Below are 115,343 nucleotides of genomic sequence, written 5' to 3'. Positions count from 1 at the left end.
ACAATACACGGAATTTAGACGTAAACAGGGGGAGAAAATTGTTGTTAAGACCGAAGAACTTAGTAAGTTGAATCAGGGGCTAAGCGCGCAACGAAAGGAAAAGGACCGTTTAGTGGCCCAAAACCTCAAAGCCAAAAGGGCAATGACCCAAGAAAAAGAGGATCATCAGGCACTACTGGGAACGATACGTAAGAGCGAAACCAAATTTGCCGCACAAATTAGGGACAAGCAAAATCAGGCCAAAGAAATTGACCGTCAGATCGAGCGTCTCATTCGTGAGGCCATAGCGGCATCCAATAAGGACGCCAACAAAAAAAGTAACGACCCAAGCAAGTTCCTATTAACTCCGGAAGCGGCTATCGTAGCCAATAGCTTTACGGCAAATAAGGGCAGATTGATTTGGCCTGTTGAAAAAGGGTTCAAAAGCCAAGGTTTTGGGGTGTATGCAGATGCTATTTATCCTGGAATTAAACATCAGAGTAACGGTGTGGTCATTACCACGGACCAAGGGGCAAAGGCACGGGCTATTTTTAGAGGAGAGGTCATTGCCATACTTTCCATTCCGGGTGGTAATAAGGCTGTGCAATTAAAACATGGTAATTTTATCAGTACGTATTATAATCTCTCGGTCCTTTACGTAAAAAAGGGTGATAGAGTGGAAGCAAAGACGGAGCTCGGAGAAATTTATACCAATCGGTCTAACGGTCAAACAAAATTGAAATTTTATTTACATCAAAACACTTCCAAGTTAAATCCTGAGGAGTGGGTGTACCAATTATAAACTTAAGAATGCTATGAAGAAGATAACAGACTTACAGGGAACATTTACGTTAAACAATAAAGTAGAAATGCCATACCTTGGTTTGGGCACGTACCAAGCGGATAATGAGCAAGAGGTAATAGATGCTGTTAAGAATGCATTGAATGGTGGTTACAGACATATAGATACGGCTTCGGCCTATAAAAATGAAGAAGGAGTAGGTAAGGGTGTTCAGGAGAGCAATGTGGCCCGTGAAGAGGTGTTTTTGGTCTCTAAACTATGGAATGCGGACCAAGGTTATGAAAGCACCTTAAAAGCCTTTGAGGAGAGCCTAGAGCGTTTGGGTGTAGATTATTTGGATCTATATTTGATTCACTGGCCGGTTGCCGGAAAATATAAGGATACTTGGCGTGCCATGGAAAAGCTATATCGCGAAAAACGGATTAGGGCCATTGGAGTCAGTAATTTTTTGCAGCACCATTTAGAAGATTTATTGGAAACTGCAGAAATTGTTCCAACGGTAAACCAAATGGAGTTCCATCCCTACTTGGTTCAACAGGATTTAATAGATTTCTGTAACGATAAGGGAATTCAGTACGAATCTTGGTCACCTTTTATGCAGGGAAAAGTTTTTGAAGGGCATTCCAATAATTTTGATCCACTTACTGCTAAATACAACAAATCTATTGCACAGATTATATTGCGCTACAATTTGCAGAAGGGCATTGTTGCCATTCCAAAATCTGTACATGAAAACAGAATCAAGTCCAATGCTGATATTTTCGACTTTGAACTGTCAGAAGCCGATGTAGTTTATCTAGATGGGCTGGATAAAGGTGAACGCAGCGGACCTGATCCCGATAACTTTGATTTCTAACAGAGGATTACTGTGTAAACAAAGCCTTTAGTTCTGTAGCTTCATTAGGCTTCATTTTGCCTGCTAGAACAAGGCTTAGCTGTTTTCTGCGCAGAGCGCCTTCAAAGCGTTCTTGTTCCAGTTTTGTCTCAGGTTCTAACGGAGGAACAACAGTAGGTCTTCCGGTATCATCTACTGCTACAAAGGTATAGATGGCTTCATTGGCCTTGGATTTTTCGCCGGTAAAACGGTCTTCCATCCAAACATCAATATACACTTCCATAGAAGTTTTAAAAGCACGTGAAACGGCCGCTTCTACTGTAAGTACACTTCCAACGGGTACAGATTGATTAAATGCCACATGGTTTACAGATGCGGTAACGGTAATGCGGCGGCTGTGGCGGCGTGCAGAAATACTAGCGGCACGGTCCATTCGAGCCAAAAGCTCACCTCCAAATAGGTTGTTTAAGGGGTTGGTCTCACTAGGGAGTACCATATCGGTCATTACGGTTCTAGAATCACGGGGATTTTTAGCCTGCATAAATCAATTTTTTGGCAAAGATACCTTTTTTAACGGGCACCAAAGAAGAACCTTTTCTAAGTTGTAAAAGGTAAATTTAAAAGCTTGAAAAATAAGCTTTTTCAAAAAGGATTGATGATACAAAGTTGGTTTTAGTGACCGGATTTTAACCAAGCGTCTTTTTGAGTGCGCTTAATCTCACGTAGTGCTTCCAAGGCTTTGTTAGAGTCCGTAAAACTATCGTAGGCAACCAAATATAGACCAAAAGGATTTGTACCTATATAAGAGGGATTAAAGCCCTTAAGTTTTAATTGCTCTATTTTCTTGTCGGCATTGGTACGGTATCTAAAAGCTCCAGCAATAATATGGTGCATACGCTTTTCCGCCAGCTCCGAAACCGCTTTTTTAGAAGTTTTTAGTGTAATTGTAGGCAATTCCAATGGCTGCGCATCAAAGAAGGTTGCTTCTTGAATACGTTTGGATACCTGTTGTTCCGCTTCTTGACGGGCCAGTTGTTGGTTGTTTTCGTTGGATTTGTAAAATTGGAATCCGGTAACACCTAGCGTTAAAGCAACTAGCGCAACGGCCGCATATTTTAAATAAGGACGGAGCGTAAGCGTTTCACGTTTTTCAGGTGTGAAAGCAAACGGAATTTTTTCTTCAAGCTGAAGAACTTCTTCTTTTAACGCTTCTCGGGTAACCGGAGCGGAAACAAAAGAAGACATACCAAAGGAAGATGTCAGGTAGTTTACATTGCCTGAAGGTTGAAACTGAATCTTATCTTCTGAGCTGTACCATAGCGTTCCAATATCGGCCAATCTTAATTGATTGCCTTTCTTAAGGTCTGCTTTCCATTCACCTACAATTTCGCCTACTTCTTCAAGCATCTGCTCAAAAGAAACATTTTCTGCTTCGGCGGCATAGGAAACTAAAAGTCCGTCATTGGACAATAATTGCTGGTTGAATGAAACCGTTTTTACCGGAGGATAAAAAGTGTTGGTACTTTCATGTATAACAGCAGATTTTTGTTCGGTTAAAAATGCTCCGAAACCTGGCACAACTACACAGTTGTAGCGATACATTAACTCAGATATATAGCGTTCTAATCCCATATAGCGCAAATATGGAAAAAATTAAAAGGGCAGACCAGCCCCTACATAACTTTTTATTAACATTATAAAATGTGTATTTTGTGGATAACTTTGACGCATATATAAATGACTACAGATGAATTGCTTGCAGTATTACGATTGCAAGGTGCCCCTAAAATTGGTGATGTAACTTTAAAAAAACTTATTGCACATTGTGGCAGCGCAACAGCTGTTTTTGAAGAAAAGCGCCAAAATCTTTTAAAAATAGATGGTGTTGGTACGCATGCTTTAAAAGGACTTTACGATGTAGAATACCAAGAGGCCGCAGAGGAGGAGTATGGGTATATTGAGAAAAACAGCATTGGGTTCTCTTATTTTTTGGACGAGGATTACCCCAGTTACCTAAAACACTGTATAGATAGTCCGGTGCTGATCTATAAAAGGGGAAATATCAACTTAGAGAACCGGAAACTCATTAGTATTGTTGGTACGCGTAAAATAACAAGTTACGGCACCGCATTTTGCGAAAAGTTCATTGAAGACTTGGCTCCGTTGAACCCCATAATCGTTAGTGGATTTGCCTATGGCGTGGATATTACTGCTCAAAAGGCTGCCATAAAACATGGTTTGCAAACCATAGGCTGTTTGGCACATGGCCTCAACCAAATGTATCCAAAAACTCATGAGAAATATATTCGTGATGTGGAGAAAAATGGTGGGTTCTACACGGAGTTCAGAAGTACAAGTAATCCTGACCGGGAGAATTTTTTAAAGCGAAACCGGGTTATTGCCGGTATGAGCGAAGCTACTGTAGTTATTGAATCTGCCGAAAAAGGAGGTAGCTTGGTTACCGCAGATATTGCCAACAGCTACAATCGGGATGTGTTTGCCGTACCGGGAAGGGCTCAGGATAAGTACAGCTCTGGGTGCAATAATTTAATAAAACAGCAAAAGGCACATATGCTGACTTCGGCCGCTGATCTGATTTATCTTTTGGGTTGGAATATTGCCGAGAAGGAGCCTCAAACTATTCAAAAGCAACTTTTTGTTGAACTTGAACCAACTGAACAGTCCATTTATGATTATTTGCACAAAAATGGAAAGCAATTGTTAGACAGCATAGCTTTGGAATGCCGGTTGCCTATTTTTAAAGTGTCATCTACCTTATTGAATATGGAAATGAAAGGAGTTATCCGCCCATTGCCCGGAAAACTGTTCGAGGCCATTTAACAAAAATTAAAAAATGATAGAGAAGACTACCGACCGGCTAGTCTGTAAATAGGTTTGATACGAGCTTAAAGTAGGTTTTTAAGGGCTTAATCGATGAAAAACCTCTTGAAAACGAGACAATTTTAGATTTCCTAAATGCGCTATAAAAACAAAACCGACTCTAAAGTCGGTTTTGTTAAAACTTAATACCCCAGTTTTTCCCGTACTCTTTCCAGTACGCCATCGGCAACTTTGCGGGCTTTTTCAGCACCTATGGCCAATGCTTCGTCTACTTCTTTAGTATTGTTCATGTAGTAATCATACTTCTCCCGTGCATCACCAAATTTGTTTACGATTACTTCGTAAAGGGCTTGTTTAGCATGGCCATACCCGTAGTTTCCTGCAAGGTAGTTGGCACTCATTTCTTCAATCTGTTCTTGAGAGGCCAATATTTTATATAAGGCAAAAACGTTGTCGTTAGTCGGGTCCTTTGGTTCTTCCATAGGCGTACTGTCCGTCTGTATGCCCATGATCTGTTTCCTTAGTTTTTTATCGGTCTGAAAAAGATTGATCAGGTTGCCCCTACTCTTACTCATTTTCTCTCCATCGGTACCGGGAATGTACATGGTACTTTCCTGAACCTTACCTTCGGGCAGAACAAAGGTTTCCCCTAGTTGCGCATGAAAACGAGAAGCTACATCACGGGTAATCTCAAGATGCTGCATCTGGTCTTTCCCAACGGGTACAATATTGGCATCGTATAAAAGAATATCCGCAGCCATTAACATAGGGTAGGTAAACAATCCGGCGTTAACATCCTCCAAGCGGTCTGCCTTATCCTTAAACGAATGTGCCAAAGTCAATCTTTGAAACGGAAAAAAGCAACTTAGGTACCAAGAAAGCTCAGTAGTTTGTGGTACATCGCTTTGTCTATAAAAAACAGTTTGGTCTATATCCAAACCAAAAGCCAGCCATGTTGAAGCTATGGCATAGGTGTTTCTACGTAATTCTTCCGCATTTTTAATCTGGGTGAGCGAATGCATATCCGCAATGAACAAAAACGATTCGTTCTTTGGGTCTTGCGCCATTTCTATTGCGGGCATGATTGCGCCTAAGATATTTCCTAGGTGTGGAGTGCCCGTGCTTTGTATTCCTGTTAAGATTCTTGCCATTTGCTTATTTTCAAAGAAGCCCAAAGATAAAAGAAATGCATTATACCTCGTAAAATTGTTACTTTTGATTTTATGCTCGGAATACTCAAAAAAATTGGCTACACCCTGTACCGCATTTGGTTTTACATTTTAGTAGCTCTGCCCATCCTCATATTTTTTCCTTTTTTGTTGCTGACCACGCTTAGCGAGAAGTGGTATCCACAGTTTTTTTGGTTGGCACGGAACCTATGGGCCACCCCAATTTTGTACGGTATGGGTTGTCCACCAAAGGTGATTTTTGAACAGAAGATAGAAAAGCGAAAGAGCTATATGTTGGTGGCGAATCATACCAGTATGTTAGATATTATGTTGATGCTCTACATTAGCAAAAACCCTTTTGTTTTTGTGGGCAAGAAAGAACTGGCGAAGATTCCGCTTTTCGGTTTTTTCTACAAAAGGGTCTGCATTATGGTAGACCGTTCGGATGCCAAGAGTAGAACGGCGGTATATAGACGTGCTCAAAAGAGGTTGGGCCAAGGATTGAGTATCTGTATTTTTCCAGAAGGAGGTGTACCGGATGACGAGCGTATTCTTTTGGACGATTTTAAGGACGGTGCCTTTAGAATGGCCATAGCCCATAAAATACCGGTGGTTCCTATGACCTTTCATGACAATAAAAAGCGATTCTCTTTTTCGTTCTTCAGTGGTGGCCCAGGCCGCACTCGTGCCAAAGTGCACCAATTTTTCGAGACCGATAATCTCTCGGAATCCGATAAATCAAGCTTAAGAGAGAACGTAAGAAAAGTAATTCTAAAAGAACTTCAGTCCCAATAATAGCCTCCCGGATTTAGTACAATATATATGCTAGGGACAAAGCGGAAATGAATATCCAAAGAAGCAATGCCAAAAGCATGGGGCGTACCCCCGTTTTCTTTAAATCCCCAATAGAAATTGTTGAACCTACAAGAAATAAGGTCAATACCAAAAGATGTTTGGAAGTGGCAACTAAAAACCCCGTAGCAGGTGCGGGAATGAGATGATAACTATTGACTATAATGGCCCCTATAAAAAATAGAATGAAGTAGGGCATTTTTACTTTTTCACCTTTAGTTTTAAAAACGAACATAGAAAGAAGGGACAATGGTATAATCCAAAGCATTCTAGAAAGTTTTACCGTTGTGGCTATTCTCAAGGCTTCATCACCATAACCAATGGCCGCACCTACTACAGAGCTGGTGTCATGTATGGCTACAGCACACCAGAGCCCAAATTGATGTTGAGTTAGGTGTAGGGAATGACCAATTGCCGGAAAAACGAACAATGCCACGGAATTCAATAGAAACACAACGGCCAGCGCAATGCTAATAACCCTGCTTTTAGCGTTTATTACAGGAGATATGGCGGCTATGGCACTACCACCGCAAACTGATGTTCCAGAAGTAATGAGATGGCCTAATTTGGTGTCCAGTTTTAAAACCTTTGTGAGTAAAAAACCAAGGCAAACAGTCAGGAGAATTGATAAAAAAGTTAGGGTGAAGCCTTCTTTGCTTGTTGCTAAGGTTTCTTTTAAAAACATACCAAAACCTAGACCCACAACAGATATCTTTAGAAAGGTGTGTATAGCCTTGTGGCAATATGCTTTAAAAGGGTTGTTAAAAAATAGGGTGAATCCAAAACCGAGTAGCAGGGCAGTTGGGCTATTGACCCATCCGCTGAAAACGATAAGTGCTATACCTAAAAATACTGCTTTTGCCATTCTATCTTTCATACCATCATATTTTCTGATGTTACAAAAGTAAGCCCGTTAAATTACTTTTAAGCAATTTAAAATGCTATTTGAAATAACTAAAAGTTATAGTTTTTCCGTGCGAATTTTTGAAAGTAGTCCATTACATTAGATTGGTAACCTGTTCTTGATACAAAATAAAACCAGCGTTCAATGGTAACATTTTTAATGTCGATGATTTTGAGTTTATTGGAAACGAGGTCTTCATTTAACGCATGAACGGAGAGCAATGCAAAAGTGTCAGAATGGTAGAGGTAGTTTTTTATGGCTTCGGTACTGTTAAGGGTTACAATACTGTTTAGCTTTTTAATATGGTGTTCCTTAAGAAAACCGTAGATAATTTCTCGGGTTCCGGAGCCCATTTCACGCTCTATCATGGGGAGTTTTTGCAGTACGTCCGTACTTATGGTGTTTTGTTTAAAAGCACTGTTCTTAACGCTGGTAACCAATACTATTTCATCTTTTATAAACTTTTCATAATGAAGTTTTCTATTGGTGTTGCTGCCTTCGGTTATACCAAAATCTAATTGTTGGTTGAGTATAAACTCCTCAATCTCTTCAGAATTACCGCTTTTAATATCAAAATTGGTGTGTGGGTGCTGTGTTCTGAATTTGGCAATGATTTTTGGCACAATATGGTTTACCAAAGTAGTACTAGCGCCAAAATGAATGGCGTCTGGAATATGTTCCTTTTGATGTAAAAACTGATTTTCAATTTCTGCATGAATCTCCAATATTCTATTGGCGTAAACCAAAAAGGCTTTTCCATCTTCAGTAAGTTCAATGGAGTTTCGCTTTCGCAGAAAAAAGGTGGTTTTGTATTCGTCCTCTATACTGCGGATGGCCTTGGAAACTGCAGGTTGGGATATAAAGAGTTGCTCCGCCGCTTTAGTAAAACTAGAGTGAATGGCTACCGCTTTAAAAATCTGTAGTTTCTGTTTCATCAGTTTAAATAAAAGAATAGTTCCGTTTTAGAAACTGTTTGTACAGCAAGCCTTTAAAATTTAAAATTGAGACCACTGTATACCCCAATCGAAAAAGGCCTAAAATCTCCGGATACATCTGAAAAGGTATTCAGTTGATATTTAAAAACCGGCTCTACATTAAAACGTATTTTTGGTGTGAACTTGTAATTGACACCAAACCCAACATTGGTGCTAAAGTTTACAGAATTTATGTTGTTGGCTTCACCTATTTCTGTAGTTAGTTCGCCAGAAGTTAAGGTCACGGAATTATCTATTAAGAACAGCGAACTAACCCCGCCCAGAATATTTAATCCAAACTTACGGTCAATTAGCGCGTAATCCAACTCCAAAGGTACCTCTAGATATCCAAATTGCTGTGCCATAGTCCCGCTTCGTTGATTGGTGTTGGCGTTGGTCACTTCAAAGGCAAACATGGCATCCGAGTTGGACAAGCTGTTAAAATTACTGTTTTGGCTCGTTACTACTATGTTTTTTGCAGTACTGGCATAATCAATATTCTTTAGTTTGTCAGTTGAAGCTTCTTGCAAGGTAGATGAAAAGCCAACATCGTTGGTGTCGTACCCATAGTCTACTTTATTTATTCCTGAGCGAATACTCAATTTATCGTTTAGGGCATAGGCCACGGTAAGACCGTAACTAAAATTGGTATTACCGGATTTTGAGTTCTCATTAAAAATGGAGTTGACGGGTGAACCTTCGCCAATAGCATTATAGTACACTGGGGCAACATTGGGCCCTGCGGACCAACGGCCTGTTTTTTCTACAGTTGCAATTTCCTCTTTGGCTTCAATCTCATCAAAAATGGATTTCTTTTCCTGGGAAGATTTTTTGGGTAAGTCTGTGTTGCTTTCGGCTATTTCAGTATGTAAAACCGAGTTTTGCGCGTCGCTCTTATTTGTTTCAAGGTTTACAGAACCTTGTTGTTCGGCCTTTGCCAAATCTGTAGATTCCATTTTATCTCTAATGGTAGAACCTGTTTTTTGATTTGTCGGGGAGTTAGCTGTGTCAGGCGAATCAACACCTGTCTCATTACTTACAAGTCTGGAATCAGTAGGGCTTTCATCCTGTTGGTTGGTCTCGTTTTTCGTTTTTAAAGCATCCTTAGTTTTGTTGCTCTGAGCTAACTCTGTGCTTTTAGACGGTGTAACATTCTGATTTTTAAGCGTGCGCTTTTCTACGGTCTGTTCATCTTTTTCTAAGCTTGAACTTTGGGGGTCACCATTTTCTTGAGTGTTGGCATAGGATTCAACATTCTGCTTTTTTTCTGGGTCAATTTTAGCATCGGAAGAAACTACAGTACTTTCCTTTTCGGACGAATCTAAAATAAACTCATTGGTATTTTTTTTGCTATTGTCCGGTAGCTCTTCATTTTCATCAGTATTGGTTATACCGTTGGAATCTATGGTTTGTGGAGAGGTTGGATAGAACGCCAAAAGCGCAATGACCAAAGCTGCAGCTGCACCACCCAGGGTCCACCAGATAGGAATGACCCTTTTCTTTTTCTTCTTGTCCAAAGAAGCCTCAATGGCGTTCCAGACTCTATCGCCCGGAACTTCCTCAAAGTCGCGAAACTTCTCTTGGAACAGATTATCTATATTTTTTTTACTCATTATGCAATGCTTAGGTACTTGGTATTTTGTTTTTTTGATGTACTATTTTTCAAGGGTCATACACAAAATCCTATCAAAAGGAAGATGAGCAGGCCAATGATGGCTTTATTCTTTGTAATCTCTATTTTTTCTTTTAACAGGTTTCTGGCTCTGGCCAGATTACTTTTTGAGGTGCCTTGGGAGGTGCCTAAAAGTTCACTTATTTCCTTATGGGTATATCCATCAAGAACATATAGGTTAAACGTAAGACGGTATTTGTCCGGAAGCTCCTGTATATGTTTTAACAAGGTGTCCAGGCTTAGGTTCTCATAATCCCCATCTACTTCTGGTTCTATTTCCTCGGTATTTTCAGTTACTAAGCTTAAATGTTCCTCCTTACGGTATTTTTGAAGAACGGTGTTTACGGTTATACGTTTTAACCAACCTTCAAAAGAGCCTTTGTGTTTAAACTGTCCAATTTTTTCATAGATAACCATAAAACTGTCGTGTAGGTTGTCTTCCGCTTCCGTTCGGTTGCGGGAATACTTAAGGCAGATACCGAACAACGTACGGGAATAGTCCCGGTACAATTGTCCCTGTGCCTGTCTGTTTCCTTTCTTACAGTTAATTATGAGCTCTTCTAGACCCAATTGGCATTGTATTATTAAAGCATGTAAACTACGTGCTTGTTTTTTAGAAATAGTGAATGACTAAGGTTAAAGATAATTATTCTTTTACAGGTACTTCTATTTCTAAAAATTCAGGTTCCCCTGTGGAATCGTCACCAGTATAGAATCTGAAAATATATGGTTTGGTATAAAGTACTTCAAATTGAAAAGCGTCCTGCAGACTGTCGTTCATCTCAATACATTCCTCTTTGTCCAGTGTAATACCAATTGCGGATATGGTTCTAATTTGGGTAGAGTCCGTAAACGAACGTTTTACATCAAACTGGTCCATTAGCGTACAATCATTTGGCCTTAGGATGTTTACATCTACATTGTATACGCGTCCTAGTTCAAATGTATCCGGTAAACTTGCTCCGGTAATATTGAGTGATGTATATTGAAAATTTACGCCGTCATCATTAAGGCTGCAAGAAGCAAGGGCAAGTGCACAGGCTAAACCAAAAAGTTTAAGGTATGATTTCATGGTAATGCATTTTATTTACTAGATGAAAAATATTGGTAAGGGTTGCGTGGAGTGGTTCTATACTAGCAATAAAGAGTTACGCCGCTAAAAACAACGGTTGATCGTTGCTATTAGCGGCGTAACAATAAGGTAGACCCTTTTAGTTTATTCTTTCAGCGCTTTAATGGCTGCCCTGATTTTTGCATCTAGTTCTTCAAAAAGTTCTGGGTTGTCCAATAATAGGGACTTTACGGCATCACGGCCTTGCCCTAGTTTGGTGTCGCCATAGCTAAACCATGAACCGCTTTTCTTGATGATTTCATATTCAACACCAAGATCAATGATTTCACCAACCTTAGAGATTCCTTCACCATACATAATATCAAACTCCGTTGTTCTGAATGGTGGAGCTACTTTGTTTTTCACCACTTTCACTCGGGTCTTGTTCCCTTGAACACCTCCGTCCGTATCTTTGATCTGTGTAGATCTACGAATATCTAGTCTAACCGAAGCATAGAATTTTAAGGCGTTTCCACCCGTGGTAGTTTCTGGATTACCGAACATTACCCCAATTTTTTCACGTAGTTGGTTAATGAAAATAACCGTACAATTGGTTTTGCTTATAGATCCGGTAAGTTTACGTAATGCCTGAGACATTAACCTTGCATGAAGACCCATTTTGGAATCTCCCATCTCACCTTCTATCTCACTTTTAGGAGTCAATGCGGCAACGGAGTCAATAATAACAATATCAATCGCGCCAGAACGGATCAGGTTATCGGCTATTTCTAAAGCTTGTTCCCCGTTATCCGGTTGAGAAATGATAAGGTTGTCTATATCTACACCAAGTTTTTGCGCATAAAAACGGTCAAAAGCGTGCTCAGCATCAATAAATGCTGCAATGCCCCCATTTTTTTGGGCTTCGGCAATGGCGTGTAAGGTCAAAGTGGTCTTACCAGATGATTCAGGACCGTAAATTTCAATTACCCTACCTCTTGGATAACCGCCAACGCCCAAGGCTATATCAAGACCTAATGAACCGGATGGGATTACTTCAACATCTTCTACTACGCTGTCGCCCATCTTCATTACGGCACCTTTTCCGTAAGTCTTGTCCAACTTATCCAAGGTTAACTTTAGGGCTTTTAGTTTTGCATCTTTTTCCGAGCTCATATTTTCTTTTTTTTAAGGGATGCTAAATTAGCATTTCTTTTATCATAATGCCAGTTCTTAAGTTCATTTTCTGAAAATGGGGCTTATGTTTTTAGAGGATATGCAATACAGTGTTTTTTTTAAAATAATTGATAAATGCTGTAAGGCTAAAGCTTGGTATACGTCTAAGGGATAAGTGTTTGTTAAAATAGTTGTTTCCTTAACGCAACTTTTAGGTTGGTTTGGTATCTTATTAAAAATACTGTTCCGATTGTAATCGGAAACTAACTCAAACAAGCTTCCCTTTTTAGTGTTAGGGAGCAATGGTGGCCACTTCCTTTTTTATGTATTTTAAAGATGCTATGAAAAAGAAAAAAATGGAATGGTCAATAAAGAGTCTTGATTTTATCAAGGCTCTTTTTTTATGGCTTAGGAGGTTTGGCGGCCCAAATTCTGCCCGCGGAAAAGAATTATCTATAATTGTTATCTTTGCGGACTTAGAAAATTCTTTATAAACTTAAAACATTGGTATAGCATGCAACTGTACAATAACTTAAGTGCAAAAGAAAGGGCAGCTCTTATTGAAGAAGCCGGTCAAGAACGTTTGACTATCTCTTTCTACAAATATGCACAGATCGGTAACCCGAAAATATTCCGAAATCACCTTTTTATAAATTGGAACGAACTAGACGTTCTTGGCCGTATTTACGTTGCCAACGAAGGTATAAATGCGCAATTATCCGTTCCGGCCGAAAATTTTGAACGTTTTAAGGCCCATTTGGATAGCATTACCTTTTTGGAGAATGTACGCCTAAACATAGCTATTGAACAGGATAACCTTTCATTCTTGAAGTTGAAAGTTAAGGTTAGGAACAAAATTGTTGCAGATGGTTTAAATGATACCACTTTTGATGTTACCAATAAGGGTATTCATGTAGGAGCGGAAAAATTTAATGAACTCATTGAAGACCCGGATACCATTTTGGTAGACATGCGTAACCATTATGAGAGTGAAATAGGTCATTTTAAAAATGCCATTACCCCAGATGTAGATACGTTTAGAGATTCTTTGGATATTATCGAGAAAGACCTGGCAGACCATAAAGAAGATAAGAAATTGGTTATGTACTGTACCGGTGGCATACGGTGCGAAAAAGCAAGTGCCTACTACAAGCACAAAGGCTTCAAACAGGTGTACCAATTAGAGGGAGGAATTATTGACTATACCCGTCAGGTAGAGAATAAAAAACTTGAGAATAAATTTTTAGGAAAGAATTTTGTTTTTGATCATAGACGTAGCGAACGTATTACGGACGATGTTATCGCCAATTGCCACCAATGCGGCAAGCCCTGCGACAATCATGTAAACTGCGCTAATGAAGCATGTCACCTATTGTTCATTCAATGTGATGAATGTGCGAAAAATATGGACAATTGCTGTTCGGATAGTTGCCAAGAAATAAATGCTTTACCCTATGAAGAACAGAAAAAGTTACGCAAGGGAAAAGGGGCTAGCAACAAAATTTTTAAAAAGGGGCGATCGGAAGTGCTCAAATTTAAAAAGTAGACTTTAAATTTTCTTGTCCCCATATATCAAATGGGCCAATAACGTAACTATTGAAAGTGTAAGGCCCAGGACAGATACGCCTGTCCATTGGTAATGCAACCATGCAAAGGCGGCTAAAATTGTGCCAAGGGCACCTCCCAGAAAGAAAATGACCATGTACACGGTATTTATTCTGTTTCTGGCATGTTCGTTCCTGGAGAAAATAATGTTTTGGTTGGCAATATGGAGCGATTGTTGCCCAAGGTCTACCAAAATAACACCTAGTACAATGCCAATGATAGAATGATGAGAAAATAGAAATACTACCCAAGAAAGAATCAAAATTAGGGTAGATACAATTATGATCCGGTTTTTGCTCATTCGGTCACTTAGTTTTCCCACTACTGTGGCCGCTAGGGCACCAACAATACCAATCAGTCCAAAAGTTCCGGTAATGCCGCTTCCGTAGCCAAAATTATCTTCCATCAGAAACACTAAAGTGGTCCAAAAGGCACTTAATCCGGCAAATGAAAGTCCGCCTCTAAATGCGGCAAGACGCAAAGGAGGTTCGGTCTTAAAGAAATGCACAAGGGACTTCATTAGATCTAAATAACGACCTTCGTACACCGGTTCTACTTTCGGTAATTTGAATTTTAGCACCACAAATAACACAAACATCATTGCAGTGGCCGCAAAGTACATGGTACGCCAGCCAAACTGCTCCCCAATAACCCCGCTAATTACACGGCTTCCAAGAATGCCGATCAGCAACCCGCTCATCACTATGCCTATGGCACGCCCTCTATTTTCCGCATTGGACAACTGTGCGGCCATGGGAACGAACAATTGCGGTAGGGCAGAAGTACATCCTATAAAAAAACTGGAAACGACCAGTAGCCATAAAGAGGTGGAAAATGCAGCGGCCAATAAGGACAGCAGCATCAGTATAAAATCTATTTTCAATATTTTTTGACTGGAAACCATATCGCCCAGCGGAACAACGAACAGCAACCCGAACGCATAGCCCAATTGAGTGGACAGGGCCACATTGCTCACGGCAGATTCGCTAACTCCAAAGCTTACGGAAATCATATGGAGCAAAGGCTGGTTGTAATAGAGGTTCGCAGCTACCAAACCTGCGGAGAGGCTCATGAGATAAAGAACGGTATTACTTAGCGTTTTTTGCTTTTCCATGAAAAGGGATCTTAGATTTTTTTAAAGGAAGACAAATTTGGCGCAAAGGAACGAAGAACCTTCGTAAGTTGAGATAACTTTCTATCACATTAAAAATTTAGTACCTTTACATATAAAATTAGTACGAACCCTATTTGGCCAAAAACCCCCGTTTAGGCCAAACCAAGATATAATATATGGGCTGTAGCAGTTGTTCGACCGGTAAGGACGGACAACCTCGTGGTTGCAAGAATAATGGAACTTGTGGTACCGATGGTTGTAATAAATTAACCGTCTTTGATTGGCTTTCCAACATGTCGCTTCCTAATGGTGAAAAGCCGTTTGATTGCGTTGAAGTTAGATTTAAGAACAGTAGAAAAGAATTCTTTAGAAATACCGAAAACCTATCCATTTCAATAGGTGATATTGTGGCAACACAGGCACAATCCGGTCATGACATTGGCATGGTTACCCTTGTTGGTGAATTGGTTAAAGTGCAGATGAAGCGTAAAAAGGTTGATCACAAAGATGAAACCCTTCCAAGGATTCATCGTAAGGCATCTCAAAACGATATTGATAAATGGCAAAAATGCCGTGACCGCGAAGAGGAAATTAAAAAGCGCGCACGGGAAATTGCCATTATTTTGAAACTTCAGATGAAAATTTCGGATGTTGAGTTTCAAGGAGATGGTTCAAAGGCCACATTTTACTACACGGCCGAAGATCGCGTAGACTTTAGGCAGTTGATCAAGGATATGGCCAAAGCATTTGGTATTAGAATTGAGATGCGGCAGATAGGGTATCGCCAAGAAGCCCAACGTTTGGGCGGTATAGGTTCTTGTGGACGTGAATTATGCTGCTCTACATGGCTCACGGATTTTAGGTCCGTAAGTACTTCTGCGGCGCGTTATCAACAGTTATCGTTAAATCCACAAAAATTGGCAGGACAATGCGGAAAGCTCAAATGTTGTCTAAACTATGAGCTAGATATGTATTTAGATGCCTTAAAGGATTTTCCGTCTCAGGACACTAAATTGTTTACGGAAAAAGGCCTCGCGTTTTGTCAAAAAACAGATATTTTTAAAGGGATGCTATGGTTCTCTTACAAAGAAGATCCATCAAATTGGCACACTTTAACCAAGGAGCAAGTGCAGGAAATTCTGGAAAAAAACAAAAAGAGAGAAAAAGTTGCCAGCCTAGAGGAATATACGATAGATAATTTCGTTAAGGAAGAGAAGGTGTTCGAGAATGTTGTGGGGCAAGATAGCCTAACGCGTTTTGATAGACCTAAAAGATCATCTAGAAATAGAAACCGTAAGAGAAGCAAGGCTAAAAGTAACAGTGGCAATACCAATAAAAATAAAGGGGCTAAAACGGGTAACACAAACCCTCCTAAAAATAAAAGAAGGAGAAACAATAATCCTAAAAGACAGCAAAATAATGGCTAGGCTCTTACTGGTTCTTGCTGTGGCAACACTGTGTTTTTCGTGCAATGACAATTTGGTCAGGTCAGAATTTCAGGCAACCAAAGGTGGGGTCTGGAACAAGACGGATAATATTGTGTTTTCTTTTACCGAGATAGATACCACCCAAAGACATAACATGTTCATTACCGTTCGTAATGATGCTACTTTTCCCTACAACAACCTGTTCTTGATAGCGGAACTGGAATATCCTTCCGGAGAAACGGTAAAGGATACATTGGAGTATGAAATGGCGTTACCGGATGGTACATGGTTGGGAAAGGGCTACGGTAGTATCAAGGAAAATAAATTATGGTATAAGGAAAACATCGTTTTTCCATCTTCTGGCGTATATAATTTACGGGTCTGGCACGCCATGAGAAAAAATGGTAGTGTTAACGGTGTTGAAAATTTAAAAGGCGTAACAGACGTCGGTTTTGAAATAGAAAAAAGTAACGAGTAAGGTATGGCCAAGGTTGTTAAAGAGAAAAAGACCAAAGGGTATTTTAAATACATCAAATGGTTTTGGATCCTGTTTATTTCAGGTATTCTGTTAGTTGTATTGATATTTTTGTCTGCGTCTTGGGGACTTTTGGGAGAGATGCCCGAATACGAATACCTAGAAAATCCGCAGACCAATTTGGCTACCGAAATTATTTCTTCGGATGCAAAGACATTGGGTAAATTCTACTTGGATGATAACCGCACACCTGTGCCCTATGACAGCCTTCCCCAAAATTTGGTAAATGCGCTTGTGGCCACGGAAGATGCCCGTTTTTATGATCATTCAGGAATAGATGCCCGTGGTACGCTTAGAGCTTTTGCTTATTTAGGAAAAAAAGGAGGTGCTAGTACCATATCACAACAGCTGGCGCGTCAACTCTTTGTAGGGGTACGGTCTAAGAACAAATTTGAGACCATCAAACAAAAGGTAATGGAGTGGGTTCTGGCCACGCGTTTGGAAAGACAATATACCAAGGAGGAAATCATTGCCATGTACCTTAATCAATATGATTTTCTTAATAATGCAGATGGAATACGCTCTGCCGCAAAAATCTATTTTGGTAAGGAGCCACAAGAGTTGAAAACGGAGGAGTCTGCCGTATTGGTAGGTATGCTTAAGAACTCATCTTATTTTAATCCGATCAGAAGGGAAGAATTGGTTAAAAACCGAAGAAACACCGTTCTGGGTCAGATGGCTAAATACGATTACATCACGGAACAGGAAAAAGATTCGTTACAAGCCTTGAAGATGGATATTAATTTTAATCCAGAATCACATAAAGAAGGTTTAGCTACTTACTTTAGAATGTACCTACAGGGTTTCATGAACGACTGGATATCCAAAAACCCTAAGCCAGCTTTAGAAGGTGGTAGGGACAAATGGAATCTTTATTTGGACGGACTTAAAATTTACACGACTATAGATTCACGTATGCAGGCTAATGCCGAAGACGCTGTACGTAAACATATGGCTAATCTTCAAAAAGAATTTTTTCACCAAAATACGCCTGATAGAAACCCTACGGCCCCATTCTTGGACTTGGAGAAGTCTGAAATTAATAAGATTATGGAGCGAGCAATGAAAAATTCCTCCAGATGGCGTAAAATGAAGGCGGAAGGAAAATCTGACAAGGATATTCGCGCATCATTTACCAAGAAAACGGAAATGACGGTTTTTGATTGGAATAGTGATGGTCGTGAACGCGATACCATTATGACTCCAATGGATTCGATCAGGTATTATAAAACCTTTTTAAGGGCGGCTATGATGTCTATGGAACCCCAAACAGGACATGTAAAAGCTTGGGTTGGTGGAATTGACTATAGGCATTTTCAATACGATAATGTTATTCAAGGTTCACGACAGGCAGGTTCAACTTTTAAACCTTTCGTATATGCTGCGGCCATTGACCAATTAAGACTTTCTCCATGCGATTCTTTACCGGATACTCAATACTGTATTGAAGCAGGAAAACACGGTAATATGGAAGCTTGGTGTCCTAAAAATGCAGTTGGGCAGTATTCTGGTAAAATGTATACCTTAAAAGATGCATTGGCAAACTCAGTAAATACGGTTACCGCACAATTGATTGATCGGGTCGGACCTAGATCAGTAGTATCAATAGTTAAAAATCTTGGAATTAAAGGAGACGTATTAGAAGTGCCATCTATTGCATTGGGTACGCCTGATTCCAATGTATATGAAATGGTCGGGGCTTATGGTACGTTCGCCAACCAAGGTGTATATGTAAAACCTGTTATGGTTACGCGTATTGAAGATAAGAATGGAACCGTTCTTTATGAATACGTGCCTGAGACCAAAGATGTGCTAAGTAAAGATGTAGCTTATGCTATGGTTAATCTTATGGAAGGTGTTACTCATGGAGGTTCTGGTACACGTTTGCGTCATAGTTACCAAAAGAATGCAACTGAATATAAAGAAATCATTACGGGCTATCCATACGGGTTTACAAACCCGATTGCAGGTAAAACAGGTACGACACAAAACCAGAGTGATGGGTGGTTTATGGGAATGGTACCAAACTTAGTTACTGGCGTTTGGGTTGGTGGTGAAGAAAGGTCTACACACTTTGCGTCTATAAAATACGGCCAAGGAGCATCTATGGCATTGCCTATCTGGGGGCTGTACATGAAGAAAAACTATGAAAATAAAAATCTAGGAATTTCTGATGGCGAGTTTGAAAAACCTAAAAATTTATCCATTAACGTAGACTGTACCAAAGTGGTTGGTGATAGCGATGATGATGGTGGGTTAGATGATGATTTGGATGATTTGGATTTCTAATCCATAAAAGTAATTTAAGCTTTTTAATTGCCCGTGACTTTCACTGAAAGTCACGGGCAATTTCGTTTAAAAATTGTAACTTGACTCCAACAGAAATCTTTTATTCCTTAAGTATGATCTCTAAGAAAGTAGCAGATGTAAAAGAAGCCTTGCAAGGCATTCAAGACGGGATGACCTTTATGCTAGGCGGTTTTGGGCTTTGCGGAATTCCAGAAAATGCCATTACCGCACTTGTTGAATCCAACATTAAGAATATTACTTGTATTTCCAACAACGCCGGGGTAGATGATTTTGGGCTAGGGTTATTGCTTCATAAACATCAGATAAAAAAAATGATATCTTCTTACGTAGGTGAGAACGAAGAATTTGAACGGCAAATGCTGAGTGGCGAATTGGAAGTGGAGCTAACTCCACAGGGTACGTTAGCCGAAAAATGCCGCGCGGCACAAGCCGGATTTCCTGCATTCTATACGCCTGCCGGTTATGGTACGGAAGTAGCAGAAGGTAAGGAAACCAGAGAATTTAACGGAAAAATGTATGTGCTTGAGGAAGCCTTTAAAGCAGATTTTGCATTCGTAAAAGCATGGAAGGGAGATGAAGCCGGGAACCTGATTTTTAAGGGTACGGCCAGAAACTTTAACCCTTGTATGTGTGGAGCTGCCAAGATTACCGTTGCCGAAGTTGAAGAACTTGTGCCGGCAGGTGAATTGGATCCCAATCAAATTCATATTCCCGGAATATTCGTGCAACGTATTTTTCATGGAAAAGACTATGAAAAGCGTATTGAACAACGAACGGTTAGGGCGAAGCATTAAAGCGATTTGGAATTTTTAATTCTCAAATCAACACATTTTCAAATTACCATTATGTTAGATAAAAACGGAATCGCAAAGCGAATAGCAAAAGAAGTTAAAGACGGTTACTACGTAAATCTAGGAATCGGGATACCTACGTTGGTGGCCAACTTTGTGAGAGATGATATAAATGTAGAGTTTCAAAGTGAAAACGGAGTTCTAGGCATGGGGCCTTTTCCGTTTGAAGGAGAAGAGGATGCAGATATTATAAATGCCGGAAAGCAAACTATTACCACCCTTAACGGAGCATCTTTCTTTGATTCGGCTACCAGTTTTGGAATGATTCGCGGTCAACATGTAGACCTTACTATTTTAGGTGCGATGGAAGTTTCGGAAGATGGCGATATTGCCAATTGGAAGATTCCCGGAAAAATGGTGAAAGGTATGGGGGGTGCTATGGATTTGGTAGCTTCCGCCGAAAACATAATCGTAGCCATGATGCACACGAACAGAGCTGGTGAATCCAAGCTTCTAAAAAAGTGTAGTTTGCCGCTAACGGGCGTGGGCTGTGTTACTAAGATCGTTACAAATTTGGCGGTGATCGAGGTTACCAAAAAAGGATTTAAACTGTTGGAACGTGCACCTGGTGTAACTGTTGATGAAATTAAAAAAGCAACTGAGGGAACGTTAATTGTTGAAGGAGAGGTTCCTGAAATGATTTTGTAAGTAAAATCTCTTTCTTTTTTTGCTGTATTTTCTAGGCAAAAACATCTTGTTTGGTCCTTTACAACAGAATATTGCTACTTCACAACAAGTTTTTTTTTAGCACGGGCTTAGGTGCTATTTTTATGGTGTTATTAATCGAAAGTCGCATCCCAAATCCGATTTTACCAAAACTTACAACCTATGGAAGCCCAAATTAACCGAACTACAGAAGAAATTCAAGTGTACAAGAATGATTTTTTCAGCGGAATCGTAATGCTGACAAGAAAGTTATTTATGCTTTAAAAGCTTTTGAAAAAGAAATTAGAAAAAAGTGGCTCACCCAAAGGCCGCTTTTTTTATGCCTTGTTTTTTGAACTGTAAAATTTAGGTTATAGTAACCTAAGGATTTCCAGGGCCCGTTCCAGCGTTTCGTTTTTCTTGGCGAAACAGAACCGTAAAACACCATCTTGCCTGTTCTGCATATTAAAGGATGAGATAGGGATACTGGCCAATTTGTAATCAATAATCAAGCGCTTAGCCAGATCCTCATCATTCTCATTTGTAATTTTGGTATAATCTAAAAGTTGAAAGTAGGTGCCTTGGGAAGGTTTAAATCTAAATTTGGAATCCTTTAGTCCATCCAAAAATAAGTTTCGTTTTTTCTGATAAAATGAAGGTAGGCTCAAATAGTGTTCCTCATTTTTTAAATATGCGGCCATAGCACGTTGTACAGGATGGTCAACACAGAACACTGCAAACTGATGTGTTTTTCTAAATTCATGCATTAATTCCTCAGGTGCGGCACAATAGCCTATTTTCCATCCGGTAACATGGAAGGTTTTGCCAAAGGAGGCGCAGACAAAACTACGTTGTGCTAAATCTTCAAAACGGGATGCACTTTGGTGTTCGTTTCCATCAAAAACAATGTGTTCATATACTTCATCACTTAAAACAATACAATTGGTCGGTCTTAAAATGTCTTGTAGCTGTAACATATCCTCCTTAGAAAAAATGCGTCCGCTGGGGTTGTGGGGTGTGTTTATGATGACCATCCGGGTTTTGTCGGAAAGCTTGTTTTTAAACTCTTGCCAATTCACTCGGTAACCATCGGCATCTAATTGCACATAAACTGGTACTCCCCCATTAAGTGTAATGGCCGGTTCGTAGCAATCGTATGCCGGTTTCAGAACAATTACTTCATCGCCGTGATTAACAAAAGCAGTGATTGCCGTAAATATAGCCTGTGTAGCTCCTACCGTAACGGTAATTTCGGTTTCAGGATGGTATGATCTGTTATGGAGCGTTTCAATTTTTTGTGAGATAATTTCTCGCAATCCGTAATACCCCTGCATGGCGGCATATTGGTTGTGCCCACTTTCCATGGCATCCGTAACCAGACTTTTTAACTTCTCATCTACTTCAAAATTTGGGAAGCCTTGGGAGAGGTCTACCGCATCATGTTTGCGGGCCAAATTACCTACCGTAGTGAAAATTGTGGTTTTTGCATTTGGAAGTTTAGACGAAAATCGCAATTTAGAAGGCGTCATTGGGAGCAATTAAGTTAAGGTTTCAATTTACAACTTTATGGGGTACTTACTTTTTCTTTTTTTCCAAAACTTAAACACGATCGCTTATATTTATACACCAAAAATATATGACATGCGTAATTTTCGAACTTTAGTTGTACTGCTTTCTATGGTATTTGCATCAAATGCCACTTTTTCTCAAACATCTTCATCAAAGAAAATAAAAACGCTTATTGTAGACGGCCAGAATAACCACGTAGAGTGGCCTAAAATTACGTACATGTTAAAGACCGAAATGGAAAACACAGGATTGTTTACTGTTGAGGTTGCCCGTTCGGCATATACCTGGAAAGGAGATAAATTTATAGAAGAATTTCCTATTGCAAATCTTCCAAAAACCGAAGCTAAGGAGAAACCACAGACAGATCCTAATTATAGTCCTGATTTTTCAAAGTACGATTTGGTCATTTGTAATTTTGGGTGGAACGCAGCCCCATGGCCGGAAGCTACCCAGAAGAAATTTGAGAAATACATAAAAAAAGGAGGTGGATTGGTAGTTTTTCATGCTGCTGATAATTCTTTTCCTAAATGGGAGGCCTACAACCAAATGATCGGATTGGGCGGTTGGGGAGACCGTACCGAAAAAGATGGCCCTTACGTATATTATAATGATTCTGGCGAACTCATACGAGATAACTCGCCCGGAAATGCCGGTGCCCACGGTCCTCAAAGTGAGTATCAAGTTCAAATACGTGAGGAACACCCAATCACCAAGGGCATGCCAAAAGTATGGTTGCACACCAAAGATGAGCTCTATAATAGTCTTCGCGGTCCTGCAGAAAATATGACCATTTTGGCTACGGCTTATTCGGAGTCAGAAAATAAAGGAACAGGTAGACATGAGCCTGCGCTTATGACTTTGGAATATGGTAAAGGCCGTATATTCCATAATATTATGGGACACGTAGATTATTCCGTGGAATGTGTAGGCTTTATGACCAGCATGCTTAGAGGAGCTGAGTGGGCAGCTACAGGTAAGGTAACGCAATCCATTCCTGAAGATTTTCCCACAGCCGATAAAACAAGCTCTAGAAAGTTCGTAAAATAACCATGGAACTTACCTTAAGTATACCTGCATTACTTTTTCCTGCCATATCATTGACTATGCTGGCATATAATGCTAGGTACTTGGCTATTGCGGCATTAATCCGGCAACTTCATCGGAAGTATGAAGAAACGGCGTCACCTACTATTGCTTTGCAAGTAAAAAAGCTACGTAAACGCCTATCTATCATAAAGAATATGCAGGCCACCGCAATATTCAGTTTTTTATTGGCAGTAATTACCATGAGCTTAATTTATGTTGAATTGCGATTCTGGGCCAATCTGGTTTTTGGCATTAGTCTTTTGGCGCTTATGGTTTCTTTGGTGCTCTCTTTTATTGAGGTTCAACTCTCTACAAAAGCCCTCGAAATTCAACTAGAGGATATGGAAAAATAGAAATTCACGGCCGGATTTTAAAACGTTAAGAAACCGACTAACTAGTTTGTAAAAGGTATAAAAGGAAATGTTCTTGCTAAAGTTAAGTCCCGTTTTTTGTTGTTCAATCTTAGATGAATGTCATATATTATAGGCTTTTTCCGATTAGAGGGATAGCTTACAAACTGCTTAGTTGGTTTTTTTTGTAGGCGTTTCTTAAATTCTGAGAGATAACTTTTTTGATGTTTCGGTGAAGCATAGTTTAAATGGGATAAACACCACTTTATCTATCGGCTTGTATAACGCCTTTGTTGGTAGGCATGCCAATATGAAAAAGAGCATCACCTCTATTGACCACCGCCTGGTGATTAATGCAAAATACCAAACCATCAAAAGGGGCTTTTACTATTTTGCTCCGTTTGGCATAGGGTCCGGATACGATACCCAATACCTGCCCTTTTTTGATTTTACTGCCGTTTTCTATTTTTGGAACGAACATTCCTGCGGTAGGAGCCCGTAACCACTTTCTGCTGCCCAAATGAACCGTATTGTTCCGTTCAATATATTTGGGTTCAATAGTTGCTATCATATCAAAGTGCTTCATTACGTTCAGGACGCCTTGCATTCCTTCAATAATAGCGTGATTGTCAAACCGCATACTTTCTCCTGCTTCAAAGACCACTGTAGGTATTTTCATTTGAAAGGCCGCATTCCTGAACGAGCCCTTTATCAGCTTGGATGAAAAGGAAATGGGAGCATTAAATACCTTGGCCAGTTCTTCGCTTTGCTCATCTTTTTCGGTATACCTTATTTGCGGAAAATTGTGCCGTTGTCCTCCTCCTGTATGCAAGTCTATGCCATAATCTACTTGAGATAGAATTGCTGAGGTATAGTGATATGCAATTCGGCCGGCCATGGAGCCAATTTTAGAACCGGGAAAACTTCGGTTTACGTCTTTTCCATCAGGAACATCCCTGGAATAATGGATAAATCCAAAAATGTTTAGGATAGGTACTGCAATTACGGCACCACTGGTAATATTGAATCGTTTTTCGGTCAGCATTCGCCGTACAATTTCAATACCGTTTATCTCATCGCCATGAAGGCCGGCTTGTACCAAGAGTGTAGGGCCCGGTTTTTTTGAGTTAAATACATACACCGGTATGTCAATTAAAGTCCCGGTAGGTAACCTATCAATACTAATGTTTAATAATTTGGATTCTCCAGGTTTAACGCTTTCGCCTTCTATAGTTATGGTTTTGTTGTTTTCCATTTGGTTTTGTGATGTTCTTTTTTTTCTTGAAGTTTAAGAGGTTATCGTCTTCTCTTAAGGCAATTTTGTTCTACAAACTGTACAATTTCTTTGGCAACGTTTACTCCGGTTGCTGCTTCAATACCCTGCAATCCGGGTGAAGCATTTACCTCTAAAAGTAACGGACCTTTTTTTGAACGTATCAAATCTACGCCCGATACGCCTAAACCAATATATTTAGTGGCATTTATTGCCATTGCTTCTTCTTTGGGGGAGAGTTTTACGGCTTGGCTGCTGCCACCACGGTGTAAATTGGAGCGAAACTCGTCTTTTCCGCTGGTACGTTTCATACTGGCCACAACCTTGTTGCCAACTACAAAAACCCGAATATCCTCGCCTTTACTTTCCTCAATGAACTCCTGCATAAAAATGCCGGTTCCCATTTTGTAAAAAGTGTCTATAATGGACTTTGCCGATTTTTTGGTTTCCGCTAAAATAACCCCAAGGCCATGTGTACCTTCTTCTAGTTTAATGATAAGGGGTGCGCCACCAAGAAGTTCAATTTGCTGTTCAATATTATCCGGGTCTATGGAAAGGAGGGTTTCGGGTACGGGAATTCCTTTGTTGGACAGTAAAAGTAACGCTTTGGCCTTGTTTCTTGCTTTATAAATACCTGTAGAGTGCGCGGTACTGAACACTTTGTTCATTTCAAATTGCTTAACAACGGCTACGCCATGGTTGGTGACTTTAGAGCCTATACGGGGTATAATAGCGTCAAAAGCGTCTATTATGTTTTCTTGACGAAAAAGTACTTGAGGTTGGGCGGCACTAATTTTTACGGAACATTGGGTATGGTCTACCCATTCTATGTAGTGCCCTAATTTTTTGGCTTCGTCTGCTATTCTACGAGTTGAGTAGACATTCATACTAACTGAAAGGAGGCCAATATCCATATTAAAATATAAGTCTGTGGTAATTTAAGACCTTAATATCGTTCAAAAAATGGATATGCGGAAACTGGAAGTTAAAAATTGAAGAATAAAGTATTTTATTTTAAAATCTAACTGGAAGTTCAAAAATCTGGAGAAAGGCGTGAAGGCCTTGCTTAAAACGTTTCTAAATACTTTACTAAAGAGACTCAAAGTTTGTTAAAGCCAAGCTTATGCCCTAATTTTGTCTACAGTCTTTAAACTAACTCCAACTTATTATAAAATGAGCGGATTGATAAAATCTTCGATAGCCCGAAAAGTGGTCATGGCCCTATCGGGTCTTTTTTTGGTCTTTTTTCTTTTGCAACACTTTGTCATTAACATTACTTCGGTAATTGCGCCCGATACTTTTAACGAGTGGTCGCATTTTATGGGTTACAACGGTTTGGTGCAGTACATCTTGCAGCCCGTACTTATAGCCGGTGTAGTAGTTCACTTTGTTATGGGTATTGCACTTGAACTAAAGAATAACAAGGCAAGAGCCGTAAAGTACAAGAAGTACAACGGTGGAGCCAATTCTTCCTGGATGTCCAGAAACATGATTGTAACCGGTTTGGTTATCCTTGCTTTTCTTGGATTACACTTGTACGATTTTTGGGTACACGAAATGGCATACAAGTACATTGAGGTAAATCCTGAAGACCCAACACGTTACTATGCGGAAACCGTAGAAAAGTTTGAGCCGTTCTTGAGAACTATTCTTTACGTGATTTCTTTTGTGCTTTTATCATTGCACTTATGGCACGGTTTTGCTTCGTCTTTTCAGTCGGTAGGGGTGAACAACAAGTACTCTGCAGGCATTCAGACTTTCACTAAAATATACTCTATAGCAATTCCATTAGGATTTATTTTTATCGCTCTTTACCATCATTTTAACCCAATAACACATTAATTATGGGCATATTGGATTCAAAAGTTCCAAAAGGGCCATTGGCCGCTAAATGGACCCAACATAAAAACGATATTAACCTGGTAAACCCTGCCAACAAACGTAATATTGATATTATAGTTGTGGGAACTGGGCTTGCAGGTGGTTCTGCCGCTGCTACTTTAGCAGAGTTAGGCTATAACGTAAAAACATTTTGCTACCAAGATTCACCTCGTAGGGCGCACTCTATTGCCGCTCAGGGTGGTATTAACGCAGCAAAAAACTATCAAGGTGATGGCGATAGTGCCTACCGTCTTTTTTACGATACTATAAAAGGGGGCGATTACCGTTCTCGTGAGGCCAACGTTTATCGTTTGGCAGAAGAATCGGCCAATATTATTGACCAATGTGTTGCGCAAGGGGTTCCTTTTGCAAGAGAATATGGTGGATTGTTGGACAACCGTTCTTTTGGTGGTGTACTGGTGTCGCGTACGTTTTATGCAAAAGGACAAACAGGGCAGCAGCTTTTATTAGGTGCCTATGCGGCCATGAACAGACAAATTAATAGAGGTAAAATACAATCGTTCAACCGTCATGAAATGATGGATTTGGTACTTGTTAATGGAAAAGCAAGAGGAATCATTGCACGTGACTTGGTTACGGGTAAAATTGAACGTCACTCTGCTCACGCAGTTGTTTTGGCTACTGGAGGTTACGGAAACGTATTCTTCCTATCTACCAACGCTATGGGAAGTAACGTAATGGCCGCTTGGAGAGCACACCGTAAAGGAGCCTTCTTTGCAAACCCATGTTTTACCCAGATTCACCCTACTTGTATTCCGGTTTCAGGTGACCATCAATCTAAATTAACTTTAATGTCCGAGTCGCTCCGTAATGACGGTCGTATTTGGGTGCCAAAACGTATTGATGATGCGGTTGCGATCAGGGAAGGGAAATTAAAACCTATTCAGCTTAAAGAAGAAGATCGCGATTATTACCTAGAGCGAAGATATCCTGCTTTTGGAAACTTGGTGCCTCGTGACGTGGCTTCACGTGCGGCCAAAGAACGTTGTGATGCCGGTTTTGGAGTGAACAAGACGGGAGAGGCCGTTTATTTGGATTTTGCTTCGGCAATTCAACGTTACGGTAAAGAGGAAGCGCTTACACAGGGTATTAAAAATGCCGATGACAAGGAAATAACACGCTTAGGTAAAAAAGTAATAGAGGCGAAATACGGAAACCTTTTTCAGATGTACGAGAAAATCGTAGATGAGAATCCGTATGAAACCCCAATGATGATTTACCCAGCGGTTCACTATACCATGGGCGGTCTTTGGGTAGATTATAACTTACAGACCACTATAGAAGGATGTTATTGTGCAGGTGAAGCTAATTTTAGTGATCACGGAGCCAACCGTTTAGGGGCTTCTGCATTAATGCAAGGTCTTGCAGATGGCTATTTTGTATTGCCTTATACAATTGGAGATTACCTATCCAAAGATATTAGAACGGGAGCCATCCCAACGGATTCTGCGGAGTTTGACGCTGCAGAAACTGCGGTTAAAGAAAGGTTGAACAAATTAATGTCCGGTAGCGGACAGCACTCTGTAGATTATTACCATAAGAAATTAGGTAAGATCATGTGGGATAAGTGTGGTATGGCCAGAAACGCCAAAGATTTACAAATAGCCATTGATGAAATTTCTGCACTACGTGCCGATTTCTGGGCAAATGTAAAAATACCAGGAAAAGCAGACGGCATGAACCAAGAGCTTGAAAAAGCGGGTCGTGTTGCAGATTTCTTGGAACTAGGCGAATTGTTCGCTAAAGATGCCCTAACCAGAAACGAATCTTGTGGAGGTCACTTTAGGGAGGAATACCAAACTGCAGAAGGTGAAGCGCTACGTGACGATGAGAACTTTAAATTTGTTTCCGCTTGGGAATACAAAGGAGAACCTAAAGATGCCGTGTTGCATAAAGAGGAGTTGGTTTACGAGAATATTGAATTGAAGACAAGAAGTTATAAATAAATAGCTATGAAGCTTAACTTAAAAATATGGCGTCAAAAAGATGCTAAGTCCAAAGGTGAACTTGTAGACTATCCTATTAAAGGTATAGAAGGCGATATGTCTTTTCTTGAAATGTTGGATGTTCTTAACGAAGAACTGATTAACAAAGGAGACGAGCCAGTACAATTTGACCATGACTGTCGTGAAGGAATTTGTGGTGCTTGTTCATTGCAAATAAATGGTGAGCCTCATGGTCCAGACCGTTTGGTAACTACATGTCAGTTGCATATGCGTAAGTTTAAAGATGGCGATACTATTGTTATTGAGCCATTTCGTGCAACGGCCTTTCCGGTTATCAATGATTTGGTAGTAGATAGAAGTTCTTTTGATAGAATTCAACAGGCTGGTGGGTATATTTCCGTAAATACTTCAGGTAATACGGTAGATGCCAATGCTATTCCTATTAACAAGCATGCGGCAGATGAAGCAATGGATGCAGCAACCTGTATTGGTTGTGGTGCCTGTGTAGCAGCTTGTAAAAATGCCAGCGCCATGTTATTTACATCGGCAAAAGTATCGCAATTTGCTTTGTTGCCCCAGGGGCAAGTAGAAGCCGTTGATCGTGTTCAAAATATGGTACGCCAAATGGATTTGGAAGGTTTTGGTAACTGTACCAACACCGGAGCGTGTGAAGTGGAATGTCCTAAAGGAATTTCATTAGAGAACATTGCCCGTATGAACCGTGAATATTTAAGCGCTACTACAAAAGGTTAACCTATATACGAGTGCTAAACGCACTTTATAATATTTAAAATCCCAAACACCTATTTTAGGAGTTTGGGATTTTTTGTTATTTTCAACTATGCCCAAAGACTATCCTAAAGAGCGAATTAAAGTTCCCCGTTTTAACGAGGAATCGGGTTTCTATACTACGCCCAAGCGTTCTAAGATTATGAGTAAAATCAGGGGCAAGAACACAAAACCGGAACTGGCATTTAGAAAGGCGCTTTATGCGGCCGGGTACCGCTATCGCATAGACTACAAAAAGTTGATCGGTAAACCGGATATCGTCCTAAAAAAATATAAAACCGTTATTTTTATAGATGGTGAATATTGGCATGGCCACAACTGGGAGGAAAGAAAACCAAAGGTAAAGACCAATAGAGAATTTTGGATTGCTAAAATAGAACGGAACATTCAGCGGGATGAGGAAGTCAATGAAGAGTTAGAGCGCTTAGGTTACAAGGTGTTTCGATTTTGGGAAACCGAAATTAAAAAGGAACTTGATCGATGTTTAACTGAAGTAATCCATCATTTGCAATCTTATCAATAGAGCAAGTATCCATTTGTTTTCCGTCAATGCAAACTGCTATTAACCGGTATCTTGCAGTATAATAAATTAATAATCATTAAAAAATTATACATATGAAGAGGATAGCAATTTTAGCTACAAATGGATTTGAAGAAAGCGAATTAAGATCACCAAAAGAAGCCATGGAAAAAGAAGGCTTTAAGGTAGATATCGTGAGTCTGGAATCAGGGGAAATCAAAGGATGGGCCAATGGCAATTGGTCTAACTCATATAAAGTGGATAAAACCATAGACCAAGTAACTGCGGAAGACTATAACGCACTAATGTTGCCTGGCGGTGTTATTAATCCTGATAAGCTGAGAAGAGAAGAGAGAGTATTAACTTTCGTAAGAGACTTCTTTAAGCAAGAGAAGCCCGTAGCAGCAATATGTCATGCAGCTTGGACACTAATTAGTGCAGACGTGGTAGAAGGCCGTAAAATGACTAGTTTTAATTCTATTAAGGACGATTTAGTAAACGCTGGAGCGAACTGGGTAGATGAGGAAGTAGTAGTAGACCAAGGGTTTGTAACCAGTAGAAATCCTGATGATTTACCAGCCTTTAATTCAAAACTGGTAGAAGAAATTAAAGAAGGTAAACACGAAGAACAGCACGCATAGGAATAAAGCGTAGCTAACCGTGATTAAAATATGGCCTCTGCAAACTGCAGGGGCTTTTTTTATTTCGGACTTTAGGAAATTTAATTAGCGCTTGATAGCATTTCATCGGTGAAATGAGCTGCTTGTATTTTTCACAACAGGCTGGGATGAGTTCACAACAATAATTTAGGCGAATGAGAAATCGTCCGTAAGTTTACAGTGTAATTAAGTGATAGTAATGACCCCAAATCTACTCTTGAACTTAACCGAAACAAGTAACGAATTCCAAGTCCGCTACTTAACCTACAGAAGCTTATAGAAAATACCGGTCCCCACCGGAAAGTTTAAAAACCCACTTAAAAAGAAAAGCCCCGATAAGGGGCTTTCTTTTTTTTCGCTGTATTATGGGTCAATCAATAGTAAACGTTACTTCTGAAGATTTTCCGCTACCTTTTAATTGAACCGTATATTTCCCTTTGGGCAAATAGGTTTTTCCGTCCTTTGCAGTCTCTAGATTTGTTTTGCTCTTTTTTTCAAAAGCTGCTTTTCCGGCATCTGTAAAGGCTAGATCATACGAAAGTATATTAAGGCCCTTATCCGCTTTTAGTTCCGCCTTACTCACAATTACACCTTGGTCAGAGGTAATAACAGCTTCATATGAATTGGCTTCAGCACTATAAAAAGTAATATCAAGACCCGGTGTGCTAGCTTTTGCCCAAGTGCTTGGCGGGTTGCCCCAATTTTTAGAGTGTTTAATATTTTCCAAAACAAAAACCACCAACTCTTTTTTAAGTAGTTCAGGAGTCATTTTTTGAAGAACAGAAATAGCTGCTTTATAAATACTTCGCCCGTGCGTACCAACTAAAAGATGCTTGGCTTCCGGTTGAATTACCAAATCATGAACGGCCACATTGGGCATTCCGTTTTGAAAAAGCTCCCAAGAACCCCCTTGATCAAAAGATACGTACAGACCATTATCGGTTCCAACAAAAAGAAGGTTTTCGTTTTCAGGGTCTTCAACAATTACGTTCACTGCAGCTGTAGGAATACCAGTTGCAATGGTTTCCCAAGTTTTTCCATAGTCGTCGCTTTTAAAAATATAAGGTGTAAAATCATCCCACCTGTAACCGTTTAAACAGAGATATACACGCTCTTTTTTATGTTTGGAAGCTACAATACGGCTCACCCAAAGCTTGGCATCCATTTGAACTTCAGCTATGTTTTTTGAAATGTTCTCCCAGTTGCTTCCTCCATCCTTTGAAACATGAACGAGTCCGTCATCACTTCCCGTGTACAAAAGGCCAAAGGAGAAAGGCGATTCCGATAAGGTAGTGAGTGTTCCGTAGGCCACATTGCCCCGTTTTCCACCGTGGGTAAGGTCTGGTGATATCGTTTCCCAATCATCTCCTTGATTCATGGAACGATGAAGTTTGTTGCTGCCCAAGTAAAGAATATCCTGGTTATGTGGTGAAAGCAAGATTGGGGTTTGCCAATTAAACCGGTACGGAGCCTCGCCCAATTCATGCTTTGGTTGAATATAGTATCGTTTTCCGCTGTTCTTATCAATCCTGTAATAATTACCAAATTGATATCCGGTGTAGACGGTATTATGGTTGCGGTTATCTATTTCTATTTGCATACCGTCGCCTCCCATTAGGGATTTCCACGGGTAATCTCCCGTTTGGTGCCATTTTTTGTTTTCCTCTGCATTCTGGGCACCTTCCCATACCCCATTGTCCTGTAGACCGCCATATACATGATAGGGCTCTTGATTATCTACATTTATCGCATAGAATTGGCCTACTGTGGGCGAGTTGTTCTTGATCCAGTTTCCCCCATCATCATAAGAAATATTAACACCACCGTCATTGCCATTTATTAGATGGCCCGGCATATATGGATTGACCCATAGTGCATGGTGATCGGCATGTACGTTATCACCGTTTATAGAAGTGTAGGTTTTGCCTCCATCTGCGGATTTTATTATGGGTACCCCTCCCAAATATATTTTGTTTACATCGTTGGGGTCTACCCGTATTTCACCAAAATAATATCCGTAACTGTACAATAGACCATCAATATAATCTTCGTTCTGTTTTTGCCATGATTTTCCTCCATCATTACTCTGGTATACCTCCGCACCGATTACGGGAGTGTCAAAAAGGGCGGAATTCGCATTTTCCAGGTATTTAGTGATGTCTGCCGGTTTAGCTACACCACTGCGAATCATTTGTTTCACATTTTCGGCACGGTATTTTTCCTGAAAATTATTTGTTTTTAGAAAGGCGTTCAGTTTCTTGTCATCAAGTTTTAGAAAATCGATTTCAGACATCGACTTAAAATCTTCTTTTGACAGTTCATTGGATTTTTTTTCGTGCTTTTCAGTTTTCTCCCGATGTTCCTGATTGTCTAGAAAAGCGTACACCGTGTTTTCATCAAATACGGCCAACCCAATACGGCCAACCCCATAACCGGTAGGAAAACCGCTTCCGTCATTTGAGATTTTTGTCCATGAACTTCCGCTATCGTTACTTTTGTAAATGCCCGAATCGTTTCCACTGCCAAGAAAATCCCATGCTTTTCTATCTTTTTCCCATGCGGAGGCGTAAAGGATATTAAAATTGCCCGGTACCTGAGCAATATCTATTATCCCGGCCGTGTCACTTATGAACAATGTTTTTTTCCATGTCTTGCCACCGTCTGTAGTTTTGTAGACGCCTCTTTCGGTATTTGGTGAATATAAGTGGCCTGTAACACCTATAACTACCTCATTTGGGTTGTTCTCATTTATAAGAATACGTCCAATGTGGTGGGAGTCTTTTAACCCAACATTCTGCCATGTTTTTCCTTGATCGATTGATTTTAAAATTCCCACTCCCGAGTAAGAGGATCTAGAGGCGTTGTTTTCGCCTGTTCCCACCCAAATTGTGCCTGTTTTCCAGTGAACGGCAATATCGCCAATATTCTGGGTTTCCGAGGAATCCATTATAGGAGAAAAAGAAGTTCCGTTATTGTTGGTGTACCATAACCCGCCACTGGCATACGCTACATAAAATTCTATGGGATTTTCAGGATTAACATCTAGATCAACAACCCTGCCGCTCATAACAGACGGACCAATATTTTTTAAAGGGATGTTCTTTACTAAAGAAGTGGTACCCATTTGCTTCTTAAGCTGAAGCCCTTGCTGAACAGCTTCGTATGAACTAGGCATATTTTGTGCGTTGCCGGTAAGCCAAAAAAGCAAGAGTAAGGATAGGCCAAAAAGTCTCATGATAATCAGTTTTCTACGTATCGGAAAGTTACTAAAACTGAGTTATAATATGCGCTTAACCCTAAGAAATACAGATAAAACTTACAAGTAAACCGTCATATACTAACAGTTAACGAGGAAACAGTTAAAATTTACAATTTCTGTTGTGTCCTAACTTAAATTTTTGTTAATTTATTCAAGAGGATGAAGCTAAAAACTAGTTTAAACGTCCTTTTTCAGTAAAATATTTGACCTGTTCACCACAGGTTTTAGAACAAGTAACATAACCAACTTTAATTAAGGACCCCAAAGGTTTTAACAAACCTTTGGGGTCTTACCATTTGTGGGTTCTTGTAAATCATTAATTTTGATAAAATTCAAAATTGATATGAAGTACGATCAAATAAAGAGTAGTCTTTTTATTAAAAACAGAAAGAAGTTTATGGCCGCAATGCAACCTAAAAGTATTGCTGTTTTTAACTCTAATGATATTTACCCGATAGGTGCGGATAGTACCTTGCCTTTTGAGCAGCATAGGGACCTATTTTATTTAAGTGGCGCGGATCAGGAAGAAACGATATTGGTTCTTTTCCCGGACGCACTTTCCAAGAAACATCGTGAAATACTTTTCGTAAGGGAAACCAATGCCCATATTGCCGTTTGGGAAGGTGAAAAACTAACGAAAGAGAAAGCTACGGAAGTCTCGGGAATTGAAACCATTTATTGGTTACAGGATTTTGACAAGGTATTTTTTGATTTGATGACCGAGGCAGATACCATCTACTTTAATACCAATGAGCACTACAGACAAGCGGTTGAAACACAAACCCGTGAGGACCGCTTTATAATTGATTGTAAACAAAAGTTCCCTGCACATAAGGTAGCTAAGAGCAATCCAATTTTACAAAAGATAAGAGGTGTAAAAGAACCCGAAGAAATAGAACTGATGCAGACGGCGTGTAACATTACGGATAAGGGGTTCCGTCGTGTGTTGAGTTTTACAAAGCCCGGTGTTTGGGAGTATGAGATAGAGGCGGAATTATTGCATGAATTTATTCGCAACCGTTCTAAGGGTTTTGCATATTCACCAATAATTGCGTCGGGTAATAATGCCAATGTTCTACATTATGTTGAAAACAACCAACAGTGTAAAAGTGGCGATTTAATTTTGATGGATACCGCAGCGGAATATGCCAATTATTCTTCAGACCTAACTAGAACAATTCCCGTTAACGGAAAATTTACTCCTCGTCAAAAAGAAGTGTACGAAGCTGTTCTGCGCGTAAAGAACGAGGCTACTAAAATGCTTGTGCCGGGTACAATTTGGGCGGACTATCATGTAGAATGTGGAAAACTGATGACTTCCGAACTTCTAGGTCTTGGTTTATTGGATAAAGCCGATGTTCAGAATGAAAATAAAGACTGGCCCGCCTATAAAAAATACTTCATGCACGGCACCAGTCACCATATTGGATTGAATACACATGATTATGGAGAACTGAAAAAGCCTATGGAAGCCAATATGGTCTTTACCGTGGAGCCCGGCATCTATATCCCAGAGGAAAAAATGGGTATTCGTATAGAGGATGATGTGGTCATCCAAGAAAAGGGAGAACCGTTTAACCTAATGGCCAATATTCCTATTGAAGTGGAGGAAATTGAAGAGTTGATGAATAAGTAAAATATGTATTAGTTGGCTGGGGTGGTTTTAGGGTTGTTCTTATGGAGCAAATTCACAATTACAAAAGCCACCCCTGCCGGCAATACCCATCCCAGGCTATATCCACTTAAAGGAATATACCCTTGAACCTCGGATAAGGCTTCGGTAAAACCAATACTTCCCAAAAAATCCGGAATACTGAAAATTACGGTAAGTAAAACCACTGCTCTGAATACTTTTTCAGATGCAAACTTTTCCGGCACTATATTTAAAAGAATAAGCACAATGGTAATAGGGTATATGAACATTAGTGCGGGCAGTGCAACGGCAATAATGTACCCCACATTAAACTGGCCCATGACCACACCTAAAATACAACCCAGTATGGCGGTAGTTAAATATACCGCGTGTGAATCGTGAAACCTATATTTTATAAAATCTGCCGTACCGGTTACAATTCCCACTGCGGTGGTAAAACAGGCTAGGCTTACCAGAATGCTCAAAAATAGATTGGCGGTATTACCCAAGGTTTTGGTGCTAATGCCACTAAGTAAGGCCGTACGTGAAATATCTGCACTGAATTCGCCGTGCATCAAAGCACCTGTAATGATGAGTCCGGTATAAATAAGTAGCAGACTTAGTCCGGCTAACCAGCCCGAACGTCTGATCAGGACTTTCTTTTCTTCGTAAGTAGCATCTTTTTTCTTCAGATTGATTGAAATAATAATTACGCCACCCACCACAACCGCGCCTATGGCATCAAAAGTTTGGTAACCTTCAAGAATGCCATCTGAAAACGGATTCTGAAATACAGTATCGCTAAAAGTGAAATCATAGGAAAATATAGCCGTACCTATTATAAGGAACAAAATCAAGATGATAGCTGGGGTCAAAAGCTTTCCTAAAATATTCAGTATTTGAGAACGGTTAATGACAAATACAAAAACAAGCGCAAAATATATAATACTGGTTAACAGCGGAGGTGAATCAAAAAAGGGCTGAATGGCCATCTCATGCGTAACCGCTGCCGTACGTGGTGAGGGCAAACTTATAGAAATCGTGTAGATAAGTAAAGAGTAGATGAGACTAAAAGCGGGTGAAACTTTTTTCCCAAAGTCAAAAATTGTACCCTGTAATTTGGCATGTGCCATAATGCCCATAATGGGAATGAGTACCGCGGAAGCACAAAACCCCAAAGCCACCAACCACCATAGATCTCCGGCTTTGTTGCCTAGAAGGGGAGGTAGTATGAGGTTACCGGCCCCAAAGAATAATGAGAACAATGCAAAAGCGGTAACCAGTACCTCTCTAGTTTCCTTTGTTAGCATAAAACGTAATTAGAAATACAAAGATGAACCATTTCTATTTGTCTATTGGATTGTTGTACTTCATCGAAAATTTAGATGGTCATTCATCGAGATCGACGAACGGCAAGCTAAAAAACAAGATGTACTAGTCCTAACATAAAATCGCGGAAAGATACCGTAAATTCACCTGATAACAAATGTACGGGAAGCCGATATTAAGGTGTTGTTCATCGAATAAAATGTATTTCATCGAAAAAACGGCACAATCGTAAGACCTTGCCCAATAAAAAAAGATATGGTAGCGTTCAAGTAGAAAGAGTGCCTAAAAATCACTAAAAAGTATAGACCCAAATTTGCAGTAAGCGGCTTCCCAAAAGCCGATGATGCGTTTTAAACCTACAACCATGAAGAAGTTTTTTTGCAGTTTATTCGGGCATCACTACACGGTGTCAAAAAAAGTGACCCTCCACATTAAAGAGTACAAATGTATCCATTGTGGAAAACAAGTTACAACAGACGTAAGTGGAAACCTTTCAACGCTTACTCCGGAACTGCAGGATATTAATAAAACCTTAGAAAATATATTTCAGAAAAGACATAGGGCAGCAGAGCATGCCGCTTAACTATGCTTTGGCACCGAAATCCTGAACCGTTATTGGCATCGGGATTTTAAACTTATTTCCGGAAATTTAGGAAACAGCCTCGTTCTCCACTGTCGTTCGCCCCACAACAGTATAAGTTAGGTATGTCCTTTATTTTCGGGAATTTTTTGTTTTTATGCCTTTCCAAATAATTCGTAATAGTCTATTTTACAGAATCTTATAAGTTATTTTCTTCTATTGTTTTCAAAATTTTGGCGCTGATGAGGTCAATTTTTGCATCGGGTAAATCATGTCCCATATTATCTACCCATAAACTATCTGCTTTTGGAATTACTTTTGCCATTTTTCTTCCATGTTCAATAGGTATAACAGGGTCTTGTTTACCGTGAACGACAAGCACGGGCAATTTTAATTTTGATAGGCCATCATATCTTGGTTCAGCGGTCTCAATCGCTTTTTGATGTTGTCTTCCTGCAATAAAATGAAAGCCATCCCGCCTTTCAATATTGTAAAGAGCAGCTTCCGCTAGGGGTTTGCTGGCTATAGGGCCCGTAGCCTCTCCCATTAAAATTCTTTTCTGTACAAACTGAAGTTTCATTTGAGCTTTTTTTCCGCCAAAAACACCATATTTTAATACGGCGCTTATCATTTTTGGAAGAACTTCCGGAGATGGTGTTGGCAGAGTAGAATCGAACAAATCTGCGGAAGACATAATAGAAGTTAGACTTTTAAATCGGTTTTCTTGTTGAATTACGGCAATTTGAGATATCATACCACCCATGGATACGCCAAGAATATGGGCCTTTTCAATATGTAAGCTATCAAGAATTGCAATGGGGTCATTGGCCATACTGGCAAGAGTATACTCCTTGTCCGTTTTTTTTAGACGCTGGGTGAGACCTGTTCCTCTATGGTCATAGCGTATAACATCATAACCGGCTTTATTAAATTTTGAAATAAAACTCGGAGGCCACGTTAGAGCGTCGTTGGCAGCACCCATTACCAATAAAATAGTCCCTTTTTTAGGATTTGTAGCTGGGATATGCTCGCACCAAATTTTCCAACCGTCAGAAATGGCAAATCCTATTTTACCCTTAACCATTTCGGGCAAAGGTTCGTGAATAACCGTTTTTATCAGTGATTCCGTCTCATTGGATAATTTGGGAACGGACGCACAGGCATAAAATAGGAAGGTAATTAGGGCCAAAACGAAAAACCTAGTTACCCAATACCTACACCTATTACGCTTTTTCATAGAAGTGATTTAGTCCTTTGATTTGAATGAATTCCACCCTTGGGCGGTCAATTCAATTTTGGTATTGCCTCTTGTGACTAAATGGGCACCTTCACTCTCATGGGTCATATGACCAATTACCGTTAAATTGGGATTTCCTTTTATTTTTTCAAAATCATTCTGTGAAATAGTAAAAAGAAGTTCATAGTCTTCCCCTCCACTTAGAGCTACCATGGTGCTATCTACATTAAATTCCTCACAAGCGGAAATCACGGTAGGATCTAACGGAATTTTTTCTTCAAACAGATTACAACCTATTTTACTGTTTTTGCAGAGATGAAGAATTTCGGATGAAAGTCCGTCACTTATATCGATCATTGCGGTAGGCCTTACCTCTAACTTTTTTAAAAGTTCAACAATGTCTTTTCTAGCTTCGGGTTTTAATTGTCTTTCAACAATGTATGAATAGGGCGATAAATCAGGTTGATTATTAGGATTCACCTTAAAAACCTCTTTTTCACGATCTAATACCTGAAGACCCATATAGGCAGCACCTAAATCTCCGCTAACAACTAAAAGGTCATTTTCTTTTGCCCCATCACGATATGTGAGTTCCTCTTCTTTTGCCTCGCCTAACGCGGTAATACTAATAAGCATTCCTGAGGTAGAAGATGTGGTATCTCCTCCTATAAGGTCTACATTAAAAATCTTTGCAGCAAGGGCAATACCGGCATATAGTTCTTCTAGTGCCTCTAACGGGAAACGGTTAGAAACGGCCAATGAAACGGTTATTTGGGTAGCCGTTGCATTCATGGCATACACATCGGATAAGTTTACCATCACCGCTTTGTAACCCAAATGTTTTAAAGGCATATAGCTGAGGTCAAAATGTACCCCTTCTATCAGTAAATCGGTTGTTAAGACGGTTTTATCCTTATGGTCAATTACAGCGGCATCATCTCCAACACCTTTAATGGTGGAATTGTGGGTGATTTCAAAATTTTTGGTCAAATGGTCTATAAGTCCAAATTCACCAAGTTTTTCCAGGGACGTGCGTTCTTGATTTTTATCTTCTAACATTTTGCAAAAGTAAGAATGATAATTTTGATAGCCTTAATTTTTAATGAATGGAGGAAAACAAAATTGTATACAGGTTAAATCCGGGTTTATACAGCCACATAAAACACTCTTTTTTTACGGAAATATCAGTGAAATTCTCCTTTGACTCAATTTTTGATAAAGATTTTTCCAAATACATACCTCTGCTTTTTATTAATTGAATAAGATTGGGACATCAATAGAAAAAGCTTATTGCAATATGCGTTATAATAATGTTAGTTCTTATGGTAAAACCCTACTAATACCGTATATTTGTAAACTATTTAGATTAAATCCAAATGCTTATGATTCAAGTATCTGAGACTGCGAAAAAGAAAGTCATAGACTTAATGACCGAGGGAGGTTTTGATGCCTCAACGGACTTTGTTCGCGTAGGTGTTAAGAGTGGTGGGTGTAGCGGCTTATCGTATGAACTCGATTTTGACAAGAAGAAAGAAGAAACCGACAAGGTTTTTGAAGATAACGATGTGCGCATTATTGTAGATAAAAAAAGTTTTCTTTACCTAGTGGGTACAACGCTAGACTATTCCGGCGGATTGAACGGAAAGGGGTTTGTTTTCAACAACCCTAACGCACAACGCACCTGTGGTTGCGGAGAAAGTTTTTCGTTATAGACGAAAAATAGTAAAAGAACTAATTATTCAATTACCTAGTGTAGTTGGTATAAAAGGAAAAAATGGCATATACAGAAGAAGAACTAAAAAAGGAACTCGAAACCAAGGAGTACGAGTACGGTTTCTATACGGATATTAAGTCCGATACTTTCCCGAATGGATTGAACGAGGAAATCGTTATCGCCATTTCCAAAAAGAAAGAGGAACCAGAGTGGATGACCCTGTGGCGTTTAGAGGCTTTCAAGATTTGGAAGGAGATGGAGGAGCCGGAATGGGCCAATGTGCATTACACTAAACCGGATTTTCAAGCAATAAGTTATTATTCCGCGCCTGTAAAAGCGGACCCTAATAAAACATTGGATGATGTAGATCCGGAGTTGTTGGAAATGTACAAGAAATTGGGTATTTCTGTAGACGAGCAAAAGAAACTACAAAACGTTGCTGTAGATATTGTAATGGATTCGGTTTCCGTTGCTACTACTTTCCAAAAGACACTGGCGGAAAAAGGAATCATTTTTTGTTCTATTTCCGAAGCTATAAAAGAGCATCCGGAGCTGGTTAAAAAATATTTGGGATCGGTAGTTCCGCAGAAAGATAATTTTTATGCGGCTCTAAACTCAGCTGTTTTTTCAGACGGTAGTTTCTGCTACATTCCAAAAGGTGTTCGTTGCCCAATGGAACTATCCACCTACTTCAGAATCAACCAAGCGGGTACAGGTCAGTTCGAAAGAACGCTTGTAATTGCAGATGAAGATAGTTACGTAAGCTATTTGGAGGGTTGTACTGCGCCATCAAGAGATGAAAATCAGTTACATGCCGCTGTTGTTGAGCTTATTGCTTTAGACGACGCCGAGATAAAATACTCAACGGTACAAAACTGGTTCCCGGGGAACAAAGAAGGAAAAGGTGGGGTTTATAACTTCGTTACCAAAAGAGGTTTGTGCGAGAAAAATGCAAAGATTTCTTGGACACAGGTAGAAACAGGTTCGGCCGTTACTTGGAAATATCCTTCTTGTATATTAAAAGGGGACAATTCAATAGGTGAGTTTTACTCCATTGCTGTAACCAATAATTATCAGCAGGCAGATACTGGTACAAAAATGGTGCATTTAGGTAAAAATACCCGTAGTACCATTATATCCAAAGGTATATCCGCAGGAAAATCGCAGAACAGTTATAGGGGTCTAGTTCAGGTGAACAGCCGTGCAGAAAATGCACGTAACTTTTCTCAGTGCGATTCCCTCTTAATGGGTAACGAATGTGGGGCTCATACATTCCCATATATAGAAGCCAAGAACAAAAGTGCACAGATAGAGCATGAGGCAACTACGAGTAAGATCGGGGAAGACCAAATTTTCTACTGTAACCAAAGAGGTATAGATACTGAAAAGGCTATTGCCTTGATCGTAAACGGGTTCAGTAAGGAAGTTCTGAACAAATTGCCTATGGAATTTGCCGTTGAGGCGCAAAAATTATTGGAAATTAGTTTAGAAGGCTCGGTAGGTTAATCTTGCCAAATGCAGTTTATAGTTTTGATTAATAAATAAGATTCGCAAAATGCTTAAAATCGAAAATTTACACGCTAGTGTAGAGGACAAAGAAATATTAAGAGGTATTAACCTAGAGGTAAAAGCTGGTGAGGTTCATGCCATAATGGGCCCCAACGGTTCAGGTAAAAGTACCTTGGCATCTGTAATTGCAGGTAAGGAAGAATTTGAGGTTACTGAAGGTAGTGTTTCCTTAGAGGGTGAAGATTTAGAAGATGCTTCTCCGGAAGAACGAGCTCACAAAGGGGTGTTCCTGTCTTTTCAGTATCCAGTTGAAATACCGGGTGTTTCCGTAACCAATTTTATGAAGACGGCCATTAATGAATCTAGAAAGGCCAAAGGTCTTGAAGATATGCCGGCCAAGGATATGTTGAAGTTGATTCGTGAGAAATCGGAATTATTGGAAATAGACCGTAAATTCTTATCTCGTTCATTAAATGAAGGTTTTTCCGGTGGGGAAAAGAAGAGAAATGAAATTTTTCAAATGGCAATGTTAGAGCCTAAGTTGGCCATTTTGGATGAAACGGATTCCGGATTGGATATTGATGCCTTGCGTATTGTTGCTAATGGCGTTAACAAGCTTAAGAGCAAGGACAATGCGGTAATCGTGATTACCCACTACCAGCGATTGTTGGATTATATTGTTCCTGATTTTGTTCACGTATTGCACAATGGTAAAATTGTAAAGTCCGGCGGAAAAGAATTGGCTTTAGAGCTAGAAGAAAAAGGATACGATTGGTTAAAGCAGGAGACTGCCGTTTAAAATAGTACGAAGTACAGAGTTATTGGTTCAAAGCATTAAAAGCTTTGTAATCAATACTTAATACTAAAATATATGGATTTAAAAGACAAATTGATATCATCTTTTATGGCGTTCGAGAACAACGTAGATGTGGAACATTCCGTGCACGATGTTAGAACAGAGGCCATGAAGAACTTTGAGCTTAAAGGTTTTCCCAGTAAAAAGGAGGAAGCTTGGAAGTACACTTCTCTTAATAGCCTTCAAAAGATAGATTTCAGCATTTTCCCACGAGAAGAAAACACCCTTGAGTATAAAGACGTTAAAAAATACTTTTTGCACGAAATAGATTCGTATAAAATCATTTTTGTAGACGGTATTTACAGCTCTTATCTTTCGGAAACAACGCATGATGGTGTTGATATTTGCTTAATGAGCGCAGCGCTTACAAAGCCTATGTACAAGCCGGTTATAGATGTGTATTTTAATAAAGTAGCGTCTAAAGACGAGTCGCTAACTACATTGAACACTGCATTTAGTAGAGAAGGGGCGTATATTTATATCCCTAAGAATAAAATGCCCAAGAAACCTATAGAAATTATTCATTTCGCTACAGGTAACGAGGCATCTATTTTGTTGCAGCCAAGGAATTTGATTATTGCGGAAGAGAATGCCGAGGTTCAGATTATTGAACGTCACCAAAGTTTGACATCCAACGAAGTTCTGACCAACTGCGTGACGGAGATTTTCGCAGCAAAAAATGCAATTGTTGATTATTATAAGATTCAGAATGATGCGGCTTCTGCCTCATTGATTGATAATACCTACATAGACCAAAAAGACAAGAGTGTGGTTAAGGTTCATACCTTCTCTTTTGGTGGAAAATTAACACGTAACAATCTTAACTTCTACCAGAATGGAGAATATATTGACTCCACTATGAAAGGGGTTACTATTTTGGGCGATAAGCAACATGTAGATCATCATACGTTAGTGCACCACATTGAGCCTAACTGTGAAAGTCACCAGGATTATAAAGGTATTTATGGCGATAGTTCTACAGGAGTCTTTAATGGTAAGATTATTGTAGATAAGATTGCGCAGAAAACCAATGCGTTTCAGCAGAACAATAATATTTTGGTTAGTGACAAGGCTACAATCAATACTAAGCCGCAGTTAGAGATTTTTGCGGATGATGTAAAATGTTCACACGGTTGTACTATTGGGCAGTTAGATGAAGATGCTTTATTCTACTTACAATCTCGGGGTATTCCTGAAAAGGAAGCGAGAGCATTGTTAATGTATGCTTTTGCTAATAATGTACTAGAAAGTGTACGTATACCAGAACTAAAGACACGTATTAATAAGCTGATTGCTAAAAAGTTAGGGGTTAATCTTGGGTTTGACTTATAAAGAGAATTGTTTGATTTCTTAACAAGAAATTATCTTAAAACATAGATTTTTTTTAACGGCACTTTGGGAGTGCCGTTATTTTTTTGAAGGAATTTACGTATAAATTTACGACCGAATTATAAACCATTAATGAATCGTTCGTATGAAAAAAATCTACTTTTTATCAGTTTTAATTTTCTTTTTAAGTGCAAGCTTGTTCGCTCAGGATCACAAATGGAGTGTGGAAGCAAATTATCCTTTTTCTTCTGGTGATGATTTAGGAAATGATGCTAAAGGTATTATTGACCTAGGTGTAAAATATCGATTTTTGGATTTTAACATTGTCAAAATCGGTGCGGGTATCAACACAGGAATTTACAAGGCAGACACAAAAGACTTTAATGACCCTTCATCATATGATTACACTGAGACTCACTGGCTAATTAAACCTGAGGTCTTTGCAGAGTTTTCTATTCCGGGAGCGAAAAAACTTCACCCTTCTATAGGACTAGGGTATACTTTTGTTGAATCTAAATATGATGGTGTATTTGATTATGGGCCAAATGAACCTCCATTTCCTGGAGCTCACAAGATTACAGAGTCAGAAGGGGGAATAAATGTGAATTTGGGACTCTCTTATGATATAACTAAGCGGTTCTTTTTACAAACTCAAGTTGACTTTATCCGAAATGTTGCTGATAAAACAAAGGGAGAAGGAGAAACTTTAAGAAACATAGAACATATAAGTCTCATAAAGGTCGGAGTTGGTTTTAGGTTTTAATCCTCAGATACAAATTCAAGTACTCTAATACCCGATTTGTTTTTACAATCGGGTATCTTTGTATTTAAGAAGATTGACTATGTTAGATATAAATAAAATAAGAGAGGATTTCCCTATTCTCAAAAGAGAAGTGAACGGAAAGCCTTTGGTATACTTAGACAATGCTGCTACATCACAAACGCCTCAACAGGTTATAGATGTTATAGTAGATTACTACCAGAATTACAACGCCAATATACATCGTGGTGTGCATGCGCTGTCTCAAGAAGCAACTGATAAATATGAAGTAGCTCGGCAAAAGATTCAGAAGCACTTCAATGCAAAGAGTTCATACGAGATTATATTTACTTCAGGTACAACGCACAGTATTAACATCGTTGCCAACGGGTTTACCACCTTATTGAAAAAAGGTGATGAGATACTGGTGTCGGCTATGGAGCACCATTCTAATATCGTGCCTTGGCAAATGTTGGCCGAAAGAACAGGTGCCGTTTTAAAGGTAATTCCGATGAATCTTGATGGTGAGTTGCGAATGGATGTTTTTGAAGAATTACTCTCCAGCAAGACCAAATTGGTTTTCTGTAATCATATTTCCAACGCACTAGGAACCATTAATCCCATTGAAGAAATAATAGAAAAAGCACATGCTGTTGGTGCTGCTGTTTTAATTGATGGCGCGCAAGCGGCTCCCCATGTTAAAGCGGACATGCAAAAATTGGATGTCGATTTTTATACGGTCTCTGCTCATAAAATGTGTGGGCCTACCGGTGTAGGGGCTTTGTATGGCAAAGAAGAATGGCTAAATAAATTGCCTCCCTACCAAGGAGGGGGAGAGATGATTGCTGAGGTAACTTTTGAGAAAACTACCTATGCAGATTTACCACATAAGTTTGAAGCGGGAACACCAAATATTTGTGGTGGTATCGCCTTTGGTGCCGCTCTGGATTATATGAACGCTATAGGTTTTGAAGCTATTGCTCAATACGAGCATGAACTGTTGGGTTATGCCACGCAAGAACTGCTTAAAATAGAAGGACTGAAGATTTACGGAACGGCAAAAAACAAGACTTCGGTTATTTCTTTTAATATAGAAGGGCTGCATCCTTATGACATAGGCTCTATTCTGGACAAATTGGGCGTTGCCGTAAGAACTGGTCACCATTGTGCACAACCCATTATGGATTTTTACGGAATTCCGGGAACGGTAAGGGCCAGTTTTAGTTTTTATAATACTATGGATGAGGTAGATGCCTTGACCAAGGCGGTAATCCGGGCAAAGGGCATGCTGGAATAAGGATGTCGTTATCATTCTCTTAAAGTGTTGAAATCCATAGATAGTTGTTGTATTTTTACCGAAAATAGCGATAATGCAGATAAAGGAAATACAGGACGAAATAGTAGACGAATTTTCAATGTTCGATGATTGGATGCAACGCTACGAATATATGATCGAGCTGGGCAAAAGCTTACCGCTTATCAACGAAAAATTTAAGACTGATGATAATATTATCAAAGGTTGTCAAAGCAAAGTGTGGGTTCATGCGGAGCTTGAGGAGGATAAATTGGTTTTTACTGCGGATAGCGATGCAATTATAACAAAAGGTATAATTGCCATTTTAATAAGGGCCTTTAGTAATCAAAGACCTCAAGATATTATAGATGCCAATACCGATTTTATTGATGAAATTGGTCTTAAAGAACATCTTTCACCTACGCGGGCCAATGGTTTGGTAAGTATGATCAAACAATTGAAGCTATATGCCATAGCTTACCAAACACAATTAAATTAGAGTGATGCCTTGTAGGGGCGACCTCAATCTTTAACGAATTAATCTCAAGAACATGAGTGAAGAAATAGCAGTAGATAGCCAAGAATTGGGCGAGAAAATAGTAGTTATACTTAAGACCATATACGATCCTGAAATTCCAGTAGATATATATGAGCTGGGTTTAATTTATGACGTATTCGTAAATGAGGATAACGAAGTGAAGATATTAATGACCTTAACATCTCCCAATTGTCCGGTTGCGGAATCGCTTCCTGCAGAGGTAGAGGAAAAAGTAAAGTCTTTGGACATCGTTAAAGATGCAGAGGTAGAAATTACTTTTGATCCACCATGGACTCAAGATCTTATGAGCGAAGAGGCTAAACTGGAATTGGGCTTATTATAAAAGCGGATATGGCAGAAGAAATTATCAATAGGGTAGCTGAAAGCAAATTGGTTACGTTTAACTTGGAGGATCATTATCTCCCGGGAAAGCGCGTGCTTTTTGATATTTCCGAATGGCTATTGGAAGGTTTTATTTTAAAGGAAAAAGAATTCCGCGCACGTGCCGCCGAGCACGACTGGGCAAAGTACAAAGATTCTTACGTTGCCCTACATTGCTCAACAGATGCAATAGTTCCGGGCTGGGCTTATATGTTGTTGGCCACTTATTTAAACCCTTATGCCAATCGGTATATTCAGGGTTCTTTAGAGGATTTGGAAACCTTACTTTATACAGAAACGTTAAAAGATTTAGATGTTTCGGAATTAAAGGACAAATTTGTTATTGTTAAAGGTTGTAGTAATAAACCGGTGCCACCCAATGCTTACGTATTGATAATAGGAAAGTTACAGCCCATAGTAAAATCTCTCATGTATGGAGAGGCATGTTCTTCCGTGCCTTTGTACAAAAGAAAGTAGACATTTATTATTAAAATAAGTGACAATTAGTACTTTTGCGTGTCTAAATTAATAAACACAAATACCATGAGAAAATTACTGCTTACATCTTTGGCATTACTTACCTTTTCGGTGGGTTTTGCACAGACAATTGATGAATTAAAAGCTGAACAGGCTGCAAAAAAAGACTCTATCAGTGCCATTCAAGGTAGGGTAGATGCGCTTCAAGGACAAATTGATGCTTTTCCAGGGTGGAAAATAAGAGCGTTCGGTACAATAGGTGCCAACCTTTCAAAATTTAATAACTGGTACTCGCAAGGTACACCGGATAACTCTTCAGGAAACATTGGGGTTACGGTTAATGCAATCGCTAACTTGGATAGGGAGAAGTTCTTCTGGAGAAACTCCGCCAATGCAAATTTCCAATGGGTTAAGTTAGATGATAAAAACGACCCTACGGATGCGGAGGGATTTGATAACACAACAGATGTTTTTAATATCACTTCGTTGTACGGTTACAAATTGAATAAGAACTTTGCTATTTCGGCCTTGGCAGAATATCGTACATCTATCATTAACAACTTTAATGACCCTGGTTATTTAGATTTTGGTGTTGGTGCAACTTGGACTCCTATTCCTGATATGGTAGTTGTTATTCACCCATTAAACTACAACTTTGTTTTTGCGGATAATGATGCGGCTTACGATTCTTCTGCTGGTGCTAAGATTGTTGTTGATTATGCAAAACAATTGGGGTCAATTAACTTTAAGACCAACTTCTCTACTTTTCAAAGTTACAAGAGCGGTGATCTTTCTAACTGGACATGGATCAACTCTTTTGGATACACGCTTTGGAAAGGAATTGGTGTAGGTTTTGAGTTTGGTCTTCGTGACAACAAACAAGAAGGTTTGGCTAATGCATTAGTTTCGGATGCCAATGCGTCTTTTGACAATTTGGATAATGTTCTACAGAGCTATTACCTTTTTGGTCTTAACTACTCTTTCTAAAAAAAGTTTAATTCATACATAATGAAAACGCCCCGATGATAATCGGGGCGTTTTTTTTGTTAAGTAGGATTAGTTAAGTTTGGTTGTACAGTCAATAAATCAAACCTTGGTTAAGTAATTTATTTGGGACGTACACTAAGTTTCAAATACAAGACGAATGTAATAGGCAACACTATCATTGCTAAACTTTTGTTGTGAACCTGTTTCAATTTGTGGTGTAGCTCGTTAAAATGAACATAGCTTCGACGAAATACATCTAGAATCCATTTTTTAATCAGGTTATAGAAAACAAAAAAGCCCGTTTTAACGGGCTTTTTTGTTAAGTAGGTTTACTTGTACTTTTTAATTGCAATTTGGGGTCGCAATTTTTTAAGCTTTTCGTAGGTCAAGTCCGGATTTGGGATTCGTACTTGTTGCGGTTAAGTTCAAGATTCGATTTGGGGTCATTGCTATCACTTAATTACACTGTAAACTTACGTTGGTTTCTTCGGTCTTCTAAATTATTGTTGTGAACCTAAGCAAGGCTGTTGTGAAAAATATCAACGGCCCACAATGTTGGATGAACGGCATAGTTTAAGTTTGATTTAAAAAACAACCAAAATAGGAGGTATAAAAAAACCCTCTTGTACAGAGGGTTTTTTTATCAAGTAGGTTTGGTCAATTTGGTATTATTTTTTTCTGATCAAATAACAGGTTTGGGGTTCGTTACTTGTTTCGGTCAAGTTCAAGATTCGATTTGGGGTCAATGCTATCACTTAATTACACTGTAAACTTACGGTGGTTTCTTCGGTCTTCTAAATTATTGTTGTGAACCTAAGCAAGGCTGTTGTGAAAAATACAAGTTGTTGTGTATGTCCGATGAACGGTAAAAGATTTCTTGAAAACAGTTTAATACTCGTCCAAATGTTCCGGATAGAGGAAGTTGTTGTACGGGAAGCGTGTTACATGAATATCCCTTACCTCGTCATAAACCCTTTTTCTAAATTCGTCCAGATTTTCTTTGTTCAAGGCAGATATGAATAGGGCGCGGTCCCCAACACGTTGCATCCATGTCTTCTTCCATTCTTCAATACTAAAATGCCTTTCCGTCCTTTCGGTGATGAGGTCATCCTCATCTATTTCGGCATGTTTGTATTGATCAATTTTGTTAAACACCATAATGGTATTCTTGTCCGCACTATCTATTTCGTCCAAGATTTTATTAACGGACTCTATATGTTCCTCAAACTGCGGGTGTGATATATCAACAACATGAAGTAACAGATCGGCTTCGCGAACTTCGTCTAAAGTACTTTTGAAGCTTTCTACGAGCTGCGTAGGTAGCTTTCGGATAAAACCAACCGTATCACTTAATAAGAAAGGCAAATTACCTATAACCACTTTACGTACGGTGGTGTCCAACGTTGCAAAAAGCTTGTTCTCTGCAAATACCTCGCTTTTACTTATGACGTTCATTAAAGTAGACTTACCTACGTTGGTATACCCAACCAGAGCTACACGAACCAGGGCCCCACGGTTTCCCCGTTGGGTTTCCATTTGGCGGTCTATCTTAAGGAGCTTTTTCTTTAACAGGGAGATACGATCACGAACAATACGTCTATCCGTTTCAATTTCGGTTTCACCCGGTCCACGCATTCCAATACCTCCACGTTGGCGCTCAAGGTGAGTCCAAAGTCCCGTTAATCGCGGTAACAGATATTCGTATTGCGCCAGTTCTACCTGGGTACGTGCATAACTGGTCTGCGCACGTTGCGCAAAAATATCTAGAATAAGGCTTGTACGATCCACAATTTTGCAACGTAACAACTTTTCTATATTACGTTGTTGGGCAGGAGTAAGTTCATCATCAAAGATAACGGAGCCTACATCGTTCGCTTTTACGAATGCTTCTACTTCTTCCATCTTACCGGAACCTATAAGGGTCTTGGGGTTGGGAACATCCATGCGTTGTACAAAACGTTCTATAACCTCGCCACCGGCAGTGTAGGTCAAGAATTCAAGTTCATCAAGATATTCGGTAACTTTTTCTTCGCTCTGTTCGCGATTAATAATACCGATTAAAACGGCTTTTTCGTGATCTATGGTCTTCTTTTCTAACATATCTAAACTAAAGTGCAAATTTAAGCAATACTGACCGAGCTATTTTCGTAATTTTAAGATCCCAATCGAAAATTTTATGATTTTTTCATTTTTCAGGAAAAAAAAGGGAAGCCATTTAAATACAATTAGCTTCTACAACCTAGAAAATCTATTTGATACGGTAGACGACCCGGAGACCCTTGACGATGATTTTACGCCAAAAGGCCGCAAAAAGTGGTCTTTAAGAAGGTACAAAAAAAAGTTGTATAAATTGGCTAAGACCATTTCTGAAATTGGCAATTCCGAAACCCAGAGCCCGCCAGTCCTAGTGGGAGTAGCAGAGGTAGAAAACCAACAGGTTATGGAGGACCTTCTGGCGGCAGAACCTTTGGCTAATATAAAATATAGCTACGTACATTATGATTCTCCGGACGAGAGGGGTATAGACTGTGGGTTGATCTATCATAAGGACCATTTTGAGGTGTTACATTCGGAGCCCATTACTTTATTTATTTATGAAGAGGATGGAAGACGAGATACCACACGGGATATTCTGTACGTAAAGGGCAAATTGAACAATGAAGTGGTTCATATATTTGTAAACCATTGGCCTTCTAGAAGGAGCGGTAATTCAAAAACCGGATATAAGCGAGTTATTGCGGCCGAAACTATAATTAAGTTCATGGCCGGAATTGAGGAGAAAGAGGCCAATCCCAATTATATAATCATGGGTGATTTTAATGATGGTCCAAAGTCCGAAAGCGTACAGTCGCTCATGGAAACTAAAACCTTGTACAACCCTATGGAAAAGTTGCTCACACCAGAACGCGGTAGTGCCAACTATAAAAGGTCATGGATGCTTTTTGATCAGATAATGGTTTCGCACAGTTTTCTAAATTTTGAAAAGGGAACCCACAGTTTTGCCCATGCCAATATCTTTGATGAACACTTTTTAACGGAGTTTGAAGGAAAATACATGGGGTCTCCCTTCCGCACTTACGTAGGCAACAAATATATTGGTGGGTACAGCGATCATTTTCCGGTTTATATTCAATTGAAATATAACGCTTAGTTTTTCTAGATACTTTTAATATTGCTATCGTCCAGGAGTTCATCTCCTCGTAAGCGTAGAAAAACTTGGGCCGTAGTAACTACGTCAAGTTCACAATAGGTAACAATCCGGTCTAGGTCTTTTTCTTCGTAATAAACTTCACGAACCATACTGCCGTCAATATCTTGTTTGGGAGAAGGAATACCTAAAATATTGGCCAGTAGTTTTAGAGAGGTAAAATTCTTATAATCCCCAAATTTCCATAACTCCATGGTATCTAGATGCGGAATTTCCCATGGTTTTTTGCCAAATAGGTTCAGTTTGTACGGTAATTCAATACCGTGAATGATCATTCTGCGTGCAATGTATGGAAAATCGAATTCCTTGGCATTGTGTCCACAGAGCAAATGCTTGGTTGAGCTAAAATGTCCGTTCAATAAATTTTTGAACTCTTTTAATAATTTATCTTCTTCTCCATAAAAAGAAGTAGTTCTAAAGGTTTTGGTTTCTCCGTTCACACGAAAATACCCTACTGAAATGCACACGATCTTTCCGAACTCTGCCCAAATTCCGGCACGGTCATAAAACTCTTCAGCTGTATAATCTTCTTTACGTTGGTATCGGGACTTTTGCTCCCAAAGCTCCTTTTTTTCCTCATCCAAGGCATCAAAGTTGGGCTGTTCGGGAACGGTCTCAATGTCTAAGAATAAAATATGCTCTAAGTTTATCCTACCTAGCATGATTGGATTTTTTTGAATAAATATAAGAAAATAGCCATCTTATTTTAGCTGAGATTCGTTTATTTCATTGGAATAACTCATGTTTTTCAGATTAAGAAGGTGGGCGTTGTTACAAGTAAACCATTTCTAAGAAGTATCATTTCTGTTTTAGAAAAAGAAAAATTCTGGCGCTGCTTAGATGTAATGAATCTCCCATTTTTCGGAAATTAAGCTCATCAAAAATTATTTTCACCGAAATATTTTCATGTTCTACTTCCATTATCATTTGTTCAGGGTCAATGTTATATAGATTAGTTCCTCTCTTGCTCAAGTCTCTAAGTTTTGGGAGAAGTTGAATCTCATGTAGCGTTAGACTATCCTTAGGTGCAAGTAGGCTCAGAAAATTATTCTTATGGTCATAATCTATGGTGTAATCTCCTATTGAGGCGTTTGTGGAAATATTTTCGTTAATGGTAAATACCGCTAGATCATGATACCCTTTAAGCGTATAGTTTTGTGCTTGCTGTCGGTCTGCATAGTAATTATAATATTTTGTGTTTCGGGCTTCGGACCCGAGTTCATTTGGGGCCAAGGCTATGTCAAGGGAGTCTAAAACTTTTTGGGAATCGAACCAATTATAAACCTCCGGCTCATCGCTAAAAGTATCTTTAAAAATATCCTTAATCTCGATACCGGTAATGCTGTTTAGTTGGTTCACCGATTTTCTATCGTCCAAGTATTTTAGAATGGACGTTAATTGATTGTATTGGTCAGAAGTGGCCAATCTGTTGTTTTGAAGTACATTTTCGTATACGATTTGGAACTGATGTGTCTGACTTTTTAATGACACGCTAGACGCACTCCAAAAACCAAATGATGATAGTATTGCTAGAATAAAGAGGGAAAACGGTAAAACTAGGAGACTCTTTTTTCGACTGAATAAAAGAAACAGACTGATTCCTAAGATCCAAAAGGCCAACAGTATTACGAAGTAACGATTCTCAGTGATGCCATAATCGGAAACACGTCTAAAAATAGCAATGAAAAGAAGCACCAATAAGGGTAATATTAAAATATAAAACCAAGGATAAAAGCGTTTAATAGTCCAAGACTTCACTGTTTCATGAATTGGATTTATAATGACCTGTACGGTAAAACCTAAAAAGGCCAATGCGGTGACCAAATAGGAAACCCATCCTTTTGGAAGTTCCCATTCAACCAAGATTTTTATACTATAGGAATAAAGAATCAGCAGGTATAGAATGACTAGCGGAATCAGAATGTATTTGACAAAGACCTCTAATGCCTTATTGAAATGGATTTCTTTTTGTTGATGTATATTTTTTGGGAAGTCCGATAGATATATCCATGTATTGACCACTCCTAAGCAAAAAAGAAACAACTGAAAATATATATCGCCATCTATTCGCATATTGAACAGCGCGTCAATAGCCAAAAGGGCCAGTACTAGTCCAAGATAAAGTACACCTGAGAAAAAACCGCTTCTCACGATGGCAAAACCAGCAGCTTTGAGGTAATTCCAATAAGCATTCTTATTCCATTTGAATAAAAAGGGAGCGAATAGAACGAATAAATGTCCTGCAATCAAAAACAGGAAAAAACGGACTAGATAAATAGGGTCATCATCAAAAGTACCAACTTCGGGTAAATGCCAGTAGAAGAGAAACAATAACAAGAGCAGAACAGGTTTCAACCAAATGACCTTTTTAGAGTTTTTAAGTTGTTCAAGAAAAAACTGGGAGCCAATAAGCCAACTTACTCCCAAAATAAATGTAAGTATGATATTGGTTTGGTTGTCTGTATTTGCTTCTTTGGGTGCATCTACCACCCATATGGCGTAGAGGGTACCGCATAATGCCCAGAGGATTGTTATTGGAAACCTTTTAAAAGCACTTTGCGCTTTACTGGTTAAATCATTAAGGGAGAGAAAAGCCATAGTTTAGTTTTTACAATAGTTAACCACAAAATTACAGCGGATTGTCTTAGAATAACTCCCTGAATTTGGGGATATTGTGACATGTAATTTTGTAGGGGTGATAAAAGTTGGAACAGACCACCCGGTTGGTTGGTACATTTCTCGAACAGGCTCAAAGTTGTGAGCACTTCAATAAAAAGAATTATTTATCGATGAAATACACGATTAGTAACTATAATAGGGGATTTTGAATTTTTAAACCGACTAATCAGTTTGTCGGAGATGCTTAAATCATTGGTGAAACGGTGGCAAATTGTGTAGTTGATGCTAGAGGATTTGTGCTAATCGAAAAGGCTTTGTTGTTTAAAGGGAGATTCATGTTCCAACAACCACTTCTTACGGTGCAGACCTCCTGCGTAGCCTGTTAAGGAACCATCGCTACCAATAACCCGGTGACATGGAACCACAATCCAAAGCGGATTTTTGCCATTCGCAGCCGCAACGGCTCTAATAGCTTTTACGTCTCCCAAAGTTTTGGAAAGGTCCAAGTAAGAAACTGTTTTTCCGAAAGGTATTTCTAGTAGAGCCTCCCAAACCCGTTTTTGAAAATCCGTGCCTTCTGGGTTTAATTTAATATCAAAATCACTTCGTGTACCCGCAAAATATTGTTCTAGTTGTTCTGCAGCTTCTACTAGGTGCACAGGAACATCAACGGATAGGCTTTTATCCTCATCCAAAACGGTAATTGCCGCTAAGCCGTTGCCATCGCCTTCAAGTTTTGCCGTACCAAGCGGAGTGCCGATATAAGCGGTTTCCATACTAGAGTATTTTGGGGTGCGTTGCTTTTTGATTAAAACTTACTTGTCAAGTATTCCTGAGCGTTTTGCACGCGTATTCCAATTTTTTCGAGCTAGTTCCTGCAAGTCGGCCACATTGTCGCTCTCGTCCATTATTTCAAGCCCTAGAAGGGTTTCAATCACATCTTCCATAGTCACTAATCCGCTTACTGAACCGTATTCGTCCACAACTAGGGCAATATGTTCCCGTTTGGCGATAAAGGTATCAAAGAGGCGAGGTATAGGGGTATTCCTTTCGGTTATTAAAATTTCCCGTTTTATTTCGGATAATGGTGTGTTTCCGTTTTCGTTAACCATTTCCTCTAAAATAGTATCCTTTAGTACAAAACCATCTATATGATCCATTTTTTCGCCATATACAGGAATTCGTGAAAAGCGCATTTTGGGATTATCTTCAAAAAACTCTGCAATTGTTTTATTTTCCGAAGCAATTTTCATCACTGCACGTGGGGTCATTACATCCTTGACCAGAACTTGGTCAAAACGTAGCAGATTCTTTATGATAGTAGATTCGGATTTTTCAAAAACACCTTCTTCGCGGGCCATATCGGTCATGGCGGTAAAATCTTCTCTACTTAAAACGCTTCCATGGTGTCCTTTGCCGCCCACAAGTTTAGTGAAAAGCTGTAGGAGCCATAAAAGTCCGGTATATTTTAAGGCAACCACCATAATGTTGAGCGCTTTTGCGGTAAAATTGGCCAACTGCCTCCAGTAGGTGGCGCCAATGGTTTTGGGAATAATTTCCGATGCCACTAAGATAAGAATGGTCATTATAGTAGATACCGCCCCAACCATTAAATCCTCGGTAAAGGTTACCCCAAATATGCTTCGCGTAGATGAACCGTACATCTCTGCATAGGCAACTTTGGCTTGAACACCCACCAAAATAGCACCCACGGTATGGGCAATGGTGTTTAGCGTTAAAATGGCAATAAGGGGTTTGTCTACGTCCTGCTTTAGTTCCTCTAAGGTAACTGCATAGGTTTTGCCTTCCTTCTTCTTAACATTTACAAAGGTTGGGCTAATGCTCAAGAGCACCGCTTCAAGTATGGAGCAGAGAAACGAAATAAAAATTGAAATTAAAGCGTAAAAAATTAATAAGCCCATGAATGAGTTTTAGTGTAACGAATATACCAATTAAAGTACAATCTTATGATCTTATTTGCTTGGTAATGTGGCTTTATAAAATACCTGTTGCACTGCAGGTCTAATATTTAGGTTATAAAGATTTCTGTTATCTCTAGTAGGGTTTACCCGATTGGAAAGAAAAATATATACCAGTTGATTTTCTGGGTCTGCCCAAACGAATGTTCCTGTAAAACCGCTGTGACCAAAACTACTGGCACCTACTTCTGGAGCCGGATAAGCTTTGGACAGGGGCAGTTCCGAGTTGTTCAATGAAGGCTTGTCAAAACCAAGGCCTCTACGATTGTTATTTTCGGGAAATTGAACTCTTGTAAATTCCTTTACGGTGGCTTCGGATATGTAGCGCTTGCCGTCATAAACGCCATATTGCATGTACATTTGCATCAATTTGGCCAAATCTGTTGCCGTAGCAAAAAGCCCGGCATTACCGGATATTCCGCCTAAAAGTGCGGCATTTTCATCATGGACCCAACCTTGGGTCAGCGTATGCCTAAAAAGGGTATCTACCTCTGTAGGAACGATAAAATTGGTAAAGTCTTTGGTTTTAGGTTTGAACCCCATAGTGGGGACATTCAGCGGTAAATAAAAATTCTTCCCCAAATAATAGTCATAGGACTCTCCGGTAAGTTGCTCTATTAGCTGTGGGAATATGAGAAATGCAAGTCCCGAATATTTGTATTTCTTTTCAGCAGATACTTTTGAACGGTCAATAAGACGATACATTTTCTTGTTGAACTTGTTTTTAACGAACAAGCCATCATATGCCTGATTTTGAAATCTGCGGTTGGGGGAACTATGAACAAAACGCCGTTTAAGCTTTTTATTCTTTTTAAAAACCTCATTTAGAAAAACAATGTAAGGTTGTAGTCCGGCTTGATGGGCCAGAATTTCCCGAAGCGTAATATCTCTTTTATCCTTTTCTTTTTTCCAACGCTTCCAATAGGTGCTAAACGGAGCGTCCAAATCAAGTTTTCCTTCATCCACCAATTTCATGAGGGCAGGAAGGGCAGCAGTAATTTTAGTTACCGAGGCCAAATCATACATATCATCTAAAGCCACGGGTTGTATGCTGTCATAAGTGTGATATCCGTAAGCTTTATGAAAGATGATTTTTCCGTTTTTGGCAACTAGTACTTGCGCACCGGGAAAAGCGTTGTTTTTTATACCGTTAGTTATTATTTTTTGTACGTTCGTGTTGATGTAGCTGGAATCCAGCCCTACATCGTAGGGAGTGCCATAAGTTAAGGCATCCTTTATTCCTAAATTTAAAGGCGCTCCAATGTCTTCCTGCGCTTGTGCCAGCTGGAGAAATATAAAAAGGAATACAAACGATACAATTCTCAAATCTGCTCTTTTAATAAAAACTAGTCCAATAGCCTAACCGCGTCCTTGGCAAAATAACTAGCGATAATGTTGGCGCCGGCACGTTTTATGGCCGTCAGCTGTTCCATAACCACGGCATCATGGTCCAACCAACCTTTTTCGGCGGCAGCTTTGACCATGGCATACTCCCCTGAAACCTGGTAGACCGCAACGGGAACATCAACTTCATTGCGAATTTCACGTACAATATCCAGATAACAAAGACCTGGCTTTACCATAACAATATCAGCACCTTCATCAATATCCATCTCGGTTTCCTTTAAGGCTTCAAACCGGTTGGCATAATCCATTTGATAGGTATTTTTATCTTTTGGTACATTTTTGACATCGACTGGTGCAGAATCCAAAGCATCTCTAAAAGGACCATAAAAGGCACTGGCATATTTGGCACTATAGCTCATGATTCCCGTATTTACCAGGCCTTCGTCTTCTAACGCTTCACGAATGGAAAGAATACGACCGTCCATCATATCACTTGGTGCAACAAAATCAGCCCCGGCCAAAGCATGGGAAACGCTCATTTCGGCAAGAAACTCCGCAGTTTCGTCATTCAGAATCTGACCGTTTTCTACAATACCGTCATGGCCAAAGGAAGAATAAGGGTCCATGGCTACATCGGTCATTACCAACATTCCCGGGCAGGCATCTTTAACGGTCTTGATGGCCTTTTGCATCAGTCCGTTTTCATTCAAGGCTTCGGTGCCTTTGTTGTCCTTTAAATTATCGGGCACTTTTACAAATAGAAGAACGGCGTGCAGGCCCATACTCCAAAGCTCCTTAACTTCGGCAGAAAGTAGGTCAAGACTCAATCTATAATAATCCGGCATAGAGTCGATCTCTTCTTTTATGCCCTTACCTTCGATTACAAAAAGAGGTACCAAAAAATCCTTTGGCGATAAAATGGTTTCACGTACTAAATGTCTAATGGAGTCGTTTGTTCTTAACCTGCGGTTTCTTCTAAGTGGATACATGCTTTTACCTATTTTTGAATAGCCAAAGTTACTTATTATCCTCCTAAAAAACCCGAAAACAAACCAACTCTTGACCGAACTGATCCATAGTCTGAAATTTAAATTTGAATGGCGAAGCTATCAGCAAAATTTTCTGGACCATTTTGAGGAGCATATTAAAGACCATCATTTACACGTGGTAGCACCTCCGGGGTCAGGAAAGACCATTTTGGGGCTGGAAGTACTGCGAAGAGTCAACAAGCGGACCTTGGTTTTGGCACCTACTTTAACCATTAGGAACCAGTGGAAAGACCGATTGGTATCGTTCTTTTTGAAGGATTCGGAGTTCGCGGACTTTTCTATGAACATCAAGGAACCCAAACTTCTCACCTTTTCTACCTACCAGTCGTTACATGCACTAAACAAGCGCTTGGCCGACGAAGAAAATTATTCTCTTCTGAAATTCATTAGGGAAAACGGTATAGAAACCTTAGTACTAGATGAGGCACACCATTTAAAAAACGAATGGTATAAATGTTTGATGGCCCTAAAGGAAATTGAGGGTTTAACGGTAATAGCATTGACCGCAACCCCTCCGTACGATAGTTCTAGTGCGGAACTAAATAAATACTTTGATCTCTGCGGGCCAATAGATGATGAAATTGCCGTGCCAGACCTTGTCAAGAACGGGGACCTTTGTCCGCATCAGGATTTTGTTTATTTCTCCAAACCATCCGAAGCACAAATACGATACATTGTAGAATACCGAGAGAATATTATTCAGTTTCTTAGTGATTTGAAAGCCGATATTGGTTTTCAAAATCTGCTTTTAGAACATCCGTTTTATAAAAATACAGAAGACACGCTTGAGGAAATTTACGGGAAACCATCGTTTCTATCCGCAATGTTAATATTCTTGAATTCTGCCGGAGTTCAGATAGATAAAGATAAACTACTGTTTCTTGGTTTTGAAGACAAAGCGGTAGACTTTCCGGAGTTAACATATGAGTGGATTGAAATCCTTCTTCAGGAATTGTTGGTGGCTCAAAGAGAAGCTTTAGGAGCTTACGAGGAACCATTGAAAGCTATTGAAAAACAGCTAGGAAGAATTGGAGTGTACGAGAAGAAGAGGGTAAATTTTGTTGGCGACGAGCAACTCTACCGCTCATTGGCCAGCAGCCCTAGTAAATTGAATAGTATACATGCTATTCTTGAGAAGGAGTATGAAAATTTGGGAGAGCGATTAAAAGCTGTGGTGTTAACCGATTTTATAAGAAAGGAATTTCTTGATTACACAGGTGAAGCCACGGGAGTTCTTAATAAACTTGGAGTAGTCTCTATTTTTCAATTCTTACGGATCAAATCCAAACACAAGGAGCACTTGGCTATACTAACAGGGTCTTTGGTGGTGCTGCACAAAACTGTTGTTGAAGATTTTGAAAAGGTCCTGGGAGAAGGGGCTTTTGGCAAGCAACCCATGGCTGCGGATGCAGATTTTGTAACGATATCCGCTTTTGGGAACGCTAAAAACAACATAGTTGCCGCGGTAACGGAGCTTTTTCAAAAAGGAAAAATAAAAATACTAATTGGTACTAAATCTCTTCTCGGCGAAGGTTGGGATGCCCCGGCTATCAACAGTTTGGTTTTGGCTTCGTACGTTGGCTCTTTTGTTTCTTCTAATCAGATGCGGGGCAGGGCAATCAGAACAGATGTTAACGAGCCTACCAAAACCGGAAATATATGGCACTTGGCCTGTTTAGATCCAACGGTAAGTGATGGCGGAAAGGATTTGGAAAAACTAAAACGCAGGTTCACCGCTTTTTCCGGTGTATCCATTCAGGGAGAGCCCTATATTGAAAACGGATTGGACAGGTTACAACTTCCGGACCATTTTGATGAACATTGCACTTTGGAGGATTTGAACGGATCCATGGTACAAAATGCTTCCGATAGGCAGAATCTTGGAGGGCGATGGCAGCAAGCTATTCAAACGGGCAGTGTGCTGGTGCGTGAAATTAAGGTTCCCTATACACATAAAACTCCCTTTAGAAAAGTAAAGAGGATGCGTTCTGTAGATGCCGCACAGTATTTAATTATTGAAGTGGTAGCGGGTTTGGGCCTGTTTCTTCCCGAGTTTCTTATGAAGAACATAGGAACATTATTAAATAAAGGTATTTTTCAGTTTGTATATTTTTTGCTAGCAGGCGTACTTATTGGTTTTGCCCCAAAAACTTACAAAGCACTAAAGCTATATTTCTTGTTTGGAAATTCTTTTAAAAAGACCAAAAAAATAGGCGCCGCTTTGTTGGACTACCTCTGTAAAACCAACCAGATTCATTCGGGTCCTTCTGGTATTTCTGTAGTGGCTGAACAGAATGCTAATGGTGCATTTGTTTGCTATCTGAAGGGCGCTAGTAATTATGAAAGTACGCTTTTTGTAAACCTAATGTATGAGATATTGGCCCCTGTTGAAAATCCAAGATATTTAATGGTCAATAGCAATTGGTTAAAGCGAAAATGGGGTATTCGTAATTATTATGTGGTACCTCAGGATTTGGGTAGACGAAAAGCGGATGCCCAAAAGTTCCATAGCTTTTGGAAGAAACATGTAGACGGCTCCAAACTATTGTATACTAGAACGCAAACGGGTAGAAAAGAATTGCTTAAAGCTCGCCTTGCCCATGTAGTATATCAATTTAAAGAAGTTTCGGAAAAGGCGATTACTTGGAAATAATACGTTCGGTATTTTCTCTGCACCGTATCATTTGTTTTAGTTGTTGCCGGTATCCGTAGGCAGACCATAAAGTGGAGTCCTCTTTAATTTTTATCGGGTTTTCATCGGCATCTATAAATCGCTTTGTAGCTCCAACAAGCGGATGATCTAATCCTTTTATGTTTAGAATGGAGTTGTTTCCCGGAATTACAAGTTCGCCCTCATAATCATAACAGAAAACAAGAACTTTGTCGCCAACCGTAACATCGGTATGATTAAAGCAATCGGTTGTAAAATATTTTTGATTTGCATAACTGTTAGTACCCATCTCCTTTATCTTGTATACTTCGTCTAAGGCTATGGTTCCTTTTTGAGAAATGTAGAGTGGTGCGGCATCATGGTTGGCCTTTTTTAAATCTACTACCGTACCCGAAAATACAAGGGCATATTCTTTACCGCAATACCCAATAAAAGGGCCGGATTCTTCCCACCAGTATGTATACCCTACATTTAAGGTATCAGGAGTAAAGCTTATTTCTATATCGCTTTTTGCTTTTTGCTGGGGATTACAAGAAGTAAATAAGGCAATAAGTAACGCTACCAATACTACCTTTAGTAAAAGATTGCCTAGACTAATTAAATAGGAAGTGAGATTAAAGGTCTTCACGAAGATGGAGTGTTTTTATTTTGGCCCTGCTTAATAATCTCCTTCAAACGCTGTTTGCGCGTTTCCTTTTCTAATTTAAGCTTGGCTTTTTTTCGATTTAAAAGCTTGGTGTGCTTGGCTTTGTTTACAGTATTTTTTGCTTTTCCTTTTTTAGACATAGTTTGGCCATTAGAGGTCTAGACCCAATTCTTTGGTTCTTTTAATATTTCTACCAATCGGTATTCTTCTGTCCCGTTTTCAGGTTGATGGTCATAACGCCACTGTACATGTGGTGGTAAGCTCATTAAAATACTTTCAATCCTTCCGTTGGTTTTCAACCCGAACAATGTGCCTTTATCATGAACAAGATTAAACTCAACATAACGACCTCTTCTTACCTCTTGCCAATCGCGTTGCTCTTTGGAATATGCCTGTTCCTTTCGTTTTAAAACAATCGGTACATAACTTTCTAAAAAGCTGTTTCCTACTTCAGTTACAAAATCGTACCAGTTATCCATACGTATCTCATCGGTAGCTTTGCAATAGTCAAAGAAGAGCCCGCCTATACCCCTAGCCTCATTTCTGTGGGCATTCCAAAAATAATCATCGCACTTCTTTTTATAGGTGGAATAGAATTCTGGATTATGGGCATCACAGGCTGTTTTACAGACCGTGTGAAAATGAATGGCATCTTCATCAAATAAGTAGTAGGGAGTTAAATCTTGACCACCACCGAACCACTGGTCAACTATACTCCCTTCTTTGTCATACATCTCAAAATAGCGCCAGTTTGCGTGTACGGTCGGGACCATAGGGTTTGTGGGATGCAGCACCAAGCTTAATCCGCAGGCATAAAAATCTGCATCTTCAACCCCAAAATAGGCCTGCATACTGCTGGGCAAAGCGCCATGTACACCGGATATGTTTACACCTCCCTTTTCAAAAACGGCACCGTTTTCTATAACTCGGGTACGTCCTCCACCGCCTTCCGGTCTTTTCCATATATCTTCTTGAAACTTGGCCTTCCCGTCTATTTCCTCTAATTTGGAGGTAATCGTATCTTGAAGGTTTTGGATGTAACTAAAGAATTTGTCTTTCATGAAGAGAAATGGTTTTGTGCGAATTGACTGTAAATTTACGATTTACGGAGGAAGCTATAAAGTAATACGGACTACAAAAAGTTTTTTAGAAGGATTATTGTGAATTTTGAAACGGTTCTTAAGCTCCCAGCTCGTACAGCTCCATGTCTAATGGGTCTTCATTGGGTGGCGTATGTTCCTTTAGAAGTGTTTTTTGCCAAATATAACCGCATTTTTCTGCTACTCTAATACTTCCTAAGTTGGTTTTATGTACAATTATTTGAAGGTTTTGAAGACCTAGAGCCTGTATGGCGTATTGGGATAAAATTTTTGTTGCTCTGGAAGTAATTCCTTTGCCTTCGTAGTCGTAACCGATACAATAGGCCAGTTCCGCTTGTTTTTTGTCCCAATCTAATTCTTTGATGTACACCAAACCCGTTACTTTACGGCTTTCAGTATCCTTGAGAACAAATAAGAATTCTTCCTTTTTTTGGTACTCACGGACTTTCTGCTCTACAAAAATTTGAGAAAGGGTAGGTGTTAGGTTCTGGGCCAAGGTTTTTGGAAAATAGCGCTGTAAGCGTTTGCTGTTTACGGTTACGAAATCGCAAATGCGCCATGCGTACTTTTCATGTATAGGTTCTATGGAAAGCTGTTCGAAAATGGCAATGGGGCTGTTCTCATTTTCCATAGAGCTCAAACTTTATTTAGCTTACAGGTTTCCACTCTTTTACCGCATCTATAAACGCTTTTGCGTTTTCTACGGGAACGTTAGGTAAAATGCCATGACCCAAGTTTACCACATAACTGTCTTTCCCGAACTCGTTGATCATTTGTGTAACCATCTTTTTTATTTCCGATGGTGGCGATAACAATCTAGCTGGGTCAAAATTACCTTGAAGCGTAATCTTTCCTCCGGTCAGGTAACGCGCATTTCTTGCAGAACATGTCCAATCTACACCCAATGCCGAAGCACCGGATTTGGCCATATCGCCCAAGGCGAACCAACACCCTTTACCAAAGACAATAACAGGGGTCTCATCCTTTAAAGCATCAATAATCTGCTGAATGTACTGCCACGAAAATTCGTTATAATCCGTAGGTGAAAGCATGCCTCCCCAAGAGTCAAAAACTTGAACCGCATTAACACCGGCTTTAACCTTTGCTTTTAAATAGGCAATGGTAGTATCCGTTATTTTCTGTAGCAGCTCATGGGCCACAACAGGTTGTGTAAAGCACAATTCTTTGGCCTTATCAAAGGTTTTACTGCCTTGACCTTGTACGCAATAACATAAAATGGTCCATGGTGAACCGGCAAAACCGATAAGTGGTACCTCGTCGTTCAGTTTTTCTTTGGTAGCTTTTATAGCTTCCATGACGTATCCTAAAGTATCGTTTACATCGGGAACAACAACGCGGTCCAAATCTTTTTGCGAACGGATTGGGTTGGGTAGGTACGGGCCAAAATTGGGTTTCATCTGTACCTCAATATTCATGGCCTGTGGAATTACCAATATATCACTAAAAAGAATAGCGGCATCCATTCCATATCTGCGGATGGGCTGTACCGTAATCTCAGAGGCTAGTTCCGGGGTCTGACAACGCGTAAAGAAATCATACTTTTTTCTGATTTCCATAAACTCTGGAAGGTATCTTCCTGCTTGACGCATCATCCACACGGGTGGACGGTCTACTGTTTCGCCCTTTAGGGCCTTAAGAAATAGGTCGTTCTTTAGTGACATAGATATAAGTTAACCCCATGAAACGGAACGTCCGTTCGTGGTTCTATTCGTAAAAATAATTAATGCTTCCCGTAGGTTTGGTTCACCAGTTCAATAACACTTTCTACAGTGGGTATTTTGGCCACGTGAACCGTTCCAAAGTGTTTCTTTGCTTCGGTAGCCGTAGTTTCTCCAATACAATACGCTGTTTTGTTAGGTGCGTTTTTTTGCAAATAACTCGTAACCGTAGACGGACTAAAGAACATTACACCTTCAACAGTTTCCTCAACGTCTGCCGGTGCATGCTTGGTGGTGTATGCCTCTATCTCATTAACTTTAATGTTGTTTTCAGCAAGTATAGTGGGCAGATCATCAAGTCTTAGGTTACTGCAGAAATAAGTAACCTCGGTACCTTCCATATACGCTACTAAGTACTCGGCCAATTTTTTAGCATCTTTTTCCTGATGCGTAACAGGACCAATGTACTTCTTTATCATGCGTTTGGTCTTTCCTCCAACACAATAGATATTTTTAAATTTCAGCTCATCAGGAGATATACTCTTAATAAGTGCCTCTACGGCATTTTGACTGGTAAGCACTACATTTTGAATTTCTTTTTTCAATACAAGTGTAGAAATTCGGTTAGGGCTTATTTTTATGAAATCTTCCGATTTTACTTTAATATCCGCATCAAAAAGTTCTTCTTGAGCAGTCGTAAGGTTTTTGGTGGAAAATATTTTGGTGTTTTCCAAAGTACCTTCTTTGTAGGTCATAAGAAGTTTGCCACCACGGCTAAGGATACTATTTGCACAGTCTTTTGCCAGATAGGTGTGTTTGCCTAGCGGAGCGGTAAATTCTGCTTCTAGTTTTTTCTTCCCGTCTACGGTTAAAAGTACACCTTTAAGTGTTACTTCGTTCTCTTTGTTTATGGTAGCAATCGCACCTATGGGCGCCGAACAGCCTCCTTCTAAAATACGAAGAAACTCACGTTCTAGTTGCGTACATATTTCCGTGGGCCTATGATTTAGTTCTGCACAGGCTTCACGAACAAATTCATCTTCTTCTTTGGCCACCACCATAATAGCTCCTTGCGCAGGGGCAGGTACCATCCATGTAAGTCCAATTGTATTTTCCGGTTCCAGACCAATACGCTCCAGACCTGCAGCGGCGAATATGGCGCCGTTCCAATCGTTGTCCTCAAGTTTTTGGTAACGACTGTTAACGTTTCCGCGAAGGTCTACCACTGTATGGGTAGGATATCTATTAAGCCATTGGGCTTTTCTTCTTAGACTTCCGGTAGCAATGATAGCATCCCTTTCCCCAAGAAATTCTTCGTTCTTTTTAAAGGCAAGGATATCCAGAAAGTTGGCACGTTCCAAAACCGCTGCCTGAACAATACCTTGTGGCAGGGCGGTAGGCACATCTTTCATGCTGTGAACGGCAATATCAATATCATCGTTCAGCATAGCAACGTCTAGGGTCTTGGTAAAAATACCGGTAATGCCCATTTCGTACAACGGCTTGTCAAGAACAAGGTCGCCTGTAGATTTTACGGAAATTACTTTTACTTTATGGCCTAAAGCTTTGAGTTTGTTTTTGACGGTATTTGCTTGCCATAGCGCTAATTCGCTATCGCGTGTACCAATTCGTATGACCTTGCTCATGGAGTGTCGAGTTCGAGTTGAAAGACTTTTTGAATAAGTTCTAGACTAGTGTCTGAATCGACATTATCGTCCTTAAGATGATTTGCGAACTGCTTCGTTATTTTTTGAATGATTCTGTTTGATATTACATCTGCCTGTTGCTCGTTAAAGTCCGATAGTTTTTTGGATTGATAGTCCATTTCTTCGTCCTTCATGGTTTTAAGCTTCTGCTTCAGGGCTTTTATGACAGGGGCAAATTTTCGGGTTTCAAGCCATTGGATGAAATCTCCTTTTACCTCATCTATGATAACTTCCGCTTCTGGAATGAACTGTTTTCTTCTTTCGAGCGTATCGTCCGTAATTTGGGAAAGCTGATCTAAATGTACCAAAGTAACGTTATCATGTTCTTCTACCGTTTCCGAAACATTTTTGGGAATGGAAAGGTCTAAGATCAAAAGAGGTTTCTTGGTGTGGATAAGATCTTTTGAAATTGTTGGGGATTGTGCTCCCGTAGCAACAATCAATACATCGGTAGACCTAATTTCAGTTTGAAGGTCCCCATAGTCCTTAACTACCAATTGAAATTTACCGGCAATTTTTTCCGCTTTGTCCTTGGTACGGTTAATAAGGGTAATATGTGTATTTTTGGTATGCTTGATAAGGTTTTCACAAGTATTCCTACCAATCTTTCCAGTACCAAAAAGTAAAATATTCTTTTCTGAAATGTTTTCAACATTTTCCATAATGTACCGTACCGATGCAAAAGACACCGATGTAGCACCCGAGGAAATTTCCGTTTCGTTCTTGATACGTTTACTGGCCTGAATGACCGAATTGCAAAGTCGCTCTATAAACGGGTTGGCAATACCGTGCTTTTTGGAACGGTTAAAACTTGCCCTTAATTGGCTTATAATTTCAAAATCACCTAAAATCTGACTATCCAATCCTGTGCCTACTCTAAAAAGATGGCTAATGGCGTCATTGTTTTTGTACACGTAGGCTACCTCTTGAAATTCTTCAACAGAGCCGGCGGTATTATCACAAAGTAATTTTATAAGTTGAAAAGGGTGCTGTGCAAAACCGTTCAGTTCGGTTCGGTTACAGGTAGAGGTCACTAGAAGCCCGTCAATACCCAATTCACCAGCTTTGGATAGAATACGTTCCATAGCGGCATCGTCCAAACTAAATTTGCCACGAACCTCGGCATCAGCTTTTAGATAGCTTAAACCAATGGTGTAGAACGAGTTGTTTTTTGAAATGTGGTAATCTTTCATGAAAGCTCTTTCAAAGCGGAAACAAAAATAAGAGGCTTAGCGCTATAAAAATAACGCTAGAGGAACAATAAGTGTCGTTGAGGGTTTTTTTAGTTATATATGAATGTAAATCCGTTGAAAACCAGTATTTTTGTAGGAAATACTGTGCTTAACGGCGCATCTATTTAGAACGTTTCTAAATAAAAACAAACCAATTCATGTTTCATATGGAAGCTAAAAATACCGCTCAAGGTTCATTTCAAGAAGTGCTTATAGAGGATGGGTTTTACGTACTCAAAATTCAAAACGATACCGCAGAAACCCAAAATGTGGTACGTGATATAGATAGTAGTTTTATTCAATTTCATTTTTGTTTAAAGGGAAATGCCAAGTTCATTTTTAATGAAGGAAGGTACAACCTTGAAGTGTCCGAAGAAAACTCTTTGTTGCTCTATAACACGCAGATAGACCTTCCTATGAACCTGCAGCTGGCCCCAAATTCTTGGTTGGTTTCGGTAGTGATGACCATTCGTAAATTCCATTCGCTCTTTTCCAAGGAGGCAGATTATATTCCCTTTTTAAGTGCGGACAACAAGGATAAAAAATACTATGCCCAAGAAGGTGTAAGTCCGGCAATTGCGGTTATTCTTAGTCAGATGATGAATTACAACCTTCATCCCTCTATAAAAGAGTTGTACATAAAAGGAAAAGTGTACGAGCTTATTTCTTTATACTTTAACAAAAGCGATGATGCAGATATAGAACAGTGCCCATTTTTGGTAGATGAGGATAATGTGCGCCGTATACGTAAAGCCAAGGAAATTGTTATCTCCCGTATGGCGGAACCTCCTACGCTAACAGAGCTTTCCGAAGAAATTGGCTTGTCCTTGAAAAAATTAAAGGAAGGTTTTAAGCAGATTTATGGCGATTCCGTGTTCAGCTTTTTATTCGATTATAAAATGGAATATGCCCGTAAAATGTTGGAAACAGGGCAGCATAATGTTAATGAAGTAGGACTTAAGGTGGGCTACAGTACAGCGAGCCATTTTATTTCTGCCTTTAAAAAGAAGTACGGAACCACGCCCAAAAAATACTTAATGGCCTCTGCAAATAATTAATACGGCAGAGCTAAAGTATCACTTTTGCCACTTTATTATAATTGAAGGTGTCTGCGTTTTATTTTGTTAATAACCTTCGGTAAAAGGTTCATTTTTATCGATGAAATTTCTGAATTTTGCTAGTGAGAAACTATAGTTAGGAATTCAACTTAAACATGTCCCCTAGAAAATGAAAGAAAGACCCATTGTAGGCCTACTTTCCGTAATATTCGTATGTTTTTTATTCTTTGGAATTGCCTGTGAAAAGGACAAAAGTGACGACCCCGTTGCTATTGCCCCAGATGTGATACCGCCATTGCCTCCCAAAAAACTGGAAACGGTACAGGTTACGGACTCGTCCATTACTGTGTCTTGGGAATCTGCTAAGGACAACGTTAAGGTGTTGCATTATATGGTCTACCAAGATAGTGTAGAAGTGGCGCGGGATACACTAACTACTTATCATGCTGAAAACCTAAAACCAAATACGGAATATGTTTTTGCCGTAAAAGCTACAGATGCTGCCGGGAACAACTCTGAATTCAGTGAAAATATAAAGGTACTTACAGATGCTCTTGTAGCAGAAGATACTCTAGTTGAGAATGATAGCACAGCAGTTTTCAGTTCAATTTTAAGAGCACCACTATTGTCCGTTGGCAAGGTGTTGAAGAATTCTGTAGAGTTAAAATGGGAATTGGAAATCAATCCTTCTGCAGTTAAGGAATATCGCATATTTCAAGATACGGTCCAGATTGGTAATGTAAGCAATAAGTCTTACAGCGTAACAGGCCTGGAGGCAGGAGTAGGGTACAATTTTAGTGTGACGGCCATTGATTTACTGGGCAAGACCTCAAAACATAGTAATAGGGTTGAAGTAGAAACTCCACTCGAAAATATACCTGAAAAAGATACTATTGCACCTACGGTCCCAACTGATTTAAAAGCTTTGGATATTCTTGAAAATAGTATGAGACTGGTATGGAATAGCGCCAAGGATAGTGTTGGCGTTGCAATCTATACAGTTTATAACGATAGTACTCTTTTGGCAGAGGTTACGGATACTTTGTACGTGGTTGAGGGGTTGGAGGCCAACACCAGATATAGCTTTCAAGTGAGCGCTTCCGATGAATCAAAAAACGAATCGCTGCGCAGTGAACCTATTTTGGTTAGTACTATTAAAGAGGTTAAAGAGGACAGTGTTGTTCTTGGTGCGCCAAAAAATTTACAAGTAGTTGATTTAGGCGCTACCATGGCCAGTTTTTCTTGGTCACCTGAAAATGATAGTACAACAAATGCGGAGTATTCTGTTTATTTGAATGAAACTTTAGTGGCAAAAACCGAAAAGCCAGAATATGTGGTTGAAGGATTAACCTCTGGAACGGAATACACTTTGTCAGTGGGGGCGATAGATGAATCTGGAAATCAATCGGAAAAAAGTAGCACATTAAGTTTTACGACCTTAAACGAAAGGGTGGTATTCACAGACTCCATTGCACCTACGATTCCACAAAGTCTAAAAATTGAAGACCTTACCAAATCGTCTTTAAGATTAACATGGAATGCTTCTACGGATAGCATAGGTGTAGCCAATTATAGGGTTTTTCAAAATGAAGATTTTCTGGCTACCACAACGGAAACGAGCTTTTTGGTTGAGAAACTTTCACCAGAGACCCAATATACTTTTTCTGTTTCAGCTTTAGATGAAGCCCAAAACGAATCGGAGCAAAGTGAGCTGGTTTCTATTACTACGGAAAAAGAGGTAGAAGAGCAAAAAACCAGTGATACTACGGCTCCTACCGTTCCGGAAGGTTTGGTCGCTAGTAAAATGACACAGTCTACGGTAGATTTGTCATGGAAAGCGTCACAGGATAGTGTTGGTGTGTCTGGGTATAGCGTGTTCCAGAATGGAAAATTTTTGGCTTTGGCCACAAAAACGGTATATCGTGTAGAAAGCTTGTCACCCAATACCCAATATACATTTTCTGTAGCGGCTTATGATGCAGCTGAAAATCAATCTCAGCAAAGTGCCGCTTTGCAGTTAACTACCGAACCGGAAGTATATGTAGATGATGTTCCACCTTCTGCACCAACTGGTTTAAGGACGGAAGAAATTACGGATACCCAAATAGATTTACGTTGGAATCCGGCAACGGATAATCTTGGCGTGACCCAATATATCATTTACCAGAATGGAGAAAGGGTTAAGACCGCTACTGGCACAGGCTCTACTATGACCGGGTTAACCTCTAATACATCATACAGTTTTAATGTTTCGGCAGTAGATGCAGCTCAAAATGAATCGGAACAAAGCGAGACACTTTCTGCTTCTACTATTGAAGAAGTGCAAACAGTAGATAAAATCTTGGTTTTTACAAAAACGGCCGCTTTCCGGCATGAATCTATTGAAAAGGGAGTGGCTACGTTAAGGGCTTTGGGCCAAGCCAACAATTTTGAAGTGGAGCAGACGGAGAACGCAAGCAATTTCACTTTTACTAATTTGAGCCGATATAAAACGGTGGTTTTCTTAAACACAACGGGAGACGTTTTGGATGCTGGTCAGCAAAGGGCTTTTGAGAGTTACATTCAATCTGGGGGTAGTTATATGGGTGTGCATGCCGCAACGGACACGGAATATGATTGGCCTTGGTATGGAAAATTAGTAGGTGCTTATTTTAATGGTCACCCGAGCATACAAGAAGCTACACTCAATGTAGTAGATCTTAACCATAGTGCAACTTCTCACTTATCCAGTAATTGGGTGCGAACGGAAGAGTGGTATAATTTTAAAGAAATCTATAGCGGCATAAATCCGTTAATACTTTTAGATGAGTCTACGTACAACGGAGGTACGAACGGAGCCAATCATCCATTTTCTTGGTATCATAGTTATGATGGTGGAAGAGCTTTCTATACTGCGGGAGGACATTCCAATGCATCGTATGATGAAGCGGATTTTAGGGCTCATTTATTAGGCGGATTGCTCTATTGTTTGGGGCGATAACTTGATGAAAGGCGTTTATAGGAAAACCAACTCATTGGTCGGTTGTATGGGTTTAAGCCAGCAGCTCCCATGTTCAGGAGGTAGATTTACGATGCGAAACTTTCGGTGAAAGGGTAAAAGTGCTTATTTCGTTAGGTACATTTTTTTAAAACAAACTAAGGAGTCGGTTCTGAAGGAAGTATTTTGAACTTAATTAACGGGTCTAGCAACCATAATTCCCGTATTTTTCTTGATGCCTTTAAGATATTCTGCAAGTGGCTTTTTTGATACTTCAACTTTCATAGAACCTGTTGAAGCATGTAGCAAATGAATACGCCCATCCTTCTCTCTTGTGGCAATTCCGGTATGTGTAATGTCCAGTCCGTTTATAGATGTTGTTAAAGCAATGATATCTCCGGTTTGTATGAGGTGTTCATTGGCTGCGATTTCATCCTGTGCCAAAATACAAATAGGTTGGTTGTTGAGGTAATTTTCTGAAGCCTTTACTTTTTCAAAATTTTCATCATCGCTTAGAAATGGATAAAGGTCACGATGTGTACTCATAAAGTTAATAGGCTTGGTTATTTCTTTTCCTCCAATTTCAGAAGTAATGTCTTTGATTAATCCTTTCTTTTCGTTGTTGGCAATCCATTCTGAAAAGTAATGTAGACGAGAAGCGTAACCGTCTAATTGGCCATCTTTATAACGAATGTTTTCTAGAGTCTTTGTGAACTCATCAAAACTAGATGTTCCGTTTTTTAACGTTAGGGCAAAAGCCAATACGTTTTCAACATAAGTAGTACAGTCTAAACCTTGAAGATTAACAACCAGAGTTTCCGTTTTTCCAATTTCCAAGGTTTTGGCCACGTAAGGTGTACCCATAAACGTTTTTCCAATGGTTACAATGGTTTTTCCAAAGTCTTTCTCCAAAAGCCCGTCAATGGCAATAAGCTTGTTCTCTACGGCTTGTTTGTCTATAGGTGAGCAAGTAATTTGCTGAGAAAAGGATAGGGTAGTTATTAGAAAAAGCAACAAAAAAGCGGCAAATTTGGACATAGTGGGAGTTTAATGTAAAAATACAAATTTATAGCCCATGATGGCCAAACATGCCATACCCATGAGGTCTGTAAATATCTGCGCGCCTTCTGTCCTTAAGTTCAAAGGCTTCGGAGAGGTATTCTATTACATCTTTGTCCCTATCCGTATCTTCAATACGCATGGCATCACTTTCGTAGAAAGGCTTGGTTTGGAGTCCGTTTTCGTTTTCAAACATCAGTAGGTACATAGAGAAATTCTTGTCGTAATCCTCATTGTCGCGCTTTTTGAAAAAATACCCGGTATATTGTTTTTCTTGGAACGAGAAGGATTTTTGGGCGACAAAAGCAACAGAGTCTTTAATGCGGTTATAGGTTGAACCCTCAAAGAGAAGTGCTTCTGCCAAATGTTGTTGTGATTTATAAGTAGATGGAAAATGGCCTAACATATTTACCTCTTTTAGTTTGTTGAATAGGGGCAACCTTCCGTTAAGGTCAGCGGCTAAATCCGTTAACTGTTTTTGCGATACTTGTACTCCGTTTTGTAATAATTGTGCAAAGTAAGTAGCCTGAACACCAGGGTCTTCAACCTGCGAAATTTGGGTAAAAAAGTGCGATACCTGTTTGTCCGAACGAAAGGGGTAGAGCAATGTAACGTAGTTTTCTAACAACGTTGTGTTGGTCTTGCTGGTTCTTGGGTTGTAAAAGTCATTATGTGAGTTGGCCAAATCTTTGCCAAGTTGTCTTTTAATGAGGGTCTTGGCATCATTTAAAATTTGGGTTCTGTACTTTTTGTACAGTTTGGATTTTATGGTGTTGCTCGTTAGTAATTTAGATAGTAACGAAAATATAGGTTCTTTATATTCTGGTATGGAACTATAATTTAATAGTTCTGGGTATAGCTTTTTGGCCAATTGCAAATTTTCCCGATACGGTTTAAAAATAAGGCTAATGTTGAACGTGTTTGATAACAGGGGTAAATCAGTTTCCATTAATTCCAATAACAACTTGGTGGAACTTTCGTTGGATTTTTTTGCAATTTCTTGGAGCAAAACTGCTTGTGCCGTAGAATTGTTATAGGATTTGGTGTAAAAACTTCTATAGAATTCGGTGAGGTCTACGTCTTTTAAATCTGCTAATTTCCGAATTAGATGCAGTTGGATCTGTCTTTCTCCATTGACTAGGTCAAATTCCGAAATGTGCTTTTTTAGTGCGTTGGCGTGCTTGGTTTCAAACTTTATAAATCGGTATCCGTCAAGCGCAATACTGTCGTTGGCGCTCAATGCCTTAAAAAACTCAAGTGCTTTGTCCTCAAAGAGGTCACGACCTATTGTAGTATCATTGGGCACAAAATTATTGAAGAATTCATTTATGAATACGCTGGGCTTTTCAATTGTGTCCACTACGGCCTTTAGTTCGTACAGAAGTCCATCTTTCAAAATATTTTTTACTAGAATACCTCTTGTACTGGCCGTATCGGCAAGTATCATCTGTAGTTCATGGTATCCCTTGGGAGAGGCTTTTTTTTCCTCTTTTATTATATTGTATTTTTTATGTGCGTATAGTTTTTTACGTAGGCCCCAAGCCGAATCTAAATTTCTGAACATTAAAAAATCATGTGATTTGTTCAGTTCTACGGATACCGCTTCGCCATTTTCATTCCTATAGATGGTTTTCTTGTGAAAGGCGTCGTAGGATTTTGTTTTGGGAGCGCCATGATAATAGTTGGTGCTGCTTTCTACGAATTTGGGAGGTTTAACAGTACTCTTTGTGGTAAAGAACAGGGCGGTGTCTACCACGGTTTCGTAGGGTTTCTGAGCTTCACTATTTTTTAGTTTGAAGGAATCAAAGAATTTTGCAGCCTCTTTTTCATTTTTCCCTACCATACCCAAAAGGTAATATTCCCCTTTTCGCAAAGTGGTCATTAGGTATAGTCGCTTTTGGGTCTTGGCATTCATTGGTGCCGATGAGGTAAGTCTTCTTCCCTCAAAAGAACCGTATTCAGGTTTTAGTTTTAAATCCTGATAAAAACGTTTTTGTATCTGCTTGAGTTCAAAAGTATCGACCTCAATAAAATTAAAATCATTTAAAACCGATTTACGGAGAAAGTAATAATTATCGGTAATAGAGTCATAACCTTCTATCCAACGATTGCCATTTCTACTGCGGTTGGTAAAGCTGTATAGGGATGGCATTTGGACCTCAAAATCCTTGTATACTGAGGAAACCGTTGTTGGTCTACGCAGAGAATCGTTCCTGAACTTTAGGCTATTAAAAATAGAATCTGAAAATGAGGTAACGTAATCTCCTTCTCCACCCATTTTTATGATAACCAATTCTAAAGGGGTTTCAAAAATTTGGTACCGTTGGTGGTCACCGTTCTTAAGCTTATTTCTAATGTCCAACCCTGAAAATTGGCCATTGGTAATGGGCTTTTTATCTACTATTTTTCCCGGGATGTTCTCAAAAAGCAATTTGTCTATTTCTTCTAAGGTAAATACGTTGTCTTTCTTAAGATGCGAATAAGTAGGTATGCGATTAATGACCACAAAACTGCCGTTGGCAAGGTCCGGGGAAACATATGTGGTTTTCCCTATATCAGAAACTGGATATAATTTGTTGGGAAGGTCAATAGTGAAAAAATTGTCTTCCGGGCCATAGCTATGATATTCGTTTTCGCGTTTCTTTTGCTCGAACTTCAATTTTAGTTTTCTTCCCTTTGATGTGGCTTTGGAAAGTAATGGTCTTACGGTATATCCCTTTTTTCTTAAGAGCGAAATAACACCTTGCTCCCCTGGTAAATGCGCTGCGCCAATACCCGAAAAGACCTTTCCCTTTCGCATGATGGAATCCATCCGATCTACCATATTGGCATTGCGTATGTACAGCATATTTTTCATGTAATAGGGCGTGTACATAGCTCGGTCAATAGAGTCCAATAAGGCTATGTTCCTTTCTCTATAGGCATCTTGAAGCAAGAACATTGGGTCTGACTGCTGCATTTTTTTTTGCAGCCACTCGTCCGGTTTTTGTTTAATGGCGTTTAGACTGGCCCTCCCCACAAGAGCAGCGGACTCCTCCATATCTTCTAAGGCAATGATGGGTTTGTTGAATTTTTTTCCTGCCTGATATATGAACATATCAAGATAGGTTTCCTCCTCAAAATTTTGGGAGTATTCATTGGTGCGGTACAGAATGTTGTTTACAATGCGATCCTCATAGGCTAGATATGCCCCCAGAACTTCTTTACGCGGATTATCTACCTTAAAAGACCTAGCGTAAAAACCTTTAGTAACAAAACCGGCTTCTTCACCATAGGGACTAGAGCCCATGAGATTTTCTTTTTCCAGCCAAAGTCCGGGATCGGATTCTAGGGCAACCATGTCACTTTGATCTAACGCATCAAAAAAAACATCGTCTAACCTAAAAGCAATTTTTTTGCTCACGTGCATAGTGCCATACAGGTAAGATGATTTCTCTAAGCCGTTTCCCGAAATTTCCCAGAGAAGACTATTTTTTTCTTGGGCCGTTACCGAAAGAGAAATAAGCAAAAGAAAAACTGATACAAGTCGCATAAATGCTTTTTTGGTATAGGGGTTCATGTGCCCGGAAACGAGCGCTTTTCACAAAATTAGAAAAGAGCTTGCTGCAGTATATCCCTATAAACCGTTAAAATAAACAATTGGTTTTATGGTATAACGGCTATTCCCTAGTTGTATTTTCTGGAGCTTCTATATTTTCTAAACGTAGTCGGGTGCGGGGTAGACTTTCAGGATAATTCTCCTGTAAAAATGTAATTAATTTTTCACGTACATGCACACGTAAGTCCCATGCGGTAGACGAATCTACGGCGCTCATCAGTGCCCGGATTTCTATGTGGTTGGCTTTTGAATCCGTTACTTGAATATTATTTACTTCTCCGTCCCACAGGTCCGTGTTTTTTAGAATACGGGTGAGTTCTTTTCGTAAGGCCTCAAACGGTACGGAATAATCCGTATACAAAAAGACGGTGCCTAAAATATCAGCAGAGGATTTTGTCCAGTTTTGAAATGGTTTTTCAATAAAGTAGGTGGTGGGCAATATCAACCGTCTTTTATCCCAAATCTTCACCACCACGTAGGTAAGCATAATTTCTTCAATGCGCCCCCACTCACCTTCAACTACCACAACATCGTCTAATTTTATAGGTTGCGCCAAGGCAATTTGTATTCCCGCCAAAATGGTTCCTATCATTTTCTGGGCAGAAAACCCAATGATAATTCCCGCGACTCCTGCAGAGGCAAAAATACTGACCCCTATTTCCCTTATGCCGTCAAAACTCATAAGGGCAATACCCACGGCCAGGATGATTATGATAAAAATTACAATGCGTTCCAGAATATTGAATTGCGTAGCTACCTTACGGGCCCTAAGATTATCGGAAGTGTTCATGTCATAGGTGTGCATGACATGCTGTTTAACAATTTTAATTGCTTTTATAGTCAACCAGGTAAATGCAAAAATGAAAAGCAGGGTACTCGTTTTTCTAAAGTAGAATTCTAGATGTGATAGTCCTAGTATCTGCCTTAAGGAGGCCATTCGTAACAAAATGGAAACCAGTATAAGAAAAATAGGTGTGCTAACCGTTTTTACGGTAGAAGACGGAATAAGATACTTAGGATTTTTGCCTAATTTTCTAAGGACTTGTAGCACCATAAAATAGGCAATCAGCAAAACTATAAATGTTCCTAAGAGCCATAAAAGAGATTGATAGTTGGTGTTGAAAAAGTTATTCAGCATAGCAAATCATTAAAGAGGGTAATTATACTCTGTTTTTTCCCATCAACATATCTTAATCGGTCATATAATTGATGTAATCTATAGTAGCATCAAAAAGTATTTTAATAACATTCGCTCTAGATACGTTTCAAGGTGTATTTTTGTCAAAATTATTGGTTTGACCTGTTCAAAACGGGCACTTGAAGATAGTTATATTACCTTAAAGAGTCACTGTGATTTAAGATGAATAAACATTTTTAAACCAAGAAAAATATTGCTACGCTATGAAAGGAGTTTTATTGGTCAATTTGGGTTCTCCGGACAGTCCAACACCAAAGGATGTGAAACCGTACCTAGATGAGTTTTTAATGGATGAACGAGTGATAGACGTGCCCAACTGGCTACGGAACATCATAGTTCGCGGTATTATTCTTCAGACCCGACCTAAAAAATCTGCTGAAGCATATTCTAAAATTTGGTGGGAAGAAGGTTCTCCACTGATTGTAATTTCGGAAAGGTTTACGAAAAAGTTAAAAGAGCAGTCGGACATGCCCATAGCATTGGGTATGCGGTATGGTAGTATGACCATAAAGAACGCTTTGCAAGAATTGAACGGTAAAGGTGTGGATGAGGTACTTTTGGTGCCCATGTACCCCCATTATGCTATGTCTTCTTATGAAACCGTTGTGGTAAAAGTAATGGAAGAGCAAGAGCGGTTGTTTCCTAAAATGAAAATTACCACCCTTCCTCCTTTTTATAAAAATCCAGAGTATATACGTGTTCTTTCGGAGCGAATTTCGGAAAGTTTGGAAGGCTTTGATTATGACCATATTTTGTTTTCGTACCATGGCATTCCCGAAAGGCACATACGGAAATCCGACCCGACCAATTTTCACTGTAAAATAGATGGTACATGTTGTCAGACCAATTCTGTGGCCCATCATACTTGCTATCGCCACCAGTGTTTTGACACTACAGAATCTGTAAAGGCGTATTTAAACCTGCCGGCGGAGAAGGTCAGTAACTCGTTTCAATCACGGCTACCTAACGATCCTTGGTTAAAGCCTTACACCGATTTTGAATTTGAACGTTTTCCTAAAGAGGGAATAAAAAATCTTGCTGTTATTACACCGGCCTTTGTTGCCGATTGTTTGGAGACCTTAGAAGAGATAGCCATGGAAGGGCAACACCAATTTCAGGAAGCAGGTGGTAAGGGGTATAAGCACATACCCTGTTTAAATGAAAGTGATTCTTGGGTAAGTGTAGTAGCAAAATGGGTAAAGGATTGGCAAGAAACGGGTGCATTACCGGCATAGATTTCTACCAGCCTCTTGTATGAAGTAGATAACTGATATAAAATGGCTAAAGTATCATCGGAACAGTTAGGGTCGGAACCAATTGGTAAGCTTTTGGTAAAACAGGCCTTGCCTGCCTCTATTGGTATTTTGGTGATGTCACTTAACGTACTGGTAGATTCCATTTTTGTTGGTAATTGGATAGGCTCTATTGCCATAGCCGCAATCAATGTAGTACTTCCGGTATCCTTTTTTATTGGAGCTTTAGGAATGGCTATAGGTATTGGAGGGTCCAGTATTATTTCAAGGGCTCTTGGGGCGGATAATTACGAAAAGGCTATAAAGACTTTTGGTAATCAAATTACCTTAACCCTTTTGATTACCACCGTAATGGTTGCTTTGGGGCTTTATTACATAGATGTACTTATACCTGCTTTTGGTGGCAAGGGAACCATTTTTGAACCTGCAAAGATTTACTACACCATTGTACTGTACGGAGTGCCGTTTTTGGCCCTTTGTATGATGGGTAATACCGTAATTAGGGCTGAGGGAAAGCCTAAATTTGCGATGATAGCCATGATTATACCCTCCGTAGGGAACCTTCTTATGGACTATATATTCATTTATGTTTTTGATTGGGGCATGGAAGGTGCAGCCTGGGCAACTACTGTTGGATACGTGCTATGTGCGGCATATGTTTTTTACTTTTTTCTGTCTAAAAAATCGGAACTAAAACTTAGTCCGGCATGTTTTAGGCTTGATTTACCCATTATTAAAGAAATTGGTTCCTTGGGTTTTGTAACCTTGTCAAGACAAGCTACTACAAGTGTAGTCTACTTACTAATGAACAACATTCTTTTTGGTCTTGGTGGAGAGGCTATGGTAGCGGTTTATGCCATTATCGGTCGTATGTTAATGTTTGCGCTGTTTCCTGTATTTGGGGTAACCCAAGGTTTCTTGCCTATTGCGGGATTTAATTATGGTGCAAAAAAATACCAAAGGGTACGAGAGTCCATTAATACCGCCATAAAATATGCGTCCTTATTAGCAGCAGTTGTTTTTATTGGGCTTATGAGTGTTCCGCAAGAAATAGCCTCTTTGTTTTTAAGTGATAGGGCAGGGCAATCTGCTCATGATTTGGCCGCTAATGCGTATGTTCTAGATCATATATCCCTAGCTATGCGGTTGGTGTTTGCTGCAACCCCTATTATTGCTTTACAACTAATAGGTGCCGCTTATTTTCAAGCTATTGGTAAGGCGGTGCCAGCATTACTTTTAACCTTGTCCAGACAAGGCTTCTTTTTTATTCCGCTTATATTGATCTTGCCCAATTACTTAGGCGAACTGGGTGTGTGGCTTTCCTTTCCCATAGCAGATGTGCTGGCCACTATTGTAACGGGTTTCTACTTGAGAAAAGAAATCAAGAACACTTTAGTCGCAAAAGAAGCGTAAACTTTATCTCTTCTTTGACCTTAAATTTCAATTTTATTACTGCTTCATATTCGTTAATGCCGCTTTTGAGTGCAATAGTTCCATACCTGTTGAAGATCTAGGTTTAAAACCGTGCCAATCCTGTTCGTTGGATTCTTTAGGGATGTTCAAGTATACGTCATAATCGGCACCTTTTAAGTGGGTTCCCAAAAATGCGGTTAGAAAATGTTGGTTGATGTTGTTGATCTTTCTTTGGTCCCATGAAGGTTCGGCATATCTGTAATATTCGTCAATATGTAAACCGGGTTGAAGCGCTTCTGCTGGTGGAGGGTTCGGAGCTACGTTATGTCTCGCATTTTTATAGGTAAGTAAGTATCGGTCTGCATTAACAGCGCCCTCATAAATGGCTTTAATACCTTTTTCGTAACCAGAAATATCATCTTGGTCGCCTGCAATAAAGAGTGTTGGTTTTTTCAACCCTGCCAACCCGTTGGCATCCCAAACACCACGTTCCATTCCCCATGGGGCAAAGGCAACTACTGCTTTAATTCTGGGGTCAATCTGTTTTTGATATTCAGCGTTACTGGCCGCTAAAGCTGAGATTGCCGTGCTACCTCCTGTCATTTGTCCAAAGAAAGCTGTAAGACCATCGCTATAACCGGCACCTCCAACATTTAAAACACCATAGCCACCCATAGAATAGCCAACGATACCAATGTTCTCTGAATCTACCATTCCAGCGAGAGGGTCTTTTGATGAGGAGTTTCCTTTTTCGGCAATCGTATTGACAACAAATTGGATGTCTTTAGCCCTGTTCAACAAGGTGCTCTGAAAAGCATTGGCATCTTTAAAAGTAGAATCCGTATGGTCTATTGAAACCACTACATACCCTTTAGAAGCAAGGTTTTCAGTTAAATAGGTCATTAAATATCTAGAACCTACATACCCGTGCGATACTATGATTAATGGGTATCCGCCAGTAGTTGTTTTGGTTGCGGCATCGCGATAAGCCCTGCCTTTAAAGGTAAAAGGAACCAAGGGACGTAAAGAATCGCCACGGGTGCCCATTACTTCTTCATAAACTACGGTAGTATTTTTTTCCATAGGAGCTTCGGACGGGTACCAAACCTCTATGGTAAGCGGCCTGTCATATGTAGGGTCCGTGCCCCCTTTTGAATTTAAAATATCTACTTGGTTCTTATGGGTTAGCTGAAGCGTGCGCACGCCAACGGTATAATCGCCTCTGGCGGCAAGTTGAGGTGCATCGGGCAATTCATCTCCATAAAGAAATTCCTGTGCTTGAAGTGCAGGTGAAGTGCATAGAAAGAGTAGCAGTGCTGCTACTAAAGAGCGTTTTTTTGAGGGGGATTTTAACCTTGTTTTCATAATGTTTGAGTTGAGTTATTGCTAAATGTAATGAAATTAAGCAAGATGATGATTTTACCCTACGCTTTTGTAATGGAAAGTTGCTCGTATTCCTGCTTTATAAGGGCTGCACCATATTTTCGTTCTAATCGTCTAATACTAAAATGGGCATGCGCCATATTCTGAAAGTGGTCTATAAACGCCAGATTGATTGTAGCCCCTCCCGCGGCACCAACAATTGGGATGGCCTGCGCAACGAATTTCTCGGAGACTTGAACACTAAATTTTGAAGCTACTTGGGCAATTAATTGTAAAATGGGGTTTCCGGTGGTGTTCAATATGGTGGTGAGGGTCTTTCCCGAAATACCGCTTGCCCCTTTCACTGCTGAGCCTATAGCAAGTCTGGTAGCGTAGTATCCGGTGTCCAGATTATCATCATGCTTACTTTTTCCACCAAGGGCGAAAACCTGCAAACACGCCAATTGCGAATCAAGGGTGTCTAAATTTTCACCTTCGCTTCGCGCAATATCCATAATGGAACGCATCATTAGTTTAGTTGCCAAAGTAAGGTCTACCGCAAATGCCGTAGCTCCCAGAGCACCTCCAATGGCACCGGATGAGGTTACTAGGGCCTTATAACGATTGTTGGACGGTATAGCGGTTTTTTTTCGCATTGAGATTAAATTACTTTTCACCACAGTGTGCAATACTTTGTAGGTTACTTGCTGTAGCCAATTGCGTTGTTTCTGGGGTAAAAGTTGAATGCGACTTTCTATAATATTACCCATTTTGTTAAGACCTTGCATGGCCCAACCTATCTGCTCCATCTTTTGTTTGGCGCTGCTAAGTGTCTGGAAATCTTCCGGTGTCATTTCGTTTTTTAAAATTTTCAAAAGATGATCGTTTAAAATATGGGTTGCCCTAAATTAAACATTCTTCTAAATATATAAGGGCTTAATGGCGTAAAGGATTGTATCATAAAATTCATTTTGGGTTATGTAAAAGGAGTTTGTGGTTTTTCCTAACTTTGAGCAGCAATTCTAAAGCCTGTTCCATTGTACGAATACATAAAAGCGTTACACCTTATTTTTGTGATTACATGGTTTGCAGGGCTGTTCTATATACCGCGCCTATTTATTTATCATATTGAGGCTTCTGAAAAAGCATCACCTGAAAGGGAGATACTTACCAAACAGTTGCAGTTAATGGCAAAGCGCCTCTGGTATATCATTACTTGGCCGTCTGCGGTTCTCGCCATTGGTTTTGCCATTTGGTTATTGGTTTTAGTTCCTGCATGGCTACAACAACCGTGGATGCACGTAAAACTTGTTTTTGTTTTGTTGTTGGTGCTATATCATTTAAAAACGCATCAAATTTTTAAGCAATTACAGCGGGATGAAGTTAATTACAGTTCCAAATTTATGCGCATTTTTAATGAGGGTGCCACGCTTATTTTGTTCGCTGTAGTTTTTTTGGTGATTCTTAAAAGTGCCTTTAATTGGGTGTTTGGTGTGGTTGGAATTATCGTTCTTGGAATTCTATTAATGCTCGGCATTAAATTGTACAAGCGTATAAGGTCCGAAAACCCCGAGGCATAAACTATTTTAATGCGCTGTAGGCCGTATTAAAAATGGCGTGATATTTGCTACCTTTGGTGTAAACTCCAGTCTTTTGTTTACAAAACTTTCCTTAAGGTCGCGCATCTTCCTATCTATGATTCTGCTGGTAGTCATAGCTTCTATTCTAATTGCAGGAGTTACCGTGTATCAGTATAAAGAGCAATCCGAAGATTACCACTCCGAACGTTTAGAGCGAAAAGAAGAGCAGGTAAAGCAAAGCGTAGAGTATGTTTTAAAAAAGACAACCTACCCTGTTACGACAGAGAATTTGGGACTTATTTTTAATGAGGAAATTTACCAGATTGCCAATGTGCAAAATCAGAGGCTTAATATCTATGACCTAGAAGGGCAGCTTATAAAAAGTTCAAGGGCCAAATTTGAGGTAGATTCTATCGCAAATTGTTTGAGTCCGTCTATTCTGCGATTGTTGGAAACAAGCCCCACTAAGCGCTTTGTGGACCAAAAAGCATTGGCTGGTGATAATTATAAGGCGTCTTATACGTACATCAACGATAAGCGATTTAAACCAATTGGTATTTTAAATTTACCCTATTACGAAGATGATTCGTTCAATAATATGGAGCTTAAGGAGTTTCTTATGCGCTTGGGCGGGGTTTATTTTCTAATGTTGTTGATAGCTATTGGTTTGGCTTATTTTATTTCTACTTATATCACCCGGTCGCTTCAGACCATTTCCGACATGTTGGGCAAGACAGATTTAAGGAAAAGCAATCAAAAAATATTGATAGACAACCCAAGTGAGGAAATTGAAAAGCTGGTGACCTCGTACAATGCCATGATCGACGAACTTGAAGACAGTGCCGTAAAATTGGCGCGTAGTGAAAGGGAACAGGCTTGGCGGGAGATGGCAAAGCAGGTGGCGCATGAAATCAAGAATCCCCTAACCCCAATGCGGCTTACCGTTCAAAGTTTTGAGCGTAAATTTGACCATCAGGATCCCAACATCGATATAAAAATAGCCGAGTTTTCAAAAACACTCATCCAGCAAATTGATACCATGAGCAGCATTGCTTCTGCGTTTTCCAATTTTGCCGAAATGCCCGCCCAGCAGAACGAAACCCTGAACATCGTGGAAATCGTAAGGTTGGCGCTTGATATCTTTAATGAAGATTACATTCACTTTATCTCTGAAGAAAAAGAAATTATTACGAAATTAGATCGTACACAACTCATACGTGTGGTTACTAACTTGGTAAAGAATGCCATTCAGGCCGTTCCGGAAGTAGATGCTCCAAGAATTGTAGTATCGGTAGGAACAGAAGGTGATTTTGCTAAAATCTGCGTAGCGGATAACGGTATTGGTATTGGGGAAGGCTTTAAAGAAAAAATATTTGAGCCCAAGTTTACCACAAAATCAAGCGGAATGGGATTGGGTCTGGGCATGGTAAAGAACATAGTGGAAACCTACAAAGGAGCTATTACGTTTACGTCAAAACCGGATAAGGGAACGGTGTTCTCCGTTAAGTTCCCACTTGTAAAGTAGATGAACGCCAACAAAAAATAGAATACTAAAAAAAATAGCTATATGAAATTCAATAATGTTCTTGTGGATGATAATCAGCCTACGGCAATCGTAACTATTAACCGTCCCACAAAGTTGAACGCCCTTAACCGTGAAACCATTCAAGAACTACACGAAGCGCTTAAGGCATTGGAAGCGGATAAAGAAATTAAGGTCATTATCTTAACCGGTAGTGGGGAAAAAGCTTTTGTTGCCGGTGCCGATATTTCGGAGTTTGCTGATTTTTCCGAAAAGCAAGGTGGAAAATTGTCCGCCAAAGGACATAAGATTCTTTTTGATTTTGTTGAGCAACTGTCCAAGCCTGTAATTGCCGCTGTTAACGGATTTGCACTTGGCGGTGGGCTAGAGCTTGCCATGGCATGTCATTTTAGAGTAGCGAGCCATAATGCTAGAATGGGTCTTCCAGAGGTATCGCTTGGGGTTATTCCCGGTTATGGTGGTACCCAACGTTTGCCGCAATTAGTAGGCAAGGGCAGAGCTATGGAATTGATTATGACTGCAGGTATGATAGACGTTGATCGCGCATTGAATTATGGACTGGTAAATCATGTGGTTTCCCAAGAGCAATTGATCGAGTTTTGCCAGAAGTTGGCAAGCAAGATATCGAATAACTCTCCGGTCGCGCTCAGTTATGCAATAAAAGCAGTAAATGCGGGTTTTAAGAATAGTAATGGATATGACGAAGAAATAAAGGCTTTTGGAGCTTGTTTTGGCACCGAAGACTTTAAGGAAGGTACCTCTGCTTTTTTGGAAAAGCGTAAGGCCAACTTTCCTGGTGAGTAGCATGTCCGCTTAAAACCTACTTATGCGAACCCGAAAGAGCCTAACAGCGTTACTGTTTTTAGCTGCCCTAACGTTTACGAATGCCCAAGAAATCCCCGTGGACTATAAGCTTGGAGAGAATTATTCCGATAGGTATAAATATTCTACCGTGTTGACCATAGATCGCTCTGTCCAAGAACAGACGGTTCTTGTTCGTACCTATTACGGAGGAATGCCTCTACGGCCCAAAGGTCATTTTATTGAGGTATACGATGCCGAACTTAACTTGGTAGCTGACCATAATTATAAATATGCAGGCAGGCATATGGTTGATGGTTTTGTAAAGAACGGTCAACTTTATTTATTGGAACTGGTTTATGACCATAAAGACGAGGCGTACAATTATGTGGTACACCAGAGTCCGCTGGACGAGTTCAATTTTACGGAAAGAAAGTTGCTATCCATTCCTTCCAAAGAGGTTTTGAATCCATTGGCGGTTAACAAGTACAACCGCAATTTTGGCAATGGCTTTTCAACGGCTACCCATTTTAATGATGACAGAACGGCTTTTGCCGTAACTGTACACCACAGGGAAGGAAAGAAAGAGAAGTATCACATCTATCTTTATGGCACGGATTTAAAGCTTCAATTGGACTATGATTTTAGCGCCAATATTGAGGAAAAGAACTATGCCTTTGAAAACATTGAGGTCTCAAAAGATTTAAAGGAGTTGTATTTAATGGGAAAGGCCTTTTTCAAAAAAAGAAGGTTTGATGTAAAAGAAAGACGCTTTCAATATGAGTTGGTCAGGATTACCCAAAACGGATTTAAAACTCAAGAATTTGCTGATGCGGGAAGGTTTCCAGAATCTTTAAAACCCGTATTACTGGGTAATGATTTAAAAGCTGTTGGTTTTTACGCAGATCGAAAAGATAATAGGTACAATGGCTTGGTGTATTTTAATCTAGACGCCAATTCCTTGGCTATTAAAGCAAAGAAATACAATCCGTTTTCTGATCAGTTCATGTTGGATAAATTTGGGCGTGAGGTAGATGCAGAAATCAAGAATCTTATTTTTAAGAGTGTGCACATAACCCCAAACAAAGATATTCTTTTTAGTGCCGAAGAGTATTTTGTAACTGCAGGACAAGATATAGGAACAGGGGCTACCAAAAAAGTAGACCGTTTTCATTACAATGATATAGTATTGGCAAAGCTGAACGCTTCCGGTACTATGGAATGGGCCCGTAACATCAATAAGGCCGAAGTTACCCAAGGCGATGCTTCGTATGCTTCCTATACCGCATATGGTGAGGGAGAAAACATGTACTTCTTCATCAATTCTGGAGAAAACCCACAGAAAATGAGTAAAGAAAGAATTTTGTTCAAACAAGGGTTTAGCAGAAACCCAAATATGTTTGTTATTAAAGTAGACGGGTCAGGTGATCTATCGTATAAAAAACTTGTAGACGACAAGGAGGTAAGGTTGCCTATTATGGTTTCAAGGCCGTTTATTGATGAGGCTTCCGATCATCTTTTGTTTTACGCTAAGCGGGGTACTAAAAAGCAATTAGTTGAGGTAACTGTTAAATAGTTATTGAAATTATTTGTAATTGGATTTATTCCATAAATTTGGAATAAATCCAATAGTGTTGAAAAATGAGTCTTACATTAAGGGCCGTGGTGCCCAGCAGAACGTTCACAACAAATTTCTACAGAACGTTTATGAAACCCGCGATGATTTTCTGGAATTTTGCCGAATAGAGGGTGAAGAAGCCGATAGAAACAAGACGCAGTACATCCCCATCTTTCCAAAAACCATTGTAAACAAAGTTACCAGCCCAGATGTGGGTATGCAGTACTCCATGAATCCTTACCAAGGTTGTGAGCATGGTTGTATTTACTGCTATGCGCGAAATACTCACGAGTTTTGGGGCTATAGTGCGGGACTGGATTTTGAACGTAAAATTTTAATAAAGAAGGATGCGCCAAAACTGCTCGAGGAAAAAATAAAGAGTAAACGGTGGGAAGCCAGAACCATTGTGCTTTCTGGGAATACAGATTGCTACCAACCTGCCGAGCAGAAGTTTAAAATTACCCGTGCCTGTTTGGAAATATTCTTAAAGTACAAGCACCCCGTAGGTATCATTACTAAAAATGCTTTGGTACTCCGTGATCTGGATATTTTAAAGGAGTTGGCAAAAGATAGATTGATAGGAGTGAATGTTTCGGTTACCTCATTATCGGAAGATACAAGGCGTGTTTTGGAACCAAGAACTACAACCATTAAAAAACGCCTGGAAACCATTCGTGTTCTGTCACAAAACAATATTCCGGTCAATGCCATGCTCGCTCCCATTATTCCCGGTATCAATAGTCACGAAATCATGAATTTGGCGAAAGCGGTATCTGAAAACGGTGCCAAATCTTTTGCTTTTACCGTGGTCAGACTTAATGGGGCGATAGGACAAGTTTTTACGGATTGGATTCATAAAACCCTACCCGATAAGGCGGATAAAGTTTTGCATCAGATTGAAGAATGTCATGGCGGTACTTTAAATGACAGTCGTTTTGGTGTTCGGAGCAGAGGAGAGGGGAAAATAGCCACCCAAATTCATGATTTGGTACGTCTTGCGCGTCACACTTATTTTAAAGACAAATCCTTTCCTCCACTCAATCATGATTTGCATGAGCAATTCAAGGACGGTCAGCTAAAATTATTCTAATAAAACGACAAAATTTGTTTTTAGTACAATCACACTAAAAACCATTCAATTGCTTAGCATTCATAAATTGTATAGGCAGCTTTTATCAATTATAGTTTAGAAGGGTCAAATTGTTAGTATACCTGTAATATTCTGTATCTCTTGGGGTGTTAAAATAGTGTAAAGGAAAAATCCGAACCGCAATCCGGTATCGTATAAGCTACTCAGAACATCATTGAGATACATTTTATGAAAATGGAAAATACAGTAGAAAAGACAACTTCAAAAACTAGCTTGTTACAAAAGTTCAAGATTTTTATTGAGACAGCTAATGCTTGGGGCATTTTTGTAATGGGAAGCACCTTTGTTTTAATGATAGGGGCAGCCTATATGTCCTATGTTTTACGAAGCGACTTAAATCAGTTCAACATAGAGCGTGCAAGCTCCAGTTTTGGTCAAGGTTTTATGTATTTGGCACTTGGGCTGTTCGTTTTTAAAGCGTTATTCTTTCTTTTTGTTATCTACAAGTACTTTAAATACAAGGCAATAAGTTCCGTATCTAATGAAGAACTGCCTACGGTTACGGTTATAGTGCCCGCTTACAACGAGGGAAAACAAGTATATGATACTTTAATGAGCTTGGCGGAAAGTGATTTTCCTCATGAAAAATTACAGTTGTTGTCTATAGATGATGGTAGTAAAGATGATACATGGCACTGGATGAAGGAAGCCAAAAAGGTTTTAGGTGATCGTGTAACTATTTTTCAGCAACCTAAGAACATGGGTAAACGTCATGGTCTTTACAGAGGTTTTAACGAGGGTACTGGCGAAATTTTTGTTACGGTAGATAGTGATTCTATAGTTGATAAGGATACCCTTCGTAATTTGGTTAGCCCATTTGTGGTAAACAAAGACTGTGGCGCCGTTGCAGGAAATATACGTGTATTGAACAATAAAAGAGCATTACTTCCAAAAATGCTTGATGTTAGTTTTGTAATGAGTTTTGAATTTGTTCGTTCTGCAGAAAGTGCATTAAACTCAGTGCTTTGTACTCCCGGTGCTTTAGCGGCATACCGTAGAACGGCTGTTTTTAACTGTTTGGATGCATGGATCAATCAAACTTTTATGGGGCAACCTTCAGATATTGGTGAAGATCGCGCAATGACCAACATGATTTTAAAGCAGGGTTACCACGTGTTGTTCCAAAGAAACGCTTATGCTTATACCAATGTACCTGAAAAATACAAAGGTCTTTATAAGATGTTCATTAGATGGGGTAGAAGTAATGTTCGTGAAAATATTGAAATGTCTAAATACGTTTTTACCAATTTTAGAGAAGGTTCAAAATTTGGTTCGCGGTTGTTGTTCATTAGCCAATCCATAAAGATATTGATGAGCTACCCATTCTTGTTTTTCATGTTCTTCTTTATTTTAACTCACCCACTTTTATTTTTGAGCTCTACGCTTGTGAGTATTTTGGTGTTGTCTACGTTCCCAGTTCTTTTTTATGCGAAGAGATATGATTTAAAAGAGTCGGTTTGGGCATATTCGTACAGCATCCTATTTACATTTGGATTGTTCTGGATAACCCCATATGCCATTGCTACGGCAAACAAAAGAGGATGGTTAACCCGTGAATTACCAACGAAGAAATAAGTAATTACCAAATATGGTCTTACTACAAATGCCCAAGCGATAATCTTCGTTTGGGCATTTGCTTTTCTTAATGATGTAAGATGTAAAAAGTATTTATAAATACCGATAGGTTCTTTCAAAGTGGACTTTCTGTATTAATTCATGTAGGGTTTTATATTTTTATGTTAACCTTTTTATGTGTTTGACACTAACTGATGAAACAGTTAAACAAAACATGTAGATTATGAAAAAACTAGTATTCTTTTTAACCGCGCTTTTATCGATTACTGCTATTCAGGCCCAAGATTTTGGTTTTGGGGTAAAAGGGGGCATTAATATAGCTTCAATTGGTGGCAGTGCCTATTCGGGCTTAGGAAGTTTAGGAACAAAGGTGGGCTTTCATTTAGGTGGAGTGGCGGAATTTTCCATTTCGGATAAAATAGCGGTACAACCAGAGTTGTTATACTCATCGCAAGGCACAAATTGGGATTATGGTACTAATGACAATAACCTGAAGTTGGACTATGTAAATCTGCCCTTACTTGGAAAATATTATTTTTTGGAAGGACTTAGTGCCGAAGCAGGTCCATTGGTAGGCTTTTTAATAGCCACAAATGAAGATGATGATGACCGTTTTAAGAAGTTAGACGTTGCTTTTGCTATTGGAGCCTCGTACAAATTGAACCATAACATCTTTTTTAGCCTTAGGTATAATAAGGGTATTGCCAATATAAACGGAGATTCTTATTCAGGAGGAAATAGTCAAAACAACGTATTTCAACTATCCGCGGGATACGCTTTCTAAATCAAAATAAAAAAAGCGCAATAGGAATGTTTTTCCCTATTGCGCTTTACTATTGCTTTCTATTTTAATTCCCAGCCTTTGCGGTATTTTCCTTTTACCCATTCGTTGGCAAGGTCCCAGTTGATAACTTTCATGTTGGCACCGTCCCAAAGGATTTTTCTTCTTCCGGGATACTCAAATGGATCCCAATCCCCTAGTTTTTTGCCTTCTTTCAGTTTTTTATATTGAAATGCTTTAATGGCCAAGTTGCCCATAAGAACGGCTTCCGTTAGTGGTCCTGATTTTTTGAAGTCCGATGAGGTTTCTGTACCGTTTAAGCAACCTTCCACAAAGTTTCTTTGGTGTCCTTCTACATCACCTTCCACTCGCTTTAAATAAGGAGCGGGAGCGTTAAACAAGTTCATGTTTTTGCTTGGGAGCAACCGGGCATTACGTGAGTAGGTATCCGTAACAAGAATACCTTTGGTACCGTAGAAAACAGAACCTCCACCTCCATCACCAATGGTTTCACCATCTGCCAATTCATCGGGCAGGTCTGGCATGAGTCCACCATCGTACCAGTTCAGGGCAATATCGCCATGTTCCTCAGTATTGAATTTTAATCGTACTATAGAGGAAGCAGGGCAAGATTCACTATAATCCGCTTCTACAAAATCGCCCACCCAGTTGGTGGTACAACTAGCTTCGGCTTCTGTGGGATATCCAAGGTCCAAAACGCTAAACGGAGTTTCCATAATGTGGCATCCCATATCTCCTAGGGCACCTGTTCCAAAATCCCAAAAACCTCGCCATTTAAAAGGTAGGTATGCCGCATTGTAATCACGTTTTGCAGCTACGCCAAGCCAAAGGTCCCAATCAAGGCCTTTTGGTACGGGTTGTTTTTCGGTAGGTACAGGAACGCCTTGTGGCCATACCGGGCGATTGGTCCAACAATCTACTTTGTAAACTTTTCCTATGATTCCGCTCTGAATCCATTCTTTTGCCTCACGGCTACCATCACTAGAAGCTCCTTGGTTTCCCATTTGGGTAACAATGCCATGCTCTTTGGCTACTTGGGTCATTAACCTGGCTTCGTTAATATTGTGGGTTAAAGGTTTCTCTACGTAGGCATGTTTTTTTTCACGCATAAAAGGCAAAGCAATAGAGGCGTGCATATGATCGGGAGTAGCTACCATTATAGCGTCTATGTCTTTTAGATGCTTGTCGTACACCTTACGGTAGTCTTTGTATTTTTTTGCTTTTGGGTATTTTTCGTAGGTTTCTGCCGCTCTTCGGTCATCTACATCACAGAGGGTTACAAACTTAACCTTACCGGTTTGGTCAAGGCCGTTTATAACTCCGGCACCACGTCCTCCAACACCAAAAGCACCCACGTAAAGAGTGTCGCTAGGAGGTACATGATTCTTGCCCAGAACGTAGCTGGGTACAATGGAAAATGCGGTAGAGGCCGCTGCTGCATTTTTGATAAACTTTCTTCTTTGCATCTTCAAATTTTTGATTTTTGGTTCTGCATTTGAAGGTACAAAAAATGTAAAAAAGCAAGGCCGATTTTTTGGGCTGAATTATATGGTAAAACCTGTGTGTGGTTCAAGCGGGTTCCATTCTTGATAAAATTGTTTAAGGAAGCCCAGCATGTATTCATGGCGTTCTTCCGCAAGTTTTTTACCCGTTTGCGTATTCATTTTATCTTTAAGGAAGAGCAATTTTTCGTAAAAGTGATTTAGGGTAGGGGCTTTTGATTTTTTGTATTCCTCTTTGCTCATCTTTAAATTTGGAGCTATCTCAGGGTTGTAGAGCTCCCGGTTCTTGAACCCACCATAATTGAATGCTCTGGCAATGCCAATGGCACCCATAGCGTCTAGACGGTCTGCATCTTGGACCACGGCCAGTTCTAGAGAGGAGAACCTCTCTTCCTTGTTTTTTTCAAGGGAATTTTTGAACGATATATTTTCAATGATCTGTATAACGTGATCAATGGTTTTGTGGTCTACTTTTAAATCGGTTAAAAATTGATGGGCCAGTTTAGGACCAACGGTCTCATCTCCATTGTTGAATTTTGCATCGGCAATATCATGCAAGAGCGCTCCAAGACTAACCACCAAAATATCTACATTTTCTTCTTTGGCAATGAGTAGGGTGTTATTAAAGACACGTTGTATATGAAACCAATCATGTCCGCCTTCGGCACCTTGCAAGGTCTCTTTTACGAAAGCAATGGTTTGTTCTACAATTTCTGAGTTTGTCATTCTATGATTTAAAGGAGGTTACTCCGGAAATAACTTGTTTTTCGGCCTCTGCCAGAACTGCATCAAAATTGGAATTTACTTCAATGGGCTTATGCACTTGAAAAGTAATATGATTGCCAATTCCGTTTGGAAATTTACCGTATTTGAGCATTTTCCAAGAATTATTGATACTTATAGGAACTACCAATGCAGAAGGTGCATTTTTCATCAGGAGTTTTAATCCGGTAGCTTTAAACGGTTTTGGGTGTCCGGTGCGGCTACGGGTTCCTTCGGGAAATATTACGGCGCTTCGGTTATGTTCTTCTATATAGCGGCCCAGTTTTGCAATTTCCGATAGGGCTTGCCTGCTATCGTTCCGGTCTATTAGAACGGAACCGCCGTGGCGCAGGTTGTACGAAACACTGGGAATGCCCCTTCCCAACTCTTTTTTGCTAACGAATTTAGGGTGGTGCTTTCGCATGAACCAGATAATAGGGGGTATGTCATGCATGCTTTGGTGATTCGGCACAATAATCAAAGGCCTGTCCGTAGGAATATCATGCGGGTTGTTAAAGTCATAAGTGGTTCCCAATACATGGGTGCAACGCATAAGCGAGAGGTTGAGTAGGGCAACGCTCATTCTATGGGGATTGTACCCAAAAACATTAAAACAGACCCATTGAATGGGATGAAACACCAACAGACACAACCCAAAGAAGATCATGTATAGAAAGGTGAGCGGGTATGCCAATAGTTTTTGCATAGTGCAAAAATAAAAAACCGCTTCTTTGTGAAGCGGTTTTTTGTATTCTTTTATCATCTCTCTATACGAGAGACGTTTAAACAGTTCTAGCAGAACTCGTCATAGGCACTAACAAGGTTTTCGGCAATCAATTCCGCTGGTCTACCTTCAATGTGGTGACGCTCAATCATATGAACCAATTCGCCATCTTTAAAAAGGGCCATACTTGGCGAAGACGGAGGAAAAGGAATCATAAGGTTTCTTGCTGCATTTACAGCTTCAATATCTACACCGGCAAAAACCGTTACCGTATGGTCAGGTTTTTTAGCGTTGTGCAAACTTAATTTTGCCGCAGGCCTTGCGTTGGCCGCTGCACAACCACAAACAGAGTTTACTACAACTAAAGTAGTACCTGGTTTATTGATCGCGTTCTCGACTGCTGCTGCTGTATGTAATTCTTCAAACCCGGCTGATGCCAAGTCTTGTCTCATGGGTTTTACCAATTCTGCGGGATACATATTTTTAAATTTTATTTTGGTTAACAAAGATACTTAATTTGTCGCATTTATTGGACGGACTTAACATTACGTTAGGGGAAGTTGTGCGAGTGCTGTTATAATGCTATTCGTTATAGATGAAAAAGTTAGAAAAAGAATTAAATTACTCTTTTGAACTTTTACTTTAAGGATTATGAAACCAATAGAAAGAATAGCTACACTAATAGATTACTATAGGACTAATATTAGCAACTTTGAAAAGGAGTGCGAACTCTCTAATAATAGTATAGGCTCGGCAATAAGAAGAAAGACATCTATTAAGGATGAAACGTTAAACAAGGTATTGAAAGCTTTTCCCGAAGTTAGCCCAGAATGGCTGCTTACTGGCGAAGGCAACATGTTAAAAGTAGCTACTAATAAACAAGTTTTAGGAGAAACTAAGTTGTCGAAAAAACTTTCGGATTTTTCAGACCTCGAAATTGTAGATTACATCGCAGCGAATAGAGAAAGGTTTAAGAACTTGGCAACTTTTAGAATAGTAGTGGGTCTGGACCACTAAAACCTAATACGCAATAATCTATCATTTCTGACCGCTTTTAATATCTTTGCCGAAATTAAGAAAAGGCATGATTAAATGGTTCGCGGCCATCATAGGATATTATTTTTTCCGGTTTCCTGGGGCAATTTTGGGATATCTGGTAGGAAGCTTGATAGATGGATTAAAAATTACCGGTGGAGGTGGGGCACAGTCGGTTTTTGGTGATATGACCCGCCAAAAGGTTTCCCCGGCAGATTTTGAACTCAACTTACTTTCATTATGTTCAATTGTTATAAAGGCAGATGGTAAGGTAAGCCAACGTGAAATGGACTACGTACAACAGTATTTCGTTAGTACGTACGGCAAGGATAAGGCCAACGCCATTTTTAGGACCTTTAACGAAATCAATAAAAAGCACGAAATTTCTGCCCAACGTATCTGTGCGTTTTTAAATCAACGTACACGCTATGAGGTAAGATTGCAGTTACTTCATTTTCTGTTTGGAATAGCCCAAGCAGATGGTTCTGTTAGCGATCCGGAAGTTCGTAAGATTAGGGAAATTGCGGGTTATTTACGCGTACACCTGCGGGATTTTGAGAGTATTAAGGCCATGTTCATAAAATCTGTGAACAATGCATATAAAATTCTGGATATTGAAAAGTCGGCCAGTAATGACGAAGTGAAAAAAGCGTATCGTGCAATGGCCAAAAAGTACCATCCCGATCGTGTAAATACACAGAACGAAGCCATAAAGAAAGGTGCGGAGGAAAAGTTTAAGGAAGTACAGAAGGCTTATGAAGAAATACAGGCAGAAAGAGGTTTGTAAATCTTTGTTTACGGGTAATTTGTCTTTTTAGCGGGGTTCAACATTTAATAAAATCCAAAATGGAAGAGTTTCTATTTTATATAAAGATGGGTTTGGAGCATGTGCTGGATATAAATGCATATGACCATATTCTTTTTTTGGCCGCACTAGCGGTACCGTTCTCTTTTAAAACATGGAAAAAAGTAGTACTCCTGGCCACGGTATTTACTATTGCTCATTGCGTTTCCCTTGCTTTAAGTGCTTACGGATGGGTGAATATAGATGTTAGCCTCATAGAGTTCCTGATTCCTGTAACCATTATGATGACAGCCGTTTTTAATCTGTTGTACATGCGTAAAGCGGCCACGGTAAAAAACATGCAAGGGCATGTATTGGCCACCTTGGTTTTTGGGTTGATACACGGTTTTGGCTTTAGCAATTATTTTAGAATGCTCATGGCCGAAGAAGACAATAAGTTAGTTCCACTTTTGGGCTTTGCTACCGGTATTGAGATTTCTCAGGTTACCATTGTAGTCTCGGTTTTGGTTTTAGGTTGGGCCCTAACTACAGTAACTAAATTGAGTAAAGTGCTGTTCGTCGTAATTACTTCAATTTTAATTATACTTCTAACAATACCAATGCTCATTCGTACGTTTCCGCTATAGCAACTCAAATATTTTCACTTTAAATTAACCCCTTAATATTGTTGGGCTTTCTAAAAGCGGGTATCTTAGTTGTATTGCAAGTAAGATAATTAGCGCAAGAGTCTATTGTTGTATCTTTGCAGTCCATGAAAAAAATAAAACAAGCAAAATACGATAAAGCGTACCTGCGCATGGCCCAGGAATGGGGCAAGCTATCCTATTGCCAGCGTAAACAGGTGGGGGCTATTATCGTAAAGGATAGAATGATAATTTCGGACGGCTATAATGGTACACCAACCGGTTTTGAAAATATATGTGAGGACGATGAAGGTTATACCAAATGGTATGTTTTGCACGCCGAAGCCAATGCCATTAGCAAGGTAGCTTCCTCAACGCAGTCATGCGAGGGTGCTACGCTTTATATTACCTTGTCCCCTTGTAGGGAGTGCAGTAAATTAATACACCAATCTGGCATAAAACGTGTAGTATACAAAATGGCCTACAAGGACGATTCCGGACTGCAATTTTTAGAACGGGCAGGTATTGAGTTGGTGCATTTACCGGAAATAGAAGAAACGGAGGCCAAGTCCTCATAGTATGAAAAAACAGCAAAATTACATATGGCCCACCGTTATAGCCGCAGCACTTGCTTTAGGTATTTTTGTAGGTGGTAAGCTCCATTTTGCTGATTCTCCAGAGAAACTTTTTACTACCAATTCTAAAAAAGATAAACTCAACAGGCTTATAGATTATATAGATTATGAGTATGTTGATGAGATTGATACGGATAGTATTGTAGATGTTACCGTTAATCAGATTCTTGAAAAATTAGACCCACATTCCGTATATATTCCAAAGAACGAAATGGACCGGGTCTCCGAGAACATGAAAGGCGATTTTGTGGGGATAGGTATAAATTTCTATCCGTACAAAGACACTATTTCAGTAATTAGAACCGTGCCTAAAGGACCTAGCTATTTAAAAGGCATAAAAGCTGGAGACCGCATCTTAATGGCCAATAATGATACGCTTTACGGTAAAAATCTGGCAAGCGAGGATATTGTTGGCAAGTTAAAGGGAGAAAAGGGCAGTTCTGTACAACTTAAAATTTACCGAAAAGCAGAAGACAAAGTGTTTACTGTTAATGTAAAAAGGGACATTGTTCCTATAAAAAGTGTAGAAGCGTATTATATGCTAACAAATGATATGGCATATATAAAGGTCAATCGTTTTGCGGAGTCTACTTATAAGGAATTTAAGGCAGCACTTTCCGAACTTATCAAGCAAGGCGCGCGCAAGTTAACGTTAGACTTAAGGGATAATCCCGGAGGGTATTTGGGCGTTGCTGAGCAAATGGCAGATGAGTTTCTAAAAGACGGTAAACTCATACTTTTTACTAAGAACAAAAAGGGAAAAATCAATAAAATTCATGCAACTTCAAAAGGTAGATTTGAAGACAAACCGGTGTATGTATTGATTAATGAGCGCTCTGCATCTGCCAGCGAAATTATAGCCGGGGCTTTACAGGATAACGATATTGGCACTATAGTAGGCCGTCGTTCCTTTGGTAAGGGCTTGGTGCAAAGAGAAATGGAGTTGGGTGATGGTTCTGCGGTGCGCCTTACCGTTTCCAGATACTATACACCTACGGGTAGAAGTATTCAAAAATCATACGAAAACGGAAACGAGGATTATTATAAAAGATTTACGGATAGGTACCATAGTGGCGAACTCGTAACCGTAGACAGTATAAAGGTAGCGGACTCTTTAAAGTTTACGACACCCAAAGGTAAAGTGGTATACGGTGGTGGTGGAATTATTCCCGATGTTTTTGTTCCTATAGGTTCCAATGAAGAAGAGGCGGTTGAAAGTATGGATAGCTTTGGGTGGCTTTCCTATTTTATATTTGAACACCTAGACTCTGATAGAAAGCGTTACAACTCGTATTCGCAAAAAGAGTTCATCAATGATTTTACAGTAGATGATATTCTATTTGAAAAATTTGTGGACTATTCCGTGAGTAGAAATTTAAGAATGAATTTTTACGACTACGAAGACAGTATTAAACTTTATTTAAAAGCGGCGTTGGCAGAACAATTGTTCGGGGCCAATGTACACGCTAAAATTAAAAGCACTGAAGATAAAATGCTGCAAGAGGTAATAAAGCTAGATAACCCTGTAGTGCAACAGCAAGAGGTGGACGCTATTGAAAGTGCCAACTAATCTAATCCCTTTGATTTACTTTCTGTTCTATTTTCTTACTTGTCCTGAATATCAACAGCAGCAGTACGGCACATAGAGAACCTACTATACCAATTAAGGCAATAGTACTATCTCCATTAAAAGGATCCTGAAAATTGATCATAGTAACATTGTATGCAATAAGTGCAATGGCTGCTACAATTAAGATTATAGTTAGGGTCTTGTTCATTTCTATTTTTTTAAGTTCAATTTCTATGCTAGAAAAGCTCGTTAATGTTTGCTGCGAACAGCTTTACGGCAATTGCCAATAAAATAACACCAAAGACCTTTCGTATTACGTTAAGTCCGTTTTTACCCAGCACGTTTTCTATCTTTTTTGACGATTTCAAGACCAGGTACACAAAAATAGTGTTTAGTGTAATGGCAACGATAATATTTTCCACTCTGTACTCTGCCCGTAAGGAAAGTAAGGCCGTTAACGTACCTGCCCCGGCAATTAATGGAAAAGCAATGGGTACGATAGATGCACTTTCGGGTTCGTCTTCCTTATAAAGGGTAATGCCCAAAATCATCTCAAGGGCAAGGAAAAATAAGATGAATGACCCTGCTACGGCAAAAGAATAGACATCAATGCCGATCAGTTTCAGTATTTTTTGACCCACGAAAAGAAAGGCGATCATAATGATTAAAGAAACAAAAGAGGCCTTTTCGGATTCTATGTGCCCTACTTTTTTACGTAGACTGATTATAATTGGAATACTTCCTAAAATATCAATAACCGCAAAAAGTACCATTGTAGCGGTCGCAATTTCTCGAATATCGAATTGTATGTCCATACCTTAGAATTTTTCGCAAAATTACATTTAATTAAACCGATAGAAAGCATAGTTGCCCTATTTATTTACCTATAAAATCCCGTTTAAAAAGTATCTTTGCATCTCAAACCCGCAGTATGTTTCAATTAGGTAACACCATAGTATCGGAAGAAATTATCGAAAACGATTTTGTCTGTAACATTGCGGCCTGCAAAGGGCAATGTTGTATAGATGGTAATGCGGGGGCTCCCCTAGAGGATAAGGAAACAGAGATTCTTGTAGATATTTACGATAAAGTAAGACCCTTTTTGAGGAAAGAGGGTATTGAGGCCATTGAGGAACAAGGGGCGTTTATTAAAGGCGATGACGGTGAATGGGAAACGCCATTGGTTAATGATAGTGAATGTGCCTATGTTATCTTTTCCGAGAACGGTACAGCTAAATGCGGTATAGAGGAGGCTTATAACGAAGGGGCCGTTGACTGGAAAAAGCCGGTTTCATGTCACTTATACCCTATTCGAATACGAGAATATACAGAACTAACAGCCGTTAATTATCATAAATGGAACATTTGTGACCCGGCCTGTTCGTTAGGTGATGAGCTTCAAGTACCAATCTATAAGTTCGTAAAAGAGGCTTTGATCAGAAAATTTGGCGAAGCTTGGTATAAAGAACTGGAACAAGTGGCCCTAGAGCATACTAAGCCGTAGGAATGTGGAGTATTACTTTGGTGCCGAGAGGTTTTTTGTTATCATCGTATAGGTCAACGATTTCTACTTCAAAGGAATTCTGAAGGTCTTTTGAGAAATTAGCGAGCCGCTCTTTTGTAATTTCAATACCAACAGATTTACGTTTTAAGACCTTGTTCTGCTTTATTTTTTCGGCGGCGGCTCTTCCTACACCATTGTCGGATATGGCAATATGAATAAAATCTAGTTTGTCTTTTGATATGTGAATATCAATAATCTTTTCGCCTGTTTTTGGTGAAAGCCCATGCCAAATGGCGTTTTCCAGGAACGGTTGTAAAATTAGTGAGGGTATTTTAACCGTATGGGTGTCAATATCTTCATCTACACGAACTTTAAAATCTATTTCATTTGAAAAACGAATATTTTCTATGTTCATATAGAGCTCTACGGTTTCCAGTTCTTCCGCTAAAGGAATTTCCCGCATAGATGAGGCTTCCAATATTTTCCTTACCAACTTGGAGAACTTGTTAAGGTAATGGACCGCATTTTTCTGTTCGTTGTTGATAATATACAACTTTATGGAATTGAGCGAATTAAAAAGAAAGTGTGGGTTCATTTGACTGCGTAACATACTCTGCTCCAACGTCAAAACCTTTTTTTCATTTTTAAGTTGGTACTGTCTATAGAGGATGTAAAATATACCGGCCAATAAGGCAAGAGCAATGCTGCCAATGAGTAAAGTGGTACGGCTAGTGCGCAGTTCCATTTGAATCATTTCGTTCTCTTGCGCCAATATTTGTATCTCATTGGTCTTCTTCTCGGAATCATATCTAAAGATGATATCGTTTACGTAACGAACGGTGCTTTCGTTCACAATTTCTTCATCAAGCTCTTCGGCTTTCATATTATATGAAAGAGCCTTTTTATAGTTTTTAGTTTGTTGATAGAGCTGGGTGAGTAAATGATTAGCCCGAGCGGCTTCGTGTCTTAAGTTAAATTTTTCTGCTATCCTTAGGCCCTCAAGCATGTACTTTTCCGCACTGGCATAATCTCCTGTTATCATTTCTGCCCAGCCTAGATTAATATAGATAGGCGAAATTAAGAACCCATCTCCTAGCTTTTTTGCTAGACTTAGTGTGGGTGTAAGTAGTTTTTTGGCGTCGTTAATACGTTCTTTTTTTAAATAAACCTTTGCAATGCTGGTTTTGCAGATTATTTGCCCCATGTCACTGTCTATTTCCTCGTTATAGGCCAAAGATGTGCGGTAGTTTTTGAGGGCTTCGTCTAGTTCCCCCAATTCTTCAAGGCTGTTACCTATATTTCCATAATTGATGGCCATACCCAAGGTATTGCCCAATTCTGTCTCTAGGACCAATGATTTTTTAAAGTATTCTATAGCTTGGCCGTATTGGTTAAGCATACTATACAGGTTGCCAATAGAGTTTAGTGAAACATTAATGCTCTTTTTAAGGCTGTTAGAACGATTTTCTTTTTTAACGGATTCGGCCAGTTCCAACGCTTGCTGGTTGTAGTCCATTGCCCTACGAATAGAAGATGTTCTGCGGTAAACTACTCCTAAGTCATTTAAACTGGATACTTTAAACTCAATATTATTGATTTCATTGGCAAGTTTCAAAGCCTTATTGTGGAACTTAACGGATTTTCCGTATTGTGAAGTATTGCGGTAAACCCTTCCCAACTCGTTAAAAGCATAAATTTGGCCCGGGATATATTTTTTGTCAAGTGAAACATCGGAAAAATAACGCATCAAGAGGGTATCTTTCTTGTAATCTTGCAGTACCGGATGAATTTCGGAATAAGAAGTAGGGCCTGCGGTTATAAGGCTGTCTATTGTTTTTTTGAATACTGGTGGTATAGATTGGGTATAACCTATGGTAAAAAAGAGAAAACCGAATAAAAGCGTAAATATTTTGTCCAAATGAACAGGGCATTTGGAGAGGGAATTTTTGTTATTTCTCAGTTGCGAACGCATTAATAGTTTTAGAGCATATCCAGAAAATCTGATTTCTTTTGTCTGGAAACGGGAATCTTATGGTTGGATTCCAAAATAACATATCCATCGGTTTTCAAAAACTCTTTTATTTTGGTAAGGTTGATAATGTATGAATTATGGATTCTAAAAAAAGAATCGGTTGGTAACAGTTCGTTTACTTCCTTTAACTTTTTGGTAAGGACAATTTTGTGGCCATCGGCTAAGTAAATGGTGCTATAATTTCCATCGGACTCGGCGTATAGAATTTCATCGCTATCCAAAAAGACTAACTTTCCGTCTGTGTTGAAAGTGATTTTTTTATGCTTTGCGTTAGAGTTAAAATTCAACAATAATTTTTCCAATCGCTCTGCGGTAAAGTTTTTGGCATTATGTTTTCTGATTTTTACAATAGTCTCCTTTAAATCGTCTGTGTCAATAGGCTTAAGCAAGTAATCTATGGCTTCGTTTTTTAGGGCCTTTATGGCATATTGATTATACGCCGTCGTAATCACCACCGGAAAATTTTTGTTCGTTAATTTTTGGATGAACTGAAAACCGTCCATAGTTGGCATTTCAATGTCTAAAAAAAGACAATCAGGGGTGTTTTTTTCTAAATAGGTTAACGCCTCAAAAGGGTCTGTAAAAGATGCTTCCACCTTAATTTCATCACTAAAATTGGTCAATTCCCACGAAAGACTTTGTAGTGCTTTTATTTCATCATCAACGATTACGGCTTCGATCATAGAATTATACTTTAAGGTAAAGTAAACAAATTTAATCGTATGGCATGTTTTATGATAGTAAAGATGTACCGATGGAGACAATTAAAGTGTGATTGGTATAAAAAGTGACAAAATTGGTCGGGGCTGGGTCTTATAGAGTGTATTTAATACTAGTTAGAGGAAAAAAAATACACGTGTGAGGCCTCATTAACCCTGATAAAATAAGGCACTTACCATTTATACAGGAAAATGTACCATTTATACATTAGCACTGCGGGTAAGGGGCGTTCAACCCTACTTTAGCTTTTGAGTAGATGACGGTTATTAATGTTTCCCCAGGAGTTTTAATATATCCAACTAGGTTAAACTAATAATAATAGCAATGAAAAAATGTCTGTTCATGTTCGCATTACTTGTCGTTACTTTAGTAGCGGCAGCTTTGACGGATACAAGTGAGGTTAAGGAATTAGATAACAGCTTAATTGTTGGGGAGCAGTTTGTAGAAAACACGTTAACGGGTCTAGAGGAACCGGAGCAAGAAACCAAAAATTAGCAACATCATGTATAGTTTTGTATTCCAGTTTTTTGTTAATACCACTAAAGTAGGGTTCTGGTTTGTTCTCTCTTTTTTCTTCTTTTCGAGCCCTGGAGTGGATGATAAACTTATTTCACCTTCTACTTTAGAGGATGTTCATTTTTTAAATCGCGAAGCTATTAGTGATAGTGTTGGTAAGATTATAGAAAGCTCCCTTGTTTTTAGTGTAAAGGAGGTAAAGTCTAGAGACGGCGATACATTCACGAATGTTGAGCTAAAAGCAAGTGGTACTAAGACTAAAGGAGAGCAGCTTTTTGGAATGATAATTTCAAAACCAACAAAAAATACAAGTGCTATACTGGGCAAACATGAGGTTAAAGGAGATTTCAATAGCCTTTTAAGCAATTTTAGCGGAGTTTTTGGTTTTGTTAATCTAACGGACTTAGATGAGAAACCTTATTTTGGGCATAAGGGCTTTGTGCATATTGCAGAAATAGACCAATATGCTATGCGCGGGAAGATGAATTTATCTTTTAGAAACTCAGAAGGCAAAACAATACATGTTAGCAGGTCGTTCATGGCTTACAAAAATTAGAGACTAAGTTTACATCATGGGTGTTGTTCTGTGATGATTTTATGGTCTAGCCATGTTATTTGTAATATTCTACGAATGATGTAGTTAGATTGAACAATAATAGGAACTAATGGTGCTACATGTTAAGAAAATGCTTATTTTTACCATCCCCCGATTGGTAATTACTGAGATTACGTACAACACAGCATTAGAAAATAGAGACATCAAATACCAAACCAATAACTAGACAATATCTACATATGGGGAACCATCTTACAATTTTATGAAACTGCCAATCCAAAAAGGTACGGTTCTAGGCTACATGTTATGAAATAGAGCATGTTTGTCCGTCTAATGAAGCCATTGGGGGTCATCTTATTCAATTTATTGGAAAGGTGATTGCCGATTATAGGTTTCGGGGGAACTACCTGAATCAGCACCCTTTCTGGTACTAATCGATTTTGATACATTAGAAGGACCGTACGGTTTGGCGGTATCATAGTAACATTATAAAAAGACCAAAAAATACTTTTCGGTCTTTTTTTGTGCCCTAAGGTTTTCTTCTGTTATTTTTTTTAAGCAACCATCCGTACAGCCAACAGTGCTAGGCATACAAGAAATTAGACCAATAAAACATAAGCTATTGATGTACTTATAAATTATGGGCACCTTTAGCCAAATTGATTGATTATCATGTTTACCTTTTTAGGTTTAGGGTACTCATCTGTAGAAAACCATAAATTATGAAAGCAATGAATTATTTAGTCTGTCTTATGTTTATTATGTTGGGTGTAGTCTCATGTTCTCAGAAAGAACTTCCCGAAGAAGAATTAACCTCTAACAATTTTAGTTACCGTTTGGTTCAAGAACCCAAATACCTGAATGGTCTTGAACTGTACAAACTTGGAACAATACACAGTCTTTCCGTTATGAAACAGGAAATTGCGGAATTAAAGGAGGCCATAGATGTTAATAAAGGAGGTAAAAGATTGATTCCACGATTAGAGCAGGCTCAAAAAGAAGAGGCTGGTTTAAATATGTTTAAATCAGAGTTGGTTAGTTTTGTTATGCCAAGGGGAGGAAAATTCCCGCCCAGGCCGCCAAGAGGATGTTTTGATAACCCAAGAGCTGGTTGTGTGCCTAAAATCAATATTTCGGATTTTTCGGGAATAGAGTTGCCAGCGGAGGTAGATGATGCCGAAATAATTATAGTTAACGAAAAGAACAAAGTGGTGGCCAAAGGCGGTTCAACATCTCTTACGAAAACCGGTAATAAGGTGGTTGCTATTGAGGGTAATTTTAAAGGTAACGCTACAATGGTCATAAAAATGCCAAGGACCAAAGAGTTTGGAGATGCCATTACCCTAGAACTACCGGTCTATAAAAATTAGTTGTACAATTTTTGATTAATTTAAAGTCCTTTACGCAGATACGTAAGGGACTTTAACATATGAAATACTTTCATTACATAGTTTGTTTTTTGTTTACATGCCATAGCGGCTGGTCCCAAGGAGAAGCATCAAACTTGGACGATGCTTTTAACAGGGCTTTGGAATATCACTACGTAAATAAGGATAGCGCCTATGTCTACTATGAAAAAACCTTATCACTTGCCAATGAACAAGATAATATGGACTATCTTCTTGGAAGTCTAAGTTATTTGATCAATGCGAACAGTAATTTTTACGATTTACAGGAATACAGGCGTAACCTGCAAAGAATGGAGGACTGGTTGGGCAACGACTCTAGAACCAATGGTCTTGAGATAAGTGAAGTTTATAAAAACCGACTCCTTTTTGACAGAGGAAATTTTCATTACAAATTAAAGGAATACGGTACGGCCAAAGCCTATTTTTTAGAGTTGTATTCCATTCTTAAAGCTGTTCCTGAAGCGCAGCGTACCGCGCTTGATATAGATACACTTTCCGCAATTTATAGTTTCCTAGGGCTCATTTATAGGCATACCGGTAAATATGAACAGGCTGAATTTTACTATACACAAGATTTAAACCTAATAGCAACATTTAGAGATAGTATTGAAGACTGGCAATCGGCTAGTTTCAACACTAAAAAACTGCTTTCACAGGTGTTAGAGGTGCAGGGCAATACCGTAGGGGCCAATGATTTGCTGAAGGAAACATTGGAGTTTTATAAGGCGAAAGTGAATAACCCCAGATTTAAGAACAACTTCTTGTCCGCATATATATTGCTGGCCAAAAATTATTTAAAACAGGGGGAATATGATAATGCACTAACGGTATTAAATGAAAACCATCTTATGAATGCTTTGGATAACCCTTTTTCCAAAGAAATAAATGTGTTTTATGCCAATGCCTTCTTGGGAAAAAAGGATTACGAACAGGCAGAGGAGTATTATGGTCAGGCGTTGGATGCTTATACAACCTATCGGCAGTATAAACCTCACCAAGATGTAGCCTATGTCTATGGTAAAATGGCAAGACTTTATTTAGCACAAGACAATTTTAAGGAAGGGCTTAATTTCATCCAGAAAGCATTTTATAATGCCAGCAACATTAAATTAGGGTCTGATGACAACCCCAAGCCCAAAGATGCATTTTCCAAACTTCAATTGCTGAATTTATTGGATATAAAACTTCAGCTTTTGCAATCGGCGTATGCCAAAACAAATCATCTTGCTTATGAAAAAGAGGCAATAATAACCAGTAAAGACATATTGGCCACTTTTGATGAATTGAAACTGGAGTTTGACAGTAAATTGGATAAGCAATATTTGGCCGAGGAGGTGTATCCTATCTTTCACCGGATGCTAGATGTAGTATATGACAACTATAAAAGGACCGGATCTACAAACACGGTAGAATTGGCGTTGAACATTGCAGAAAAGAATAAAGATTTTGTTCTGCTCGAAGCCCTCAGGGATGCTCAGGCTACTAGATATGGAAATGTGCCTCAACAAGTATTGGAAAAAGAAGCACGCCTAAGAGCGGAAATAACTCATTTTGAGAAAGAAATTTTTGAAGGTCCTGAAGATGCGAGCAAGTTGGAGCCCCAACTTTTGAGTTTAAAGCAAGCGTATTACGTTTTATTGGATACATTAAAACAGAAGTACCCAAAGTATCATGATTTAAAGTATAGTAGTAAAACTTTAGATTTGGCCACTATACGTAATTCACTGTTTAAAGATGGGGGTGCCATAGTTTCTTTTACCCTTACGAACCATCACCTGTATGCCATTGTGTTGAACGATGAAAAGCAACATTTTTTAAAATTGCCATTTTTCGAAGACGATAAAAAGGATATTGGTGATTTTTATAGGGCACTCTCAAAACCATCTTTAAAAAATGGGATAGAAGAAGTAAATGTTTTAGGTAACCGTCTCTTTGAAAGAGTCTTGAAGCAGCCGCTCAAAGATATTGATTCTCAAAATCTTGTTATCGTTCCAGACGGAGAATTGCATTATATGCCTTTTGACCTCTTACGTGAGAACGATTCCTACCTTTTGGAAACAAAAAGTATCAGCTACGGCAATTCAATTACCTCTCTTTTGGAACTCATAAAGAAGGCGAAATCTAAAGAGAACCACATTTTGGCCTATGCGCCAAATTTTGATGATGAAGAAACGGTTCAGGATAGTAGGCAGTTTGGAAAGTTGCTCTATAACGATGATGAAGTTAACGGAATAAGCTCTTACTTTAATACGCAAAAGGTATTGGGCCAAAATGCTACCCTTGCAAGTTTTAAGGCAAACTCTTCTAATTCTAATATGATCCACTTGGCTACGCATGCTTCTGCCAACGACGCGTATCCGGATTATTCTTATCTCGCTTTTAGTCAACAACAGGATAGTAGTGAGAACAGTGTGCTCTATATAAAAGACCTTTATAATATTTCCTTGGATGCTGATTTAGTGACTTTGAGTGCGTGCCAAACAGGTATAGGAAAACTTCAAAAAGGGCAGGGTATGTTGAGTTTGTCAAAAGGGTTTTACTATGCCGGGGCCAAATCTTTAGTGAACACATTGTGGAAGATTAACGATAAAAGCAGCGTGAAATTAATGGAGTTCTTTTACGAAGAGCTTAGTAAGGGTAAGTCAAAAGCAAAAGCATTGCGTGATGCAAAACTGAAATATCTGAAAACCACGGATGATAGCCTGTTGCAGCACCCCTATTACTGGTCTGCTTTTGTGGTTTCGGGAGATGTTTCCCCTATTACGACTACCAATTACTGGTGGTATTTGGGGAGTTTGTTTTTAGTATTGAGTGTTTTCTACGTTGTTTTTAGATATAAAAGGAAAAGAAGTTTTAATTAGTTCAGCTCGGCCAATAGATTTTTTGCAGCCTTGGTTTTGAATCCCTCTTTATGGGCCAAAAGACTTAACTGTTCTTTACATTTTTCAATTTCATCTAGTTTTAAGTAGGCTAGTGCTAGGTACCAAATGGCCCTTTCCTTAAGCTCTCCGTTGGTCTCAATGTAATCTTCAAATAAGGGAACCGCTTCATCATGTTTATTCAATTGCATAAGGGCAATAGCTTCGTAAAAAATAATATACTTATCATTATTTTTCATGTTCAAAGTTTGGAACAGCTCTATAGCCTTTATGTATTCCGCATTTTCATATGCAATAAAAGCCCGCGTTTTAAGGTCTTCCAATTGTTCACCGCGTTCAATAGGATGTACTACATTTTCATAGGGGGCAAAATTGCTAGCGTACAGTTGTTGAGAATCAATGTCCGGTCGGTTAAAGAAAATCAACCAAGAGCTGATGCCGGCAAGTAGAGCCACGGAGGCGGCAACGAGCCAAGGGCGTAAGCGTATTACTTGAGATTTTTCTTTTTCATGTGGCGTGTTGGTATTCGATAAAATTTCCTTAAGTTGTTTTCTTTCGGATTTTACCAGGGCGCGTTTTAGCTCTTCCTGAAACTCAAAATCGGTTTTAAAATCAGTATTTGTTTCAAATAAATGGTCAAATTCTCTCTTTTGCTCTTCTGAAAGAGAACCTTCAAAATAACCATTGATCAATTCTTCATTATCCATTCTTTGCATGAGTAAGCTCTTTTAATGATTTGAGGCATCTAGATTTTTGGCTTTTTACTACATTTTTGTTTTCATAGCCTTGCACGCTCATTATTTCGTCTAGTTTTAATCCTTTTAGGTAGAAAAGCTCAAGAATTTCGCGGCATTTATCTCCAAGCTTCTTAAAATTTTCTACTAATTTTTGTTGGTATTCATTGGGGCCTTGGTCTTCGTATACGTCATTGATGACAGCTATTTCGTTTTGGTCAAAAATATAGGTTTCATCGGTGGCTATTTCCTTAATGTCTCTGAACTTTTTAAAAATCATAAACTTTCCTGTGCTGAAAAGGTAGGTTTTTAAGCTACTTTTTAATTCGTCCAATTTTCCTGCCAGAGCATTTTCATAGAGTACGATAATAGCATCTTGGAAAATGTCCTCTAGTACATTAGTGTCGGAAGTATATCGGGAAGCAAACTTGAAAAATTCAATTTTATACCCTTTATAAACTTCTTTCAGTGCATTTCTATCCCGCTGTTTCATTTGGGAAATAATATGCTGGTCTTTCATTGGTGCTCAATTGGTTAAAAGGTAAACATCATCTAAATATAGAATTTTTTTAATGGGTATGTTGACCTTTTGATATTTAGGGTACAAACACCCGTGGAATCAATAAAATATAAGATTATGAAAACTAAAAATGTATGGTATATGGTGCTTATTGCCCTGATGATTGTATCATGTACCAAGGACGGGGTAAATGACAGTGTCAGCGATCCTCAATCAGTTGATGAACAGCAAGAACAAGAAGAACAGTCCGAAGAACAATTTACACTAGATAATTTAGCAGGTTCTTGGATTAGGATTTCCAGTAACAACATCCCTAATGACGGAATGATTGTGAAAGTGGAAAATGCCCAAGGAACAATTACCGATAAAGCGGGTTCATCTTTTAGTAAGGGGGATGTAAAATGGAGTGATATTGGAGCTGTAGATGTGGAAAATTATAAATACGGGGAGTTGGGAAGTGACTATAACTACTATGATGCTTTTATGGAGCTTAAGGAAGATGATACTCTTAGGATTTCTGTTGGGTCTAGTGGAGCCGGAAATATTCAAAAATGGGTTCGCGAAGGCCAATATATTCCAATATCGGAGCAAGAGAGCAAAGAAACACAAATTTTGGATTGTAATATAAGTGAGGAAACCGTTTTAAAGAACGGTCCTGCAGAAGTAGATTATTTGGTAGAATGTGTTGTAGACATTATAGCACCGCTGGTTATTGAGGCAGGTGTGGTAATTAAATTCAAGGAAAATACTGGTATTGGTGTTTACGATAATGGGTCCATTACAGTAAATGGTACCGCTACAGAACCTGTAGTAATGAAAGGAGAAGAAGCCACCAAAGGATATTGGAGGGGCATCCACATAGAATCAAACAAACAAGCTAATTCCTTAAATTTTTTAGAATTATCGGATGCAGGAGGGAGCTATGTATATTGCTGTAATGATGCTGCTTCTATATATCTTAAAGACGGAAAATCTGCAATTACCAATACCACAATCAGTAATGGAAAATCATACGGTATCGTGGTAAGAGATGATTTTGAGTTTAGCGGATATGCTAGCAATACTATAACCACTCATGAACTGGCACCATTAAAGCTAACGATGGGAGTGCTGGACGCAATAGACGGTACTTTATCATCATACCAAGGTAATGAAGAGGGTTATATTTTGATTACAGATTCATCACTGGAAGAAGAAGTAACTATAAAAGCAACCGATGTGCCGTATAGAATTGGCAATAATGATGTTTTGGATATTAAAGATCGCTTAAATATTGAAGCAGGTGTAGAGATTGTATTTGAAGAAAATGCTGGTTTGGGTGTGTATGACAATGGTGTGTTCAATGCTATTGGAACAGAAACCAAACCAATAATCTTTCGAGGTTCTGAAGATATAAGTGGCTTCTGGCGCGGAATTCATGTAGAAACCAATAGTAAGTCTAATGTAGTTCGTTATGCCGAGGTCAAAAATGCTGGTTCAACTTATGTATACTGCTGTAATGCTAAGGCGACTATATATGTTAAAGCAGGCCAGTTAACAGTTGAAAACTCTCATATAACCAAGAGTGGTGGATGCGGAATAAGCGTTAAGGCCAATGCAAACTTTATGGAATCTGAAAACGAATACGCCGATAATGGAGCCGAGGGTGATGTCTGTAATCAATAAGCCTTAAGCTTTAAGATATAAACATAATTGGAATACGTCTAAAGGTCCGATAACTGTAAGGTTGTCGGACTTTTTTTGATTTTGATGTTTACCTTTTAAAGATTAGGACACTAATGGATGTAGGAGGTTCGGTATAAGGATGTTTTTCCGCTAGAACACTACAAAAAACAGTTAATGAACCAGTGAAAACAATGATTATGAAAAATTTAAAAAAACAAGTTCTTTTAGCCGTTTGTGGTGCGGCAATTATTTTAACGTACGGTTGTGACAAGGACAACCCTTTAAACCCTGTAGGAAACTGTTTTGGAGGAAATTGGGCCCAGGGTTATGCAGATGAGCTACAAGCATGGTCAGATGCGACTTCTGCTTATTCGGAAAACCCCACCGCAGAGAATTGTGCAGACTATAAAAGCGCGGCTAAGGCCTATCTAGATGCTCTAGATGACATTTATGATTGTATACCTACGGCCAGCAGAGCTGAAATTGACCAAGAAATCAAGGAGGCAAAAGCAGAAATAGATAGGGAAAGTTGTGACAACCTATAAAGTGAAGATGATGAAACTAAAGAATATAGGATTGATTATACTCTTGCTGCTATTGGGCTCTTGTGTTGGCGAGGTCAAGGAAAAATTATCCAAGGCTAAGGAGGGGGTATCTAATGCATCCACCTTTGTAAAGGAAGCCAGAAAAGTAGAAGGAAGAATCGAAAAACTGAAAGATGCCGTTCCCTTAACCAATGAACAACTAAAGGGGTGGTTGCCCAAGAGTTTAGGGGTCTTGGACAGAACAGGTTTTAAAGTGGGCCAAGCGGGAATGTATAAGGTTAACTCTGTGGAAGGCACCTACAAAAAGATAGATAGCAAGAAGAAGTTTAATGTTATGATAATAGATGGGGCGGGCCCTACCGGAAGTATGATGGCAACGAGTTACGGGCTACTGGGTAATTTTGAAATGGAAACGGAAGATGAATATAAACACCAACAAACGGTTGAAGTTAATGGGATTAAGGCACAACAGACCTACAAAAAGAAGTCTAACGATACCCAACTAATGTTTGCCTATGCAGAGCGCTTTTTGGTAACGATAAATGCATATGATATACCACCCGAAGAAACTTGGGATATAGTAAACGAACTCAAACTAGAACAATTGACCAAAATGGCGGAATAAAACCAATTAAATATATATAATTATGGAAAATACGGATACTGAATTAAATAAGGCACAAACTGCTACGGCTACAAGTGAAAATGATAAGACAATGGCGATTCTGGCTTATGTAACCTTAATAGGCCTAATAGTTGCATTTGTAATGAACAATGAGAAAAAACAAGAATTTGCAAGCTATCATATTAGGCAATCATTGGGTTTGTGTGTTACCGGTTTGGCCTTGGGCGTTATTGGCATGATACCTATTTTAGGTTGGGTCATAAACTTTTTGGGTATTTTTGTCTTATTGTACATGTGGGTCATGGCATTTATGAATGCCCTAAACGGAAAAGAGGCTCCGGCCCCTATCTTGGGGAAGAAGTATGAGGTTTGGTTCGCGGGCATTCAACAATAGTTAGGTTTGCTGTTCTAGCAAATAACAAGTTTAAAATAGAAACTTATGAGAGTGTTTCTTCCGTTAGTATGTTGTCTTTTTTTCTGTCTAGAAAGTCTTAGTCAGGAAAAGCAGTTGGCCATTGTCAATTCGGTTTCTGGCAAAGAAATAACCATTGAGGAAAGCAGAAGAATCAAAGTTATTACCAAAACTGGTGAAAAATTTGCAGGGAGGTTTACTGTGCTCAATCAAAATAGTATTATTGTAGATGATATAATTGTTAGCTTACAAGAAATAGATATCATTAGACGTCATGCCTTGTTTCATACAATTATGATTCATGTTAATTTTCTGCATATTGGCAGTATCATGTTTTTAGTTGGATTGGCCGTTGGTACTGTGCCTTCCGTATTTATTGGGGCCGCAGCGTTAACAGCAGGTATTTATGGGGTGGTAAAGTCTCCTAATGTCTCCAAAGGATATAAAAGAGCGGGGAAATGGTCCTATAAGATCAGGACCGTTCAAAGTCCCTGATTCAACTGAATGACCAAGGTGTTTAGCAACACTCTTCACAAAGAATTACAATATTCTTGCAGATTACACATTAGAACCATCAAATTGTACATTTTTAATTTTTGAAAATTAAAGTTGCCAGTATCTTGTCAATGGTTTCAAGGGGCTGGCAATTTATTTGAGTTTTTAAATCGGATGAAAGCTTCTTCCTAACCTTCCCAAATCAGTTTCCCCCTATTCATCTTTAATGGTGTAGACCATTTAAGCAAATAGAGAAAGAAAATGAAACTGATTCATCTCCAATACATGACGGTATTGCTCATTCAACGGAGCAGTTGTGCCAACTTCTTCTGGTTGTTGTTAGCAGAATATGCCATGGCAACCATCAGAAACCATTCCTCCCAAAACCTAGGTACTCACAAGAACTTTTTTATAAAGCGGGTAGTACCCAATTCTGAAACATTTTAAATCTATACGTATGAAAACCACCATCATGTTAATCGTAGCCCTGTTATTTAATACCTCACTATTGTTTGCAGAGTCTTTGCTCGTTTTAGTCAAAAAGATAGACCCAGTGGTGCTTATTTCCATAGAAGCACTCTTGATCATTTTATTTGCTGCCCATAAATTTTTGAGCGGTTTCTCAAAGAGTATGAAAATAGATTTTGATCGCTTGGAGGTGTTCGTCTATAAAAAGAAAAGAAGCTAGCTCTTTAGCACAATTATTAAAATGTTGAAGCTGCCCTGTTAACCTTCAACATTAAAAAAACATTAATCTTAAAATGAACACATATGAAAGCAAAACTACTCCTCTTTTTTCTGTCAGTAAGTACTACATTTTCATTTGCCCAATCAATAGAACGCAGTGTTGTTAGTAACGTTGGTGGTACTATGGCAAGTGCAGAGGTCTCGGTAAGCTTCACCATTGGAGAACCAATAGTGGGTTTGGTAGGAGAAAATAATTCTGTAAATCAAGGTTTTTGGGCAGGAAAAGGAATTTTGGTCATACCACTAAGCCCAGGGGAAGACCCTTCCAACATTTTGGTTTATCCCAACCCGGTTATAGAAGAAGTGACCGTTTTTACCAGTCAAAACAAAGTGTATGGTATAGAGTTGTTTAGTGTAAACGGGCAGCGCGTTTTAAACCAAAAAGTAGAAACGTCTAAGTCTGAATACAAAATAGACATGGCCTATATGGCCAAGGGAGTATATGTTTTAAAACTCTACATAGAAGGAAATACGGATAGTAAAGCATTTAAACTGATCAAAGAATAGAACCATGAAAAAAAAATACACATCAATACTCATAATCTTGGCCTTTATGTTCTCCGGTACTTTTGTGGCGCAAGCACAGCAGAAAAACTACATCAATTACCAGGGTGTTGCCCGTAATTTGGATAATGAATTAATGGAGCAAGAGACCATAGATATAGGTATTGCCCTAAAATTTGGTAGCGCGGATGCGGCTACGCAATATGAAGAAAGTCACTCTATAACAACAGATGCCAATGGTGTTTTTAACTTGCAAATAGGCAGTGGAAACAGTAATAGTGGCAGTTATTCCAATTTACCTTGGGGCCAAGCTACTTTTGTGGTGGTTTCCTTTAATGGCACAGAGGTGGGCACAACTGAACTAATGGCGGTTCCTTACGCCATGGCTTCCGGCAGCCAACAATGGGAAACAAATGGAAATGATATTGAGAACAAAAACGTTGGCGAGGTTAAAATAAAAAGCGACTTAAGAATTTTAGGAGGCTTTAATTTAAGCTCAGGCAATCAAGTCAACAAAATATCGGACGATGGCGGCCTGGCCGAAAACAGCAACGGTATTCTGCCCACGCAAAGAGCGGTAAAGACCTATGTAGATAATAGATTGTTTAGTGGTGGTGGAGGCGGAGACGCTCAAATTGCTTCCGAAGTGCCGTATGACAATGCGGGCTCAGGACTTACTGCAGGTAATGTTCAGGAGGCTTTGGATGAATTGGTCGCTTCTGGCACAGGAGGTGCGGATGCAGATGCGGACCCGACCAATGAAATCCAAGATATTAGCCTTTCTGGCACTGACTTAAGTATAACGGATGGGTCAACTATCGATCTATCGGCTATTATCCCACCAGGAGGAACAGATGACCAAAAAGCCTCCGAAGTTCCTTTTGA

107 protein-coding genes and 1 pseudogene (1 of these 108 cut by a window edge) are annotated in these 115,343 nt (G+C 39.3%); 62 read left to right on the top strand and 46 right to left on the bottom strand.

What is annotated here, in order from left to right; genetic code table 11:
- Positions 1-781 carry the 3' portion of a murein hydrolase activator EnvC family protein gene (locus KO513_RS10760; RefSeq protein WP_215913380.1) on the top strand. It extends 449 nt beyond the left edge of the window, so the window shows 781 of its 1,230 coding nt (coding positions 450-1,230); its start codon lies off the left edge, out of view; it ends in the stop codon at positions 779-781.
- Positions 782-794: 13 nt separating this feature from the next.
- Entirely contained in the window at positions 795-1,637 is an 843-nt protein-coding gene (locus tag KO513_RS10755) for an aldo/keto reductase (RefSeq protein ID WP_215913379.1), read from the top strand.
- A 7-nt stretch (positions 1,638-1,644) separates the two neighbouring features.
- Here KO513_RS10755 and KO513_RS10750 read toward each other — a convergent pair whose 3' ends face one another.
- Positions 1,645-2,157, bottom strand: a complete 513-nt coding sequence (locus tag KO513_RS10750; RefSeq protein WP_215913378.1) for an acyl-CoA thioesterase — start codon at positions 2,155-2,157, stop codon at positions 1,645-1,647.
- A 131-nt stretch (positions 2,158-2,288) separates the two neighbouring features.
- The gene (locus KO513_RS10745) at positions 2,289-3,248 is read right to left on the bottom strand and encodes an SPOR domain-containing protein (protein WP_215913377.1); all 960 of its coding nucleotides are present in this window, start codon (positions 3,246-3,248) and stop codon (positions 2,289-2,291) included.
- 105 nt (positions 3,249-3,353) lie between these two features.
- Between KO513_RS10745 and dprA the strand changes: the two genes are divergently transcribed.
- Positions 3,354-4,457, top strand: coding sequence for a DNA-processing protein DprA (gene dprA / locus KO513_RS10740; protein WP_215913376.1), 1,104 nt, complete (start codon positions 3,354-3,356; stop codon positions 4,455-4,457).
- A 182-nt stretch (positions 4,458-4,639) separates the two neighbouring features.
- Here the strand turns inward: dprA and trpS are convergent, their stop codons facing one another.
- Entirely contained in the window at positions 4,640-5,608 is a 969-nt protein-coding gene (trpS, locus tag KO513_RS10735) for a tryptophan--tRNA ligase (protein ID WP_215436579.1), read from the bottom strand.
- Between the two features lie 72 nt (positions 5,609-5,680).
- Between trpS and KO513_RS10730 the strand changes: the two genes are divergently transcribed.
- On the top strand, positions 5,681-6,421 hold the full coding sequence (locus KO513_RS10730; protein ID WP_215913375.1) for a lysophospholipid acyltransferase family protein: 741 nt from the start codon (positions 5,681-5,683) through the stop codon (positions 6,419-6,421).
- Positions 6,422-6,434: 13 nt separating this feature from the next.
- On the opposite strand, the gene KO513_RS10725 is transcribed toward KO513_RS10730, so the two are convergent.
- The 6 genes from KO513_RS10725 to recA all read right to left on the bottom strand — a co-directional run bounded on the left by KO513_RS10725 (position 6,435) and on the right by recA (position 12,252).
- Positions 6,435-7,355, bottom strand: a complete 921-nt coding sequence (locus tag KO513_RS10725; protein ID WP_215913374.1) for a YeiH family protein — start codon at positions 7,353-7,355, stop codon at positions 6,435-6,437.
- A 77-nt stretch (positions 7,356-7,432) separates the two neighbouring features.
- Positions 7,433-8,317 carry a LysR substrate-binding domain-containing protein gene (locus KO513_RS10720; RefSeq protein ID WP_215913373.1) on the bottom strand — a complete coding sequence of 295 codons (885 nt, stop codon included), beginning with the start codon at positions 8,315-8,317 and terminating at the stop codon, positions 7,433-7,435.
- 53 nt (positions 8,318-8,370) lie between these two features.
- Positions 8,371-9,969, bottom strand: a complete 1,599-nt coding sequence (locus tag KO513_RS10715; protein ID WP_215913372.1) for an outer membrane beta-barrel protein — start codon at positions 9,967-9,969, stop codon at positions 8,371-8,373.
- Between the two features lie 56 nt (positions 9,970-10,025).
- Positions 10,026-10,598 (bottom strand): RNA polymerase sigma factor, encoded by a 573-nt coding sequence (locus tag KO513_RS10710; RefSeq protein WP_215913371.1) that lies wholly within the window; start codon positions 10,596-10,598, stop codon positions 10,026-10,028.
- Between the two features lie 76 nt (positions 10,599-10,674).
- Entirely contained in the window at positions 10,675-11,100 is a 426-nt protein-coding gene (locus KO513_RS10705; protein ID WP_215913370.1) for a hypothetical protein, read from the bottom strand.
- A gap of 144 nt (positions 11,101-11,244) precedes the next feature.
- Positions 11,245-12,252, bottom strand: coding sequence for a recombinase RecA (gene recA, locus KO513_RS10700; protein WP_215436558.1), 1,008 nt, complete (start codon positions 12,250-12,252; stop codon positions 11,245-11,247).
- 341 nt (positions 12,253-12,593) lie between these two features.
- On the opposite strand from recA, the gene KO513_RS10695 reads away from it, so the two are divergent.
- Complete coding sequence (locus KO513_RS10695; RefSeq protein ID WP_215913369.1) at positions 12,594-12,746, top strand: hypothetical protein; 153 nt, start codon at positions 12,594-12,596, stop codon at positions 12,744-12,746.
- A 20-nt stretch (positions 12,747-12,766) separates the two neighbouring features.
- Positions 12,767-13,798, top strand: a complete 1,032-nt coding sequence (gene trhO / locus KO513_RS10690) for an oxygen-dependent tRNA uridine(34) hydroxylase TrhO (RefSeq protein WP_215913368.1) — start codon at positions 12,767-12,769, stop codon at positions 13,796-13,798.
- 3 nt (positions 13,799-13,801) lie between these two features.
- On the opposite strand, the gene KO513_RS10685 is transcribed toward trhO, so the two are convergent.
- The gene (locus KO513_RS10685) at positions 13,802-14,971 is read right to left on the bottom strand and encodes an MFS transporter (protein ID WP_215913367.1); all 1,170 of its coding nucleotides are present in this window, start codon (positions 14,969-14,971) and stop codon (positions 13,802-13,804) included.
- 176 nt (positions 14,972-15,147) lie between these two features.
- Between KO513_RS10685 and KO513_RS10680 the strand changes: the two genes are divergently transcribed.
- The 5 genes from KO513_RS10680 to KO513_RS10660 all read left to right on the top strand — a co-directional run bounded on the left by KO513_RS10680 (position 15,148) and on the right by KO513_RS10660 (position 20,742).
- Positions 15,148-16,398: a PSP1 domain-containing protein gene (locus tag KO513_RS10680; protein WP_215436549.1), complete on the top strand. Its 1,251-nt coding sequence runs from the start codon at positions 15,148-15,150 to the stop codon at positions 16,396-16,398.
- Entirely contained in the window at positions 16,391-16,876 is a 486-nt protein-coding gene (locus KO513_RS10675; protein WP_215436546.1) for a gliding motility lipoprotein GldH, read from the top strand. Before KO513_RS10680 ends, KO513_RS10675 begins: the two co-directional genes overlap by 8 nt.
- Positions 16,877-16,879: 3 nt before the next feature.
- Positions 16,880-19,222, top strand: a complete 2,343-nt coding sequence (locus KO513_RS10670) for a penicillin-binding protein 1A (RefSeq protein WP_215913366.1) — start codon at positions 16,880-16,882, stop codon at positions 19,220-19,222.
- Between the two features lie 113 nt (positions 19,223-19,335).
- Complete coding sequence (locus KO513_RS10665) at positions 19,336-20,037, top strand: CoA transferase subunit A (protein WP_215913365.1); 702 nt, start codon at positions 19,336-19,338, stop codon at positions 20,035-20,037.
- A 51-nt stretch (positions 20,038-20,088) separates the two neighbouring features.
- Positions 20,089-20,742 carry a CoA transferase subunit B gene (locus KO513_RS10660; RefSeq protein WP_215436538.1) on the top strand — a complete coding sequence of 218 codons (654 nt, stop codon included), beginning with the start codon at positions 20,089-20,091 and terminating at the stop codon, positions 20,740-20,742.
- A 368-nt stretch (positions 20,743-21,110) separates the two neighbouring features.
- Here KO513_RS10660 and KO513_RS10655 read toward each other — a convergent pair whose 3' ends face one another.
- Positions 21,111-22,268 carry a methionine aminotransferase gene (locus KO513_RS10655; protein WP_252735760.1) on the bottom strand — a complete coding sequence of 386 codons (1,158 nt, stop codon included), beginning with the start codon at positions 22,266-22,268 and terminating at the stop codon, positions 21,111-21,113.
- Positions 22,269-22,380: 112 nt separating this feature from the next.
- Between KO513_RS10655 and KO513_RS10650 the strand changes: the two genes are divergently transcribed.
- Together KO513_RS10650 and KO513_RS10645 are read left to right on the top strand one after the other, a co-directional pair.
- Positions 22,381-23,355, top strand: a complete 975-nt coding sequence (locus KO513_RS10650) for a ThuA domain-containing protein (protein ID WP_215913364.1) — start codon at positions 22,381-22,383, stop codon at positions 23,353-23,355.
- Between the two features lie 2 nt (positions 23,356-23,357).
- Positions 23,358-23,747, top strand: coding sequence for a DUF2721 domain-containing protein (locus tag KO513_RS10645; protein ID WP_215913363.1), 390 nt, complete (start codon positions 23,358-23,360; stop codon positions 23,745-23,747).
- 262 nt (positions 23,748-24,009) lie between these two features.
- Here KO513_RS10645 and KO513_RS10640 read toward each other — a convergent pair whose 3' ends face one another.
- Complete coding sequence (locus KO513_RS10640; protein ID WP_215436532.1) at positions 24,010-24,999, bottom strand: succinylglutamate desuccinylase/aspartoacylase family protein; 990 nt, start codon at positions 24,997-24,999, stop codon at positions 24,010-24,012.
- Between the two features lie 41 nt (positions 25,000-25,040).
- Positions 25,041-25,931: a RimK family alpha-L-glutamate ligase gene (locus KO513_RS10635; RefSeq protein ID WP_215913362.1), complete on the bottom strand. Its 891-nt coding sequence runs from the start codon at positions 25,929-25,931 to the stop codon at positions 25,041-25,043.
- Positions 25,932-26,190: 259 nt separating this feature from the next.
- Between KO513_RS10635 and KO513_RS10630 the strand changes: the two genes are divergently transcribed.
- From KO513_RS10630 to KO513_RS10610, 5 genes are all read left to right on the top strand, one after another.
- Positions 26,191-26,859, top strand: a complete 669-nt coding sequence (locus KO513_RS10630) for a succinate dehydrogenase cytochrome b subunit (protein ID WP_215913361.1) — start codon at positions 26,191-26,193, stop codon at positions 26,857-26,859.
- A gap of 2 nt (positions 26,860-26,861) precedes the next feature.
- Positions 26,862-28,865 carry a fumarate reductase/succinate dehydrogenase flavoprotein subunit gene (locus tag KO513_RS10625; RefSeq protein WP_215913360.1) on the top strand — a complete coding sequence of 668 codons (2,004 nt, stop codon included), beginning with the start codon at positions 26,862-26,864 and terminating at the stop codon, positions 28,863-28,865.
- Positions 28,866-28,871: 6 nt separating this feature from the next.
- Complete coding sequence (locus KO513_RS10620) at positions 28,872-29,618, top strand: succinate dehydrogenase/fumarate reductase iron-sulfur subunit (protein WP_215436524.1); 747 nt, start codon at positions 28,872-28,874, stop codon at positions 29,616-29,618.
- A gap of 88 nt (positions 29,619-29,706) precedes the next feature.
- Complete coding sequence (locus KO513_RS10615) at positions 29,707-30,177, top strand: very short patch repair endonuclease (RefSeq protein WP_215913359.1); 471 nt, start codon at positions 29,707-29,709, stop codon at positions 30,175-30,177.
- 92 nt (positions 30,178-30,269) lie between these two features.
- Complete coding sequence (locus KO513_RS10610) at positions 30,270-30,815, top strand: type 1 glutamine amidotransferase domain-containing protein (protein WP_215913358.1); 546 nt, start codon at positions 30,270-30,272, stop codon at positions 30,813-30,815.
- Positions 30,816-31,203: 388 nt separating this feature from the next.
- Here the strand turns inward: KO513_RS10610 and KO513_RS10605 are convergent, their stop codons facing one another.
- A complete protein-coding gene (locus KO513_RS10605; RefSeq protein ID WP_215913357.1) occupies positions 31,204-34,068 on the bottom strand; it encodes a VPS10 domain-containing protein in 2,865 nt (954 codons plus the stop codon).
- Positions 34,069-34,435: 367 nt separating this feature from the next.
- Here KO513_RS10605 and KO513_RS10600 point away from each other — a divergent pair, with 367 nt between their 5' ends.
- Positions 34,436-35,728: an aminopeptidase P family protein gene (locus KO513_RS10600; RefSeq protein ID WP_215913356.1), complete on the top strand. Its 1,293-nt coding sequence runs from the start codon at positions 34,436-34,438 to the stop codon at positions 35,726-35,728.
- An 8-nt stretch (positions 35,729-35,736) separates the two neighbouring features.
- Here the strand turns inward: KO513_RS10600 and brnQ are convergent, their stop codons facing one another.
- Positions 35,737-37,035 (bottom strand): branched-chain amino acid transport system II carrier protein, encoded by a 1,299-nt coding sequence (gene brnQ / locus KO513_RS10595; protein WP_215913355.1) that lies wholly within the window; start codon positions 37,033-37,035, stop codon positions 35,737-35,739.
- A gap of 383 nt (positions 37,036-37,418) precedes the next feature.
- Between brnQ and KO513_RS10590 the strand changes: the two genes are divergently transcribed.
- Positions 37,419-37,637 carry a hypothetical protein gene (locus KO513_RS10590; protein WP_038236978.1) on the top strand — a complete coding sequence of 73 codons (219 nt, stop codon included), beginning with the start codon at positions 37,419-37,421 and terminating at the stop codon, positions 37,635-37,637.
- A gap of 196 nt (positions 37,638-37,833) precedes the next feature.
- Here KO513_RS10590 and KO513_RS10585 read toward each other — a convergent pair whose 3' ends face one another.
- Together KO513_RS10585 and thiL are read right to left on the bottom strand one after the other, a co-directional pair.
- A complete protein-coding gene (locus KO513_RS10585) occupies positions 37,834-38,871 on the bottom strand; it encodes an alpha/beta fold hydrolase (protein ID WP_215913354.1) in 1,038 nt (345 codons plus the stop codon).
- Between the two features lie 9 nt (positions 38,872-38,880).
- Complete coding sequence (gene thiL / locus KO513_RS10580; RefSeq protein ID WP_215913353.1) at positions 38,881-39,930, bottom strand: thiamine-phosphate kinase; 1,050 nt, start codon at positions 39,928-39,930, stop codon at positions 38,881-38,883.
- Between the two features lie 323 nt (positions 39,931-40,253).
- Between thiL and KO513_RS10575 the strand changes: the two genes are divergently transcribed.
- From KO513_RS10575 to KO513_RS10530, 10 genes are all read left to right on the top strand, one after another.
- Positions 40,254-40,583: a HesB/IscA family protein gene (locus KO513_RS10575; RefSeq protein ID WP_215436501.1), complete on the top strand. Its 330-nt coding sequence runs from the start codon at positions 40,254-40,256 to the stop codon at positions 40,581-40,583.
- A gap of 62 nt (positions 40,584-40,645) precedes the next feature.
- A complete protein-coding gene (gene sufB / locus KO513_RS10570; RefSeq protein ID WP_215913352.1) occupies positions 40,646-42,091 on the top strand; it encodes a Fe-S cluster assembly protein SufB in 1,446 nt (481 codons plus the stop codon).
- A 49-nt stretch (positions 42,092-42,140) separates the two neighbouring features.
- The gene (sufC, locus tag KO513_RS10565) at positions 42,141-42,893 is read left to right on the top strand and encodes a Fe-S cluster assembly ATPase SufC (RefSeq protein WP_215436495.1); all 753 of its coding nucleotides are present in this window, start codon (positions 42,141-42,143) and stop codon (positions 42,891-42,893) included.
- Between the two features lie 72 nt (positions 42,894-42,965).
- Positions 42,966-44,282: a Fe-S cluster assembly protein SufD gene (gene sufD, locus KO513_RS10560; RefSeq protein WP_215913351.1), complete on the top strand. Its 1,317-nt coding sequence runs from the start codon at positions 42,966-42,968 to the stop codon at positions 44,280-44,282.
- A gap of 142 nt (positions 44,283-44,424) precedes the next feature.
- Complete coding sequence (locus KO513_RS10555; protein ID WP_215913350.1) at positions 44,425-45,042, top strand: outer membrane beta-barrel protein; 618 nt, start codon at positions 44,425-44,427, stop codon at positions 45,040-45,042.
- A 79-nt stretch (positions 45,043-45,121) separates the two neighbouring features.
- Positions 45,122-46,336 carry an aminotransferase class V-fold PLP-dependent enzyme gene (locus KO513_RS10550; protein WP_215913349.1) on the top strand — a complete coding sequence of 405 codons (1,215 nt, stop codon included), beginning with the start codon at positions 45,122-45,124 and terminating at the stop codon, positions 46,334-46,336.
- Between the two features lie 73 nt (positions 46,337-46,409).
- Positions 46,410-46,832 (top strand): SufE family protein, encoded by a 423-nt coding sequence (locus tag KO513_RS10545; protein WP_215436486.1) that lies wholly within the window; start codon positions 46,410-46,412, stop codon positions 46,830-46,832.
- 52 nt (positions 46,833-46,884) lie between these two features.
- Complete coding sequence (locus KO513_RS10540; protein WP_215913348.1) at positions 46,885-47,214, top strand: DUF59 domain-containing protein; 330 nt, start codon at positions 46,885-46,887, stop codon at positions 47,212-47,214.
- A gap of 8 nt (positions 47,215-47,222) precedes the next feature.
- A complete protein-coding gene (locus tag KO513_RS10535; RefSeq protein ID WP_215913347.1) occupies positions 47,223-47,729 on the top strand; it encodes a DUF2480 family protein in 507 nt (168 codons plus the stop codon).
- Between the two features lie 66 nt (positions 47,730-47,795).
- Entirely contained in the window at positions 47,796-48,716 is a 921-nt protein-coding gene (locus KO513_RS10530) for a DUF3078 domain-containing protein (RefSeq protein WP_215436478.1), read from the top strand.
- A gap of 888 nt (positions 48,717-49,604) precedes the next feature.
- On the opposite strand, the gene hflX is transcribed toward KO513_RS10530, so the two are convergent.
- Complete coding sequence (gene hflX, locus KO513_RS10525; RefSeq protein WP_215913346.1) at positions 49,605-50,816, bottom strand: GTPase HflX; 1,212 nt, start codon at positions 50,814-50,816, stop codon at positions 49,605-49,607.
- Positions 50,817-50,892: 76 nt separating this feature from the next.
- On the opposite strand from hflX, the gene KO513_RS10520 reads away from it, so the two are divergent.
- Positions 50,893-51,867, top strand: a complete 975-nt coding sequence (locus tag KO513_RS10520; protein ID WP_215913345.1) for an endonuclease/exonuclease/phosphatase family protein — start codon at positions 50,893-50,895, stop codon at positions 51,865-51,867.
- Positions 51,868-51,872: 5 nt separating this feature from the next.
- On the opposite strand, the gene KO513_RS10515 is transcribed toward KO513_RS10520, so the two are convergent.
- The 6 genes from KO513_RS10515 to hemB form a co-directional block, all read right to left on the bottom strand.
- Positions 51,873-52,586 (bottom strand): 3'-5' exonuclease, encoded by a 714-nt coding sequence (locus KO513_RS10515; RefSeq protein WP_215913344.1) that lies wholly within the window; start codon positions 52,584-52,586, stop codon positions 51,873-51,875.
- A 136-nt stretch (positions 52,587-52,722) separates the two neighbouring features.
- Positions 52,723-54,522 (bottom strand): DUF4153 domain-containing protein, encoded by a 1,800-nt coding sequence (locus tag KO513_RS10510; protein ID WP_215913343.1) that lies wholly within the window; start codon positions 54,520-54,522, stop codon positions 52,723-52,725.
- Positions 54,523-54,842: 320 nt separating this feature from the next.
- Entirely contained in the window at positions 54,843-55,319 is a 477-nt protein-coding gene (locus KO513_RS10505) for a methylated-DNA--[protein]-cysteine S-methyltransferase (RefSeq protein ID WP_215913342.1), read from the bottom strand.
- Positions 55,320-55,358: 39 nt separating this feature from the next.
- Positions 55,359-56,465, bottom strand: coding sequence for a CNNM domain-containing protein (locus KO513_RS10500; protein WP_215436464.1), 1,107 nt, complete (start codon positions 56,463-56,465; stop codon positions 55,359-55,361).
- A gap of 51 nt (positions 56,466-56,516) precedes the next feature.
- Complete coding sequence (locus tag KO513_RS10495; protein WP_215913341.1) at positions 56,517-57,848, bottom strand: serine hydrolase domain-containing protein; 1,332 nt, start codon at positions 57,846-57,848, stop codon at positions 56,517-56,519.
- A 20-nt stretch (positions 57,849-57,868) separates the two neighbouring features.
- On the bottom strand, positions 57,869-58,858 hold the full coding sequence (hemB, locus tag KO513_RS10490; protein ID WP_215913340.1) for a porphobilinogen synthase: 990 nt from the start codon (positions 58,856-58,858) through the stop codon (positions 57,869-57,871).
- Between the two features lie 70 nt (positions 58,859-58,928).
- Between hemB and KO513_RS10485 the strand changes: the two genes are divergently transcribed.
- Complete coding sequence (locus KO513_RS10485) at positions 58,929-61,571, top strand: DEAD/DEAH box helicase family protein (RefSeq protein ID WP_252735753.1); 2,643 nt, start codon at positions 58,929-58,931, stop codon at positions 61,569-61,571.
- Here the strand turns inward: KO513_RS10485 and KO513_RS10480 are convergent.
- The 7 genes from KO513_RS10480 to hemA all read right to left on the bottom strand — a co-directional run bounded on the left by KO513_RS10480 (position 61,558) and on the right by hemA (position 67,913).
- Positions 61,558-62,217, bottom strand: coding sequence for a hypothetical protein (locus KO513_RS10480; RefSeq protein ID WP_215913339.1), 660 nt, complete (start codon positions 62,215-62,217; stop codon positions 61,558-61,560). The two genes, KO513_RS10485 and KO513_RS10480, sit on opposite strands and share 14 nt — an antisense overlap.
- On the bottom strand, positions 62,214-62,375 hold the full coding sequence (locus tag KO513_RS10475) for a hypothetical protein (RefSeq protein WP_215436456.1): 162 nt from the start codon (positions 62,373-62,375) through the stop codon (positions 62,214-62,216). Before KO513_RS10475 ends, KO513_RS10480 begins: the two co-directional genes overlap by 4 nt.
- Before the next feature lie 18 nt (positions 62,376-62,393).
- A complete protein-coding gene (gene hemF, locus KO513_RS10470; protein ID WP_215913338.1) occupies positions 62,394-63,296 on the bottom strand; it encodes an oxygen-dependent coproporphyrinogen oxidase in 903 nt (300 codons plus the stop codon).
- 118 nt (positions 63,297-63,414) lie between these two features.
- Positions 63,415-63,966: a GNAT family N-acetyltransferase gene (locus KO513_RS10465; protein WP_215913337.1), complete on the bottom strand. Its 552-nt coding sequence runs from the start codon at positions 63,964-63,966 to the stop codon at positions 63,415-63,417.
- Positions 63,967-63,982: 16 nt separating this feature from the next.
- Positions 63,983-65,017, bottom strand: coding sequence for a uroporphyrinogen decarboxylase (gene hemE / locus KO513_RS10460; RefSeq protein ID WP_215913336.1), 1,035 nt, complete (start codon positions 65,015-65,017; stop codon positions 63,983-63,985).
- 59 nt (positions 65,018-65,076) lie between these two features.
- Entirely contained in the window at positions 65,077-66,660 is a 1,584-nt protein-coding gene (gene hemC, locus KO513_RS10455) for a hydroxymethylbilane synthase (RefSeq protein WP_215913335.1), read from the bottom strand.
- The gene (hemA, locus tag KO513_RS10450; protein ID WP_215436442.1) at positions 66,657-67,913 is read right to left on the bottom strand and encodes a glutamyl-tRNA reductase; all 1,257 of its coding nucleotides are present in this window, start codon (positions 67,911-67,913) and stop codon (positions 66,657-66,659) included. Before hemA ends, hemC begins: the two co-directional genes overlap by 4 nt.
- 206 nt (positions 67,914-68,119) lie before the next feature.
- Between hemA and KO513_RS10445 the strand changes: the two genes are divergently transcribed.
- The gene (locus KO513_RS10445; protein ID WP_215436440.1) at positions 68,120-69,010 is read left to right on the top strand and encodes a helix-turn-helix transcriptional regulator; all 891 of its coding nucleotides are present in this window, start codon (positions 68,120-68,122) and stop codon (positions 69,008-69,010) included.
- 169 nt (positions 69,011-69,179) lie between these two features.
- Positions 69,180-71,990 carry a ThuA domain-containing protein gene (locus KO513_RS10440; protein ID WP_215913334.1) on the top strand — a complete coding sequence of 937 codons (2,811 nt, stop codon included), beginning with the start codon at positions 69,180-69,182 and terminating at the stop codon, positions 71,988-71,990.
- A gap of 189 nt (positions 71,991-72,179) precedes the next feature.
- Here the strand turns inward: KO513_RS10440 and KO513_RS10435 are convergent, their stop codons facing one another.
- The 3 genes from KO513_RS10435 to KO513_RS10425 form a co-directional block, all read right to left on the bottom strand.
- The gene (locus KO513_RS10435) at positions 72,180-73,025 is read right to left on the bottom strand and encodes an N-acetylmuramoyl-L-alanine amidase-like domain-containing protein (protein ID WP_215913333.1); all 846 of its coding nucleotides are present in this window, start codon (positions 73,023-73,025) and stop codon (positions 72,180-72,182) included.
- Between the two features lie 28 nt (positions 73,026-73,053).
- Complete coding sequence (locus KO513_RS10430) at positions 73,054-76,578, bottom strand: TraB/GumN family protein (RefSeq protein ID WP_215913332.1); 3,525 nt, start codon at positions 76,576-76,578, stop codon at positions 73,054-73,056.
- 127 nt (positions 76,579-76,705) lie between these two features.
- Positions 76,706-77,782 carry a mechanosensitive ion channel family protein gene (locus tag KO513_RS10425; protein ID WP_215913331.1) on the bottom strand — a complete coding sequence of 359 codons (1,077 nt, stop codon included), beginning with the start codon at positions 77,780-77,782 and terminating at the stop codon, positions 76,706-76,708.
- A 263-nt stretch (positions 77,783-78,045) separates the two neighbouring features.
- Here KO513_RS10425 and hemH point away from each other — a divergent pair, with 263 nt between their 5' ends.
- Positions 78,046-79,077 carry a ferrochelatase gene (gene hemH, locus KO513_RS10420; protein ID WP_215913330.1) on the top strand — a complete coding sequence of 344 codons (1,032 nt, stop codon included), beginning with the start codon at positions 78,046-78,048 and terminating at the stop codon, positions 79,075-79,077.
- Positions 79,078-79,119: 42 nt separating this feature from the next.
- Positions 79,120-80,508, top strand: a complete 1,389-nt coding sequence (locus tag KO513_RS10415; protein ID WP_215913329.1) for an MATE family efflux transporter — start codon at positions 79,120-79,122, stop codon at positions 80,506-80,508.
- Between the two features lie 36 nt (positions 80,509-80,544).
- Here the strand turns inward: KO513_RS10415 and KO513_RS10410 are convergent, their stop codons facing one another.
- Together KO513_RS10410 and KO513_RS10405 are read right to left on the bottom strand one after the other, a co-directional pair.
- Complete coding sequence (locus tag KO513_RS10410; RefSeq protein WP_215913328.1) at positions 80,545-81,873, bottom strand: alpha/beta hydrolase family protein; 1,329 nt, start codon at positions 81,871-81,873, stop codon at positions 80,545-80,547.
- Positions 81,874-81,932: 59 nt separating this feature from the next.
- Positions 81,933-82,745: an EcsC family protein gene (locus KO513_RS10405; RefSeq protein ID WP_252735751.1), complete on the bottom strand. Its 813-nt coding sequence runs from the start codon at positions 82,743-82,745 to the stop codon at positions 81,933-81,935.
- A 162-nt stretch (positions 82,746-82,907) separates the two neighbouring features.
- Here KO513_RS10405 and KO513_RS10400 point away from each other — a divergent pair, with 162 nt between their 5' ends.
- From KO513_RS10400 to KO513_RS10370, 7 genes are all read left to right on the top strand, one after another.
- Positions 82,908-83,450: a CopD family protein gene (locus KO513_RS10400; protein WP_246560161.1), complete on the top strand. Its 543-nt coding sequence runs from the start codon at positions 82,908-82,910 to the stop codon at positions 83,448-83,450.
- 115 nt (positions 83,451-83,565) lie between these two features.
- The gene (locus tag KO513_RS10395; protein ID WP_215438187.1) at positions 83,566-84,975 is read left to right on the top strand and encodes a sensor histidine kinase; all 1,410 of its coding nucleotides are present in this window, start codon (positions 83,566-83,568) and stop codon (positions 84,973-84,975) included.
- Between the two features lie 42 nt (positions 84,976-85,017).
- Complete coding sequence (locus KO513_RS10390) at positions 85,018-85,797, top strand: enoyl-CoA hydratase/isomerase family protein (protein WP_215436424.1); 780 nt, start codon at positions 85,018-85,020, stop codon at positions 85,795-85,797.
- A 22-nt stretch (positions 85,798-85,819) separates the two neighbouring features.
- Positions 85,820-87,370 (top strand): hypothetical protein, encoded by a 1,551-nt coding sequence (locus tag KO513_RS10385; RefSeq protein ID WP_215913327.1) that lies wholly within the window; start codon positions 85,820-85,822, stop codon positions 87,368-87,370.
- Between the two features lie 19 nt (positions 87,371-87,389).
- A complete protein-coding gene (locus KO513_RS10380; protein WP_371735591.1) occupies positions 87,390-88,502 on the top strand; it encodes a PA0069 family radical SAM protein in 1,113 nt (370 codons plus the stop codon).
- Between the two features lie 228 nt (positions 88,503-88,730).
- Positions 88,731-90,137, top strand: a complete 1,407-nt coding sequence (locus KO513_RS10375) for a glycosyltransferase (RefSeq protein WP_215913326.1) — start codon at positions 88,731-88,733, stop codon at positions 90,135-90,137.
- Between the two features lie 223 nt (positions 90,138-90,360).
- Positions 90,361-90,921 carry a porin family protein gene (locus tag KO513_RS10370; protein ID WP_215913325.1) on the top strand — a complete coding sequence of 187 codons (561 nt, stop codon included), beginning with the start codon at positions 90,361-90,363 and terminating at the stop codon, positions 90,919-90,921.
- Positions 90,922-90,980: 59 nt separating this feature from the next.
- Here KO513_RS10370 and KO513_RS10365 read toward each other — a convergent pair whose 3' ends face one another.
- From KO513_RS10365 to KO513_RS10350, 4 genes are all read right to left on the bottom strand, one after another.
- Complete coding sequence (locus tag KO513_RS10365; protein WP_215913324.1) at positions 90,981-92,405, bottom strand: Gfo/Idh/MocA family protein; 1,425 nt, start codon at positions 92,403-92,405, stop codon at positions 90,981-90,983.
- Positions 92,406-92,483: 78 nt separating this feature from the next.
- Positions 92,484-93,167 carry an HD domain-containing protein gene (locus KO513_RS10360; RefSeq protein ID WP_215913323.1) on the bottom strand — a complete coding sequence of 228 codons (684 nt, stop codon included), beginning with the start codon at positions 93,165-93,167 and terminating at the stop codon, positions 92,484-92,486.
- Position 93,168: 1 nt separating this feature from the next.
- On the bottom strand, positions 93,169-93,909 hold the full coding sequence (locus KO513_RS10355; RefSeq protein WP_215436410.1) for a lysophospholipid acyltransferase family protein: 741 nt from the start codon (positions 93,907-93,909) through the stop codon (positions 93,169-93,171).
- 86 nt (positions 93,910-93,995) lie between these two features.
- The gene (locus KO513_RS10350) at positions 93,996-94,406 is read right to left on the bottom strand and encodes a BrxA/BrxB family bacilliredoxin (protein ID WP_215436407.1); all 411 of its coding nucleotides are present in this window, start codon (positions 94,404-94,406) and stop codon (positions 93,996-93,998) included.
- Between the two features lie 172 nt (positions 94,407-94,578).
- Here KO513_RS10350 and KO513_RS10345 point away from each other — a divergent pair, with 172 nt between their 5' ends.
- The 5 genes from KO513_RS10345 to KO513_RS10325 all read left to right on the top strand — a co-directional run bounded on the left by KO513_RS10345 (position 94,579) and on the right by KO513_RS10325 (position 98,595).
- On the top strand, positions 94,579-94,944 hold the full coding sequence (locus KO513_RS10345; RefSeq protein ID WP_215913322.1) for a hypothetical protein: 366 nt from the start codon (positions 94,579-94,581) through the stop codon (positions 94,942-94,944).
- Between the two features lie 67 nt (positions 94,945-95,011).
- The gene (locus tag KO513_RS10340; protein ID WP_215913321.1) at positions 95,012-95,749 is read left to right on the top strand and encodes a TerB family tellurite resistance protein; all 738 of its coding nucleotides are present in this window, start codon (positions 95,012-95,014) and stop codon (positions 95,747-95,749) included.
- Between the two features lie 59 nt (positions 95,750-95,808).
- Entirely contained in the window at positions 95,809-96,393 is a 585-nt protein-coding gene (locus tag KO513_RS10335) for a HupE/UreJ family protein (RefSeq protein ID WP_215913320.1), read from the top strand.
- A gap of 125 nt (positions 96,394-96,518) precedes the next feature.
- A complete protein-coding gene (locus tag KO513_RS10330) occupies positions 96,519-96,968 on the top strand; it encodes a deoxycytidylate deaminase (protein ID WP_215913319.1) in 450 nt (149 codons plus the stop codon).
- Position 96,969: 1 nt separating this feature from the next.
- On the top strand, positions 96,970-98,595 hold the full coding sequence (locus KO513_RS10325) for a S41 family peptidase (protein ID WP_215913318.1): 1,626 nt from the start codon (positions 96,970-96,972) through the stop codon (positions 98,593-98,595).
- A gap of 1 nt (position 98,596) precedes the next feature.
- On the opposite strand, the gene KO513_RS10320 is transcribed toward KO513_RS10325, so the two are convergent.
- The gene (locus KO513_RS10320; protein WP_215436397.1) at positions 98,597-98,803 is read right to left on the bottom strand and encodes a hypothetical protein; all 207 of its coding nucleotides are present in this window, start codon (positions 98,801-98,803) and stop codon (positions 98,597-98,599) included.
- 28 nt (positions 98,804-98,831) lie between these two features.
- The gene (locus KO513_RS10315) at positions 98,832-99,410 is read right to left on the bottom strand and encodes a MarC family protein (RefSeq protein WP_215436395.1); all 579 of its coding nucleotides are present in this window, start codon (positions 99,408-99,410) and stop codon (positions 98,832-98,834) included.
- Between the two features lie 116 nt (positions 99,411-99,526).
- Between KO513_RS10315 and KO513_RS10310 the strand changes: the two genes are divergently transcribed.
- Complete coding sequence (locus KO513_RS10310) at positions 99,527-100,099, top strand: DUF3109 family protein (protein ID WP_215913317.1); 573 nt, start codon at positions 99,527-99,529, stop codon at positions 100,097-100,099.
- On the opposite strand, the gene KO513_RS10305 is transcribed toward KO513_RS10310, so the two are convergent.
- Together KO513_RS10305 and KO513_RS10300 are read right to left on the bottom strand one after the other, a co-directional pair.
- Entirely contained in the window at positions 100,089-102,071 is a 1,983-nt protein-coding gene (locus KO513_RS10305) for a tetratricopeptide repeat-containing sensor histidine kinase (protein ID WP_215913316.1), read from the bottom strand. The two genes, KO513_RS10310 and KO513_RS10305, sit on opposite strands and share 11 nt — an antisense overlap.
- Positions 102,072-102,079: 8 nt before the next feature.
- A complete protein-coding gene (locus KO513_RS10300; RefSeq protein ID WP_215913315.1) occupies positions 102,080-102,814 on the bottom strand; it encodes a LytR/AlgR family response regulator transcription factor in 735 nt (244 codons plus the stop codon).
- A gap of 379 nt (positions 102,815-103,193) precedes the next feature.
- On the opposite strand from KO513_RS10300, the gene KO513_RS10295 reads away from it, so the two are divergent.
- The 4 genes from KO513_RS10295 to KO513_RS10280 all read left to right on the top strand — a co-directional run bounded on the left by KO513_RS10295 (position 103,194) and on the right by KO513_RS10280 (position 108,193).
- Positions 103,194-103,346, top strand: coding sequence for a hypothetical protein (locus KO513_RS10295; protein ID WP_215913314.1), 153 nt, complete (start codon positions 103,194-103,196; stop codon positions 103,344-103,346).
- 7 nt (positions 103,347-103,353) lie between these two features.
- Positions 103,354-103,923, top strand: coding sequence for a hypothetical protein (locus tag KO513_RS10290; protein WP_215913313.1), 570 nt, complete (start codon positions 103,354-103,356; stop codon positions 103,921-103,923).
- Positions 103,924-104,645: 722 nt separating this feature from the next.
- On the top strand, positions 104,646-105,293 hold the full coding sequence (locus tag KO513_RS10285; protein WP_215913312.1) for a hypothetical protein: 648 nt from the start codon (positions 104,646-104,648) through the stop codon (positions 105,291-105,293).
- 59 nt (positions 105,294-105,352) lie between these two features.
- Positions 105,353-108,193, top strand: a complete 2,841-nt coding sequence (locus KO513_RS10280; protein WP_215913311.1) for a CHAT domain-containing protein — start codon at positions 105,353-105,355, stop codon at positions 108,191-108,193.
- Here KO513_RS10280 and KO513_RS10275 read toward each other — a convergent pair.
- Positions 108,190-108,927: a tetratricopeptide repeat protein gene (locus KO513_RS10275; RefSeq protein ID WP_215913310.1), complete on the bottom strand. Its 738-nt coding sequence runs from the start codon at positions 108,925-108,927 to the stop codon at positions 108,190-108,192. The genes KO513_RS10280 and KO513_RS10275 overlap by 4 nt on opposite strands.
- Entirely contained in the window at positions 108,911-109,465 is a 555-nt protein-coding gene (locus KO513_RS10270; protein WP_215913309.1) for an RNA polymerase sigma factor, read from the bottom strand. Before KO513_RS10270 ends, KO513_RS10275 begins: the two co-directional genes overlap by 17 nt.
- A 117-nt stretch (positions 109,466-109,582) precedes the next feature.
- Here KO513_RS10270 and KO513_RS10265 point away from each other — a divergent pair, with 117 nt between their 5' ends.
- The 9 genes and pseudogenes from KO513_RS10265 to KO513_RS10225 all read left to right on the top strand — a co-directional run.
- Positions 109,583-111,130: a hypothetical protein gene (locus KO513_RS10265; protein WP_215913308.1), complete on the top strand. Its 1,548-nt coding sequence runs from the start codon at positions 109,583-109,585 to the stop codon at positions 111,128-111,130.
- A 197-nt stretch (positions 111,131-111,327) separates the two neighbouring features.
- Positions 111,328-111,675: a hypothetical protein gene (locus KO513_RS10260; protein WP_215913307.1), complete on the top strand. Its 348-nt coding sequence runs from the start codon at positions 111,328-111,330 to the stop codon at positions 111,673-111,675.
- Positions 111,676-111,682: 7 nt separating this feature from the next.
- Positions 111,683-112,300, top strand: a complete 618-nt coding sequence (locus KO513_RS10255) for a hypothetical protein (protein WP_215913306.1) — start codon at positions 111,683-111,685, stop codon at positions 112,298-112,300.
- 22 nt (positions 112,301-112,322) lie between these two features.
- Positions 112,323-112,694: a DUF4870 domain-containing protein gene (locus tag KO513_RS10250; protein WP_215436364.1), complete on the top strand. Its 372-nt coding sequence runs from the start codon at positions 112,323-112,325 to the stop codon at positions 112,692-112,694.
- A 45-nt stretch (positions 112,695-112,739) separates the two neighbouring features.
- Positions 112,740-113,207 (top strand): hypothetical protein, encoded by a 468-nt coding sequence (locus KO513_RS10245; protein ID WP_215913305.1) that lies wholly within the window; start codon positions 112,740-112,742, stop codon positions 113,205-113,207.
- A gap of 261 nt (positions 113,208-113,468) precedes the next feature.
- Entirely contained in the window at positions 113,469-113,654 is a 186-nt protein-coding gene (locus KO513_RS10240) for a hypothetical protein (protein WP_215913304.1), read from the top strand.
- A 10-nt stretch (positions 113,655-113,664) separates the two neighbouring features.
- Positions 113,665-113,895 (top strand): hypothetical protein, encoded by a 231-nt coding sequence (locus tag KO513_RS10235; RefSeq protein ID WP_215913303.1) that lies wholly within the window; start codon positions 113,665-113,667, stop codon positions 113,893-113,895.
- A gap of 83 nt (positions 113,896-113,978) precedes the next feature.
- The gene (locus KO513_RS10230) at positions 113,979-114,461 is read left to right on the top strand and encodes a T9SS type A sorting domain-containing protein (RefSeq protein ID WP_215913302.1); all 483 of its coding nucleotides are present in this window, start codon (positions 113,979-113,981) and stop codon (positions 114,459-114,461) included.
- A gap of 4 nt (positions 114,462-114,465) precedes the next feature.
- A pseudogene (locus tag KO513_RS10225) lies at positions 114,466-115,343 on the top strand (hypothetical protein); the annotation flags it as partial.

This window comes from Zobellia sp. B3R18 (genome assembly GCF_018860715.1).
Classification (GTDB): domain Bacteria; phylum Bacteroidota; class Bacteroidia; order Flavobacteriales; family Flavobacteriaceae; genus Zobellia; species Zobellia russellii.
This window is presented reverse-complemented; position numbering and strand designations above follow the sequence as displayed.

Excerpts from the sequence above, each read along its gene's own strand:
- KO513_RS10755 (WP_215913379.1), top strand. The coding sequence starts at position 795 with ATGAAGAAGATAACAGACTTACAGGGAACATTTACGTTAAACAATAAA.
- KO513_RS10750 (WP_215913378.1), bottom strand. The coding sequence starts at position 2,157 with ATGCAGGCTAAAAATCCCCGTGATTCTAGAACCGTAATGACCGATATG.
- KO513_RS10745 (WP_215913377.1), bottom strand. The coding sequence starts at position 3,248 with ATGGGATTAGAACGCTATATATCTGAGTTAATGTATCGCTACAACTGT.
- dprA (WP_215913376.1), top strand. The coding sequence starts at position 3,354 with ATGACTACAGATGAATTGCTTGCAGTATTACGATTGCAAGGTGCCCCT.
- trpS (WP_215436579.1), bottom strand. The coding sequence starts at position 5,608 with ATGGCAAGAATCTTAACAGGAATACAAAGCACGGGCACTCCACACCTA.
- KO513_RS10730 (WP_215913375.1), top strand. The coding sequence starts at position 5,681 with ATGCTCGGAATACTCAAAAAAATTGGCTACACCCTGTACCGCATTTGG.
- KO513_RS10725 (WP_215913374.1), bottom strand. The coding sequence starts at position 7,355 with ATGAAAGATAGAATGGCAAAAGCAGTATTTTTAGGTATAGCACTTATC.
- KO513_RS10720 (WP_215913373.1), bottom strand. The coding sequence starts at position 8,317 with ATGAAACAGAAACTACAGATTTTTAAAGCGGTAGCCATTCACTCTAGT.
- KO513_RS10715 (WP_215913372.1), bottom strand. The coding sequence starts at position 9,969 with ATGAGTAAAAAAAATATAGATAATCTGTTCCAAGAGAAGTTTCGCGAC.
- KO513_RS10705 (WP_215913370.1), bottom strand. The coding sequence starts at position 11,100 with ATGAAATCATACCTTAAACTTTTTGGTTTAGCCTGTGCACTTGCCCTT.
- recA (WP_215436558.1), bottom strand. The coding sequence starts at position 12,252 with ATGAGCTCGGAAAAAGATGCAAAACTAAAAGCCCTAAAGTTAACCTTG.
- KO513_RS10695 (WP_215913369.1), top strand. The coding sequence starts at position 12,594 with ATGAAAAAGAAAAAAATGGAATGGTCAATAAAGAGTCTTGATTTTATC.
- trhO (WP_215913368.1), top strand. The coding sequence starts at position 12,767 with ATGCAACTGTACAATAACTTAAGTGCAAAAGAAAGGGCAGCTCTTATT.
- KO513_RS10685 (WP_215913367.1), bottom strand. The coding sequence starts at position 14,971 with ATGGAAAAGCAAAAAACGCTAAGTAATACCGTTCTTTATCTCATGAGC.
- KO513_RS10680 (WP_215436549.1), top strand. The coding sequence starts at position 15,148 with ATGGGCTGTAGCAGTTGTTCGACCGGTAAGGACGGACAACCTCGTGGT.
- KO513_RS10675 (WP_215436546.1), top strand. The coding sequence starts at position 16,391 with ATGGCTAGGCTCTTACTGGTTCTTGCTGTGGCAACACTGTGTTTTTCG.
- KO513_RS10670 (WP_215913366.1), top strand. The coding sequence starts at position 16,880 with ATGGCCAAGGTTGTTAAAGAGAAAAAGACCAAAGGGTATTTTAAATAC.
- KO513_RS10665 (WP_215913365.1), top strand. The coding sequence starts at position 19,336 with ATGATCTCTAAGAAAGTAGCAGATGTAAAAGAAGCCTTGCAAGGCATT.
- KO513_RS10660 (WP_215436538.1), top strand. The coding sequence starts at position 20,089 with ATGTTAGATAAAAACGGAATCGCAAAGCGAATAGCAAAAGAAGTTAAA.
- KO513_RS10655 (WP_252735760.1), bottom strand. The coding sequence starts at position 22,268 with ATGACGCCTTCTAAATTGCGATTTTCGTCTAAACTTCCAAATGCAAAA.
- KO513_RS10650 (WP_215913364.1), top strand. The coding sequence starts at position 22,381 with ATGCGTAATTTTCGAACTTTAGTTGTACTGCTTTCTATGGTATTTGCA.
- KO513_RS10645 (WP_215913363.1), top strand. The coding sequence starts at position 23,358 with ATGGAACTTACCTTAAGTATACCTGCATTACTTTTTCCTGCCATATCA.
- KO513_RS10640 (WP_215436532.1), bottom strand. The coding sequence starts at position 24,999 with ATGGAAAACAACAAAACCATAACTATAGAAGGCGAAAGCGTTAAACCT.
- KO513_RS10635 (WP_215913362.1), bottom strand. The coding sequence starts at position 25,931 with ATGGATATTGGCCTCCTTTCAGTTAGTATGAATGTCTACTCAACTCGT.
- KO513_RS10630 (WP_215913361.1), top strand. The coding sequence starts at position 26,191 with ATGAGCGGATTGATAAAATCTTCGATAGCCCGAAAAGTGGTCATGGCC.
- KO513_RS10625 (WP_215913360.1), top strand. The coding sequence starts at position 26,862 with ATGGGCATATTGGATTCAAAAGTTCCAAAAGGGCCATTGGCCGCTAAA.
- KO513_RS10620 (WP_215436524.1), top strand. The coding sequence starts at position 28,872 with ATGAAGCTTAACTTAAAAATATGGCGTCAAAAAGATGCTAAGTCCAAA.
- KO513_RS10615 (WP_215913359.1), top strand. The coding sequence starts at position 29,707 with ATGCCCAAAGACTATCCTAAAGAGCGAATTAAAGTTCCCCGTTTTAAC.
- KO513_RS10610 (WP_215913358.1), top strand. The coding sequence starts at position 30,270 with ATGAAGAGGATAGCAATTTTAGCTACAAATGGATTTGAAGAAAGCGAA.
- KO513_RS10605 (WP_215913357.1), bottom strand. The coding sequence starts at position 34,068 with ATGAGACTTTTTGGCCTATCCTTACTCTTGCTTTTTTGGCTTACCGGC.
- KO513_RS10600 (WP_215913356.1), top strand. The coding sequence starts at position 34,436 with ATGAAGTACGATCAAATAAAGAGTAGTCTTTTTATTAAAAACAGAAAG.
- brnQ (WP_215913355.1), bottom strand. The coding sequence starts at position 37,035 with ATGCTAACAAAGGAAACTAGAGAGGTACTGGTTACCGCTTTTGCATTG.
- KO513_RS10590 (WP_038236978.1), top strand. The coding sequence starts at position 37,419 with ATGAAGAAGTTTTTTTGCAGTTTATTCGGGCATCACTACACGGTGTCA.
- KO513_RS10585 (WP_215913354.1), bottom strand. The coding sequence starts at position 38,871 with ATGAAAAAGCGTAATAGGTGTAGGTATTGGGTAACTAGGTTTTTCGTT.
- thiL (WP_215913353.1), bottom strand. The coding sequence starts at position 39,930 with ATGTTAGAAGATAAAAATCAAGAACGCACGTCCCTGGAAAAACTTGGT.
- KO513_RS10575 (WP_215436501.1), top strand. The coding sequence starts at position 40,254 with ATGATTCAAGTATCTGAGACTGCGAAAAAGAAAGTCATAGACTTAATG.
- sufB (WP_215913352.1), top strand. The coding sequence starts at position 40,646 with ATGGCATATACAGAAGAAGAACTAAAAAAGGAACTCGAAACCAAGGAG.
- sufC (WP_215436495.1), top strand. The coding sequence starts at position 42,141 with ATGCTTAAAATCGAAAATTTACACGCTAGTGTAGAGGACAAAGAAATA.
- sufD (WP_215913351.1), top strand. The coding sequence starts at position 42,966 with ATGGATTTAAAAGACAAATTGATATCATCTTTTATGGCGTTCGAGAAC.
- KO513_RS10555 (WP_215913350.1), top strand. The coding sequence starts at position 44,425 with ATGAAAAAAATCTACTTTTTATCAGTTTTAATTTTCTTTTTAAGTGCA.
- KO513_RS10550 (WP_215913349.1), top strand. The coding sequence starts at position 45,122 with ATGTTAGATATAAATAAAATAAGAGAGGATTTCCCTATTCTCAAAAGA.
- KO513_RS10545 (WP_215436486.1), top strand. The coding sequence starts at position 46,410 with ATGCAGATAAAGGAAATACAGGACGAAATAGTAGACGAATTTTCAATG.
- KO513_RS10540 (WP_215913348.1), top strand. The coding sequence starts at position 46,885 with ATGAGTGAAGAAATAGCAGTAGATAGCCAAGAATTGGGCGAGAAAATA.
- KO513_RS10535 (WP_215913347.1), top strand. The coding sequence starts at position 47,223 with ATGGCAGAAGAAATTATCAATAGGGTAGCTGAAAGCAAATTGGTTACG.
- KO513_RS10530 (WP_215436478.1), top strand. The coding sequence starts at position 47,796 with ATGAGAAAATTACTGCTTACATCTTTGGCATTACTTACCTTTTCGGTG.
- hflX (WP_215913346.1), bottom strand. The coding sequence starts at position 50,816 with ATGTTAGAAAAGAAGACCATAGATCACGAAAAAGCCGTTTTAATCGGT.
- KO513_RS10520 (WP_215913345.1), top strand. The coding sequence starts at position 50,893 with ATGATTTTTTCATTTTTCAGGAAAAAAAAGGGAAGCCATTTAAATACA.
- KO513_RS10515 (WP_215913344.1), bottom strand. The coding sequence starts at position 52,586 with ATGCTAGGTAGGATAAACTTAGAGCATATTTTATTCTTAGACATTGAG.
- KO513_RS10510 (WP_215913343.1), bottom strand. The coding sequence starts at position 54,522 with ATGGCTTTTCTCTCCCTTAATGATTTAACCAGTAAAGCGCAAAGTGCT.
- KO513_RS10505 (WP_215913342.1), bottom strand. The coding sequence starts at position 55,319 with ATGGAAACCGCTTATATCGGCACTCCGCTTGGTACGGCAAAACTTGAA.
- KO513_RS10500 (WP_215436464.1), bottom strand. The coding sequence starts at position 56,465 with ATGGGCTTATTAATTTTTTACGCTTTAATTTCAATTTTTATTTCGTTT.
- hemB (WP_215913340.1), bottom strand. The coding sequence starts at position 58,858 with ATGTATCCACTTAGAAGAAACCGCAGGTTAAGAACAAACGACTCCATT.
- KO513_RS10475 (WP_215436456.1), bottom strand. The coding sequence starts at position 62,375 with ATGTCTAAAAAAGGAAAAGCAAAAAATACTGTAAACAAAGCCAAGCAC.
- hemF (WP_215913338.1), bottom strand. The coding sequence starts at position 63,296 with ATGAAAGACAAATTCTTTAGTTACATCCAAAACCTTCAAGATACGATT.
- KO513_RS10465 (WP_215913337.1), bottom strand. The coding sequence starts at position 63,966 with ATGGAAAATGAGAACAGCCCCATTGCCATTTTCGAACAGCTTTCCATA.
- hemE (WP_215913336.1), bottom strand. The coding sequence starts at position 65,017 with ATGTCACTAAAGAACGACCTATTTCTTAAGGCCCTAAAGGGCGAAACA.
- hemC (WP_215913335.1), bottom strand. The coding sequence starts at position 66,660 with ATGAGCAAGGTCATACGAATTGGTACACGCGATAGCGAATTAGCGCTA.
- hemA (WP_215436442.1), bottom strand. The coding sequence starts at position 67,913 with ATGAAAGATTACCACATTTCAAAAAACAACTCGTTCTACACCATTGGT.
- KO513_RS10445 (WP_215436440.1), top strand. The coding sequence starts at position 68,120 with ATGGAAGCTAAAAATACCGCTCAAGGTTCATTTCAAGAAGTGCTTATA.
- KO513_RS10440 (WP_215913334.1), top strand. The coding sequence starts at position 69,180 with ATGAAAGAAAGACCCATTGTAGGCCTACTTTCCGTAATATTCGTATGT.
- KO513_RS10435 (WP_215913333.1), bottom strand. The coding sequence starts at position 73,025 with ATGTCCAAATTTGCCGCTTTTTTGTTGCTTTTTCTAATAACTACCCTA.
- KO513_RS10430 (WP_215913332.1), bottom strand. The coding sequence starts at position 76,578 with ATGCGACTTGTATCAGTTTTTCTTTTGCTTATTTCTCTTTCGGTAACG.
- KO513_RS10425 (WP_215913331.1), bottom strand. The coding sequence starts at position 77,782 with ATGCTGAATAACTTTTTCAACACCAACTATCAATCTCTTTTATGGCTC.
- hemH (WP_215913330.1), top strand. The coding sequence starts at position 78,046 with ATGAAAGGAGTTTTATTGGTCAATTTGGGTTCTCCGGACAGTCCAACA.
- KO513_RS10415 (WP_215913329.1), top strand. The coding sequence starts at position 79,120 with ATGGCTAAAGTATCATCGGAACAGTTAGGGTCGGAACCAATTGGTAAG.
- KO513_RS10410 (WP_215913328.1), bottom strand. The coding sequence starts at position 81,873 with ATGAAAACAAGGTTAAAATCCCCCTCAAAAAAACGCTCTTTAGTAGCA.
- KO513_RS10395 (WP_215438187.1), top strand. The coding sequence starts at position 83,566 with ATGATTCTGCTGGTAGTCATAGCTTCTATTCTAATTGCAGGAGTTACC.
- KO513_RS10390 (WP_215436424.1), top strand. The coding sequence starts at position 85,018 with ATGAAATTCAATAATGTTCTTGTGGATGATAATCAGCCTACGGCAATC.
- KO513_RS10385 (WP_215913327.1), top strand. The coding sequence starts at position 85,820 with ATGCGAACCCGAAAGAGCCTAACAGCGTTACTGTTTTTAGCTGCCCTA.
- KO513_RS10375 (WP_215913326.1), top strand. The coding sequence starts at position 88,731 with ATGAAAATGGAAAATACAGTAGAAAAGACAACTTCAAAAACTAGCTTG.
- KO513_RS10370 (WP_215913325.1), top strand. The coding sequence starts at position 90,361 with ATGAAAAAACTAGTATTCTTTTTAACCGCGCTTTTATCGATTACTGCT.
- KO513_RS10365 (WP_215913324.1), bottom strand. The coding sequence starts at position 92,405 with ATGCAAAGAAGAAAGTTTATCAAAAATGCAGCAGCGGCCTCTACCGCA.
- KO513_RS10360 (WP_215913323.1), bottom strand. The coding sequence starts at position 93,167 with ATGACAAACTCAGAAATTGTAGAACAAACCATTGCTTTCGTAAAAGAG.
- KO513_RS10355 (WP_215436410.1), bottom strand. The coding sequence starts at position 93,909 with ATGCAAAAACTATTGGCATACCCGCTCACCTTTCTATACATGATCTTC.
- KO513_RS10350 (WP_215436407.1), bottom strand. The coding sequence starts at position 94,406 with ATGTATCCCGCAGAATTGGTAAAACCCATGAGACAAGACTTGGCATCA.
- KO513_RS10345 (WP_215913322.1), top strand. The coding sequence starts at position 94,579 with ATGAAACCAATAGAAAGAATAGCTACACTAATAGATTACTATAGGACT.
- KO513_RS10340 (WP_215913321.1), top strand. The coding sequence starts at position 95,012 with ATGATTAAATGGTTCGCGGCCATCATAGGATATTATTTTTTCCGGTTT.
- KO513_RS10335 (WP_215913320.1), top strand. The coding sequence starts at position 95,809 with ATGGAAGAGTTTCTATTTTATATAAAGATGGGTTTGGAGCATGTGCTG.
- KO513_RS10330 (WP_215913319.1), top strand. The coding sequence starts at position 96,519 with ATGAAAAAAATAAAACAAGCAAAATACGATAAAGCGTACCTGCGCATG.
- KO513_RS10325 (WP_215913318.1), top strand. The coding sequence starts at position 96,970 with ATGAAAAAACAGCAAAATTACATATGGCCCACCGTTATAGCCGCAGCA.
- KO513_RS10320 (WP_215436397.1), bottom strand. The coding sequence starts at position 98,803 with ATGAACAAGACCCTAACTATAATCTTAATTGTAGCAGCCATTGCACTT.
- KO513_RS10315 (WP_215436395.1), bottom strand. The coding sequence starts at position 99,410 with ATGGACATACAATTCGATATTCGAGAAATTGCGACCGCTACAATGGTA.
- KO513_RS10310 (WP_215913317.1), top strand. The coding sequence starts at position 99,527 with ATGTTTCAATTAGGTAACACCATAGTATCGGAAGAAATTATCGAAAAC.
- KO513_RS10305 (WP_215913316.1), bottom strand. The coding sequence starts at position 102,071 with ATGCGTTCGCAACTGAGAAATAACAAAAATTCCCTCTCCAAATGCCCT.
- KO513_RS10300 (WP_215913315.1), bottom strand. The coding sequence starts at position 102,814 with ATGATCGAAGCCGTAATCGTTGATGATGAAATAAAAGCACTACAAAGT.
- KO513_RS10295 (WP_215913314.1), top strand. The coding sequence starts at position 103,194 with ATGTTCGCATTACTTGTCGTTACTTTAGTAGCGGCAGCTTTGACGGAT.
- KO513_RS10290 (WP_215913313.1), top strand. The coding sequence starts at position 103,354 with ATGTATAGTTTTGTATTCCAGTTTTTTGTTAATACCACTAAAGTAGGG.
- KO513_RS10285 (WP_215913312.1), top strand. The coding sequence starts at position 104,646 with ATGAAAGCAATGAATTATTTAGTCTGTCTTATGTTTATTATGTTGGGT.
- KO513_RS10280 (WP_215913311.1), top strand. The coding sequence starts at position 105,353 with ATGAAATACTTTCATTACATAGTTTGTTTTTTGTTTACATGCCATAGC.
- KO513_RS10275 (WP_215913310.1), bottom strand. The coding sequence starts at position 108,927 with ATGCAAAGAATGGATAATGAAGAATTGATCAATGGTTATTTTGAAGGT.
- KO513_RS10270 (WP_215913309.1), bottom strand. The coding sequence starts at position 109,465 with ATGAAAGACCAGCATATTATTTCCCAAATGAAACAGCGGGATAGAAAT.
- KO513_RS10265 (WP_215913308.1), top strand. The coding sequence starts at position 109,583 with ATGAAAACTAAAAATGTATGGTATATGGTGCTTATTGCCCTGATGATT.
- KO513_RS10260 (WP_215913307.1), top strand. The coding sequence starts at position 111,328 with ATGAAAAATTTAAAAAAACAAGTTCTTTTAGCCGTTTGTGGTGCGGCA.
- KO513_RS10255 (WP_215913306.1), top strand. The coding sequence starts at position 111,683 with ATGATGAAACTAAAGAATATAGGATTGATTATACTCTTGCTGCTATTG.
- KO513_RS10250 (WP_215436364.1), top strand. The coding sequence starts at position 112,323 with ATGGAAAATACGGATACTGAATTAAATAAGGCACAAACTGCTACGGCT.
- KO513_RS10245 (WP_215913305.1), top strand. The coding sequence starts at position 112,740 with ATGAGAGTGTTTCTTCCGTTAGTATGTTGTCTTTTTTTCTGTCTAGAA.
- KO513_RS10240 (WP_215913304.1), top strand. The coding sequence starts at position 113,469 with ATGAAACTGATTCATCTCCAATACATGACGGTATTGCTCATTCAACGG.
- KO513_RS10235 (WP_215913303.1), top strand. The coding sequence starts at position 113,665 with ATGAAAACCACCATCATGTTAATCGTAGCCCTGTTATTTAATACCTCA.
- KO513_RS10230 (WP_215913302.1), top strand. The coding sequence starts at position 113,979 with ATGAAAGCAAAACTACTCCTCTTTTTTCTGTCAGTAAGTACTACATTT.